This window comes from Treponema sp. Marseille-Q3903 (genome assembly GCF_014334335.1).
In the GTDB taxonomy this organism is placed as follows: domain Bacteria; phylum Spirochaetota; class Spirochaetia; order Treponematales; family Treponemataceae; genus Treponema_D.
In genome coordinates this window covers 1-115,343 of record NZ_JACSEU010000003.1, presented here as the reverse complement: position 1 = coordinate 115,343, position 115,343 = coordinate 1, and the positions used below count along the sequence as shown (strand labels likewise).

Sequence of the window (115,343 nt, the reverse complement as noted above, 5' to 3'; positions counted from 1 at the left end):
TAGCGCCGAGCGGGCAGAAAAACCGACAAAACGGACGGAACATAAACATAGACCAGGCAATAAAATATATTGCAATCGAAGTTTTTAGAGTAAAAAGAAATCCGAGAGAGTCTCGCAGAGTTTCGTTAAATGCCGCAAGAAACCAACCGGCAAAAATTGTTCCTTCCGGGCAAAAAAGTTTGCAAAAGTAAGGAGAGCCGAGCCCGTCTTTTATAAAGAAAATAAAAGGCAACGATACGCAGAAAAAAATCAACATAAAATATTTTATCAAAGATGCTTTTCTCGTAATTTTTAGAGTACGGACGCTTTTTTTGATTTTTGGAAGCGGAATTTTATAAAGAAGTTCTTGAAAAAGTCCAAAAGGGCACAAAAATGAGCACACTGTCCTACCGAGCAAAGTCCCTGTTAGCAAGAGGAATCCTGTGACAAAAAACGGAAATTTGCCGTTTGCAATTGAATTTTGAAGAGCACCGAGCGGGCATGACGAGACTGCACCAGGACATGAATAACAGTTCAATCCCGGCACGCAAAAACTCTTTGCGCCGCTTTTTGAAATTGTCCCTGAAAAAAAATTACGGACATCGCAATTGTATATGAGCATGGAAACAAATTGGATTATCCGCCTTCGTAAGTTCGATGTTTCAGCCAAGCCCGATACACTCCATGCAGATAAAAATCGCCTTTCTCATGATATCTTTCATATCTCCGAGAAAAAATCCTGTCACGCAGAGAATCACGGACAAAGCAATCAACACTATCGTTTTTTTTGTGAAATTAAGTTCTTTATGTTTTTGTTTTTTAAGAAACTTATTTGACATAATCCTTAACAAAAGCAAATATCTGACTTTCACTCATCATTCCTGCATGTGCTGCAAGAATTTCTCCTTCAGGCGAAATTAGGATGCTTGTTGGAACTGCTTGAACTCCATAACTGAATGCAATATCCCCCGAAACATCGAGACCTGTTTTGAATGTGTATTTATTTGATTTCATAAATGAAGACTGATTTTTTTCTGTATCAGAAATGCAGACTGCAAGAATTTCAAGCTTTGAGTTTTCTCCGTCGGCAACAATCTTTTTATTGAGATTTTCCATTCCCGGAAGTTCTCGTCTGCAAGGTGGACACCATGTTCCCCAGAAATGTAAGAGAACTGCTTTTCCTCGATAATCCGAAAGTTTTACGGTTTTTGAATCGGAGAGAGTGATTGAAAAATCAGGTGCGGCAGAACCTTTTTTTATATTTTTTGCAAAAGACGAAAAGGCAAGGAAGCACAATGCAATTCCAAGAAACATTTTTTTATGAGATAAAAAGAAAGAGTTTGATTTCATAAAGTCTCCTATAAAACACCGCATTAGCGACAGCGCAGAAAGCGTTATTTTAAGTTTATTTGAATAATTGAAAAGCATTCTACAATTTTTTTTTAATTCCTACAATATTTTTTTAATTACTGCCAGATTTTTTTTTACAGTAGAAAGCATAAACATATCTGGTTATAATTCAGATATGGAAAAATCATTTAACCCAAATAGCGGATTTCTGTACGGACTTGCCGCAACTGTTATTCTTTTTGTACTGGCTCAGTCTGTATTTTTTCTTGTACGCGCAGTAATACGAGCAAAAAAATGTGATATGGATATGTCTCTGATAAGAAGGACGATAGGGTCTACAGCACTCTTTTCAATTGCTCCATCAGTCTCTATCATGCTCGGGGTCGTAACTCTTGCAAAATTTTTAGGGCTTCCTCTTCCTTGGATTAGGCTAAGCGTTATTGGCGCAATCACTTATGAATTGCCAGCTGCGACTTCTACTGCAAATGCACTTGGAATTTCTCTATCCGAAACAGTAACAGATACAAGCGTTTACACAGCGATCGCTTGGGTCATGACGCTTGGAATTATGCCGAGCATCATTTTACCTCCGTTGTTGATCAACAAAATTCAAAACGGGATTGTAAAGATTAAAAATAAAGACGGACGGTGGGGAGAAATCTTTATGACTTCCCTTTTTATGGGCATGATTTCCGCTTTTTCGGGGATGGTGTTTTCCCACGTCAGAGAAGGTGTAAAAGGGCTTTTGCCTGTATCTGTCCTCGCCTTTTCCGCAATTATGATGTGTATCTGTGGACTCTTAGTAAAAAAAGCACACATAAAATGGCTTGAAAACTATGCGCTTCCTTTTTCGATGCTTGCAGGAATGATTTTTGCCGCACTCGGCGCAAAAGCATTTGGACTTTAATTTTTACCGGAGATTATCATGAATGAATATAACGAATATATTTTAAAGACAAACAAACTTGGAAAAGCATGGATTTGGACCGCCGCCGTCTTAATTTTTATGGTGCCTGTTGCAGTATGCATTCGGTTTAACGCATGGCCGGCAGCTTCTTCTGTTTTGAAAGGGCTTCTTGGAGTCGCTCCGATTTACTGGACAGTTGGCTTTATTGAAGTTGTAACATACACCCCGATGCTCGGGACGGCAGGCACATATCTGAGCTTTGTCACAGGAAATGTAACGGCGCTAAAAGTTCCAGCCGCTTTGAACGCAATTGAGAGCGCAGAAGTAAAACTCGGAACAGAGCAAGCTGAAATCATATCTACAATCGCAATTGCCACCGCTTCAATCATAACGACAATTGTAATTGCACTTGGAGTATTTTTATTTGCAAAACTTACTCCTATTTTGAACTCGCCGTCTTTAAAACCTGCATTCGACAACATTCTTCCGGCACTTTTTGGAGGACTTGGCGTAGTTTACATCAGCAGGAATTGGAAAATTGCAGTTGCTCCAATCATTATTATGATAGGTTTGTTTATTGCTGTTCCATCGCTTGGAAACTCAGTGGGAATCCTAGTTCCTGTCGGAATCATCATTGCGCTCGGTGCCTCAAAAATTATGTATAAAAAGGGATGGCTTTAAAATGATTGTTTTAGATGAAGAAAAAATAATTAGGGATATGCAGGATTTTATCCGCTGTAAAACAGTCTCAAACAGAAAAGATGAATTTGTTGACTGGAACGAGTATAAAAAACTTCACTCTCTTATGGTCGAACGATTTCCTGTGCTCCATTCCGTTTCTGAGCAGCAACACATCGGCAGAACAGGACTTTTATATAAAATTGAAGGTACCGGCAAAAACGACAGCCCGTGCAAGACTGCTGTTCTCATGGCTCACTATGATGTTGTCCCGGTTGAAGAGTCTCAATGGGAAAAACCTCCGTTTGACGCCGTAATTGAAAACAATGTCATGTGGGGACGCGGCACTCTCGATACAAAAGGGACTTTTTGTTCAATTTTGGAATCTGTTGAAGTTGAATTAAAAAATGGCTGGAGACCGCAGTCAGACCTCTATCTTTCTTTTTCAGGCGAAGAAGAAATTGATGGAAAATCTTGCCCTGACATTGTCTCTTATCTTGAATCGAAAGGGGTTTATCCCGATTTTGTCCTCGATGAAGGCGGCGCGATTGTCGAGAAAGCGTTTCCTGGAGTTACATCTAGGACGGCAATGATAGGCACGGCAGAAAAAGGAAGTGTAAACATAGACTGTACGATTGAATATACAGGTGGTCATTCCTCATCGCCTAAAAAACATACGGCAGCAGGAATCGCAGCGATGGGAATAAATGCCATTGAAAAAATGCCTTTCAAAACGCAAATCACCCGCCCACTTTCCGAAATGCTAAAAACGCTCGTCCCGTCAAAAAAAACATTTTTTGAATTGTTGTTCAGATTTTTCGGACGAAACCTTGGGGCGGAAGTCAACGCACTTACCCATTCGACAATCGCAATCACAAAGATGGAAGGAAGCAAAGCGTATAATGTTATCCCCAATAAAGTTTCATTTGGAATGAACGTCAGACTTCTCGGGAATGATACTATAGAAAGCCTTTTTCAAAATCTAAAAAAAGCCGTCAGAAAAATCGAAAAAAAATATAAAGTCGATTTTAAGTTTTTGCTTGTAAACGGCAGCAATCCGTCAAAAGTTTCAGTCACAGACTGCCCTCAATTTAAAAATCTATGCGATGTGATAAGAAAAACGTGGCAGGAAGTTATTCCGACTCCATACCTCATGATTGCGTGCAGCGACTCAAGGCACTACTGCAAAATCAGCGATGGAGTTTACAGATTTGCGCCGATGTTCCTCTCAAAAGAAGAGAGAGGGCTTATTCACGGAAACAACGAAAGAATAAGAATCCCGGAGCTGATAGGGACAACAAGGTTTTATTGTAACTTATTAGAAACATTCTAAGTATTTTATCTCTCCATAAAAATCCATGTTATAATTTAAATTACATTCAAGGAGCTGCAATAAAAATTTTGACGAAATTGTTGTAAAAAGTCAAAGTTTTGTTCAGGAGGTTGCGCCGTAAACTTTTCTTTTATGGAGGTGATTATGAAGAAAGAATACGAATCTCTTTTTACACCATGGAAAATCGGAAATGTGGAAATAAAAAACCGCATTGTTATGACTTCTATGGGAGGAACTTCTATTTTCGGATGGCTTGAACCGAACCATTTTGACAAGGAAGCCGCAAATTTCCTTTTGGAAAGAGCAAAAAACAATACCGGCCTCATTCTTCCGGGAATTGCTCCAATCCGCGACACACTTGGCGGCAAGTGGCTTTATCAGGGCAAGGGAAAATTCAAGAAACTTGAAAAGTTTATGACAGAGTTCCATAAAACAGGCGCAAAAATGTTTGTTCAATTGACAGCCGGATTCGGAAGAAGCCTAGCAATCAACGACATCATGGTGAAATCAAGTAAAAATAAACTTCTTGGATTTATGATGAAACCGATTCTCGATGTCGATTATCTGACGGCAAGCGCAAGTGCGACTCCAAACCGCTGGGACGACAGCTGCATGTCACGTCCTCTGACTAAAAAAGAAATTCAGCAGATGATAAAGGCATTTGCAAAAACCGCAAAACTCTGCAAAGAGGCAGGCGTCGACGGTGTCGAAATCCATGCAGTCCACGAAGGCTATCTGCTCGACCAGTTTACTATGAAATACACAAATCTTCGCGATGATGAATACGGTGGAAATTTTGAAAACCGTTATCGTTTTCCTGTTGAGATAGTAAAAGCCATCAAAGAAGCGTGCGGAAAAGATTTTCCTGTCTCTTTAAGATACTCTGTCGTTTCAAAGACAAAAGGCTTTGGAAAAGGAGCTCTCCCCGGTGAAAATTATGTCGAAGTCGGCAGGGATATGTCAGAAAGCGAAAAAGCTGCTAAGTATCTTCAGGATGCCGGCTACGATATGCTCAACTGTGACAACGGAACTTATGACGCATGGTACTGGGCACATCCGCCAATGTATATGGCTCAGAACTGCAACTTGGAAGACGTAAAACACATTAAAAAGTTTGTCGACATCCCTATAGTCTGTGCAGGAAGAATGACTCTGGAGACTGCTGCAAAAGCTATTGCAAATGGAGAACTAGACGGAATGGGCGTTGCACGTCAGTTTTTGGCTGATCCGCAATGGATTACAAAGATTCTCAACAACTCTGAAGATTCAATCCGTCCGTGTATATGCTGCCACAACGCATGTTTTAACATGGCTCATTACAAAGGAGTTGCAAATGACCAGTCGCTTTCGGACAACAAAGGAATGGCTCGTTGTGCAATCAACCCACAAACAATGCAGTCAACAAAATATAAGATTGTAAAATCTTCATCACAAAAAAAAGTTGCTGTCATTGGAGCCGGAATCGGAGGAATGGAGACTGCAAGGGTTTTGGCACTGCGCGGGCACAAACCTGTTATCTTTGAGAAAAGCGATAAGTTAGGAGGAGTATTCAATGCGGCAGCAGCGCCTTCATTCAAAGAAAAAGATAAACAGCTTCTTTCATGGTATGCAAAAGAAATGAAAGAAAACAACATTGAAATCAGATTTAATAAACCTATAAATAAAATTGAGGAATTAAATGATTTTGATAAAATTGTTGTCGCAACGGGAGCGGTGGCAAATAGACCGAGAATTGAAGGTTTGAACAAAACAATCGAAGCATGTGACTATCTATATGGAGCAAAAACCGGTGACAAAGTGATAATTATCGGCGGAGGGCTTACAGGCTGCGAGATAGCTTATGATTTATTCAAAAAAGGAAAGACTCCTGTCATTGTAGAAATGAAAAACGATTTGATTGCCGTAAAAGGCGTTTGTCTGGCGAACAGCTCTTATTTACGAGATTTCTTTGCTTTGAATAAAGTCGAAGTTCATCTGGAAACAAAACTTCTAAAAGTTTCTGAAAAAGGAGTTGTCGTAAAAGATAAAGACGGAAAAGAATTCGAAATTGCAGGCGATACTGTAATCTCTTCGATGGGATACCATCCGGCTCCGGTTTTTAAAAAATCTTCAAAAGTAAAGTTTGTCGGAGATTGTAATCATGTTGGAAATCTCAGAACCGCAATCTGGCGAGCATGGGATGTTGCAATGAAAATATAGTTATGAACGCAGCGTTTTTATAGGAAGGTAAAATGTATCAATATAAGATGAAATTGACTGAGGAGCAAAAAGCTATCCTTGAAGGAAGCGAAGGTCAGGTAAAGGCAAAAGTGATGGAAACAATCGTCCGTTATGGAGATATGTTTGAAGCAGAAGAGCTTGTAAAAGTTACTCATGGACAGGGGCACTTGGTGACATCTTTTGGACTTTCTCTGCTAAAACCTGTTTACAAAACAATGGATGAACTTATCAATGCAGGGCTTAAAGTTCAAGGCGGATTTACAGCCGACCCACGCCCTACCGATATTCCAAATGTTCCATGCAATCTGCTCGATAAAATTCTTTATAAAACTGTTTTGTATGGAAAACAAAACTATTACGAAGCTCAACTCAAAAAACTTGGGCTTGTTGGCGACAACGGGTTTAGCTGTGCATGCTATTTTGACGAAATGGGCAATATTCCAAAAAAAGGCGATGTTCTATCTTGGGCGGAATCAAGTGCGGTCAACTATGCAAATTCGGTTCTTGGAGCTCGCTGTAACCGCAACTCAGGAATGATAGACATATTCGGTTCAATTTTAGGCTATGTTCCGAAATTCGGGCTTTTGACAGACGAAGGGCGCAAAGCAAAATGGAAAGTGATAGTCAACACTACAAAAAAGCCGCTGCCACAGATTTTAGGTTCGGCAATCGGGATAAAAGTTATGGAAGATATCCCTTATGTCGTCGGGCTTGATAAATGGATTGGAAGAGAACTCAACGACGAGACAAAATCGTATCTAAAGGACTTTGGTGCGGCTACTGCTTCTAACGGGGCTGTCGGGCTTTATCATATTGAAAATCTCACTCCGGAAGCTGTTGAACTCGGCGAAAAACTTTTGCAAAAGGATTTCAAAGAATACGTAATCGACGACGCTGAACTTGAAAGGGTTTACAAAACTTATCCTGTCATGTGGAAAAATCCTGATAAAAAAGGAACTTATGCGTTTATTGGGTGCCCGCATCTTTCAAAAAATCAGTTGAACGAATGGTCTGATAAAATAATAAACAGACTCGGTGAAAACGGTAAAAAGAAAGTTGCATGCGACACTGTAATTTGCACCGCCCCACCGATTTTGGAAGAATTCAAAAAAACAGAAAAATATAAAAATCTTTACGCGACAGGAACACGCGTAACCGCAATCTGTCCGCTGATGTATACTTCAAATCCACTTACAAAATCAAGAAATATAATGACTTGTTCCAATAAATTAAGAACTTATTCGACTGCACGCTATTACAAAGATGATGAACTTCTTGATTTAATTGCAGGAAAGCAGAACTAAATAAGGAGGATAGTCATGAAAGAATTTAAAGGTAGAGTTATCAACGGCGGTTATTATAAAGGAGAAGCTGTAGTTTCACATCAGGGAGTAAATACTCTTGCGACATTTCAAAAGTCTGCGCTTGCAAAAGCCGATAAAGTGATTGTCGCAGACCAGAACAATCCTGATATCTTTGGAAAAAACATCACCGGAAAAGCTCTTTGCCTTCCGCAGACAATCGGTTCTACAACAGGCGGAATGGTGATTCAAGTGATATGTTCAATGGGAATAAATCCTGCTTGCCTGTTGTTTTCAGAGCACATAGATTCTCTTGCCGGAGCCGGAGTGATTCTTTCTGTCGTTTGGGAGCACAGCAATTTGATTGCAATAGACCAATTAGGCAAAGAATTCCTTGCAACTGTAAAAACCGGAGACATCATTGAAGTAAAAGAAGACGGAACTGTATTGATTCTTTAATTGTTTGCAAAATCGAAAACAATATTTGACACACATTAAAGGAACGTATAAACTCTCATTTATAAAATGCATCGCACTTAGAATTAATTCGTAAATCGCGATATAAGATTTACGGTTAATATAACTAAAGGAGTTTTGACTATGTCAAAGAAGTTTTCTATAAAGAGCAAATTAATTCTGATTTTCGGACTGCTTGTTGCAACCGCAATCTCTATTGAAGGTGTGCTTGCTATTCATACAGCAAGAAAGGCGATTACAGAACAAGTCGAAGATCAGCTGATCAACAAAGCTACAGACACTGCGGAAATCATCAACGGAAGAATTGCAAAACAGTTTCAAGTTCTTGAAGGCATAACGCGAATGCCGGCTTTAAGAGATGCAACAATTTCGCAGCAGGAAAAAGGGGTTTACCTAGAGCGAGAAGTTTCTTCAAACGAAATAATAGAACAACTGAATTTTTACAATCTTGAAGGCGTCCGCACAACAAATGATGGAAAAGTCATAGACGTACATGACAGAGACTGGTTTAAAATAGCTTTAACCGGCAAAAAATATATTTCCGAACCGCTGCTTTCCAGGTCATTGAACAAATTTGTCATCATACTTGCGGCTCCTATTTATGATGATTCTCAAAAAATGATTGGCATAGTGAATTGTGTAATCGACGCAAAACAGCTTTCAAAAAATATCTCTGATATTGTCGTAGGAAAATCAGGAGAATGCTATATTCTTGATAAAAACGGCGTTACTATTGCAGATAAAGATTATAGGCTCGTTGAAGCAAGAGAAAACACATATCAGGCCTCTCTTTCAGATCCGTCGCTTAAATCTTGCGGTGATTTTGAAAAAATGGCATTTGAAAGTGAAACTCCATCTGTAGGATATTTTTATTATGGCAACGTAAAAAGTATAGCATCTTATGCAAAGATGAAATCTTATGGTTGGACGGTGGTGATAGACGCTCCTTACGAGGAATTTATGGGACCCGTAAATGCGCTCAGCCTTTCAATGCTTGCTATCGGCATAATTATTCTGATTTTCGCAGTGATAATCGTTTACATTATTGCGCGCATGATGGTAAAACCTGTCCAAACAGCAGTTGCCGCTCTTAAAAACATCGCTCAGGGCGACGGAGACTTGACAGTGCGCCTGCCTGTAACAGGCAATGACGAAGTCACAGAACTGTCAAAATACTTCAACGAAACAATTGAAAAAATAGGTTCGGCTATAAAAAATGTAGACGTGAATACCGGCGTAATGAGGTCAATAGGTGATGAGCTTTCATCAAACATGACAGAGACAGCGAGCGCAATAAATGAAATAAGCGCAAACATCGACAGCGTAAAACAGCAGACGCTTTCTCAAGCTGCAAGCGTAACAGAGACGGCAGGCACTATCGAAGAAATTATCCGCACAATAGAAGCGTTGAACGCAAGCATCGAATCTCAATCTACTAGCGTAATGCAGTCTTCGGCAGCGGTAGAAGAGATGGTTGCAAATATCGCATCTATCACAAAATCTCTGGAAAAAAGCGATACTATGGTAAAACAGCTTGCAACGGCAACTTCCGAAGGAAAAACTACGCTTGTCAATTCGAACGCTGTAACTCAGAATATCGCAGCAGAATCAGGCGGTTTGATTGAAGCTTCGAGCGTAATTCAGAACATAGCAAGCCAGACAAACTTGCTCGCTATGAACGCCGCAATAGAAGCCGCACACGCAGGAGACGCAGGAAAAGGATTTGCAGTTGTCGCAGACGAAATCAGAAAACTTGCAGAAGAATCGTCTATGCAGGGAAAGACAATCACAGATACTCTCAAAAAGCTCGGCGACGATATAACAGGTCTTTCTGAAAGCTCTAAGATTGTTGAAGAAAAGTTTACTGCAATATTCCAGCTCTCTGAAAGCGTGCGGGGAATGAGTGCAGAGCTTACATCTGCAATGAAAGAACAGGAAAACGGAAGCCGAGAAGTTTTGACAGCTATCAAAAACATCAGCTCTATAACAGTGGAAGTTAAAAACGGGTCGGAGGAAATGCTCGTCGGCGGCAAAGGAGTTGCAGAAGAAATGCTCAAACTCGACGACCTCACGACAGTCACAAAAGACAGCATGAACGAGATGGCAGCCGGCGTACAGCAAATCAACAACGCTGTCCATGAAGTAAAAGACCTTGCTATCAAGAACAAAGACAGCATCGAAGCTCTTTCAAAAGAAGTCGGCAAATTTAAGATATAATTTCTAACGGAACAACATTCTAAATGAGGACTGAATTGAGATTTTTCAAAAATTCAGTCTTTTTTTTTATTTACGTTTCCACTTCATCTTTTCGCAAAGAGATACTGTTTTAGAGCGTTTGCCTTCCGTTTCAAAAATGATGATTTGATTTTTGCCGGAATGAAGCAGAGGACCGGGAACGTAAAGTCTAAGCTGCGGTCCAATCTCCCAAAAACGCCCGATATTGAAGCCGTTGACCCAAACGCAACCTTTTCCCCAGCCTGAGAAATCTAAAAACGTATCGCCATAGCCGCCGGACGGTGTCTGTAAATCAAAATCAAACTTGAAAAATGCAGGATTTTTACTAGGCTCTCTTTCCCATTTGCCGTTTTCTTTTAATTTATCAATCTGAGCTTCATCAAGAGGAAGGTTGAAGATTTCCCAGTTGTAGTGACCGTGCGTGTTGATTAAGACTTCATCGTAAATGCCTTTTTTCTGCTCTTCGAGTTTATGTCCAAAATTGACACGCCCCATGTTTTCTACCAAAAAGCTGAGAGTTGCCCGTTCGCCGCTCCCAATCTTCCAACTTTTACCTTCTTTAAAAGTGAGCGGCCAGTGACCATGCTGTCCGGAACAGATTTCTTTATCACACGCTGTAAATATTTTTTTTGTATCATCGAACGCCTGAACTCTGTCTGCACATTTTTTGAATATCAAACTGTTTGCGCATTCGTCATCGTTCATTTTTGTGCGATACATGATGTAGCCTGTCGCCTGCCCTGCCTCTTCCATGGAAAGCGGCACAACAGATTTTTTAGGCTCAGAAATACGCTCAATGTTTTCAAAAAGGTCTGCACATTCAGACCAGTCAATTTTTCCGTAATTTTTATGTTCAATTTTTGTAGAAAAATCTATGTTTGGAACGGCATCGTCTCCAAGCCGGGTTTTAATTATTTTCCGAAATGCGTGATATTTTTTCGTCATCTGCCCGTCTTCAGAGAGAGGAGCATCATAATCGTATGAAGTCGTATCGGCAGTGAGTTTTCCGTAATAGTTGGAACCGTTCATAAATCCAAAATTTGTGCCGCCGTGGAACATATAGATGTTTATATTATGCCCATTTTTGATAACGTAATCGTAGTCGAGTTTATTGATTATAAGTTTTGACGATGATTTTTTTTTGTTGCCCCATGCATCAAACCAACCTGCCCAAAATTCCATGTTCATCAGCGGAAGATTTTCCGGCATCATCTTTTTCATGTTAGAAAACTGCCACTGACAAGCCGACCCAAAGTTTCCCGTCGGGAGAACTCCTTCCAGCTGACCTGCCTTAAACACGTTTTTAAACCAAGGACCGTCAGATGTGACAAAAGGGACAGTTATCTTCAATTCGCGCATTAAATCTGCAATGAACTTGAGATAATTCGTGTCATCACCGTAATATCCGTATTCATTTTCGACCTGCATCAGTATGATTTTGCCGCCGTTATCAATCTGATACGGAACTAATTTTGGGATTAAAACTTCGTAATATTCTCTGACGTGTTTCAGATATGGCTCACAAGAGCAGCGGATGTGCATTCCCTGTTCCACAAGAAGCCATGACGGCAATCCGCCCCATTCCCATTCTGCGCAGATGTAAGGAGATGGGCGGACGATTATGTAAAGGTTGAGTTCTTGCGCAATTTCAATGAACTTGCAGACGTCGTGTATGCCGTCAAAACGGAATTCACCTTTTTTAGGCTCGTGAAAATTCCATGGGATATAAGTCTCAACTGTGTTGCAACCCATATTCTTGAGTTTTTCAAGACGATCTCGCCAATATTCAGGGACAACTCTAAAATAGTGAATAGAACCCGAAATAATCTGAAAAGGTTTCCCATCTACATAAAATTTTTCTTTTATTTCACATTTGCCCATTGTATTACATCGCCTTAATATGAATTAATATAAAGTTTCTCCAAGGAGACGCGCTGCAAGCTGAACGGCGAGAATTGCTGTCTGGTTGCGAACATCAAGAATCGGATTTACTTCAACAATTTCCGCAGATGATACAAGCCCTGTTTTTGACATCTCTTCCATCAAGAGCAACGCTTCTCGATTTGTCATGCCGGCAGGAAGCGGAATTCCAGTTCCCGGAGCGAACATCGGGTCAAGGCAGTCCATATCAAAAGAAACGTGAACCATGTCGGCGCGAGTCTTAAAGAATACAAGCACCTGGCGCACGATTGCAGGAAAACCTTGCCGTTCAATATCGCTCATCGTGAACACTGTAACTCCAGACTCTTTCATCAATCTTTTTTCTCCCGGGTCTAGGTCGCGGCAACCGACAAAACAAATGTTTTTAGGGTCGACTTTTTGAGAGTCAAAATAAAGGTTTGTCAATTCCGAAAGTCCAAGCCCTGCAGAAGCAGCAAGGCACTCCCCGTGGATATTTCCTGAAGGAGTTGTTTCATCAGTGTTGAAGTCTCCGTGAGCGTCGACGTACAGCACCCCAACCCTCTTGTTTTCGCGTTTTGCGTGAGCCGCGACTCCTGCAAGAGAGCCAAGCACAATTGAATGGTCTCCTCCGAGAATCAAAGGAAACTGTCCGTTTTTAAGGGATTCGTCAACTTGCGCCGCAAGCTGTGTACACGCTTTTACAATCGGAACAAGATATTTTGCTTTAGGATTTCCTTGTTCTTCAAGCTCCTGCGGGCTGATTTTCATTGGTGAATCATACTTTACGATTTTATGACCGAGAGAGGTTAATTTATCTGCGATCCCGGCAAGTCTTATCGCAGAGGGCCCCATATCTGAACCATGTCGACTGGCACCGAAGTCGATAGGCATTTCAAAAACATTTATATTCATTAAGTCGCATGATACATCAATTTTGCCGCTTTGTAAAATGCCGACTTGCACAATATTAAAGTGAAATTTTTTCCGTCTTCAAAACTTTTCCATCAAGATTGAGCAGCTGCACCGTCCCGTTCTCAAATAACGCAAACCCCGGTTCTGTGCCGTTTTTTGGAATTGAAGGAGAACCCGGATTGCATACAACAATCCCATCAGATTTTTTTTCAAGGATGGAGACATGCGTATGCCCGTAAAAGACAATTCCCGGAGCATTTACAAGAGTTTTTTTTGATGCCGTTTCACAGCCTGTGGGTTTGTTCCCATCAGAGAGAACAGGAGCATAAACATGCCCGTGAGTGCAAAAAATCGTAACTCCGTTGTCTACAATCTCAACAAAATCAGCCATGCAAGAAAACTGCAAAACCATCTGGTCAACTTCTGCGTCGCAGTTACCGCGACAAGCTATGATTTTATTTGCTATAGGATTCAAAAGCGAGATAACTTCTTTAGGATTATAACCGAGAGGAAGCTGATTTCTTGGCCCGTGGTAAAGGATATCTCCGAGGATGAGCATTTTGTCGCATTTGTGTTCATTAAATTGTTCTATGAGTTTTTTGCAAGCGGGTTCTGACCCGTGAATATCGGAACATATAAAGTATTTCATATTTGTCATCTTAGCATAAATCAGCTATGAGAAAGAATAATGAATCAATTATAACCCACAATGCGCAAAAAAGATATAGACAAATTTTTCTTGAAATATGTTTTTTGCATGGTACTATAATAACTGTAACAAGGAACGAAGTAAGGAACGGAGCACCGGTTACTTGGTAGGAGGCAAAATGAGGAGTCCGGAAATTCGATAGAGCGTGGCCGACGCTCAAAGTAAACGTAAGCCATATAGATTACCAGCTGCTCAGTGCTGGAAAAACATATACGTGCCAATCCAAAGTCGATTGAGAGCACATTAAAGGGCGTCAACTAGGACGCCCCCTTTTTTTAACAATGATTTCAAAAACTCAATGATTTTGATGACGCAGCGTAAACGCTTCTAGAAAAAATTAACCGTCAGTCAGCATATAAAACCACTTGTCGCAAAAAAAAACACTTTTAATACACTCCCTCTTATAATCAAAACCATGAAAAGAATAACTATTTTATTATTGGTCGCATTTTTATGCAGTGTTGGATTTGCTCAGGAAACTGAAGACAATAATCAAGAATTCAGCTACAAGACTTTTACTGGCGGATTTTGGTCGTGTACAACACATACCGGTGGCGGTTATGGAGAATTTGGCTTTAGACTGATTCCAGAAGATAAAAATTTTGTGCTTAGAAATTGTATAATGCTTGGTGGAGAAGGAGGCTACATAAGCAATAGAGCGGATTCCTCTTTTGGAGGATTTTTTCTAGGAGACAAAATAATTGTTGGAAGTCTTGTAAAAAATAACTGCTCAGTGATTCGCTCATACGGATTTTTGGGTGGCAAAGCAGAAATGTTTAGCGCAAAAGACCACCGTTTTTTCAATCCAAACCTTATGTATGGAATTAATGCGGGCGGAGGATTTGAATTGCAGTTTGTAAAAAACGCAGCTTTTGCTGTAGAATTCGGCGGCACCGTATCTTTTGTCGCAGGGCCTGAGTCAAAACAATATTCCCAATTTACAAAAGGAACGCCAACGCTTACAATCGGGTATAGGAGTCTATATTGAAAACAGAAATCAAAATTGAAAAATGTTCTTCTCCATTTTGCGTCATACACACTGAAGAAAAGAGCAAAATCATTGAAGACATAGCTCAAAAAATCAGCATGATGAACACAGACGGAAAGCAGGAAATGATAAACGGCTGGGATGGAGATTACAGCATTCCACTGACTCCATCAAAAATTTACAGGATATTCAGTCAGGATAAGAAAGTTTTTGTCCAAACTGAATCGGAAGTATTGCTTTTAAAATTCAGGCTTTACGAAGTTGAAGATCTTGTACAGAGATGCGGACTCACAGATTTTATCCGCATATCTAACACTGATATTGTAAACTTTGAAAATGTATCGAAGATGGACATGGGCATTACCGGAGTTATCAAAGTAATCCTAAAAAACGGCGGCACAGCGTTTGTTTCTCGCCGCTACATGAACAAGATAAGGAGGCAATTATGTCTAAAAAAATAATCGGTTTAGGCTTTTCTGGATTTTTTGTTGGAGTAGTCATTGGCTACGCAATCTCACTCATACAATCAGCCATAGTAGGCAACGGAAATTTTTACCCTGTTGCCCCAGACTTTATGACGGCGTGCGGAACAGAATTGAGCGCAACAGTCATACAATTCTTTTTAACCGGAATATTGGGTGTTTTCATTTCAATTTCATCAACCTTGTTCGATACAAACAAATTGAATCTTTTGATGCAAACTGTGCTGCACTTTTTTATCATAACGACAGCTACATCTTTGGTCGCTTTTATCTGCAAATGGATTCCTTATTCAGTGATTGGAGTGATCATCTGGTTTGCGATTTTTTTCATCATATACGCAATTATATGGATAGCTTACATGGTGATAGCAAAAAAACATATAGCGCAGATAAACGAGCGCTTAAAGAGCCAAAAACAAAAATCACTTTCTTGATCCGTATAATGCAAAAATCAAGATTTTACAGTTATCTTTATCTAATCGTCTGAAAACTCATATATCAGACGATTTTTTTCAATATTTATTTTTGAGTACGTGACGTAATCATAGGCAAGTTCTTCTTCGTGATGAGACACAACTTTTTTTGTAAATTGAGTCTCATCAAACTGTGGGAAAAACACATCTCCCTCAATTTCTGCGTCAATTTCCGTGATGTACATTTTTTCTACAATCCCCGACAAAATCGCTTCTTTGTAGAGCCTTGCCCCACCTGATATGTATATATCCTTGCCGGGCGCTTTCTGCTGCGCAAGGCTGATTGCAGACATCAAGTCAGGAGCATCTCCATTTTTACTGACGACAATATTGACCCTGTCCGGCAGTTGATGCCCAATCTCCTCGTAAGTGATACGCCCCATAATCACAACATTTCCTGTAGTTAATGATTTAAAACGCTCTTTTTCTTTTTTTAATTTCCAAGGAATTTTTCCGCTTTTCCCAATCACACGGTTTTTTGAATATGCGGCTATAAGACAAATCATAAAATGATTATATGTGATGTTTGAATTTAAGTCATTTTCTTTTTTTTGCGTAAGTGCTATTATCAGATATCTTTTTACAATTTATCACAAAAAGGAAAATTTTATGGGAAAAAAATCAAATCCGCTGGCGCTAATCCCTATATTAGTATTTCTTGTTCTTTATCTTGGGCTTGGAATTTTATTTGAATACGTTCTTAAAGTTCCAATGGGATTTTACGGTATTCCGATTGTTGTTGTGTTTATGGTTGCACTGCTCGTTGCATGTTTTCAAAACCCTAAACTTAAATTTGACGAAAAATTAAAACTGATGGGCGAAGGAATCGGCGACAAAAATATCATCACAATGATTTTGATATTCCTTGAAGCAGGAATTTTTGTCGGTGTTGTTGGGCGCAATGCCGCTTCGAGTGTTGCATATTTTATGCTTTCGATAATTCCGGCACAATTTGCAGCTGTGATAATGTTTGTTGTATCGTGTTTTGTTTCACTTTCGATGGGAACTTCTGTCGGGACAATCACTTTGATAACTCCAATTGCCGTTGCCGTAAGCCAGACTTCAGGATTTTCTGCTCCGCTTTGTATCGGCTCAGTTATCGGAGGAGCGATGTTCGGAGATAACCTTTCGTTTATCAGCGACACGACAATCGCCGCATGTAATGGGCAAGGATGCCGAATGAAAGATAAATTCCGTGCAAACTTTGCGATAGCCCTTCCTGCCGCAATTCTTACAGTTATAATTATTTTGATAATATCTCTCAAAAGCGATGTGCAGGGAACTATTAAAAACGAATATCACCTTTTGCAAATTATCCCATATCTTTTAGTTCTTGCAGGCGGAATCATAGGTATAAACGTATTCATCGTCTTGTTCATTGGAATCTTAAGCGGTTCAATCATAATGCTTTTAACAGGGGCTATCCCGGCAATGCAGCTGCTTTCAAATATGGCGACAGGGGCTTCTAGCATGTACGAAACAACGATGGTAGCAATCCTCGTCAGTGCGATATGTGCTTTAATAAACAAATACGGCGGATTTATCGCTTTATTGAACGGAATTGAAAAAATTTTCAAAGGCAAAAAAGGCGGTCAACTCGGCATCGGAATTTTGGTCGGCGCAATGGATATTGCAACTGCAAACAACACTGTTGCAATCGTCATGGCAAACCCAATCGCAAAAGAGATGTCTGAACTGTACGGTATTTCTAACAAAAAAACAGCGTCGTTGCTCGACACGTTCTCATGCGTTTTTCAAGGGATAATTCCTTATGGAGCTCAGATGCTTGTCGCAATTTCTGCGGCAAACGGAATTGGAACTTCGGTGACTGCTTTTCAGATTATTCCATTCCTTTTCTATCCGTTCCTGCTTTGCTTAAGCACCCTCGTATTTATTTTTGTCATACCTGATAAAAAAAGTTAAAGCCCGGTTCCGGAAATATTGACAAATACATTATCCGCCCGCCCTTTTTGATCTGTTACAACAATTTCATAGCTGCCCGGGGGCGGAGCCCATTCTATGCTTTGGCCCGGTTTTGAGCGCCCTATAAACTGAGTGCCGTTAAACCACATCAATTCTGAAGTGTCCGCGTCTGCTGTGGCACAAAGCATTATCTTATTTTTTGATTGATTTTTGTAACGGAATACATAATCAGTGTTGCTCATCGGAGAGATAATTTCAGGCGGATATCCTTGTTTTTTGTAATCAAATTTATATTCCTCAGGTGGATATTCAGGCGGAATCATACGAGGTAAGCCTGCCTGCTCAAACAATTGCTGTAAATCGCTCGGCCAGAATTCGCGGACAACAGACTGCACGTAAGGTTTTTCTTCAGGTGTTTCGTCTGTCCTGTAGCCTGTCCGAGTGTCGATGTTTATCTTTCTGTGAATCTTGCATTTTTCAATAGGAGAGACGCCCGGTATAAACCACGCCAATTCTTTTGTCTTACAATTTTCGCTCGGAAGCCCGCCGCTTACCGAACACACTTCTACCTGGCGGCAATTTTCAGGATGAATCTCTTTTGGCAGCAACTGCGATTTTGGAATATCTGAGAGAACAGAATATGCGATATTGAACAGAAGCGGAGAAGCCATCAGCCTTCCGATAAAAGAATTGTTGCCTTCTCCATCAGCGTTACCAATCCAAACGACGCAGACATAACGGTCAAAAACCCCGACACTCCAGCAGTCTTTAAAACCTATCGATGTGCCTGTCTTATATGCAACCGGGATATCTTTTATTTCTTGAGGTTTTGTCGTGTACGGAGGCGTATTTTCTTCGAGCATCTTTCGGACTATAAATGCGCTTTCTTTACTTAAAAGACGTTTTCCGCTTCCAAGTTTTTGATTCGGTTCAAATTTCAAATCATACTGAACGCCATTGTTCGCAAGCGTTGCATACATTTTTGCAAGCTCCAACATCGAAACTTCGCATGAACCGAGCACGATTGACAGCCCGTAATAATCTTTATCTTTCATGCCGGAGACGCCTGAATCATGCATAAATCGGAAAAGATCATCTTGTCCCAATTGACGATTGAGATAAATTGCTGGAATATTGCGGCTATCTGAAAGCGCAAACCATGCCTGAACAGGTCCTTTAAAAACACTTGCGTAATTATCGGGAGTGTATTCGCTGAATGCCTGCGGAGTGTCTTTCAACATTGTTCTGTAATGAATGATTCCGTTATCGAGAGCTTTTGCGTAGATAAACGGTTTTAATGTTGAACCTGGAGAGCGTTTTGAAGTTGTGATATTCACCTGCCCTAAAATGCTGTTGTTGTAGTAGCCGGCAGAGCCGATGTTTGCAACAATTCCCATAGTTTTCCAGTCAAGAAGCAAGATAGCTCCATTTTTTATGCCAAAATGACTGTTTTGGTTGATATAAGAATTAAAGAGCTCTTCACATTTTCGCTGAAGAGGCAGATTTATCGACGTGCGAATTGTTTTATGGACAGGATTGTCTTCACGTTGAAGATTCAGCATTTCGGAAAAATGACGCGCTTCATTTGGAAATTTGCAAACACACGATATCTGCATGTCCATAAAAATTGCTTTATTTGAATCTTCGGGATGTTTTTCTACCCAAGCACCGAACAAAACCTGCCGTGCAGAGATGAGTTCAGATGGAGTTTTGTACAAAGTAGGAGCGCGTTTGACAGGATTTTGCGGAAGCACGCAGAGCATTATATTTTCCGATAAATTTAAGTTGCGGATATTTTTATTGAAATAATACCACGCTGCACTTTCAAACCCTTCAATATTTCCGCCGCACGGAGCAAGATTTACATAAGCGTTCAAAATGTCAGTCTTTGAAAAACATAATTCCAAGAATATCGCTTTACAAATCTGTTTTAATTTGCCGGAAATGCTTTTTGAATAGATGCCGTATTTTAGTTTTGCGACCTGCATCGTGATTGTAGAGGCGCCGATTCTCCGCGATTTTTTTACATAAGTTTCCCATGCGGCTTTTATCACTGCGACAAAATTGACGCCCCTGTGCCTATAAAAATATCTGTCTTCTTGCATCAAAAGCGCTTCAAGAAAAGGTTTTGGAAACTCGGAAACAGGTTTGTATATTCTGTATTTATCATCGGAAGTTAAAAAGACTTGCAGAAGTTCTCCGTTTTCATCTGAATAAGATTTTGAAAATTCAATACCGTTAAGAATATCTCCCCTGTTCCGTATATATGCAACACGGAAGACAAGGGCGATAATCAGAATAAAAAGAGTTGCCGCCGCTGCAAGGAAAATTTTAGCCTTGACAGACAGCGTTATCTTATTTTTCAATCTTGATAGGACTTTGTAGAGAAAGCGCACGAATATCCTTGTTATACATGCCTTCGGCAAACATAGGCGGAACAACGAAAGTTCCGGAATTTACAGCTTTTGCCCTATAAGTAAACGTATTCACATTTTCGGAGACTGTGCCGTATATGATGATGCGGTCTTCGCGGATATCGACGTAGTCGGCAGCCCAAGAGCCTGTATTGCCTTCGCGGATAGAAGGAATCTGAGTTTCAAACCCTGCCGGGCACATATCAATCATCGCAACATTTCTGATGGCTCCTTTTTTTGAGCGGAATGAAACTTTTACAGTGATTGTGTCGCCAACTTTGATTTTGTCGAGCTTTTTACCGTCTTCCGAAAGGTATTCGCGAGAAACTTCAAGACCGTCTTTTACATCAGCTGATGGTGCCTGTTTTTCGTATCCTGCCTGCGTTATTCCATAATACAGAGGCATAGATTTATCTGAAACAAACTTAATTTTTTTTGCATCGTCTGTAAAAGTTCCTTTTAGGACAGATTCTCCCTCCAACGCAATTTCCGATTCTTTTTTTTCTTCAATTGCAAACGCTTTGTAAACATCGGCTTTGTCTGTATAAGAATAGCTTTCAAAAGCGCGAATTGCGGCAGCAGTTGACATTGTATTGAAATAAGAATTTCCAAGATACGTGCAAAGCTCATCGACATCTTTTGATTTTATATCGCTGATTCTCTCAGGGAAGTATGACGCAATCACATCGATATATGTTGAGATGTAATGCAAACTGTTGTGATAGAACCACGAAGAATCGAAAGTTTTTCTATTTTTTACTTTTTGTAAGATTCCGGCAGCCTGTTTATCTTGTTTGAGCATTGCATAAGATGCAGAAAGATAAAGCCCTTCATAATCCGATGGTGTAAAGTTTTTGTATGAAATATCGCTTTCCAATCGTTCAATAAGAGATGTCGTGACAATATCATTTTTTGTAAGAATGTAGATTGCATACGACCGCAGATATATTCCGTATCGGCTGTCGTCATCTTCTTCTGCAATGTTACGGACGGCGTTGATAACTTTTGTAGACAGCGCTTGAGGAACGTAGAAGTCTTTTTTTTGCGCATCGACTAGGAATTCTGCACAATAGAGCGTGATGAAAGGCTCTACAGGGCTCTTGCTTGTCCAATATCCGATGTTTCCATCAGACTTCATTCGCGACTGAATGATTCCGATTGTGCTTGTGACCATCTGTTCTGCTTCGGCGTGCGTTTTTCCGCCGGCTTTTACAAAATCGTCGTAAAGATACGGATACGCTTTGCTTGTAATCTGTTCCGTACAACCGTAAGGATATTTTTCAAGATAAAAGCTTAAACCGTCAATAAATGAAACAGGCATATTTGAAACCGAAACATCACGTTGAGAATATTCGTTATACAACCTGTGATTTACATCTACTTCCGCTTTGTTGTTTTTAGAGACACCGGCTTTTACCCAAACTTGGTAAGGCATCGAAGGTCTTACGCTTAAAGTTGAAGATAGTGAAGAGCTTTCCGTCGCATCTGATGCTGTAAAACGGATTTCCGCTGCACCTAAAACTTCTTTTGCACGCACTTTAAAATTCGCAGTTGAATCTTTTCCCTCATTTATAGTCAAAGAAACTACTTGCTCTCCTTCAATTTTTAGATGCTCGCTTGGAACTGCCTTTAAAGAGATTTTGTCGCTGCCGCTTCCTTTATGATTGTTTGTGACTGTTACAGAGATATCAAATTCGTCTCCCGGAGCTACGGCGAGCGGAACATTCGGTGAAATTATAAACGTATTTTTTGCAAGCGTAGAAGTTTGTGCAACTCCCATTTTATCTTTAGAGACTGCAACAGCCATCACGCGAATATTTCCGTTGAAATAATCAGGGACGCTGTATTTTACCGTGCGCTTTTCAGGTCCTGTTTCAACAATTCCTGACCAGAAAACAACAGAAGCATTTTGTTTGCGCTTAAATGGATTGAGATTTTTTTCAAGCATCTTCATATCTGCGCCGCCGCCAGTTGCCCCAAGCGTTTTCAAAACGTTGAATTCCGGCAAAATCAAATCGAGAATCTGACTTGTCCGAACCTCGAGTGCACGTTTTTTAAAGAATTGCGCAAGAGGATCCGGAGTCTCATATCTGGCAACCTGAAGAATTCCTTCGTCGACAGCCATAATCACGATTCGTCCGCTATCGGAAGATGAATATTCTATGTTTAAATCTGTACCGGATTTAATTTCCTGCGGAACGTTGAGTTTTATTTTGTTTGTGCGGCGTCCACGCCCTACGCTAAACGGAATCGCTCCATAACAGAACGGACTCATAAATATTTCATCGGAAGCTATATCGCGTGTAAACATCACGTTGATATAGCCGTTTCCCTCGAGATTTTCCGGAATCGTGATTTTCTGCACTGTTGAAAGCTTGTTTGTTTTAAACCATTTGTAAGTGTAAACGTGGTCTCGTTCAATCGTAATAAGTCCGGTGCCGGCATAAGGCGCTTTGATAAACACTTCGGCAGTTGAACCGGGATTAAGGTCTCCGCTCTGCAATTTTAATTCAAGCTCCGCCGTGCGAGTGAGACTTCGTGAAACATTTTTGTCGCCGACAATTGTGTACTCTATCGTGTTGAAAACAAGCCCGGCTTTATCTGTCAAAGTGATTTTATATTCACCGGCAACATCGGAAGGGACGATATAATCTGTTCCGGCTTTGCTGATTTTGAGTTTTTCTTCTTTTACAGGATATGTTTTTTTTACAGATTGATATTTATACAATCCGTTAGACTGCTTTACGAGGGTCGAAATATAGCGAATGTCTTCGATTTTTAGAACGACATCGTCGAGGTCTATCTTTTCAAACTTTTGGTTGATTGCAATAAACGAAAGTTTCCGTACCGAATCGGCGTTGATATAGCTCAAAGACCCGTCGGCTTTATAGCCTACCATATATTTTAGCGGAGACACGAAAATGCTCGACTGGCTTGAAACGCTTCTGCCGCTCGCTTTTTCAAAACCCTCAGCGTAGAATTGCAGGCGATACGTCGCTTTTTCAAACTTTGAAATATCCAAATCAAACGAAGTTGTACCGTCTTCTTTTGTGACGTTTGTTCCAAGAAATTCCTCAAAAGATTTGTCTTTGCTGTACGGATCATAAAAACTGTAATCGGAATAACGGGAAGAGATTGGAAAACCCGGAGTTAAAAACATCTGACCTTTTATGTTGTTTCCGGCTGCAGGAGTTCCAAAAAGATTTCTGAGAGAGACTGTTCCTTTTAAGGTGCCGGGATTTATCCATCCGGTTTCCGGCAGCGGCTCAAAACTTGTTGCAATTGAAAGAGTGTCCGGCAAAAACTCTTCAACTTTTATTTGGGCAGAAGTTAAGAATTCCCGCTTTTCTTTGTCTTTGTAAATTTTAAGCAAGTAAAGGTTTGCGTTGTAATAGCCTGTCGGCGAATATTCTTGTGTCGCAAAATCAATTCCTTCAAACCCTGATGAAGAAAGCTGGATACGTTTGCTAAACACGACAGAACCGTTTGAATCTGTAATTTCAACTTCTACAGGCGTTCCTTTTAAGTCGATTTTCCAGTCACCAGCTTTTGCGATAATTCCAAAATGAGCAACCTCTCCAGGTCGATACATCCCACGATCGCTGAACATATACGCAGAGATTCTTTCCGGCTCTGAAAGTCCGTATTCTCCTCCAGTGTCAAAATTTGAATAGTCGAGAGAACGCCCAGTTCCCAAATACGGCATAAAAGACAAATCATTTTCTGTTTCTACAACAAACGCCGTCGGTCTGTGTTCATCGTTCGAATAGTAAACTGAAGGAAGTTTTGCATGCCCTTGAAAATCTGTCGCACTTTCAGCAATCGTGTTTCCGTTGAGTCCGACAATACGAACTCTCGCATGCTGAACAGGAGTTCCGGTGCTTATTGACTGGACAAAAATATCGCGGGAATTATCTGTGTTGCGTTTTACAATAAAGCCCAAATCTGTAACAAGAATCAACCTTCTGTCGTTCAGCTCCGAAACACCGGGATAATAGGACCCGAGCCTATGTTTATTCTCTACAACTTGAAACAAGAACAGCCCGTTTTTAAGATTTTTTGCAGGGCGGTTGTAAAGTTTTGAAGTAAAATCATACGAAAAATACGAAACTGTCTCTTCTGAAGGATTCGGGATATCATATTCGGAAATTTCAGATTCTGCGATGTTGTTTTCATTGAATCTATAGCTTTCAAATTGAAAATCTCTCATGTCACCGTTCGACATAGAAACAAGGTGGTTCACATCTTTTGGCATAATTCGAGAAAGACGATAATAGACTTTATCTACGCCTCGCGAATAAATAGCCAGCTGACGGCTTCCTGAAAGAGAAAGGATTGTACCTTCAGACATTATTGAAAGCTCTCTCGGATATCTTGGAACGCGAATAGTTTCTTCGTAGACATTTTCATCGTTATCGAAGTTGAGTTTGTATCCGCCAAAAAAGTTTATGCCGCCTGTAATCTTTATGTAAATAAAACGCTCAGGAGTTGCCCTGTATTTAAAACTGTTCAAAGTGTTTGCAGGTTCAGGACTCGGGATTGCAGATATGTCAATTTTATCTGCCATTTTTAAGACTTCGTCTGTTACATAGTCAGGCGTCCAAATAGCGTTCTTTTTTTCATACCATCCTTCAATAGCAAGCATATCTTTTGGAAGCTCGTACACGGCAATATGGCGTTCAAGCTCTTCGGGAGACACTGCCCCTATCGTTTCAATAGAGATGACTTGGTCATAATTCTGCTCGTTATTTTTTACAAGCGACGTTGAAATATTATCAAGATTTACGAAGTCGCTCATACCCGGAACGGAAACTGCCAAAAAATCAGTTTCGGAAGATTTTCCTCCAACTTGCGCTTCAATTCCTTTTCCCAAATTTATTTTCAATTCTGATGTATACGGAGGAATCGGAATATTTGCGGAAACAAGATATGCCTCCGTCGCATTTTTATTGAAGCTAACTTTGAAAGAGATATCTTCCGTGCGCTCTTTTGAACCTTTTGAATTTTTGTATTCAAGAGACATTTTTACGGCATTGTTGACAGTTTCTTTTACCATCGGATGTGACGCATTTATTGTCGCCGTCACGCGCTTTTCCGAAGGATTTTCAGGGTTGATATAAAATTCGCCGTCTTCAAGGTGTACGGAAAAAGCTTCCGTTTTAAAAGAAAAATCACCTTTCACCTTTACGTTATCCGAAAAAATTGAAGAAGGCATAGAAACCTTATATTTCGTATTGAGCTGCCATTTTTCGATAGGAGTAAACTGAAGGGTCTCATCGCCCAGCCATCCCCAGTTCCCCGAGATTGCCGGTGTGATTGTAATTTGAGAACTTGGAGCGCCGCCTGAGTCTTTGAGTTTTGCAACAGAGCTGTCAAAATAAACAAAAAGTTTATCAGGATTTCCATTTTCATCGAGCCGAGTGGAAGGTTCCGATACGGCATATTTGACAGAAACCTTGCTGCTTTTTGAATCTGAACCTTTGCAAGAATTAAAAAAAATAAGACTTGCCGATAAAAGCAATACCATCAGATGAGATTTGCAGTGGATTTTCATTAAAACAAACTCCTTTTTGTTATTTTGATTTTATTATTCGGATAATAGTATAACTGTCGTTCTAGAATCTGACACTCACCCCGACAGACGGACTAAGCCGGACTCCTTCTTTAAACTTATATTTTACCAACGCCGATTGTTCTTCAGAAACGCGGTCTCCGCTTCTTTTATTTTTTTGCAATTCCTGGCTGAAAACAGCTATGTCAAGAGCTAAATCCGCATAAATATCAACGTTATCAGCGACCCTCATGGATGCATATTGCTCAACCCCCAACGTGACTCCATAAAACACGGATTGGCGTGTTTTTCTATCGGTAACAGAGTGACGAACGTTGTTTGCGTCGTAATAATACATCGTGTCAGTTTTGCTGACGTTAAATACATTGACGATAAATCCTGTATTAAAAAAACTTATCAGTTTATATTTTTCCCAGCGGGAGTAATTAACTCCTACACCGGCAAAAAGACCTCCTCCGAATCCGCCGAAAAGCCCTTCTCTGTCGGCAATATATTGAGATTTTGACTTTGCAAGCCCGCCTTCAATTGAAAATTTATATGTAAATCCAAAATCATATAGTCTGCTGTAAGTTAGCCCGAAATCAATTTCGTCGGTGTTGATGTTTTTCTTTTCCCCAAAAGAAAAATAATTCGTCGGAGTACAAAATTGAATGCCAATATACTGATTCTTTTTTTTTGAAACTTGATTTTCGGAGTCCCGGCTTTTATCTCTCTCTTTTTCATAATTTTCTAAAAACTGCTCAAATTCTTCATCTTCTCCATCACTTTGAAAATATTGCGCGAATATGGAAGCATTGAACAAAAATAATGCTGAAATTATTAAAATAAACTTTTTCATTTTTTCTCCATTAGAAATTAGACGGATATTTTTCTTTAAGGGTCTGTGCTAAAGCCGAGCGAGTGATTTTACCGTTTTCATTTGTATAAAACTTTTCGTAAGGAATCTCAAAATCAGGCTCCGCTCCGTCGTCGATATCCGCATAAGAACCATCCGCCAGTTTTTTTACATATTCGGTTGATGTGGAGAATCTGAAAACTGTTGAATCGGGCAAAGATGTTGTAACGACATTGCAGGAACCACCGCCGCTTTTTTGTCCAATAATTTTAATTTCAGGGCAGCTTTCTTTAATCATACATGCAAAAGCGTTTGCGTTAGAAAAAGAAAAACCGCTGGTCAGCACGTAGAAATGGCAGTCTGAAAACCATTCATCAAGAGTTTTGGTTGTTCCGTTCAATGTCATTTTTGTAAATTCGTATTGAGCGGAATCTCCGAGAGAAATCGAAATATCGTAATATGCACCGGATGTGTTGTTGGTTTTGTGTTTTGTATACGAAGTTTTTGAAACGGCATATGTCAAAAAAGCGACGGCGGCTTCACAAGCAACATCACTTCCGCCTCCGTTGCAGGATTCATCAATTACAATGTTTCGAATTTTATTTCCGGTATGTGTCGAATTGTACTGTGCGATTTCATAAAGCGCTTTTACAATGAAAATCACGGTGTCGGCGTTTACAAAATCTTTTGCTTTGTCATAAGACGAATATTTATTGAACTGGCCCACAATGCTGTCTGTCGAAGTTCCGTCCAGTTTTTTAATTCTGTCTTCACCGTCCTCGGTCATCCAAAACGAATTGTTATAAATAAAACTGTCAAAAGTTATAAATGCCGTTTTTGAATTTTCGTCTATCACCAAAGCGTTTTTTGTCAACCACGCATCGAGTTTTTCCTGTGTAGGAGAATCTGCAAGATTCCTTGCTTCAAGTAAACCATAATAAATCTTAAAACCTTGATTTATTCTCTTATCATACTGCTGATTTTGTATGAATTCGTTTATTTCAGTTTTTTTCTGATATCTTGAAGGAGAAACAAAACCTGTGTGACCGCCATCATCTATCACATAGTTTAACAGCGTTGCCAATGCTTTATCTGCAACTTTCGGGTCGCTTGAAAACATATCGATTCCGAGTGCCCTGAGTTTGCCGTTATTGTTGACGTATTCATTAAAATCGGTCTTCGGATAATATGTCTGATAATTTGAAGTGTTGTTTTTTAAGCCGAAGAAATTATCAAAAAGAAAGCACATTGCACGGTAATTAAATTCGTTGAGCACCTTTGCGCGTTCTTTTTGCATCCCGAAACTATAATAAAAGGATGAGTTCAAATTTACGGAAAAACTGTTGTCAATAAGAGTTACATCGATTCCGTTATAAACAAATGTTACCTGATACGGTAAATAAAAAATATAAGACGCAATCTGCTGAGGTAAATAAAGTTCTCCGAACTTTTTTACCATTTTTATACCGTATTTGCCTAAATCAAAAGTGACAGGACTTTTATTGTTTGCGGAAGCCGAGATATTTACGCCGCAATATTTTGCAGTTCCAACATAGCCGAAAAATTCGTCATAATCATCAAAAGTGATTTTTTGGGTACTGCAATCAAGAATTACGGAAGTATTTTTGTATTCTATCTTGAATCCGTTTTCAATTGAAAAAATTTTGTAGTCTATGCCGAAAAATATTTTTGAAATAAGCTTCAGTGAAGAAAGGCTTATGTACGGAACATCAAAATAGCCTTTCGGAAAATATAGATAATCATCACCTAAACTTTTTTTATATCCGTAGATATGATAGGAAACTCTTTTTCTGTCCCTAATACCGATATCGGAGATTTCAGGAAGAGGCTCTCCGCCGATAAACCCGTCAACAACAGAAAAATTATTGTCGAAGTTACACGATGCCGTCATAAATACGGATGACAACAGAGCTATGTCTGCGAACAGCTTCACTGCATTTTTAAAATTTTTTTTATAATAACCAATTTTTTTTACCGTTTTTATTAAGTTTTTTGTTATCATACGGTCATTTTATCACTAATATATTTCATCTTCAATTCCTTGAGCTTTAATCCGTTTGCGCCGACGTTTATTCTGCTCACACAAACTCTTGCCGGAAAAATCATGTTTTTTGTGAGAGCAACATCTTTCCCATCTGTTCCGTTGAATGTAAAACTTGTTGCGGGAGTTCCCTGCAAAAATATCGTGACAGGAATCTGAGCAAGTACTCCCATCTCCGAGCTTCCCGTCAAAGTGATTTCGTATGTCCCGACATCTTTTACTTCAAACCCGAACGCAAAGTTAGAAAAAGCTTTACTTTCCTGATACGTAAGATCAAATTTATATTCTTTATCTTTTTTGATTTCCGTAAACTCAAGGTTGTCTACATTTATTTCATCAGGGTCTTTCGGACGATTTATGATTTGAACTTTTTCTTCTGTTCCCATAAGTCGTTTCATAGCGTATGTTTTCATCACGTGGCGCAAAATATTCATTGCATTTCGCTGTAATTCACCGAGCGTAAGGCTCCCGTCTTTCAAAGATTCGAGAGTGTTGTCTCCCTCAGGATTTTCTTTAGCAGACGAACAACACATGTAAATATCGTTTTGGGCTCTAGTCATTGCGGCAAAATTGTGTTTATTAGGTTCAAGGTTGTCTTCATCGTTGATGTTTGCCCACCAGTCTGTCATCTCAATTCCGGTGAACCCCCATTCTTTTCTCAAGACAACCGTATCAAGGTCATAGTTTCCCGCTGTCCAAATTCCGTTGACTTTTCCATAAGTAGACATGACAGAATCAGCTCCGTTTTCGACTGCAATTTCAAACCCTTTGAGATAGATTTCGCGGAGTGCACGCTCTGAGACTTCCGCATTGAAAAAATTCCGCCGAGTCTCCTGATTGTTTGCGCAAAAATGCTTCATCGTTCCGGTAACGCCTTGAGACTGAAGTCCTTTTATCATTGCAGAGCCAATTTGACCTGTAATATAAGGATCTTCTGAGAAATATTCAAAGTTGCGCCCGTTCAGCGGATGACGGTGAATATTCATTCCCGGTCCCAAAAGATTGTCAACTTTTTTTGAACACATCTCCATTCCTGTAAAAGTATACAGCTCTTTTACAAGCTTGCGGTTGAATGTGCTCGCGAGCAAAGTCCCATTTGGCAAAGAGAATGCTTTTATTCCGCTGTCAAGTCTCATCCCAGAAGGTCCGTCGTCTGAGCAAACAGTCGCAATTCCCATCTCTTTTAGATGCGGAGAAACTCCTCCATAAGCAGATGCAGTTCCCGGAGTCACCAGACTGGAACCCATTCCTTCGCCACGGATGATGCAGCTTAAATCTTCATCGGAAAGCTGAGCGGTAAACTGTTCTAGACTGACATTGCCATGAACAACATCTGAAAGTTTATAATTTGTGTCTGTCTGTTTTATCTCTTGAGGAAGTTCTGAGGCACGGCGAACTTTCATCGATTTAATCCTCTTCGGCGCTTTTTCCATCGTGATTTTGCCGTTTTCGTTGTGCCATCGTTCAAAATCTGTAACGGCTGCCAAAACTTGTTCGCATTTTTTTATCACAATGAGTTTTTCCAAATTGAATTTGAAAATTTCCGTTGCAGAGCGGACATCTGACCCTGCAAACACTTTGTATTCGCCTGCCTCTAAAATCCATGAGTATTTATTTCCTGTTGAACACTCCGCTCCATCATCATAAGAAGCAAACGTTTTGTATAAAACTGTAAAATCGAGAGTCTCAGATTCTCCTGCACAAAGGTTTTTCGTTTTTTCAAAGTCTACGAGAACACGGCTTGCTTTTCCAAGTTTCCCATTCGGAGATTGAACATAAACCTGAACAACTTCTTTTCCTGATACCGCTCCTGTATTTTTGACGTTTACGCTGACTTTAAAAACCTGATTTTTTTCATCGTTAGAAGATTTGGCGGCTGAGATATCAAAACTCGTGTAAGAAAGTCCAAAACCAAATGGATACATAACTTTATCTTTTGCGAATGTTTCAAAATATCGATAGCCTACAAAAATATCTTCTTGATAAACGTTTCCGTCATTCCCGCCAAAATTCTTATCTGATGGGTAATCTTCAATTTTGTTTGCAATTGTGTCTGTCAATTTTCCCGATGGAGAGATTTTCCCCGTGAGAATATCTGCAGTTCCAAGCCCTCCCTGCATGCCTCCTTGCCAAACATACATAACAGCTTCCGGTTTATACTTTGTGACAAAACTCATGTCGATTATGTTGCCGACATTCAAAAGCACTACCATTTTTTTAAAAGCGGTTCGAACTTTCTTCATCATATCTTCTTCGGCTTTTGTCAAAAGGTATGAGCCTTCTTTGTATAAATTATCTCTGTCTTCACCAGCCGTTCGTCCTATAATCACAATTGCAACATCGCTTTCAGCTGACGCTTCTTCAACGAGTTCTTGTGTTAAAGGCATCTCTTCCTGATTCCAAGGCTCCTGTCCCCAGCCTATCCCCGCGTCAAACGGATGATTTTTTTCCCAGTCTGCATATATTTTGCGAAGTTTTTTATTGATAACAACGCCGCCTCTTGATTCGAGTCCTTCAGGAATGCTCCAGACTTTTGTGATGTTTACCATTCCTCCTGAACCGGTTCCACTTTTATAGTAAGAATCTTGAATGCGCCCGAAAATCGAAACTTTCTCGCCTTTTAAAAGAGGAAGAACATTGCCTTTATTTTCAAGAAGCACGCAGCCCTCAGCGATTGCCTTTTCTGCCATTTCTTCATATTTTTTCCAATCTAAAATTTTCATGTCATTCTCCTACAAAAAATCTGTTTAGCGTTTCTTTTTCATTTTATTCAAAGATTCCGTTCCCAACAAAATTATCACCGCAAAACACATCAGAAAAAACGGATAGAGCCCTAGCCCCGTGTGTGACGCAATCACTCCAAAAATCGGAGGCATAAATGTTGAACCAGTATAAGCACTCGCCATCTGAACGCCTACAATCGCTTGAGAATTCTCCCGTCCGAAGTTTGAAGGTGTTGCATGAATTATGCTTGGGTAAATTGGGGCGCAGCCTAAACCGATGACAATCAGCCCGGCAAGCGCAATAAAATCAATTTTAAGAGGAAGCGCAACCATTACGATTCCTACAATTGCCGTAAAAATTCCAACGCGAATCATGTTGCGGTCACCGGCTCTGTTTGCAACAAATCCATTTAGAAAACGTCCGCCTGTAATTCCAAGATAAAATAAAGATGAAAAACGTGCGGCAATTTCAGGTTCAATTCCACGATATTTTACAAGATACGAGCTTGCCCACAGACCTGTTGAACTTTCCATCGCACAATAACCGAAAAATGAAAACAGGATAAGCGGGACTCCACGAATTTTAAAAATAGATGAGAGAGTATGTTTTACGGGAATCACATCTTCCCCTGAATCCGAATAAAACTTTTTCGTGGCGTCGACTTGTTTTTTCCAAAGAGGAAGCGTTGCAATTAAAACAAAAGTGAGTGCAATCTGAATAATTGAGATAGCTCTGTACCCACCTCTCCAGCCGACAGCTTTTGTAAGGAAAAAGCCCATTACATAAGGACCGGTCGACGCCCCTACTCCCCAAAAACAATGAAGCCAGCTCATGTGACGTGATTTATAATGCAGAGCGACAAAGTTGTTCAATGCGGAATCTACAGCACCGGCCCCAAGCCCATACGGAATCGCCCATATACATATAGCGACAAAATTTGATGAAAAAGAAAATCCCAACAAGGCGACTGCCGTTGTGGCAACAGAAATCGTAGTTACAAGTCCAGTCCCGAATCTGCGGTTTAAGCGGTCACTGTTCAAACTTGAAACAATCGTGCACCCGGCGATTATCATACTTACAATTCCTGCATACGAAAGAGGAACTTTTAATTCAGGCCCCATAATCGGCCATGCCGACCCGAGCAATGCATCCGGCAATCCGAGGCTGATAAAAGCGATGTAGATTATCGGCAATAAAAGTGAAATCATAATTCTCCAAAAAACTTTACGAAATTTACGATTTTTTCAAAAGTTATAATTGAAATATACAGCCTTATCGTTGCAGAGAATATAACAAAAATATAATAATTATGTTAAATCCTAGCCTTGCGGAGAAGCATTGTGCGATTTTTTTATGATATACCGTTGAACTATGCCGCTTCCCTGCGAAATTAAAATTGCGCAGAACATGACAACGCAGCCAAGTATCTCGCGTGCTGTCAAAGTCTCGTGAAGCAAAATCGCAGCAGATAACACGGCAAAGACAGATTCCGTGCACATTATCAAAGAGGCAATCGTCGCTTCACAATGTTTTTGGCCGACAACCTGAAACGTGTATGCAATTCCGCAGCTCATAATTCCGGCATACAAAAGCGATCCTGAAGCAGTTTTTATTGAGTGCCATTCAGGTTTTTCAAAAATAAACATCAAAACAAGCGAGATAATTCCTGCAACAAAAAACTGAACGCATGAAAGTTTAATCCCGTCGCAATGCTCTCCAAATCTTTCGATTGCAAGAATCTGACAGCTGAACAGCAATGCGCTTATGAGAGCCAAAACATCGCCTCGGTTTAAATCTGTGAACCCTGCTCCTTTTGGAAAACTCAAAAAGTAAATTCCAAGAAATCCAAAGCCAATGCAAATCCAAGTTATCAGCGGAATGCGTTTTTTAAAAAAAAGACCAATCAGCGGAACAAAAAACATGTACATCGAAGTGAGAAACGCAATCTTGCCTGCCGTTGAATAATTAAAAGCAAACTGCTGAATGTTTGTTGCAGCGCATAGAAAAAATCCTAAAATAATTCCGTATTTTACAGTCTTCTTGCCCTGAATTTTACGACCTTCAAGCTGTTTTTCTGTCATTGTGCAAGCGGAAAGTTTATCACGCACAATTATAAAAGGAAGCAAAACCATCGCTCCCATTAAAGTGCGAATTCCCATAAAAGTAAAAGCTTGAACAGATTCCGCTCCTACACTCTGCGAAACAAAAGAACTTCCCCAGATGACAGCGGTAATCAATAAAATGAAAACCCCTTTTAGAGATGTTTGAGATTTAGTCATGGTCAAAATATACAAGTTAATTTGATGTCGGGCAAGCAGCCGTCTATTGCCGATTTTTTGCTGCGTCTTTATTTTTCAAAATATTCAAAAGCGTCTATTATATCAAGGTAAACGCCGTCAAAGCCTGCCGCAACAATCTTTTCAAGGTAATCAAAGACAATTTTTTGCCATTCAAAATCCCAGTATTTTACTTTGTAGTTTCCTTCAAGTTGAGGATTCTCTCCTGCCCAATCCAAATTCAGTTCACAGAGCCAAAAAGGAGCTTGTTTTGTAAGGACACCGTTTGAAGTAACCCAAGATGTCTTCCAATAATCGCGATACGCTTCGGCTTCTCCAATGCTTAAGTAAGCTATCACGAGCCTTTTGCCACCGGAAGCCTTTTTTTTCAACGAATCTATCTGTGAAAAAGAATATGTGATGCCTGCCGCAGCGTCGATAAAAGGGTCGATAATTAAAATATCATAATCAGTTTTTTGCAGTGCAGAGACTACATTTTTTCCGCAGGAATCGCCTTTCATATAATTTTCTGCGTTCAATAAAAAAAGGAAATTTTTCGCATCGGTCAGTTTATTTATATCTTTCTGATTGCTTTTATTCGGATAATATTGACGAAGCAGGCTGAACTTTGAATCAAGCTCAGGAATTAAATTCAGATTTTTATAAGGTGCGGCAAATCCGATAAACCCTTCCCTATCATTTTTTGTGTACGAATCCACAATCCCCCAAGTGCTTCCCGCATAATCGGCAGAAATAACAGCAATACCCTCTTTTTGATACGGTTTTATAAGTTTTAGAAAATAATCAGTATACTCGGATTCCGTATCATCTTTATTTTTTGTATCAAATATTGAAGAAGAATAAAACATATCTTCTCGCCCAATTCCGTCGATTGCCTTAAGATAAGTTTTGTCAAAATCGGCAAGCTCTTCGTCTGTCGGATTATCCCATTGATTAAAGCAGTTTTTGTCCCACGCAACTTCTGTCCCGTTTTGCGGAATTATATTAAAAGCCCGATTTTTATTCTTAGCAAAATCGGAAATCTTTTCTACAAAGAGCCTCATCTCCGCACGATAATTGATTTCGGATTTATCGGAAGAACTTTGATTGCTTTTGCAGCAGCAAACTATGCAACATACGAAAACTACACAAGCTGAAAAGAACAGAATATTAAAAATCTTTAATCTCATGACAATTCCTACACCTTTATTTTAATAAAAATATGAGATTACTTCTATTCTTTTCTATAAACACGGAGTTTCATTTTCTAAACTTTCAAAACATTGACAAAACCTTTGCATAATATTATTTTGACTTATCTTTTTATAACTATGAAATATTTAAGACAATTTTTAATTATAATTACAATCTCTCTGATTGGAGAAATTCTCAAAGAACTGATTCCTGTCTCTATCCCTGCAAGCATCTACGGAATGCTGATTTTGTTTGTGTGTCTGATGACAGGATTCATTAAAATTGAACACGTAAAAGACGTCGGAAAATTTTTAATTGAAATAATGCCGATTATGTTTATTCCGGCGGGAGTCGGCTTGATGTCTTCTTGGGACGTTCTTCGTCCGGCTTTGATTCCAATCATCATAATCACTGTTGTAACAATTATTACAGTTATGGCGGCAACAGGGCTCGTTTCGCAAAGCATTATCCGCTTTAGAAAGTCAAAAAAATCAGATTCAGAGGAGCCAAAAGATGAATGATTTTTTTACACAGTCGGCATTTATAGGAGTTGCACTGAGCATCCTCTCGTACGAAATAGGAAATCTGCTCAAGCGCTATCTAAAACTCGCAATTTTAAATCCGCTTTTGATTTCTATCGCAGTGACGATTTTATTCCTTATATTTTCAAAAACCGATTACAAAACGTATGAAGCAGGCGCAAAATATCTGAGCTGGTTTTTAACACCTGCAACAGTTTGTCTGGCAATCCCCCTTTACGAACAAATTCATTTGCTTCAAAAAAATTGGAAAGCAGTGATATTCGGCATAATATCGGGTGTGCTCACAAGCCTTTTTACGATTTTTATACTTTCAAAAATTATGGGTCTTTCTCACTCTCAGTACGTCACTCTGCTTCCAAAATCGATTACAACAGCAATAGGAATGGATGTCAGCAAAGAGCTCGGAGGCCACGTTACAATCACAGTTGCAGTGATTGTGATTACAGGCGTACTCGGAAATATATTCGGCGAAACAATCTGCAAAATATTTAGAATAACGGAACCGATTTCAAAAGGGCTGGCACTCGGTGCTGCAAGTCATGCAATCGGGACAGCAAAGGCAATGGAAATGGGAGAGATAGAAGGAGCGATGAGTAGCCTTTCTATCGTAGTTACAGGAATTTTTACAGTAGCAGGAAGTTCCATGTTTGCAAAATTTTTGTAAGTGAATTGAAAACCTTAAGCTCCACGTGACAAATATTCTGTAATATTCGACTCAAAAAGAATTCTATAAGCAGCAGCGCTTTCTTTATCTTGCCTACAAGGGAGAAAATTTTACATAGTTTAAATGGCATGTTATAATTTGCGGTATTATCTGCGTGAGGAGAAAAGATGAAAAAATTTTATCGTTTTTTAACTGTTCTGGTAGCCGTTGCCTCTATCGGCGTTTTTGGCTGTCATCACTCCTTTCAGGAAGAAACTCCTGAAAAAGCAAAAACCGGTTACGGCAATTTGACCGTCAAATTCAGCGGTACGCCGGAAGAAGGCTCTGCACTGGAAAACTGTTCAATAACTGTCAGCGGATTCGAAATGGCCGACATTTGTTTATCTGACGCAACAGGGCTCGCGAGCGGAGTTGCCATGGAACGAATTCCAGTTGGCAAAAATCGCGTCGTTCTCGTCCGTGCAAAAAAGACGATTAAAAGCGTTCTTGAAAACCTTGACGGCACAACTCTATACGCTGTTGCCGATATAAACGACGGCGAGACAACAACAGTTACTGTAGGATATGCTTCATCTGCCGTCGGCTCTGTCTTTTACGAACTTATACAGAAAAAGTTTGACGTTTCTTCTTTGACAGTAGACGAGGTAAAGAGCCATCTACCATCCGGCGTAAAACCGGGATTGATAAACACAAAAGCCCTCGCCGAAGATATCAAAAATAAGACGATACAACCTCAAGCGTCATACAAATTAAACGGCGGCACTGTGAGTTTTACCTCGATGTCTACACTTTCCGACGTAAGCATACACGTAAACGACGGAGCTTCGGGAAAACTTACAGGAATGACATCAGGCTCGCCGGCTACAATCTCAGGAGTTGCCCCCGGCACGTGGACTTTTTACATAATTCAAAACAACTCAATCCTGTATGACAAGCAAATCTCAGTCAGCGAAGGGCAATCTGTGGACGTGGGAAGCATTTCGCTGAAAACGCCAAATCCGCGCCTTGAAAATGCGGATGGCAGCGAACTTACTTATTTTGGGCTTATCACAGGAGAACATAAAACTGTATACTTAAACTGCCGCACTGTTGACGGCGAAACACCTCTCGATGCCGACATCTACTACACTCTTGACGGCTCTGCACCGACTGACACAAGCACAAAATACACAACTGCAGGAATCACCGTTTCTATCGGCACAAAATTAAAAGCGTTTGCACTCAAACCAGGTTTAGTGCAATCTGATATTTTGGAATGCGAATTTGTCCTTGCAGGTTTGGGAAAAATGCATCCTACAAGCGGCGCATTCAGTCCAGCCGGAGAAGAAAATTGGAAAAATGAGAGTTGGGAACTCGGTGCGCATATTTCAGGCGACGAGACGACTTTCGCACTTTATTCTGCAAATGCTTCTAAAATTCTCCTTGAAATTTATGAAAATGCGTACGGAAGCAATGCGAAATATGACTATTGGATGCAGAAAGGCACTGACGATATTTGGCGTGCAAAAATCAAATCTGCTCCGAAAGGAACAATTTACGCATTCCGCTGTTGGGGACCGAACTGGACGTTCAATGAGAATTGGGCACGCGGAGGAAGCGACAAAGGATTTATAAGCGATGTCGACGCTGACGGAAACCGTTTTAACCCGAACAAAGTGCTCTTTGACCCATATACGCGCGAAATGACGCATGACAAATCAAATCCGATCGCACTTGGAAGCGGACAAGACAACAAGATGTACGGCACAGGCAGTGATAATTATAAAAGCATGCCGCGCCGCAATTTTGACACCGGCAAATATGCTCCAAAAGGATATGTCATACAGGACAATACTTCTTTTGGCACTAAACCTAATATCCCTCAAGAAAAAGCATTGATTTATGAAGCGCACGTGCGCGGTATCACAAAACACCCTTCATCTGCAAATCTTAATACAATTTTGAGCGGGTTTGACGGATTCGGCTCTGTTTCCAACATTCCTGAAGACAAACGAGGAACTTATGCGGGTGCAGCATTGCTGATTCCGTATCTTAAAGGGCTTGGAATCAACACGATAGAGCTTTTGCCTGTTCACGAAACAGACAACGATGCAAATCCGGATGATGCGCCCGGCGGAAATTTCTGGGGCTACATGACTTACGGATTTTTTGCGCCTGACCGCCGCTATTCAAGCGATAAGAGTGCAGGCGGTCCTACAAAAGAGTTTAAGGAGATGGTAAGCAAATTCCATGAAGCCGGAATGGAAGTCTACCTTGACGTTGTATATAACCATACAGGCGAAGGCGGACTATGGGGTACGGGCAAATTTGATACTGTTGAGTTGACCTTTATGCACGGCATCGATAACAGCACGTATTACAGCCTGACTACCGATAAAAAATCATATTGGGAGTCTACCGGCTGCGGTAATAATATGCAGTGCGATAATTCGGTTGTACAAAAATTTATTTTGGACTCGCTCTCATATTGGATTAAAGACATGGGTGTCGACGGATTCCGCTTTGACCTTGCAACCGTGCTGGGACGCGAAAAGAATTCCGCCGGAGACTGGGTTTACAATCAAAATTCTGACACGCTTAAAAAGATAGTCCAGCTCGGCAATGAGAACTATGTAGAGATGATTGCCGAAAGCTGGGATTGCGGCAGTGATTCCTACCAAGTCGGAAACTTCCCGCAAGGATGGGGAGGCTGGAACGGACGATACCGCGATGAAATCAGAAGCTACATCGGAACGGGAAGTCGCGGAAAAGCAAACGACTTTATCTACGGAGATTACGACCATTTTAATAATGAAGGCGGTCCTCATAAATCCGTAAACTTTATTGTTGCGCATGACGGTTTTACTCTTGCCGACTTGTGCAGTTATCAGGGTGCGGGAAACTATCAGAATGATAAAGTAAACTGGCCGTTCGGTCCGAGCGACGGCGGCAACGGCGACACAAACACGTTAGGATTCGGCACAGAGCAAAAAGACAAGCGTCAGGCTGCACGCAATTATATCGCCGTTCAGATGATGAGCCGCGGCGTTCCGATGATTGTCTACGGCGATGAGTTCGGACGCACGCAGAACGGCAACAACAATCCGTATAATATCGACAGCGTTGCAACGTGGAACAACTACAACATGATAAATACAGCTTCTCCGCACGTGATTGCAACCGGCGGCACGGGCGAGACGTATCACAACAACTTCGGCACATTCGGCAATACAAAAAACAAAAACGGCAACTTTGAATTTGCCAAATATATGATGAAGCTGCGCGCAAGCGAACCGGCACTCAATCAAACTGATTACAATGTTACTTACGAGTTTAAGAAAGAAAACGGAACGGACAATCTATCCGACGGCGACCGATGTGTTTGGCTTCGCATAAAAGGAAGCTCGATTTTAGAAGGAAGCGACTACCTCGTGTTTATGAATATGTACACGACAAACGTGAACTATGCAATCCCGACTGAAAGCGGATATTCATGGGTGCGCTTGGCCGATACGGCAAACTGGGCAGAAACAGACTTCAACTGTTGGAATTTGGACAAAGGAGCTTCTATTTCCGGAAGTTACAGCGTAGCTCCTTGGTCTGTTGTTATTCTAAAACGAGTTTTAACATCTTCTCTACCGGAACAGATAGCGGCCCCAGTCATCAGCGGAAACACACCGTTTGCCTCAACAACGAGCGTAACAATTACGTGTGCAACAACCGGTGCGGAAATCTATTATACGACCGACGGAACAGACCCGACTTCCTCAAGTCAAAAATATAATTCACCAATTCCGCTGTCGGAAAGTAAAACTATAAAAGCCGTTTCAAAAAAAGACGGACGATACTCAGATATTACAACAAAATCATTTGTAAAAGGCACAGTTGCCCAAGTTCCAAAAGGCGGCGTCATGATTCAAGCGTTTAACTGGGCGAGCGCACCGCGAGGAAACTCTTCTCAATGGAACAAATGGTACAATGTAATAAATAGTAACGCTTCCGCTATAAAAGATAAGTTTGCCTACGCGTGGTTCCCGCCGCCGGGTAAGAGTTCTTCAGATTCATCTGAAGGCTACGCTCCTACGGAAATCAATGACTTGAACAACTATTACGGAACGGAAGCGGAACTTAAAGCTGCAATAACATCGTTAAGTCCTTGCAAAGCGATTGCCGACATCGTTGTAAACCACCGCGGCGGTACAACTTCGTGGGGTGATTTTACAAATCCAGATTGGGGCGTTGTAAAAGGCGTAAACTATAAAGCAATCTGCTCGGATGACGAAGGATTTACAAGCGAGCCCCTCCTTATGGGTCAAGTTCCCAATGAAATGCGAGGCGCACCTGACACCGGAGAATCATATGGAGCTTCCCGCGACCTTGACCATACAAACCCCGCAGTTCAGCAAGGCATCACAACATGGATGAACGCCATTTTACGACAGGCAGGATTTTACGGTTGGCGTTACGACTTTGTAAAAGGGTTTGACGGAAAATACGTCGGACAATACAACAGAGATACGCTTGCCGAATTCTCCGTAGGCGAATACTGGCCTACAGCCGGATTCAGTGCTTCAGATCCCGGTGCTTGGGGTAATGCGATAAAGAACTGGGTAGAAAAGACGGAAGAAGGCGGCTCTCGTTCTCGAGCATTCGATTTTGCGCTCAAGGGAATTATGAACAACGTTTTCGGCTCAGGAAACAGCTCCAGCCCTAATGCAGCAAATATTCCCAACGGGAATTACGGTTTGCTTGCAGATCAGGCAAGTTTAATGAAGAGTCAGCCTAATGATGCCGTAACGTTTGTAGACAATCACGATACCGGCTCCACACAAAAGCATTGGTTCCTTGACCCAGCTGATGTCGGAACGGCTTACTCCTTTATTTTGACGCATCCGGGCTTTCCTTGCGTTGCATGGCAGCATTACTTTACGGCAGCGGAAAGCGGTCATGCGGGAGATTTGCAGTACATCGGAGACACGACAGTTCCCGGCACAAGCAAAACTTATCGGCAACACATCGATTATCTTATAGACTTGCGTAAAACGTGTGGAATAGAATACGACAGCCCTCTTGAAGTGCTCAAAGCCGAAAATTCCGTGTATGCGGCAAAAATCTCCGGCAAAAGCGGAGAGCTTGTGGTCGTGATCGGAACCGAAGGAGTATATGCTCCTTCCGGCGTCGGCTACGATAATAACCATGCAGTCTACGGCGGAACAAATTTTACAATTTGGCATAAAGGCGAGGACGGTACATACGGTGCCGGAACTCCGGCAACTTATACTGTTACAGGAATGCCAAATTACTGGGGAGATGCCGGTGCTAAGCAGTATGTTTGGATTTTCAACGGAACTGACGGTGACCACTGGGTTAAAGCAAATTTTGATTCCGGGACAAACACTTTGACATTCTCTACTGTATGGAATTTTACCAAGCTAATTACAGTGCGAATGAATCCAAGTCGTCCTGATCTTCCGAGTTGGGATGCAAAGTGGAATAAATCTAAAGACCTTTTGCTCAGCGGAAATACTGCGGTATATCAAGAAGAAACGCCGTAATTATAAATGCAGTCTATATATAGCCGTGCAAGTTTCTCGCACGGCTATTTTTATTTCTCCTCATCTGCTCATTTTACCTCACCTACCCGCCATCGTAAAAAGTTCAATAACAATTGTTTCGTCTTTATCTATGATAACCTTATGCTTATTAAAATTACCGGGAACGCTTTTTGACCTGTAATTGCTAAAGCCAAACGGTTCTTTTGGAATTCCCATAAAACCGCTGTTGATGATGCCGTCACCATTTAAATCTTGGAATACACAAAAAGCATATTCGCCGTCGGGTAATTCAAGGGCAGTTTCGATTTCTGTTGAAGTCGGAACCAATTCCAGTTTCATAAAAGGGCTTTTTGTTTTGAAACTCTCTTCACAATCATGAACGCTCACGATTACCTTTCCGCAATTATCACATTCGCCGCTTTCAGAAACGACAGACTTTATTTTTAATTTTATATTATGCGCAAACGCAATCGATAAAATAAAAAATTCAAAAAATAATACCGTTATCTTCTTTTTCATAAACTTTTCCTTATTTTAATAATTCTTAAACAGACATTGCTCAAGCATTCGTTTTCCAATAATCGTCAAGGCTTTATGAGGGCATGAATTTACACAGCGGTAGCAAATCGTGCAATTATTCCCGATCAAAACTGCTTTTCCATTTTCGATGCGAATTGACTTTGTTGGGCACTGTTTTTCGCACAATGCACAGCCCGTGCACTTTTCAACGTCAGTTCGCAAATTTTTTCTGTGTTTTTCTGCCTCACGTAAAAACCATAGGCGCTGCCCGAATAGCCCTGCAATGTGATTATAAAAATGAAGTCCTTCTTGAGGATATTTTTTTGAATTGATTAAATCGGCAGTTTTTCTAATTTTTTCCTCTGTATTTTTTATTATATTTTTATTTTCCTGCGGTGATTTTTTGAGCAGTCCAACGTCTCCAATCACATCCGGCATTTTTAGATGGACTCCACCCAAAATTTCAGCACCATATTTTTTTAACAGCCGAGCAGAGCACCCAGTCCCATCTCCGCTAAAAAGCCCCATAGTCGCAATCAAAAAAACTTTTTTCCCTCTAAAGACCTTAGAATTATTGTTGATAAAATCCCTTACAATAAAAGGAATATTGCTGAAATGCACAGGATATGCAAAACAAAAAAAATCAGATTTCTTTATCGCTTGGATCGCACCTTCATCTTCAATGGAAAAAACGCTTTCGTTTCCCGTCAACTTTGAAAATTCTTTTGCACAATGCTTTGTATTTCCGTTTCCGCTAAAATAAATTATTTTCATTGTCCTATTCCTTTTAATTCTTTGCATTCGTACAATGAAATAAAATCGCAAATTTTCTCTTTCCAATTTTTGTCATAAGTTACGTTTTTCATTGTTGCCAAAGAAGTTAACCCATGAATATAAGCCCAAAGAGAGATGACAATATCGTTTTGCTTGTTTTCAGCGCATCTGTTTGTCTTTAAAATGCTCAAGACAAGATTTTTGAAGATTTCGTATGGCTTATAATTTGTTCCAGATGGCGCCACATTTCGTAAATCAAGAGAGATATTTGCATGTCCAAAAAGAAAATTGTAATAATTCGGATTATCAACAAAAAAATTAAAATACGTTTCACCAAGTTTTAATAGCGGATTTTCAGAGCCGGAAATTTCTTTGAGTGCTTTTTCAAGGCTTTCAGAAAACAATTCTGTGATATATTCCTGCATAGCTTTTAAAAGTTCGTCCTTATTTTTAAAATGGCTGTAAGGCGCCCCATGGGAAACTTTACATTCTGCCGCAACTTTTCTTAACGAACAAGACAGAATCCCGTCACGTGCAACTAAAGAAATTCCAGCTTCTAACAATTCACTTCTTAAATCTTCATGATGATAAGTATCCATAAATATTTGCTCCAAAAGTTTTAATCTTTATACTGTAAAGATACATCATTAACTAGACACTGTCAATATGTATTTTTTTTGTCGTTTGCGTGAAGAATCTACTTTGAAAATTCGCATTGCGTGGCGACATAATACGCAAATTACTTGAAACATTTCTAAAATTATGTATAAATGCACTGATTGAGGTTTAAATGAATATCAAAATTAAACGGATATGTATGTCACTTTTTGGGGTTATTATCTGTGCCATAAGCGTAGGTATATTCAAGATTGCGGCACTTGGCGTTGACCCGTTTCAATCTCTGATGGCAGGGCTCGACAAGTTGATTCCTATTCGGTTTGGAACTTTATATGTGATTGTAAACGCAATCTTGCTGATTTTTAGCCTCATCGTCGATAGGCACAACATCGGAATTGCAACTTTTATCAATCTGTTTTTACTTGGCTACATCACAGAATTTACTCACAATTATTTGCAGACAGTAATTGCTGAACCTTCCATTTTTGTGCGCATTATCTGTTTGATTGTAGGAATCGTGGTCATCTGTTTCGGCTCTGCTTTTTACATGACTGCTGACCTCGGAGTTTCTACTTACGATGCCGTTGCGATTGTGATGTCTAACAAATGGAAATGGGGCAAGTTTAAATACGTCAGAATTGCAACAGATTTTGTCTGCGTGTTTCTTGGCATTATTTGCTTTATTTTGGGCGGCGGAAAAATTTCTGCAATTCCAACGATTGTCGGAGCAGGAACAATCATAACAGCTTTTTTTATGGGACCACTGATTGATTTTTTCAACAACAAAGTTGCAATCCCAATATTAAACGGCAAGAGAAAAATCTCCTAAGAGAAAAGCGCTCTCGAGCAAATAAAAATCTGTGCAAATAAAAAAATTGTCGCATTCTGTTTATTTTATTAAATTTGAGGGTGTATGATATATAAAGATATGAGTTTTGACGGGGAGAGAGCTTTGTACGGGGTAAAAAATGCTGTAATAAAAAATTGCCGCATTGATGGTCCTGTAGACGGAGAATCTTTTGCAAAACAGACACAAAACCTTGATGTTTCAGATTGCTTTTTTAATTTGCGTTATCCGTTTTGGCATCTGACCGACGGAAACATTTCAAATTGCGAGATGACGGAATTTTGCCGAGCCGCATTTTGGTATGACAAAAATATTACGATTGACAACTGTAAGATGATGGGAATCAAAGCGCTCCGTGAATGCGATAACGTTACCATAAAAAATTCAGTGGTGAAATCTCCCGAATTCATCTGGAAAGTGCGGAACATCAACGTTTCAAAAGTAGAGATTCTCGACTCGGAATATCCGTTTTTTGAAGTTGAAAATGCCAAAATCGATAAACTTAAAATGAAGGGAAAATATTCTTTTCAATATTGCAATAATATAGAAATCGCCGATTCTAATTTTGACACGAAAGACGCTTTCTGGCATTCTAAAAACGTAACAGTCCGAGACAGCTTAATTAACGGCGAATACCTTGCGTGGTATTCGGAAAACCTTACATTGATAAATTGCAAAATCATCGGAACTCAGCCGTTTTGCTATTGCAAAAATCTCAGAATCATAAACTGCACTATGGAAAACTGCGATTTAGCGTTTGAAAATTCTTCCGTTTATGCAGATGTTCACAGCAAAATTGACAGCATAAAAAATCCTTTATCAGGTGAAATAAAAGCTCCCGAAATTGGAGAGGTTATACTCGATGCAGAAAGGGTGCCCGTAACAGAATGCAAAATAATTGAAGGCGATTAAAGATTAAATTGCCTCATTAAATCTTTGCCTCCATCAAAACTGTATTTGTTCCCGAATCCTATATGTAATGCGTCTTCTGCCAACTTGTATTTTTGGTTTCACTTTTTACATCAATTACGGTCAACTTTACAATTGGCCAGGAAGAACCAACTTTTCTTTATAAGGAAAACTTGATTCATATTCTGCAAAGTCGGTTTGATTCTCAGCGGCTACACAATATCCTTTCGGAGAATGATAGGTTGCGCCAGAAACTCCATTTTTTTTAAAGTAATCAGGAATGATTTCCAATGCAAGAAAGTATGGAACTTCCGCTTCTTTTGGCTCCCCATGATAGTGAATATTAAACTTACTCGCAATGCAAAAGCCGAGATGACGATAAAAATCAATATTCCCTTCTATACAGACAAAACCGATTCCCATTTTCCTAGCTTTTTCGAGAGAATATTTTAAAAGTTCCAAACCGTAGCCTTTCCGTCTGTAATCTGGATGTATACTTATAGGTCCGAAAGTCCATGCGGGAATCTTTCTCCCATTATCAAAAGTCAACGCTGCTTTTGAATACATTACATACCCAATAATTTTCCCATTCTTTTCCATAACTAAAGAAAGTTCTGAAATAAAATCGGGATTGTTTCTATAGCAGTGAAGAATATAATGCTCATTGCAACCGGGTCTATACACATTCCAAAAAGCATCTCTTGTCAAATTCTCAACGACAGCATAATCTTTTGGTTCTTCTACACGAATTATATAATCTGTTTCCAATAATTTCTCCCAATTATGATTCCTTTTTACAAAACTTGTCAGACAAAAACCCCTGAAGGCTCTAGTTGAAACTTCAAGGGAATGTGGAGAGTGTTTTTTATGTTAAGCTTTAGCTTTGCGTTCTTCCAATTCTTTGTGAATTTCCGGAAGTTTTTTATCAAGGTTACAGAATGCAAGACATATCATACTGATTGCGAACAGCACGATAGGAACTACAGTAAATATAACTTTAATTCCGGCATTTGTAGATGCAGACTGTGCCGCTCCAAGAGCTCCGTCGTAGTGAGCCCACGCAAGTCCCCAACCAACAAGCGCAGAACCGAGTCCTGCTCCGACTTTCATGCCGAACGATGCAGCCGAATTTGTAAGCCCGTCGATACGAATTCCCGTCTTCCATTCGCCGTAGTCAACAATTCGGTATATATCCGCTTGCTTTATTTTATACAATCCTCCGCTGCCGGACGTTGACAGAGTTTTATCATTTTGATATTATAAGTCTACATTTGCGGATGTCATATAACGGCTTATTATCTCAGCCTTCCAAGCTGATGACGAGGGTTCGACTCCCTTCATCCGCTCTTTTCAAAACCCATCGTTCAGATGGGCTTTTTTTTGCTCGAATTATAATCAGTCCCCGCTCATTTAAAAACTTATTCAAAACTTACAGCAAAAAAAATTATTCTATTGAATCAACATCTCATTTATCATTATATTGAATGCATGAAAGAAATAAAAACTCCAAGATGGAATCTAGATTCGCTCTACCCTTCTCTAGATTCTAAAGAATACAAAAACGACATTGCAGAGCTTGAGAAAACTTTTCTCGCAGTTCAAAAACATTTAGATTCAGATAAAACTGATTTTTCAACGTGGCTCAATTCTTACCTCGACCTTTTGAATAAAGAATCTTATTTGCGTAAAACTCTGGGAGCGTACGCTTACATCGTCTATTCAACAGATACGACAAATCCCGTCTATATGAACAATCTCAACCTGATAGATAAGTACGACACGCAGGCAAAGCAACTTGAAATTAAATTCTCAACGATTTTAGCAGACAACAAAGACAACTTAGATGATTTTTATAAAAAGTTTCCAAAAAGAACAGAATATAAATATATCCTAAACGAGATTATCGAAGGAAAATCACACCAGATGAGCAATGCGGAAGAGGAACTGGCTTCAAAGATGTCTCACAGCGGGGCAAATGCGTGGAGCCTTCTTCAAGGGCAGATTATAAGCAACCTTCATGACGAGAACGGAAAAACTTTCAACGAACTCCGAAACGACGCAAATGATTCCGACCCAAACCTCCGTAAATCTTCTTGGGAAAAAGAAGTTTCATTGCTCGAACAAAATAAAATTGCATTCGGAGCCGCTCTGAACAATCTTAAGGCTGAAAAAATCACTCTAAATGAAAAACGCAGATGGAAAGAAGCGATAGACAATGCGCTTTTCAATTCCCGACTTTCCAAAGAAACTCTCGATGCACTTATCGGTGCGATAGAAGATTCACTTCCGATGTGGCGTAGATACTTTCATGCAAAAGCCGCAATTCTTCGGGCAGGAGACTCTACTGCAAGCAAGACAGCAGGAACTAAAGAACAAAAGGGCATCGCTTTTTACGATCTGTTTGCACCAATAAATCCGCCACGTACTTCAAAACAAAACTCAACTTCCCAAGTCGCAAACGAATCGATTTTTGAAAAAAAATGGACTTTTGAACAGGCAACCGAATGCATATTAAAAGAATTCTACTCGTTCAGCAAAAATATGGGTGACTTTGTAAAGTATGCAATCGAAAATCAATGGATAGATGCTGAAGTCAGAGCAGGAAAAGTCGGCGGTGCCTATGATGAAGATTTCCCAAAAGGGCACCAAAGCAGAATACTTTCAAATTTTACAGGCGTATTCAGCGACATAATCACGCTCGCTCATGAGCTTGGGCATGCGTTCCACTTTTCGTGCATGAAAGATAAAGACCCTGTGTTCTATAACTATCCTATGACGCTTGCCGAAACAGCATCAACTTTTGCAGAGACAATCGTCAAACAAGATATGATTAAAAATAGCACAGGCTTTGACCACATGCAGATTCTTGATCTTGATTTAACTGACGCAAGCCAGATTTTAGTCGATATTTTGTGTCGTTTTTATTTTGAAGAATCAGTATTCCAAGCGCGCAAAACAAATGAACTCACAGCAGATGATTTTTGCAAACTTATGAGTGAAGCACAAGAAAAAAGCTACGGAGACGGGTTGAATGAAGAGCGTCATCAATATATGTGGGCTGTAAAAGGGCATTATTATATTCCAGAACTCGATTTCTATAATTTTCCTTATGCATTCGGGCAATTATTCGCCGCAAGTCTTTATCAGCGTGCAAAGAAAGAAGGACAAGATTTTTCTAAAACTTATGAAATTTTGCTTAGCGAAACGGGCAGCATGTCGTGTGAAGACTTGTGCAAAAGAGCCGGATTTGATATTACATCGAAAGAATTTTGGAAATCAGGGATTGAAATGTACGCAAAAGAAGTTGAAGAATACTGTAAATATTCAGATGCAACTAACTGAAATCACTTTTAATTTATCAGACAACTTTTCTGTTGTATCTCATATCGCTTAACTGATAAACAGTTATAAAAGCCTGTGGGTCTGCTTGCTGAAGATAAGACATAAGTTTTTGGTATCCGGATTTATCTACAATTGTGATGATTTCAAGATGTTTGCTGTCTCGTCGGGCACTGTATGATTCATAAAGAGTCGCCCCGCTTTTCAGATTTTCAATTATGAATTTTCGAATCTCTTTTTCTTTTTCGGATACAATGCAGACTCTTCTCTTTAAATTTCTATTGAAGATAAATCTGTCAAGCACAACTCCGTTCAGATAAGTTCCAAGCACGCTCAACACAACAGTTTTTGTGTCATACGCAAATACGGAAGATAAAGCAATCGCCATCCCTGATACAGACATTGCGTATCCGAGATTCATGTGAAGATATTTGTTTAAAACCTTTGCAATAATATCAAGTCCGCCTGACGATGCGTTCATATTAAACAAAATTGTAAGTCCGATGCTGACAACAAAAATATAGCACACGACATCAAGAGTAGCATCTCCCGTCAGTGAAGTATAATTTGGAAGAAGTTTTTCAAACATCCACAGAAAAAAAGGATGCAAAAGCGTCGTATAGACGGTTTTTATACCAAACTCGTTTCCACAAGTTATAAAACCAATGATAAGAAGACTTACATTCAATATCAATGTCAAAGTTGCGATGGAAAGTGGAATAAACTTTGAAAGGACAATACTCAATCCTGAAATACTGCTGACAGCCGCATGGCTTGGAATAAGAAAGAAGAATACGGCAACCGCTATGATAAAAGTCGCAAATGTCATTTCAACAATTTCAAAAAAGATTTTCTTTTTGCTCATTTTATTATAAAATCTCGTTTAAAAAATAAAAGGACTCCTAAAAAGAAGTCCCGTTTAAGTGGGCAGTGAGAGGATCGAACTCCCGACATTCTGGGTGTAAACCAGACGCTCGTACCAGCTGAGCTAACTGCCCGATATATGTTATTATTTATAACAGAATTACAATTTTATGTCAACATTCCTACAAAAGAATTTTATATTTTTTTCAAAGTAAAGTTATTTTTTTTAAATTCCACATATAAACAAAGATTGACGGGGAACATTGCATATCTTGCTGCCAAACTTCAAAAGTTCAAAGTCGAATAAGAATAACGGAAATGCTCAAAAGTAAGGCAGAATCTAACGTTGTAAAAACAATAAAAACAAAATAAAATGGCTATATGAACAGTAAAGCTATTTCAAATCATCCAATATTTGCAGGAATAGATAAAAAAGATTTTCCGCGCGCACTTGAACTTTTAAATTGCAACGAAAAAATATTAAAAAAAAACGAAACGATTTTTCATTCCGGCACTGTAACTGAGACGCTCGGCTTTATCATTTTTGGACGTGTCCAGATTGAAAACACTGATTTTTGGGGAAACAAAACTATCATCGATAATCTTGGAGAGGGAAACGTCTTTGGAGAAACTTACGCTCTTACAGGAAAACCTTTGATGGTTGACGTCGTCGCTGTTGAAGAATCAAAAATAATGTTTTTCTATCCAAAAAAACTTTTTGAAGTTGCAAATGAAAAAATAAATTCGGTGATAATAAGAAATTTTTTAAATATTTCGATGAATAAAAACCTACATCTTTCGCAGCGCATATTCTATACGAATTCCAAGACAATACGAGGAAGGCTTCTTTCTTATTTTTCTTCCTGTGCTTCCCCATCAGCACCAAATGCGGAATTCGACATCCCTTTTGACAGGCAACAACTTTCAGATTATTTGCAAGTAGACCGTTCAGCCCTCAGCTCGGAACTGAGCAAAATGAAAGCTGACGGTCTTATAGATTACTGGAAAAATCATTTTAGACTTTTACATCGGGATTAGTTTCTCCAAATTTTTCCATCAATTCAGAACCGATTTTTTCTCGGTCTATTCCTGCTTTTTCACGGCTTTTTATATGCTTGTATGCCTTGAATAAAGTTGACGGTCCGATTTCAGAAGCAAAAAATCCTATTCCCTGATTCCATGCCAAAAGCTCAAAAACATCATCAAAAGCGGCGCTGTCAAGACCATGTATATATGCTTTTACAAGTTCCCTAGTAGCTTGTCTCATTCTTCCCGCTCCAACAGCGTTTGTAAGCGACAGAAGAAGCCTTGTTTCGTAAGGGAGAAAACGTTTTTTGTCATTCCATGTAACATCCCAGAAATTTACAGCGATATTTCCCAATTCCTCGTCTATCAAAGGAAAATTCAACAACGCTGCCGGGCGGAAAGGAATCTCCATTCCCTTTTCATCGATTTTAGTTCGATAAAAATATACGTGCCATTCATTTTCGTCAGTTTGCTTTGTAAGGCGCTCAAACCCAAGCCCGTCCATAACTTCGTAAAGCGGAAGCGGCTCAAATTTTTGGACAATCTCTATTCCCTCTCCAACCTCCATTTTTGAAACCTGATCCCGCAATGATGGAAAGAAGTTTCCTTGAGCATTGCGAAGGTCCATTTTTTTGAAAGATGAGATTTTATCTTGCCAAGAGATGTCTGCGTTGCCGGAGTTTTTAGAATCCATCTCAGAAATCAGTTTTTCTATTCCCGAAATCAACTCTGCTTCCGGCATGCCACTCCTTTCAATCATATCTTGAACAGTCGCTTTTGGAATCATGATGTTTCCCATTGGAGTTGAAAGCATTTTAAATTTAGGGTTTACTTCCCTAAGCCTGTTGCGTAAATCCGGATACGTCTTGATTAAATCTGAAAGTTTTGTCTGTTTGCTTATCTGAATTGTGCTCATATATACCTCCTGAATAAGTTAGTGATAACTTACACTATTTTCAAATTTATTTATGTTGTTTTTACAACAATTAGTTTTTTCCATTTTTTATTTTATTAAGGATTAAAAAATCTCGATACACATCGATTTTGAATTGACTTTTGTTAGTTAATAAATAATTGAACGCAAAAAAAAGCCGGTTCTTATTTTTTTTAAGAACCGGCAACTCTATGGCTACTTTTTTTATTCTACAGGATTTAATGTTGGAACAATTTCTTTTCCTTCTGAATCCCAGAAAGCAACTTTTCTTATTGTAATAACATCTCCTTGTCCACATCCTTCTCCGGCAATAGCAAAAACAGCAAAAGCTTTGCTATTTGGATTAACCAAATCATACGTAATTTTTTCGAAATCAGTTTTAAATGGTGTTAACTTTGGATTCGAGTCTTTTGCCTTGTCATCAATTTGCAATAATTTGAGTTTACCCTTATTTTTATTTGACTTTGCTTCAAGTGTTATTTTAGCAACTTTTGTCATATTGTAAGAAACGTGTGGATCGCTTGGACCAAGAGCTGAATTATTGCACAATCCAAATCCCCACCAGCCTTTATTACCTACAGTAATTTCCAAACCGGTAGCTTTTGCATCAAGGTCACAGGTTGCTGCCCAAATTTGGAAATCTGTACCTTCGAATTTAGACCAGAAACCAGTACCGGAAGGAGTTTCGCTGCCGCCGTTGTTTCCACCGTTGTTGTTTCCACCGCCGTTGTCTCCACCGTTGTTGTTTCCACCGCCGTTGTTTCCACCGTTGTTGTTTCCACCGCCGTTGTCTCCACCGTTGTTGTTTCCACCGCCGTTGTTTCCACCGTTGTTGTTTCCACCGTTGTTGTTTCCGCCGTTGTTGTCGTCTACTTCAGTTCCGCCACCGTTATCTGTATTATCAGGAGTCTCATGCGAACAACTAACCATAGATAATACTGCAAAAAACATTCCGCATAATGCGATAATTCTAAACATTTTTTTCATAAAAACCTCCTAAGTTTTTTTTGTTTTTCTATTTTATTCTTAGTCCAAACTGGCTAAAAAGAAAGTCCTGCATTTTTTATTAAAGTGTTATTTTTTCTGTTATTGGTAGACTCGAACATAATCTACATACATGTGCCAAGGAAGATTTGTAAAAGTACTCTTGTTTTTATTTTTAACAAAATTTCCACCGGCTGCAAAATTCAAGATTAAGAAAAAATCTTTTTTGAACGCTTTTATTCCAGGGTTATCTGTTATTGTAAATGACATTGTCTGAATATCGTCAACATAGAAATCCATTGAACTATCTGTCCAATCTACTCTATACACATGCCATTCATTTACATTGATTGGGTTACTATTTATTACGCTATCCCAATTTCCGTTTGCAGTTCCATACTCTGCATGCTGATATCCACTGTTATTTGTGTCGCTTTTAACATTCCAATGGAGAGTATTATAAACAAAGTTATCCCTGTTCGCATGTTCCATAATGTCAATTTCACCACATGAAGGCCAGCCAACAGAAGTCTGATTTGCTCCCAACATCCAAAATGCCGGCCATGAACCAACCTCGCTGCTTGCTTTTATTCTTGCCTCTATTCTTCCGTACTTTATAATCTTTTTTCCGTCTGTTTTCATTCTTGTTGAAGTCAAATCAGGCTTAACAATAATGTCCAATACGCCTCCATGAACAGTTGCATTTGCACCATTTGTGTAGTTTTGTAATTCTTGATTACCCCAACCCCAAGCTCCTGTTTCAAAAGTCCAGTTCTCCGATTTTACGGAATCGCCTTCAAATTCGTCGCTCCAAACAAGGGTCTTGTAGTCACCCTCACCGGAACCAGTTAGATTCTTTTTAGAAGTGCCGACACTTTTACCATCAGTAGCGCCTTTGACAACTGTATCTATTGTATTCCCTCCTGTATTTCCTCCATTTTGAGAACCATTATTATCATTACCTCCTGAATCTTCAGACCCTCCTGTTTTTTTACTTAACAGATTCGTAATATCCACATCTTTTCCATCTTTATCTAAGAATGCGATCTCACGCACTTGAATTGACGAATCCTTTTTTGCGGAGTCGCTACAAATTTTAAGCGTAAAAGCTCGTGTAATATTATTTATCTGAGCCGACGATCCAACAGAGATTGAAAAAGATACCCAATCTGAAATTTTTATGTTTGCTTTAAGATTTGATTCCTTGACAACATCACTGCCTGAATATACAAGCATTTTTATGTCGCCAGACTTAACCGAATCTGACTTTATTTGGAATTTAATCTTTGCCACTTTTCTAAAGTCAAAAGATCCGCTTTTTACCCATAAAGGAATATCTGCTAATGAAAACGAACCTTCACCATCTTCTTTTAGAGAAGCCGTAACTTGCGAACTTTCAATTTTAAGCCTAATATTATTCATTCCCCTGATAAGAAATTTATATTCTTCTGTACTTTTTGAAGTTCCAAACGTATTTTCGGAATCCGAAAATAAACCATATCCATTTTTAGTCTTATCATCAGAACCATTCATTTTACAAGAAAATGAAAAAACCGATGTAAAAAGCACAAAAATGCCAATTGATGATTTTACAATCTTTTTTAGTTTCATAAAAAAAATCTCCATATTTTTATTTTTAATTATTTTCTCTGCCTGAGTTTTTATTTTTCTTTAGGCAAACTTCCACTTTTAATATCCAATTCCAATTACAAGAGCACGCGGCGAATGTGTTTCTATCAAAGTACTCTGATCCGCAACATCATCGTAACAGTACCCATAAGCAAAGCCTTCAATGCTGTGTTCATGCCAAAACTTAGCATACATGTTACACGGCTCAGCCTTATAATAAGTTTCCGGTTTTGCCCAATTTGAAGGAGTTTCGGCAACATGCCGGTTTAATGCAGCACAGACCTGAGCCTGGAGAGCGAGTTCAACAAGATTTCCTGTTGCAAGAACGCCGGAACCTTCAAACAATTCGTCGCTGGTAGGTTTAGCTTGAATGTAATATTGCTGCCCCACTGTTGCCGTTCCATATCCTTCTGTACATGTAAATACAAGTCTTTCCCCATCCGCATGAAGATTAAAGACTCCAAGAGGATGTTTTACAACTTCTGTGTGACTCTTGTAATAATCCCAAACCTGATCGACATAGCTTTTCATATATGAAGAATATTTTTTCCCGTTTCGGAAGTCTCCCTTACAAGGTGCAACAATTCTGTATGGCTCATGCACAAGCGTTCCAAATTTCTGTGGCATTTCTTTTTTGAATGCTGCAAAAATTTGATCTCTGGTCTTGGTAATTCCAACCGTTCTGTAGTACCCATCATCGTTATACATTGCCATTGTGATTGGAAAACAAAACTGATCTACCTGCGTTGTATTTCCCCAAAATCCACCCCACTGAACAGTAAATTCAATCCAGTCAAAGATTAAGTTTGCATTAGCATCGCTCGGATTATTCAAATCCGGTTGCACAACTCCGATTCTTCCACCTGCATCTACCACCCCACGCATTACAACAGGATTATCCATAGATATATAAAGGCGCCCTGATGCCATAGTTTTAGGAATTTGAAAACCCGCCCCAAGTTTGTTCAACTTAAAAGACCACGCATCGCTTTGTTGATTAGCTTCTATTCTTACAAGTTCGCCTGATGGATTTAGATAGCAAAACTGATTGCTTGAATTAAGTCCTATTACACAAATATAAATTCTGTCATCTGAATATTTTCCTTTTGTATTGTTTTCAAACTGAAAAGTCATTTCAAATCCATTTTTAAGAGGGACAGGCACTGCAGTTCCAGGAGGGACTGTTTCTGGTTTTTTAGAACCGGGGTTTTCTGAAATGTCGTTCGAGTCTGGACTTTCATTTGTTTGAGGCTCTTTTGTTTGAGGCTCTTTTGTTTTTTCAGATGGATTATGATCATCTGGAACAAATTGCTCCCAATCCATGTAACAACTTGGAATAATAACTGATACTAAAAGCAGTCCAAAAATCGCAAACGCAATCGACAAAAACTTTTTCATCTTTTCCTCCACAAAGTAACAAAATAAAGTCACTAACAAAGTCTCCAAACCCTCGTTTTTTATTTTGAGACAAGAATGATAAAAATAAAAGTGAGATGATTTTCAAAAAGGTGGGATTTCTTCGTTGGGAAATTTCGGGAAGAGAAACTTAAAAAAGGAGACCTGCCTAGAAACTCCAGACAGGTCAGTTTTTTTTAGGAGGAATATCTGTATGACAATAAGTTGTAATACACGATAATCTAACTTAATTAAAAGCCCACATTTACAAATGCGCCAATTTCAAAGTAATGTGAGCCGATCATCTTTGCGGTTTTTGGAAGCGCAAAGAACGCGTCATCGCTGTATTTTCCAAATGTACGTCCATTAATTCTCAGACCAATTCTGTTCTTTGAATCAAGGAATGATGGATTTTTATCAAATCCATATGCAATTTCAAATGAATATTGCAATGGGAATATTTTGTTAAAATTTCTCCACCAATGTTCTGGACCCCAAGAATTGATAGAAATATTTCCTGCTCCAATCCAATGTTTATATCTAACAGCAAGCCCTGCATTGAAGAATGTAATCAATTGTGGTGTATGAGCGTCTTTGTAAGCGCCAGTCATTGCTCCAAGACTGCCCACGCTCGCCGTAACAATCGCTCGTAAATCCGGAATAGGATTTGTCACAAGCCTTCCCCCAACTTGCCACAAGTTTGATTGTTTAGGAAGAGGTTTTGCAGCATACCAAAGAAGTCCGCTTGAAGAAGTCTTGTCCGGATTTTGCTTTGTAGCCCAGTCAGCGCTCTTGAATGGAATTGAATCTGTCGCATCAGCAAATAATGTATACATTCCTGTGATAGAGAAAGCCAGTTTTGAACCTTCAATATCATTGCTGTTCCATTCGTGAAACCAAGTCGCGCCTTCTGGATCGTACGTGAATACAGCTTCAATCTCAATTGCTTTCCTGTTTCCAAAGCCGACGATAAATGGACTGTCAAGCAATGAACGAGCTTGCAAACCTTTTTTTGTAATTGGACCTTGAAGAGGCATACGCGCTCGCACAACCGGCCTGAACACGAAGTTCCCAAAAATCGCGTCAGCGCCAATCTGTCCTTCAATTCTGTTACCGGAACCTGAATCTGATGTGAAAAAACTCCCACGAACTGTCTGCGGATTTGTATCTGCAACAAGTCCTCGATAAATACCAGTTCCATAGATGTACGCGTACTGCAAAAGATTTGTTCCAATCTGTACATATCCTCCGAGAGTATCTAGATAAGTAATTTTTCCTTTTTTCCCATTAGATTTTATATATTTTGCGCCAACTTTTTCGTTGCCTGCATGAAGTACACCAACTTTTAACGTCACCCAAGGAGCAAAAGCACTTTCTGCATAAATAGACGCTTTTCGACCAGCTCCATAAGCGTTGTATGGGTCGAGAGAGCTGTTAGATGCCGCTCCAAATTCTTCCGCATAAACAACGCCAAGGTTTATTGAAGGAACATAAGTGTTTGGAAGATGGAATGTACGCCAATAATTTGCCTGAATCTGAGGTTTTGCTCCACCCCAAATCTCTGGTCCACCGATCACAGAAAGACCTTCCAAAAGTTGTTTTCCTACAAATTCAACAGCAATAGGAGCCTTAGAACCGTATGTGTCATAGCCAATAATGTCGAACGCTTCTTTAGAGATGTTGAATATATCTCCAGTTGTCTCAAAGTTTGTATGCCCTTTGTGATAATAACCATTTAAGTCGAACCAAGAGTTTTTGTAACTCATATTTGCTGAATACAAATCTACATACTGAATTTCTTTCTCCGGTTTTTTTGTGCTTACTCCCTTAAATTTCTTGTAATAAGAAGGATACACTTCGCCAAGTTTTGTAAAAGGAGCATCTGTCCACAATTTTGCGACAGCAGAAGCAGTAAGATTTTCTACAGGTTTTACTGTAATTCCAAGAGTTCCTTCCGCTTGAATTTGTGTAGAAATTAATTCTTTATTTTTATTTTCATAATTAAACGAGTCTTTTACATTTTTTCCTTTTTTTAAGGCTCCAACAACGCTGTTCACATAAACTGGAGTTACAGACTGAACAGTGACGTTCATTGTGTCAATCTTGACTCGGTCGTTAGAATTAATAATTTCTTTAACAGATTTTTCATTTCCATTAGCAAGATACATTGCGTTATCAAGCCCTGAGAAAGTTTTTTCAATCTGATCTTCTGTAGAATTGTATAAAGAAAGTTTCCATACATCCTTGAGCAGATAATATGCGGCGCGAGGAATACGCTTGTTGATTCCGTTGTCTTTAATTTCACTCTGGGCACATATACCAAACCATTCCTCGTTCATGTTGTTCAAACCGTCACGGTAGTCAAGTTCATATCCGGAATTTGACCATGTACCAGTAGTATTGTGTAAAGAAAGCTCTTTGTTCTGGTAATGTTTCCACCATTCATCAATCCACTCAAACACAAAACCGCCGATTACGTTCTGAGAACGGCCTTTCCCATACCCTTGCTGATAGATTTCTTTCCACTGGCTTTCAAGGTATGTCATCTGTGCAAACTGATCTTCTTGATGATAGATTTCGTTGTACGCATCAGCTCCAGCTTCTGTAAATACAATTGGTTTATCAAGAACATCAGCTATATTTTCATAAAATGAATCGTAGAATTTATACCCACGGTAAGCGTTTACTCCAAGAATATCAAGTGAAGGGCAGAGCTTTTTAATCAACTCGAGGTACTGAGTGTCTCCGTTTACAATTCCAACTGGATGAAATGGGTCAACTTCTTTACACGCAGCCATCGCTTCTTCTAAAACACTGTAGAGATAGCCGGCTTTTACAATGTTTTGCTCTCCTGTTGGAAGGTTTTCAATTTCTGTTCCGGACCAAACAAGCCCATAGTTGCTCTCATTACCAAACATGTACATCAATACGCCGTTTACAGCACGGTATTTTTCTGCAGATTCGGCCGCCATTGCAACAAGAGTTTCGCGAGTATACAAATCTGAATAATCAGTATTTGGATACCAAGTTCCGTTTACCATAACGCCATAACGTCCAAGAAGATTGTTGATGATTGTGTAAATTCCATATTTTGAATAAATATATTCAACCCATTTTGGTGGAATATCATTAAAGCATCTGATAGCGTTTACTCCTATAGCTTTAAGCATAGTCATATCCGTATCTATCATCCGCATAATGAATGTATCATCTTTAGACCACAAGTCATAAGTATGAGTTTCACCGATTGGGGTATATGCCCAGACCATTCCTTTTATTTCAATTTCTTTTTTGTTATCAAAAAGACGCCATCCTTTGTTATCTTTTTTGACTGTAATGAACTGAGCAAATACAGAAAGATTTAAGAATACTAAAATACTTATAAAAATTAATGATCGTTTTTTCATTTCTAAATTCTCCTGCTACTTCTTATTTGCGTCTTCCAAATCAACTACAATACCATTTCCCCATGCGCTTGCATCAAGGTAAGTATTATCTTTTGGGCTATTCCAGTGAACAAGACGAGAACGTTCTTTTCCACCATCACCATCATTTATTTGGAAATCTCCACGAACTTTCTGCTTTGGTTTGAGTTTTTTTATGCTCAACAAAGAGAAAGGAAGTGCGGCTTCAATTTTGTATCCATGCTCTGAATAAACAATTGCTGCTTTGATGCTTCCACTCATTGAAACATCATTTATTCCCACATCGTATGCGAATTTGTTTGTTTTGCTCTGCGGTACTATTCTCACACGGTGATCGGTTGGTTTATAGAAAGTGTGATACCCTGTGTCTGTACCAAAAAAGAACTCAATCGAATCATCACGCCAAGCTTGAGGTGCTGGGAAATGATTTGTCTGCGGCTGATCGTCAATAATATCCGCAAAGATATATAAGAAAGAGTCATCTGCTCTTACCTTGAAAGTACCGTCTGTATTTTCCGGATTAAACATTCCGCCATAAACCATGCGTCGAGCCTTAACTCCATCTAATCCTTCCCATTCGCTAAAGTCCCCATCGATTACTGGAGAACTATTGCTCGAATAATAAACTTTAAAAAGTTTTTCTTGTTCACCTGCATCTGCAAAAGCTTCCTTCGGTGGAAGGTATGGAGGTTCAATAATTTTTTTTGCTTTTACAGTAAGACATGATGAAAAAAGCCCCATCATAAGGCATGATATGCCTGTAGCAATAAAAGTTGTTTTCATTTTCCTTCCTATTTTTGTTTTTCAACTGTAAAAACTTCGAGGAATAAAATATTCACCTTTTTCCCCGAAGCACATTTCAAATTTCTAATTACATTCCAAGCTTGATCTTGTTTGCATTCATAAGCTTAGTCTGAGCCTCAATAATATTATCTACGCCCTTGTTTTTCTTATACTGATTGAATTCTTTTACAATCTTGTCAAACTCTGCGTCTGACTTTGCCCTGAGCATCTGTGGAAGCACTTTTCCCCACTTTCTCTGTATATCTTCGTAAATCAACTGCTCTTCTGATCCAACAGGCAAGGTAAGTCCATCATAAGCTGCATAAGACGCTACATAAGGTCTTGTCCACAACTGTGGCTGTCCTACTGATGGCGCATATTCAACTCCCCACTGTGCCTGCCATGCTGTATCCATCAACATCCAGTATGTGTACTGTACTCCTATTTCTGACTCTTGTTTGTTTTTGTCTTTCTGGTCTAACTCTTTTACTTCCGGGGTCAACTGTGGAACTCCATTTTTCATTGTGTATGTTTCGTTCAAAATTCCAAAGTTTGTATCCATCTGTCCTTCTTCGCTTATAAGGTATGACAAAAACTGTATTGCTCTAGCCTTGTCTTTACAGTTTTTAGAAATCAATGTAACTGTCCAGCCTGCTATTCCGCCTCCTGCCAAAACCGGGTCGTCGCCTTTTGAGTTCTTTGGTCCGTTTACCGCTATGTATATTGAGTTTGGATCTCTTGCGTACAATGCGTTCTGCGCTGCCTGCATATCCCAGTTCTGATACAGCATACAGAAATATCTTCCCTGTGCCGCTTTCTCTTCTATCTGTGAGCGCTTGTCTACAAACATGTCTGTCTGAATCAAACCTTTTTCATGAGCTTTTCTAAATGTCTTCATCCAGCGGATATACTCAGGGTTGTCTGTAAGGCCTAGGTCAGCGTTTACGAATTTGCCATCTTTTTCTGACGGAATTGCCAAAAAGTGCGCGAGGTATCCCTGTAGCTGTGTATTTCCAACATCTCCAAACTCGTTTGTTGTGAATGGAATAAGCGGCTGTCCGTTCACTGTTGGGAACTTCTGTTTTGCCATCTCCAAGGCGCTTATAAATCCTTCTGGAGTTGTCATGTCCGGTTTGCCTAATGCTTCGTAAATGTCTTTTCTTACCAAGAACGTCTCATTTGAAGTAAGTTTTCCTGCATATTTTTTATAATCTGTCGGCGTATATGATGCGTTTGGATATCCGTAGATGTGTCCGTCTGCCTGTGTGTACCAGCCGATTTTGTCCGGATTTGCCACTTTGAAAAAGTATGGGTCATATTTTTTTGCCAACTCGTCCAACGGCTCTACAAGACCTGCGTCTATCATCATTGGAACCTGCCCTTCCCACCAGCCTAGTGTGATGAGGTCAGGCAACGCGTCTCCTGCTATCATCGCGTTCAACTTTTCTGCTTCGTTTCCTGCCGGAACTATAAAGTTTATATCTACACCTGTTTTTTCCGTGATGTATTTTGAAACCTTTGAGTCTCCCCAATGGCGTGCAAACCAGCTGAAGTTGATATACCAGTCAAACTTTACCGGGCTACTTACGTTAGTTTTCCAACCTGGAGTTTCTCCCGAACCAGATTTTGCGCCCATAGAATTTTTCTTGCTGCAACCAATCAAAGCAAATGTCGTGGCAACAGCAAATCCTAAAACTAAAATTTTAATTTTTTTCATATTTATATATCCTCCAAATAATAAATATTATCCCTTAATTGAACCAATCAACATTCCTTTCACAAAATACTTCTGAAGGAACGGATAAACACACATGATTGGGAATGTTGTAACAACCATAGTCGCAAGGCGAACAGACTGAGAACTGACTTGCTGCGCCGAAACTCCTGCAGGCATTGCAACTACAGCTTTTGAAGCGGAAGCGCTTGCCACAATTCGGTACAAATAAGTCTGAATTGGCTGAAGCGCCGCTTTGTTTATATACATGACTCCTGTAAAATAATCGTTCCAGTGACCAACGCCGTTAAACAAAGCTATTGTCGCGACAACAGGCATAGACAACGGAATGATTATTCGCACAAAAATCAACATATCGTTTGCCCCATCAAGCTTTGCAGATTCTTCAAGACTCGCCGGCATTGCTTTAAAAAATGACATGAAAATAATCATATTATAAAAGTTGAAAAGACCTGGAATTATGTAAACAAGAAAACTGTCGTACAATCCAAGGTTTTTGATTGTGATAAAGTATGGAATAAGACCTCCACCAAAAAACATAGTGATTGTTCCAAGAATTGTATAAAACTTGTTAAACATTATATGTTTTTTAGAAAAAGCATAAGCAACCATCGCTGTAAAAAATACACTTGTAACCGTACCTATTAACGTTCTCAAAACCGTGACCATAAAAGCCTGCACAATCGTCTTATCCTGAAAGACAGCTCTATAGCTTTCAAGGCTGAATTTTCTTGGAAACCAATAAACTCCACCTCGCATAGCGTCTGATGAATCATTAAAAGAAATGACGACTGTATACCAGACCGGATACAGAGCGACAAAACAAATCAAAGCCATGACGATGTAAATAATATGATCCATTGTACTTGCACTATTAAGTTTTCTGTTACTCATTTTCATCACCTCTTATTAGAACAACGAAGTATCGTTTAGTTTGTTTGTAACCTTGTTAGCAAAAAACAACAGCACAAATGCAATCACAGATTTAAACAAACCTATTGCCGAAGCATAGGAATATCTCATACCGCGCATAGCAGCCGAATAAACATACAAATCAATTACATTACTGCGCGCATTGTTCAACGGATTCCAAAGAACAAGAATTTGATCGAAGTTACTGTTCAAAAGCCCACCGATATTCAATATAAACAAAATTGTAATTGTCGGAGCAATCGAAGGTAGCGTTATAGACCAAATCTGCCTCCATCGGTTAGCGCCATCAACTCTTGCAGCCTCATACATCTCCTGATCAATACCGGAAATTGCCGCAAGATAGATGATTGCGTTCCAGCCAAGTTCCTTCCATAAATCAGAAACAATCACAATCGGCCAAAAATATTTTGGGTACGCAAGAAATGTGACCGGCTCAGTCAAAACGCCTAGTTTTCCAAGAATCTGATTAAAAAGGCCTGTTTCTCCAAGCCACGTTGTAAGGATTCCCCCAAGAACTACCCAAGAAAGAAAGTGTGGCATATAAGTAATTGTCTGAATTGCTTTTTTAAACCTTACGCTTCGAACCTCGTTGAGCAAAAGAGCAAAAACGATTGGCAGCGTAAAACAAACAGCGAGCTTAATCAAACTGATGCCAAGAGTATTTGTTATAATGTTGACGAATTCCTCGTCTTTGAAAAAAGCCAAAAAGTGCTGAAATCCATGATTCGTCGCCCAAGGAGTTTTAAAAAACTTTGAAGAGAACAAAGGGGTTGTGATATAGAAGTTTTTCTTAAATGCTATAAGCAATCCATACATGGGAATATAGTTGAAAATAATCATCCAGATAACGCCACAGATTGCCATAAATTGCAGAAACTTTTCTTCTCTCAACCTTACCCAAAAAGTTTTTTTTACTAATTTTGTATGAGAATTATCATTTTTGTTTTCTTTCATAGCCATTCCTCTTTTCTTGTTTGCAATATGAGTATAATTTTGGTGACATAAATCCGCCAGATTGTAAGTTTTCGTTAAGGTGTTTTTTTTTCGGTTTTGCGTTTAAACTAAATTGACAGCAAAATATTGTTGAATTACCTTATTTGCAGAAGCAAGAAAGAGGAATTTTGTAAAGATTACTTCCTTGTAATTTTTATCAAGAAAGTTTATTTGCGCGTCGCGCTGGGTAAACTTTGATACACCCCTCCTTGCGTTGCCTTTAACGCAGTGTTTCTATAGGAGTATCTAATGGACAAGATTTGCAAAGGTTTCTTTACAAAATTAGACGGAGACCAATACTATAAAATTGAGAACTACGATTGCATGGAAGATTTTTTTATGACGATCACGAGTTCTTCTGATATTTGGAATTTCTGCTGGGCGCAAGGCGGAGTTACCGCAGGCAGAATCGACTGCGATCACGCTATTTTTCCATATTATACAGCAGATAAAGTCTCTGATGCTAAAAGTTACACAGGTTCTTATACAGCGATTCAAGTACAAACTTGTAACGGGGTTGTTATCTGGGAACCTTTTTCTTCATTATATAGTTCACAGGCAATCAGGAACATTGCCGATAAAAATATTGTAAGAAACATCTACAAAAATAAAACAGGAAGTTGCGTTTGGTTTGAGGAAATCAACAATGAGCTAGAACTTTCTTTCCGTTATTGCTGGACGTCTTCTGCAAAATTTGGACTTGTTCGCAAATCAATCATCACAAAACTCTCTGATAAAGCGGTAGATATAAAAATTCTTGACGGATGTCGCAACATTCTGCCGGCATGCGTAACCGCCGATTTCCAAAACAACAACAGCGTCCTCCTTGACGCTTACAAAAAAACTGATTTAGAGGAAAAATCAAATCTTGCTCTGTTTGCTGTTTCTTCAATCGTAACTGACAAAGCGGAACCAAGTGAAGGGCTGTTTGCAAATACATGCTGGTTTTCAACAAAGGACACAATAATTCTTAATCCTGAAGCGCCAAATCTTTTTGCAAATGGCAAAAAAATTGAAAAAATGTCAGTTGTAAAAGGAAAACGCCCAGCAGCTTATATTTTAAAAGAAATCAATCTTCAAAAAAATTCTTCGGAATCGTGGTATCAAGTTTTTGATACCAGGTTGGATAGCGTCCGCGTGACAGACCTTTGCAGCCAGATTGTAGACAGAAACGCCGTTACAAAAGAATTGGAAAAAGACATCTACGAGTGTCAAAAGCTTATGGAAACTTATATTTCAGAATCAGACGGTTTTCAGCAAACAGCAGATTTGATGACATGCTCTCACCACACACAAAACGTCATGTTCAACATCATGCGCGGAGGTTTTTTTGCAAACAACGGAAAAATCAATCTTGAAGATTTTGTAAAATTTATATCTCAGAGAAATAAACAACTTGTAAAACTCGCTGAAAACATTTCAAAAAAAGTTGAGCCAAATTCAGACAAAGACGGGTTTGTAAGCTACGAAGAGCTTGAACAGGCAATAAAAGCCGTTGACAACACACAGTTGGAGCGCTTATTTTACGAATATATGCCTCTGACTTTTTCTCGCCGTCATGGAGATCCAAGCCGTCCTTGGAATAGATTCAACATCAAGCTTAGAGACGATAAAGGAAACCCAATTCTAAATTATGAAGGAAACTGGCGCGATATATTCCAAAACTGGGAGGCGCTAGCATGGTCATATCCGCAGTACATAAAAAATATGACTGCAAAATTCTTAAACGCAATGACAATCGAAGGATTCAATCCTTACCACATTTCAAGAGAAGGCATAAATTGGGAAGTTCCTGATCTTAACAACCCTTGGGCGCAGATTGGTTTTTGGGGCGACCATCAGGTTATCTATCTTGAAAAACTTTTGGAGTTTTACAGCGATTCTAACCGAGATGAGCTGCTTTCTTCTCTGGATGCAAAAATCTACGCAAGCTCAAATGTTCCTTACAGAATAAAAAGCTACAAAAATATTTTGGAAAATCCGCGAAGCACAATTTTATTCGATAGAGAACTCGATTCTAAACTTCAAGAAAAATCTAAGGCTTACGGCTCAGACGCAAAACTCGTCCGTGACAAAAATGAAAATGTTGCGCTTGTAACTTTGACAGCAAAACTCCTTCAGATTGTGATTGCAAAAACAGCGAATTTTGTTCCTGGAGGTGGAATCTGGCTCAATACACAGCGTCCAGAATGGAACGACGCCAACAACGCGCTCGCTGGTTATGGACTTTCACTGGTCACTCTTTGTTATCTTCACAGATTTATTTCATTCCTCATCAAAATGTACAACGACTCAAAAATTCAGCAATTTGAACTCCCCTCGCCTATCGCTAATTGCTTTAAGTCACTAGGAAATCTTTACAGAACAACTTTGCCAGAAGCTTCTATAAAGAACAATAAAACACGTCGAGAATTTACTGATGCTGAAGGAAAGTTTTTCGAAATTGAACGCGATGCCCTTTATGAAAAAGGTTATGCGAACGGAACTGAAATTATATCTCGTCTGGAGATTATCAATAATCTTGAGGCAATAAATATTCACATTAAAAACACAATCAGAATAAACAAACGAGATGACGGGCTTTATCATTCGTACAATACAGTAAAAATTTCAGACAACGAAATGAAAATTGAGCATCTGGACGAAATGCTTGAAGGGCAAGTTGCAGTTCTCTCCGCACAACTTTTGCTCCCGGAAGAGGCTTTAGACGTCATAAAAGCGTTAAAAAACAGCAAGATTTATGAAGCTAGACAGAATTCTTATATGCTGTATCCTGACAAAGAACTCAAGAATTTTATCGATAAAAACTGCGTTTCGAAAGAAGATGCGTCAAAACTTGCTTCTTTGATTGAAAAAACCGGCACAAAAATTCTCGCCGCCGATAAAAAAGGCACATTCCATTTCAATTCCGAATTCAGAAATTCAAGATTTATGGAAGATTACTGTGCAACTTTAAGTGAAAAAGAAAAGCCGACGTCAGAAGAGATGAAAATGCTCAATGCTCTTTATGAAAAAACTTTCAATCACCATAGTTTTACAGGTCGCTCGGGAACGTTCTTTGCTTACGAAGGTCTTGGAAGTATATATTGGCACATGGTTTCAAAACTTCTGCTTGCCATTCAGGAAAATGTTTTCCGTGCAATAAAGTTTAATTCTGATCCGAAAATTGTAAGCGCCTTGATAGATTCATATTACGACGTAAGAAGTGGAATTGGATTCAACAAGACACCTTCTCTCTACGGAGCGTTCCCGGCAGACCCATACTCACACACGCCGTCCGGACAAGGCGCAAAACAGCCAGGCATGACAGGGCAAGTAAAAGAGGAGGTTTTAACACGCTGGGGAGAACTTGGTGTAAACATTGAAAGCGGAATCGCATATTTTGAACCGAAAATTTTAAGAGACAGTGAATTTAAAGATGATGGAACATTGAGTTTTACATGGTGTAACACTCCTGTTATCTATCACAAAGCTCAAAAAGAAGAGATTTCTGTAAATGGTTCAAAGCGAGGAGGAAACTCTCTTACCGCTGAAGAGACTAAAAAGCTTTTTAGCAGAAACGGTGAAATTCAAAAAATTGAGGCTTGGGTAAAACTGTGAAAAGGTAACGCCAAATATAAAAGTGTTAATTGGATTGAAAAAGCAAAAGCTTCGCAATCATTGAAAATTTAGTTAATAAAGTAAAAATAACTCCTTATCCGAGGCTGTCAAAAAAGTAAACAACTTGTTTTGATAGCCTCGCCTTTTTATAAGGCTTTTTTTTAGAGAATTGCGTAAATTCTATTAAGGTGATATATTTTCTCTCAGCGCAGTTTATGATCCTCAAAAACTCCTGCGCTTTATAAATTAAAATCCTTAAGGAGGCGGGATAAAAAATACTTCCTTGTCTTTTTTATTCCTAAAGTTTATTCGCGCATTGCGCTTCGTAAACTTTTATACAGTGCCTCCTGCACGGCCGCTAACGCGAGGTTTTTTATGGAGGCGAAATGAACAAATTTCACAACTTAATCAAAAGGGAGCTTGAAGATTATAAGCTCTTATTCCGAAACATCCCTTCTCTTACAATCTCTTTATTTTTTCTTTCCGTCGTATGCGCAAACCTTATGGCGAACAAAGAGTTGCTCAACTACAAATATGTTGCGTTAGATTGTGGTTTTGTATTCAGTTGGATTATGTTTCTTTGCATGGACGTTATCTGCAAACGCTGGGGAGCAAAAGCGAGCATCAAAGTTTCGCTGCTCGCCCTTTTTGTCAATCTTTCTGTCTGCATTATTTTTTATTTGCTTTCATTGGCTCCAGGAATGTGGGGGGAATTTTATTCAACCGACAGCATTCAAATCAACAACGCCCTGAATAAAACGTTCGGAGGTTCATGGTATGTAGTTTTTGGCTCTGCAACAGCATTTATCATTTCGTCAATTGTAAATGCATTGCTGAATGACTTTATCGGGAAAAGAGTTTTGTCAAATGGGTTTGCGGGCTTTGCTCTCCGCTCTTATACTTCAACAGTTCTTGCGCAATATGTCGATAATTTTATTTTTGCTACAATCGTTTCAAAATTTTTCTTTGGATGGTCTTGGACTCAAGTGTTCGTTTGCTCTGGAATCGGGGCAGTTTTTGAACTTTTGGCAGAAGTATTGTTCAGCGGAATTGGCTACAAAGTTGTCAAAAATTGGGAAAAAGAAAACGTCGGCAAAGAATATTTTGACTATGTAAAAAAGAAGGCGGAATAAATGAACATTCTCATCACTGGTACTTCACGAGGGATTGGGCGTGCAACAGCGCTCAAATTTTTGAAGGCAGGACACAAAGTTATAGGGCTTGATATAAAAGAAGATACAATCAGCAGTTCTATAAAAAACCCAGAAAATTATCAGCACATCATTGCGGATATATCAAAAAAAGAATCATTGCCGGAATGCAAAGATTTTCCGATTTTAAAAAAAGTAGAAATTCTAATCAACAACGCCGGTATTCAAAGCATTTGCTCCGATAAAAATTCATTTTGCATTGAAGACATCAATGTAAACCTAATCGGAACAATCAACGTAACCGAAAAATACGCTTTTCAGCCATCTATAAAATCTGTCCTTTTTAACAGCTCTGTCTCAAGCCTAACCGGAAATGAATTTCCTTCTTACGTTGCATCAAAAGCCGGCGTAACCGGATACATGAAAAATTGCGCTATCAGACTTGCAAACAAATACAAAGCGACATGCAATGCGCTGTGCTTTGGCGGCGTTATGACAGAGCTTAATAAGCCCGTGATTGACGACAAAATTCTTTGGCAAAAAATCATGGACATAACGCCCCTCAAAAAATGGATGACAGCAGAAGAAGCGGCGGAATGGTGCTTTTTTATAACTGTCACAAACTCTTTTTGCACAGGTCAAGCAATCGACATTTCCGGTGGAGAACGCAACTGCGCCGACTTGTTTGTCTGGCCTGAAGATATATAAATTTTTCTATTTTTGTAAAAATCAAAATATTGCGCACAACGTGTCCAAATTGAAAAAATGAGTAAGTTTTCAATTTTCATAAAATGAATGCGTCTGAGAGAATCCTAGAGCGTGTTTTTATAGATTAGATTTTATCTAATCTATCTAAAGTTTTAGATTAGATTGTTTAGCATTTTTATTGCATTTTTGTTTAGCTTTTTAATTAGTTTTTATCTAAGTTTTCTAATAAATACTGTTAGACTTCTAATATTTCTAATATTTTTTATTTGATTTTTTCTAAAAAATATGATTAGATATATATACGTATAAAAAGTACAAATATTTTGAGGTGGGATAAAAATGAAAAAAATCGCAGTGTCTATTCAGAAGGGTGGAGTAGGCAAAACAACAGTCAGTTTATCGCTTGCGGCAGAGCTTGCAAGACGTGGTAAAAAAGTTCTTTTGATAGATGCAGACCCGCAAGGAAATACGACAGGAACATTGCTTGAATCTTTCAGCCATGATCTTGCAGAAACTCTTTATGGGGACGTGACAATCGATCAGGCAATATCTAAAACGCAAATTGAAAATCTTTATATCATTCCGACGAATTCAATTGACAGAAAAGGATTCCGTTCTTTGCGGACATACAGAACAAGCGAAGCTTCAAAAGAGCCTTTTATTTTCTCGGACCTTTGTGAAGAAGTAAAGAAGCTCAATTTTGATTATTGTATTTTTGACACATCTCCTGCATTTGACGAATTTGAAGAAAACATAATGATTGCGTCGGACGAAGTTATTGCAGTCATCAAAGCTGATGCGTATTCTCAAGATGGACTTCAGATTTTCAAAAACAACCTTGAAAGTTTTAAAAAACGGAAACACTCTCAAAACCCAAAATTTGAAACAATTGTCCTGAACGAAATCAACAGGTCTATAAAGCTTACTGACATCATTTCGGAAGGGCTGAACGAGGGCGATTTTAACGTTGTTTTTGTTCCTGTAGACCAAGATTTTAAATATGCAACTTTGGCAAGGCAGACAATCCAACAGCGAGGTGGAAAAAAAGAAACTCTTGATGCGCTGAAAAACCTTGCGGATCTTGTAAAATAAAAGGAGGGGAAATATGCCAATTGCAAAGAAAGAAATTCCTGCGGACTTTTTTACACAAATGAAAAACAATGTTCACAAAGATGTATTCCATGTTGGAGAAGAACAAAACGTTGATCACACTTCCCAGTCTGAAAGGCAATTGAAACCGATACAAACATCTGTTGAATCATCTTTATCAAAAGGGAAATACGCAGATGTGATGAATATTAGGCTTTCTCCGGGTCGCCGCGATGAAATTAAAAAATTCTGCACAAACTGTGGAGTCACAATTACACAGTACATTGAAGCCTCTTTTGAATTTCTTGAAAAAGAAGTTGCAGCAGGAAATGTCGTAATTTCCAAAGGTGGAATATCAAAGAAGGTAGAATAATGGGAAAAAAATTACCGGAAAAAACATCACTTGCCCCAGTAGACAACTCTTCTGATGAACTTTTTGCATCGTTGAAAGGGCTTGAAGAAAAATCTGAATCAAAACTTTCTTTAAGTTATATTCCGAGTTTCTTTACGACTGCATCACTTCCTTTCAAAAATATAAATAAAACAGAATTTGTAAGAAAGGGAAGCAACGGAATTTCATTGATTTTGAATTCGCCTAAAAATGTTCCGTTTGGAAAATATGGCAGACTTTTGCTGAGCGTTTTTACAACACATGCCGTAATTTCTAAAATAAAAGACGCTCCTGTTGAAATCGAATTCGAATCGCTGTCTCAACTTTTGAGGGAAATGCAACTTCCTCGCCAGAGAGGACAAGATATTCAGGAGCAACTTGAATGTTTTAAAAAAGCAACATTTTCATTTGAACAAAAAGTTGAAAAACAGGAACAGGCATATCTTTTTAAAAATTTATATGGACCTGATGAAAAACTCCCAAAAAGAGATGTTACAGTGCGTACAACTTCAACTGGAACTATTCTTTTTACAGAAGGGGTGCAGTACCAAGAAATTTTTGACGAAAAATCGAAAAATCCCAGAATCGGAAAATTTAAAATAATCCTTTCTGCAAATTTTGCTCATTTTTGCCAGCAACACGGAGTTCCAATCAATTACACTGTCTATAAAGATATTTCAAGTCCTGTCGGAAAAGATATCTACGCATGGCTTGTTTACAGAAACAACAGCAACATAAAGCCTGAAGGAGTTTTTATTCCGAGAGAAAAACTCGTTGAGCAATTTATGCCTGTTGCAGAAGAGTCGGATCCTAAAATTGCGAACGTAAATTATGCCAGAATTATCGATCAAGTTCGAGAGATTAAAGAAAAATATTATCCGGAATTGAACGTAGAAATAGATAAAGGAGGAACGGGATTGACATTGTTTAAAAGTCCTACTCCTGTTCTTAAAGATGATATAAGATATGCTTTGATTTCAGCAAATATGGATATTTAAAATAAAGATGTAACAGTGTTGTTATAAAAAAATTTTGTAACAATTCTGTTATCTATATTGATGTTATCCACAAAATAATTATCCCTATTATTAGTTTTTTTATATTATTAGTTAATTATTAGATAATATAGAAGAAATAACAAAAGTGTGACATTTGGATAGCAGAATTGTTACTTAGCAATGTTAAGTGTAAAGTTTCTTCTATAAAGAGCCAAGCAAGTGGTATAGTGTAACTTATAACATAACTGTTACATAAAAATCCGGTTATCCACAAGCCGATGTTGGTAAAAATAACAGGAGTGTTACATTTATTGATAACAAAACTGTGACAATCAGTATATTGTTTTTTTTTGATACTATAACAGAACTGTTACATTATATAAAACAATGTGCTTCTTTTTAATTTCCACTCGGATAACAGGTTTGTTACAATTTATTTATTTTCCATTTTTGAAGGGTCAAGTTTCCAGAGTTTTTCTTTTAGTTCCTGACCGGCTCTGAATGCGATGACATAATGCGGCTCTACTTTTACTTTTTCTCCGGTTTTAGGATTTCGGGCAGATGCTTTCCCTTTTCTTAGGCGAGGTTCAAAAGTGCCGAAGCCTCTCAATTCAATTGTATTTCCTTCTTCCATAGATTTCCGCAATTGTTCAAGAAAGCAGTCTATCGTTTTTTGAATTGTCTGTTTATCGACACTTATTGTGTTATATACATTTTGCACAAGTTCTTTTTTTGTCGTTTTTGAATTGTTCATTTTGTCCTCATTTTTATTATAGTTTTTTATATAAAATAGTATTTTTGCTTATTAAAATACGACACCCAATTTATAATAAACTCTAATACTCTAAATGTCGAGTTTCATAATTAAGATGTGGGGGAATATTCTTTATGTAAAAGATTAAAAACCAGTTTGATATTATTTTTCTTGACTTTTTTTTGAATTGTGTTTATTTTAATTGTGTACAATGAAATTGTATAAATTGTAAAGTGGTCGGAACTATATATATTTATTCCGGCTGTGTAGGAGACAAAATTATGGAAATCACTTTAACATCACAGAATTTTAAAAATGAAGTGTTAGAATCAAAAGAACCTGTTCTTGTTGATTTTTGGGCAAGTTGGTGCGGTCCGTGTCAGATGATGGGTCCTGTAGTTTCAGAAATCGCTAAAGACAAAGCAGGTCAGATTAAAGTCGGTAAAGTAAATGTTGACGATGAAAGCGACCTTGCTCAGCAGTATGGAATAATGAGCATTCCGTCTTTTATCCTTTTTAAGGACGGAAAAATCGAAAAATCTTTTGTCGGAGCTACTACTAAAGAAGGTCTTTTGCAGAATCTGGGGCTTTAATGATGGCTGCCGAAGGAGATTCATTGAGACTCGGAGATCAACTTTGTTTTTCTTTATACGTTTGCTCAAAGGAAATAGTGCGCAGATATAAGCCGTTTCTTTCAGACATCGGGTTAACTTATACTCAATACATCACAATGATGGTTCTTTGGGAGCAAAAGCGGATAAAAGTTCACGAGCTTGGAAAATTCCTTTACCTTGATTCGGGAACGCTCACTCCGCTTTTAAAGCTCCTTGAAAAAGATGGGCTTGTCGTGCGCGAACGAAATTCAGATGACGAAAGAGTTGTCTATGTTTCGCTTACTAAAAAAGGTGAAAAACTGAAAGAAAAGGCAATGTCTGTTCCTCAAAAAATATGCTCTTGTGTAAACCTTACACCTGAAGACAGAGAAAATTTGAAAAAATCTCTCGAAAAACTCCTAGAGAAGCTGTCTGAATGAGAAAAAATACAAAAACTATTATTGGAATTGAAGACGAAATAAAGTTATAATAAAGATAATGCTAAAGTAAGGAGATTCCGATATGGCATCATTGAACATTGAACTTTTTTCAAATTGCCTGAACAGAGCAACATCTTTTAAAATGATTATTCCCACCGACAGAAGATTTGACCCGCTCAATAAAGCTGAAGAAAATCCTAATTTAAATAGACCGATGAGAACTTTATTTTTGCTGCATGGATATACGGGAAAAGGCGATTGTTGGATTCCTGAACATCTGATTGAACAGTATAACTTTGCTGTTGTCTGTCCGAGTGGTGAAAACAGCTTTTGGTTAAACGGGCTTTCGACAGGTCATGCGTTTCAGTCTTTTGTTGGAGAGGAACTTGTCGATTTTGTAAGGAAAACATTCGGACTTGCAAAAAACAGAGAAGAAACGTATATAATGGGGCTTTCGATGGGCGGATTTGGAGCGCTTCACACAGCTTTAGCTTATCCTGATGTTTTCAGTAAAACAGCTCCGTTATCATCAGCTTTTGTCCAGCATGAAGTTGCAAATATGAATCCGGGAAATCTTGGAAAAGCCCATGAAATTGCAAATTATGACTTTTATCGAGAATGTTTCGGGGAACCTTCAGAACTTTTGGAAAGCGAAAAAAATCCTGAAACTCTTGTCAAAAAACTTTTGCGCGAAAAGAAAAAACTTCCGGAAATCTTCATGTCTGTAGGAACTGAAGATTTTCTTTTGGAACAAAACAGAGCAATGCACAAATTTCTTGAAGAGCATGGAGTTGAACACACTTATCTTGAATGGGAAGGCGCCCACGACATGAAATTCTGGCATGAAAGTGCAGAAAAATTTATTCCAATCATGATGAAATAAAAATCATAAATTAAAACAGTCTGCTTGCACAAGATAACCGAATTGTTACAATAGATTGCCAGATTGCTACAATGAAAGGAGTTTGGATGGACGCAAAACAGTTTCTTGAAATTTTACATGTTGCGGAACGGCTGAAAAATACAATCAGGCATTGTACAACGTCAAATGGGCGGCCGGAAAGCGTGGCAGAACACAGTTGGCGGATTTCTTTAATGGCTTTGCTGCTGCGCGGTGAGTTTCCTGAGTATGATATAGATAAAGTCATCCAAATGTGCCTTATTCATGATCTTGGAGAGTGTTTTACCGGTGATATTCCGGCTTTTAATAAGACTGATAAAGACAGGGAGAAAGAAGAATCCCTGCTCGATGAATGGATAAAATCGCTTCCCGACGATGTTTCCTGTCATCTTTTTGAATTGCTCAAAGAGATGAATCAGCAAAAAACAAATGAAGCAAAACTATACAAAGCGCTCGATAAACTTGAAGCTCTTATTCAACACAACGAATCGCCGATTTCTACATGGGAACCGCAGGAGTATCGATTTCAAAAAGAATATGGATGGCAAAATGTTGAATTTTCACAGTGGCTTAAAGAGCTTCGTCAACAGATCCTTTCAGATACTGATGAGAAAATTGCTCGGAATGTGTAATAATTATGTAACAATGAGGTTATCTGATGAAAAAAACATATATAACTACGATGCCTGATCATTTTGGAGCCTTTTTAATAGCAAGTGAATGTTTTTCTTCGTTGGGGATAAACATCACTCGTGTAAGTTACAATAAAGCCATAGATTCTCAAACTCTTTTTATTGACGCAGAGGGAGATGAGGAAGCACTTTTAAAAGCTGATGCTAAACTTACAGAACTTGGATACCTCAATTCTGAGCAAAAAGAAAAAAGCATTGTTTTGCTGGAATTTTTACTTGTCGATAAGCCGGGGTCTGTAAAAGATGTACTTGATGTGATAAGGCAGTATGGGTTAAATATTTCTTATATCAGTTCCGAAGAAAACGGAACAGGATATCAGCCTTTTAAGATGGGGCTTTTTGTTGAAAGCGAAGAACAGTTTTTAGCTTTTTTAGCAGACGTTCAGGATATCTGTGATGTAAAAGTTATAGATTACAACAGCTCCGAAAAATCGTTTGACAATTCGATTTTCTATCAATCGTTCGTTTTCGGTCTTATGTGCAGGCTTGGGCTCTCAAAATCCTTGCAGGAATCTCTTTTGGTAAATTCAAACAAGATTATGCAGATGCTCGATGAAAAAGGGCTTCCGCCTTACAAGACTTTCGAAAGCATCAGCCGGTTTGCAGAGTTGCTTGCAAAGTATCGAGGAGACGCTTTTGCGCCTCGTATCTCCACTCATAAGATTGCAGAAAATACTGAAATAATATTGATTGAACCGCCTTGCGGAAGCAACACGACAATTTTGAAGAGTAGGGGAGAGGTGTTATTTATAGACTGTGGGTATGCTCTTTACCGTGAAGAAATGATAACATTGTTCCGAAAAATCTTGCCGGACTTCGACAAAATGAAAAAGAGAATTTTTATCACACATGCCGACGTTGACCATTGCGGACTTTTATCGTTATTTGACGAGATTTATGCAAGCAAAAAAACAAAGGAATGTCTAAATCTCGAATATGAAGGAAAAAACGACTTTCGTGAACAAAATCCTCTTCACAGACCTTACATAAGTATTTGCAAGACTCTGACAGGATATAAGCCTGTTGAACCTTCAAGAGTTCAGGCGCTCTGGGACATCTATGGAGAACAGGAAAAGCCTCTCGAATCGATGGGATTTTTTGATTTCAGTGAAATGCATTTTGAAGTTTTTCAGGGAAAAGGCGGTCATCTTGCAGGCGAAACAGTTTTGATAGACTATCAACATCACATCGTCTTTTCAGGAGACATTTATATAAACGTGCATGGATTGACAGGAGAACAAGCTGAATACAATCAGTATGCTCCCGTTTTGATGACTTGTGTCGACACTGACCCACTTTTGTGCGCCATGGAGCGAAATGCAATCGTTCAGAATCTTGATGCCGGCGAGTGGAAGATTTTTGGTGGACACGGAATGAAAAAAGATTATACTGTGAGCTGATGGTGAGTGAAATAAATTATGGAAAAAGTTTACTTAGATAGATTTGCTAAAATAAAAGCTGAGATGACGTTGCGAGGAATTGACGCTCTGCTTGTTACGGATTTCTATTCAATTTGGTATTTAAGTGGAATCTGGAATGAACCTTATGAGAGAATGTACGTTCTCTACGTTCCTGTCGAAGGTTCTGTCAAATTGTTTGCAAACAGACTGTTCAATATTCCTGCTAACAATTTTGAAACTATTTGGTATTCAGATTCCGATGATTGCGTTGGCATTCTTTCTTCTCACATTGCAGAAAAAGGAAAGGTCGGTGTTGATAAAACGTGGTCTGCACGCTTTTTAATTCCGCTTATGCAGAAAAACCAGAATGTAAGTTTTGTACTTGGCAGCGACTGCGTAGATAATGTTCGCGCACGTAAAGATTTAAAAGAAATTGAATTGATGAAAGAAGCCTCTAGGATAAACGACGTTGTAATTGAAAAAGCGATGGCTTATGTTCATAAAGGAGTTACAGAGCTCGAAGTTGCGGAATTCGTAGCGGAGCAGTTTAAAAAAGAGGGTGCTGAAGGGCCGAGTTTTGAAACAATAGTTTCTTTTGGTGCAAATGCCGCAGATCCTCATCATGAGCCTGATGGAACTGTCGTACAAGAAGGGGACTGTGTTTTGATAGACATGGGCTGCCGAAAAGATCATTATGTTTCAGACATGACTCGTACGGCTTTTTTTAAAAGTGCGCCGGAAGAATATACAAAGATTCATGATATTGTGCGCGAAGCGAATGAAAAGGCAGAGGCTTTTGTACGTCCCGGTGTTCCTCTGTGTGAAATTGATGCTGTTGCCCGAAGTTATATTTCAGATGCAGGCTATGGCGAATATTTTACACATCGGCTCGGTCATTTTTGCGGACAGACGGAGCATGAGCAAGGCGATGTCAGCGCTGCAAACAAAGATGTCGCAAAAGAAGGGATGATTTTCAGCATCGAACCCGGAATTTATCTGCCAGGGAAATTCGGGGTTCGTATTGAAGACCTTGTTCTCGTTACAAAAGACGGCTGCGAGCCTCTAAATCATGTAGATAAACACTGGAAAATTATCGGGTAAAAAACCTAATGCCGAACTGAAAGAGAATAATACAAACAATGATTGTTTATTGTGATTCAGCTTTCTGTCTCATTGTCTGTATTATTTTTAATCAAATTCTATTTCAAGCCGAAAAGTTTCAAATCATCTTCAACTGTAGATATTCCACCAATTCCGAATTTTTCAACAAGGAAACTTGCGATTGCAGGCGAAAGAAATGCCGGAAGTGTAGGACCAAGATGGATATTTTTAACGCCGAGTGATAAAAGCGCCAAAAGTACAATCACCGCTTTTTGTTCATACCATGCGATGTTGTAAACAATCGGAAGCTCATTGATATCGCTTAGATTGAAAACTTCCTTAAGTTTGAGAGCGATAACGGCTAGAGAGTAACTGTCGTTGCACTGTCCTGCATCAAGAACTCGAGGAATGCCGCCGATGTCTCCGAGATTCAATTTGTTGTATTTATATTTTGCACAGCCAGCTGTAAGAATCACAGTATCTTTCGGAAGCGATTCAGCAAACTCCTTGTAGTAATTTCTAGATGAAGCACGACCATCACACCCACCCATGACGATAAAGCGTTTGATTGCGCCTGTTTTTACAGCGTCCACGACTTTATCCGCAAGTGCAAAAACCTGATTGTGTGCAAATCCTCCAACAATAGAACCTGTCTCAATTTCTGTCGGCGGCGGGCATTTTTTTGCGAGCTCAATTATTTCTTTGAAGTCTTTTTTGCCGTTTTCATTATCTTGAATGTGTTTGCAGCCAGGAAATCCGACATCATTTGTCGTAAACAGGCGCTCTTTATATTGATCAGTTGGAGGGACGAGGCAGTTTGTTGTAAGGAGAATTGGTCCATTGAAAGATGCGAATTCCTTTTTCTGAAGCCACCATGCGTTGCCGTAATTTCCTGCAAAGTTTTCATATTTTTTAAACGCAGGATAGTAATGTGCAGGAAGCATCTCTCCATGAGTATAGACATCGACTCCTGTTCCTTTTGTTTGGTCGAGGAGCATTTCAAGGTCTTTTAGGTCATGACCGGAAACAAGAATGCCGGGATTTTTGCGAACTCCAATATTTACCGAAGTGATTTCCGGATTACCGTAAGTTTCCGTATTTGCTTTGTCTAAAAGCGCCATTCCCTGAACGCCATAAGTTCCAGTTTCCATCGTGAGTGCAACATAATCGTCGAGGGTAAGATTTTTGTCCAAAAGTTTTGCAAGAGCTGTGAGCACAAACAAATTGATTTTATCATCTGAATAGCCGAGCACTAAAGCGTGTTTGAGATACGCCGCAAGCCCTTTTAATCCATAGGTGATAAGTTCCCGAAGACTTCTGATATCTTCGTCTTGAGTTGCGAGAACTCCCAGCTCTGCATTTTCTGCGAGTGTTTTTCCACCGTTGATTTTTGATGTCAACGCTTGTGTTTCATCGATTGCTTTTTCAAGAGCGCTGTTGTCAAAGTTGGCATTTGTAATTGTCTTAAAAAGATTGTTGATTGCAAGCGGCGCCGCTGATTTTACATCTTCCGCTTTAGCTCCCTTTTCGAGCACTGCAAGTCCAAGTTTTTTTGTAGCGAGAATAAGTTTGTCTTGCTCTAAAGCCGTATCAGCTTTTTTCCCACAAACTCCCATCTTCGTACAACCTTTGCCGCCGGCAGTTTCCTGACACTGGTAACAAAACATTTCCTGTTCCATAAAAACCTCTTAATCAATAATGTTCTTTAATTATAAATGCAGATGTGATGCTCTCTCGTTGCCTGAGCAACATATTTGATTTTATGGTTGGAATTTTTTATAATCATAATCATTGACAAAAGAGGTTTTTTTATGGATAAACTTATCGGTATTTTAATTTGCTTTGCAATTGCAGTTCCTTCTTATTTTTTTGGAAAACTTTTTCCGGTTGTTGGAGGAGCTGTCATTTCTATTTTGATTGGAATGATTATCGCTTTGTTTTGGAACAACAAAGGAAAAGCTGCTGCCGGAATAAAATTCACATCGAAATATGTTTTGCAGGCTGCAGTTGTTTTGCTTGGATTCGGAATGAACTTAAGCGTCGTTTTGCAAACCGGGAAACAGTCGCTGCCTGTCATCTTGAGCACTATCACCGCATCTCTTTTGATTGCGTTTGTTTTATGCAAAATCATGAAGATTCCCGGAAATATCTCAACTTTGATAGGAGTCGGCTCTTCAATCTGCGGCGGTTCTGCGATTGCGGCTACAGCTCCTGTCATCGATGCTGACGATGGAGAGGTCGCACAGGCGATTTCGGTGATTTTCTTTTTCAATGTTCTTGCAGCAATTTTATTTCCTGTTTTTGGAAAGCTGATAGGGTTTAGCACGGCAGATGGGGAAGCGTTCGGGATTTTTGCGGGAACCGCTGTCAATGATACATCTTCCGTAACTGCGGCGGCTGCAACTTGGGACGGGATGTGGAATCTCGGTACCCAGACACTTGATAAAGCGGTCACTGTAAAGCTGACGCGAACGCTGGCTATCATTCCGATCACGCTTGTACTCGCGATGTTCCGTGCAAGCAAGGCAAGAAAAGATGGGACTCAAACAAAAGGGTTCAGCTTGAAACGAGCGTTGCCGCTGTTTGTACTTTTCTTTTTAATTGCGTCTGTCATAACTACAATTGCGTTATCACTTGGCATGTCTAAATCGATATTTACGCCATTAAAGGAACTAAGCAAATTTTTTATCATAATGGCGATGGGCGCAATCGGATTAAACAGCAATATTTTTCAGCTTTTAAAGTCGAGCGGAAAGCCGATCATACTTGGAGCTGCATGTTGGATTGGAATTACAGCCGTAAGTCTTTTGATGCAAAATATTATGGGACTCTGGTAATATCATCTGATTTTCTGAAAATTTTTTCTGACACGCCCCTAGAACAAGCTGATGCAAAAAGACGCCGCTCACGAATATCAATCGCTTTATCTTTATGATATACTTTGAGAATGGACGAACAAAATTTAATTAAACTCGAGATGAAACTTGCGTATCTTGAAGATTTTTTGAATCAGCTTCAGGATGTTACAGTTAAGCAAGGAAAAGATATCGAAAAACTCAAATCGGAAAACAAAGTGCTCAAAGACAAAGTAAAAGATTTATCTGACTGGGCGGAAGGCGATATTCCCGACCGTAAACCGCCGCATTATTAAATTATCACGCAGATTCTATTGCAGCGCCATCTGGTCGTTTGTGATTGAGTGTTTTTTTATTTGCCTAAAGCGCTCCGCCAAATCTTCCAAAGTGAGTTTTTGTTTTTCTTCGCCGTCTATATCCATGATGATTTCGCCGGCATCCATCATCAAAAGTCGATTTCCGTAGTCGAGCGCATGCTGCATGTTGTGGGTTATCATCATGACAGTAAGGTTGTTTTCGGTTGCGAACCTTCTTGTAAGCTCCATAACAATTGCGGCGTTTGCAGGGTCTAGAGCTGCCGTGTGTTCATCTAGAAGAAGGATTGCCGGCTTTGACATAACTGCCATCAAAAGAGTGAGAGCCTGTCTCTGTCCGCCGGAAAACTGCTCTACGTTATCTGCAAGGCGTTTTTCAAGCCCCATGTTGAGCTGTTTTAACTGTTCACAAAATTCTTGTCTGCGTTTTTTATTTAAACTGATTTTTAGCCCTTTCCATCCTTTTTTGCTGCATATATTCATATTGTCTTCGAGTGACATTTTTCCCGCCGTCCCCAAAAGCGGATTTTGGAAAATGCGCCCGATATACGAAGCTCGCTTGTATTCTTTATCAAAAGTGATGTCGCGGTCTGTTATGCGTCCGTCTTTGTCTGCGGTTGACAAAAAAATTTTCCCTGTCGTCGGGGTTAGGGTGCCGGAAATAATATTGTAAAGGGTAGATTTTCCCGCTCCGTTTGAGCCTATCACAGTTATAAAATCACCATGTTTTATTTTAAGGTTTACATTTTTTAAGGCGATGTTTTCGTCGGGAGTGCCTGCGTGGAACGTAATTCCGATATTTTCGAGTTTAATCATTTTGGTCTCCGTTTGCAGATGCTCTCTTTGACGCTGCCTGTCTTTCCGGTCTTTTAAGATGTTTATAAAAGTTTGACTTTCCTTTTATGTTTGCGATTATCAGACAGATTATTATTAAAATTCCAGTTATAAGTTTTAAATCATTTGCGGTGAGGTTGATGAAGTGCCCGTAGCGGCGAGCAAGAACCATCAATGCACGGTAGATGATTGAGCCTGCAATAACTCTCAGCGTTTGAAGCCCGATTTTATTTGAATGAATGATGAATTCTCCAAGCATTAAAGATGCCAAACCGCTTACGATTACGCCTGTTCCGCTTCCTACGTCTGCAAATCCGTTGTACATCGCTGCAAACGCTCCAGAAAGCGCCGCAAGTCCGTCTCCAACACAAACACCGATCCCTCGAACAATCTGAGGATTTACTCCGTTTGAAATCACCATCTGTTCGTTTGAACCGAGAGCACCCATAGTGAGTCCAAGGTCGGTGTGAAAAAACAAATCGAGAAGCGCTTTAAAAGCGATTATAAAAAGAAGAAGGAAAATCAGAATTCCCGATTCTGATGGGATTGATTCAAAGTGAGTTTCAAAAAAAGCCGTCAGTTTTGAAAAAAGGGTGTCGAGCTTAAGAAACGAGATGTTAGCTTTGTTTTTCATAATGCGAAGATTGATAGAATAGAGCATCGTCATCATCAATATGCCGGCGAGTAAATCAGGGACACGGAGTTTTGTGTATAAAAATGAAGTCACAAGCCCTGCAAGGCATCCGCCTGCAAACGCTAAAAGAATGCCGGTGACTGGAGACATCCCTTGTGTAAGACATGCCGCGAGAATGCAGCCACCCATCGGGAACGCTCCGTCAACTGTCATATCACAAAAATTTAAGGTTCTATAGCTTATAAATAAGCCAAGAACCATAATGCTGTAAATTAAACCTTCAATTAAAATTGTTTCTATCATCAGAAACATCATATAAAAAAAATTAAGTTTTTGCTATATGAAAGCAGATAAAAACAGGAGAAAACACAGAGAAACTGTTTTGTGCACCCCTATCTATTTTTTTTCTTTAAGCTTTCCATTTTCAATAATAAAAGTTGCCTGTTTTAATAAATTTTCCGGTATTTTGATTCCGCATTCTTTTGCTGCATCGATATCGATCAATATGTCCGAATCTTCAGGCTTTGTCATAAATCGCACAGGAATATCAGCCGGTTTTTTACCGTTTAAGATATCTACTACAATTTCGCCTGTTGCACGACCGGCTTTGTAGTAATTGAATCCTGATGCTATAAAACATCCGCCGTCTTTTGCTCCGGTTACGTCTGCTGAGAAAATAGGTTTTTTTGCTTTTTTGAACACAGAGATCAGACTTGGAAGTGCAGAAAAAACAGTATTGTCTGTTGTGAGATAGATTCCGTCTACGCGGTCTACAATCGCTTCGGCAGCCTGTTTTACTTCTGAAGAATTGGAAATTGACTGCACTACGAGTTTTAGACCAGCTTCATTGCATCCTTGTTTTACCAATTCTAAAGATGATACAGAATTGTCTTCGCTTGCAGTGTAGATGTATCCGAGAGTTTTAATTTTCGCAATCTCTTTGAAAAGCTTTATATGCTCTTTTGACGGAAGCTCGTCTGACATTCCTGTTACATTTTTATTGCCGTGCTCGAGAGTCGTTACAAGACCGGCTCCCAGAGGGTCTGTCACAGTTCCAAATACTACAGGAACGTTGCGTAAAGTGTTGGCAAAAGCAATTGCAACCGGAGTCGCGATCCCGACTGCAACATCAACATTTTTATCTCTGAATTGCGATGCAATCTGATTCGCAGTGTTTACATCTCCGTTTGCGTTTTGCAAATCAAAAGTTGCGTCTATTCCGGCGTCTTTAATCGCATCCATCACGCCGCGTTCAATATCGTCGAGTGCGATGTGCTGCACGATTTTTGCAATGCCAATCTTTACCTTTTTCGGTTTTTTCGGTTTTGCTGCAGATATTGTCCCAAGACAGAGAGCTGCCATCATAATTATCATAATTTGTTTTTTCATTTTTACCTCCGGATACGGATTTTGAAACCGTTCGTTTTTAAGTTTCTATTTGTAGAAACAATATACAGCGCGGCGCTGTTTCTGTCAATAGAAATCTCGTTTAACCTATCGAATTTTGTTTTGCGCTTGAGAACGGTGTCTTTGGGTTTTATAATCTAAGTATCTTTTTAAGCGAGGTATATATGAATGTCTTAATAATTAACGGCAGTCCTCATCAAAATGGAAACACATCAATTGCTCTAAAAGAGATGGAAAATATTTTTGCCGAGCAGGGTATTGGAACAACTGTCATCACCGTCGGAAACAAAGATGTTAGGGGGTGCGTTGCATGCGGATTTTGTTACACACACGGCAGGTGTGTTTTTGACGATGAAGTAAATAAAATTGCGGAACTTTTTGAAAAAGCTGATGGGCTTGTAATCGGAAGTCCGGTTTATTATTCGTCTCCAAACGCCACGGTGATTGCTTTGCTAGACAGACTTTTTTACAGCTCTCATTTTGATAAAACAATGAAAGTTGGAGCAGCAGTTGTTATCGCTCGCCGCGGTGGTTGTTCAGCGACTTTTGATGTTTTAAACAAATATTTTACAATCTGTGGAATGCCGGTCGCTTCAAGCCAATATTGGAACAGTGTCCATGGCAGAACGCCAGGAGAAGCTCAGCAGGATGCTGAAGGTTTGCAGACAATGCGAATCTTAGCCAGAAATATGTCTTTTCTCATAAAAAGTATTGCGCTCGGAAAAGAAAAATTTGGGTTGCCGGAGGAAGAGAGTCGCCTTGTGACTCATTTTATTCGCTGAAAGACAAAATCGCTTCACCGAATCGAAGCGTAGAATCCGTAGATTGCGCCAAAAATCCAGCTTACAAAAGAGACCGGCACAGTGATGATTGTCCCAATCCAGCCGACAATTGACGACGTCGCTTTTGCGTCTGCCTCTGCCGATTTTCTTACGGATATGTTGTTGTTGTAATGGTATTCTTCATTTTTGATAATTTTGACTTTATCGTCTTCTGCAAACCGATTGTTTGTTTCAATTGTATAAGACTTTACCGTTATCTGATTTTTTGTAAACGGCTTATGATATTCAGGATATCTAATTTCATTTGCGGCTTTTGCTTCCTCTGCTTTCATTTTGTCTTTTTTTGTATCGGGCATAATCCAAAAGAATCCGTCATTAGCAGTCATTGTCCTGTATCCGCCGATAAAATTTATAAAAGAATAGCCTGCGCACTTTAAAAGGCTGAGACAAGAGCTTCCAAGAACAACAAATGGCTTTCCAAAAATGCAGTAGAAAAAGTATGAAAAATCTGTTTGGCTATCGACTTTCGCTTTTTCATAATTGATAACGAATTGTTTGATGCCTTTTGAATCTGCCGCATCTTGAATCGGATTTTGCTTTGAAATTTTTTCATATGCTTCATAGCAAACGTCTTTATATTTTCTTTCTTTGTTAAATTCTTTTTTTTGTTGTTGCTTGTTCGAAAACTCTTTTTCTGCGATTAGGACATCATCGTCATAAAAAAGCATCGTAGTCTTTTCAGTTCGTTTTAATTTGTCGCTTACGATAAATGCATCAATATGGATATTTTCGACATCGGCGCTTTTGTATATTGTGTTTGTGTTGCGCTTTGTTTTGCCATCGACGATATAAGATTCGTCGTCATAAATAATAACATCGTCTTGAAAGATTTGAGAATTCTTTTTTTCATAAAAATTTGTACTCGCACAAGATGTGTAAACTGATGATAAAAGAATTGCTAAAAAAATACGAAATGGTTTTTTGAACATATTGATTCTCTTGACCTGCTTGCTGTTCGATATAATTTTATATTGTATCGGTAAAAATTGTCAAATTGCTAGAAATCTGAATTCGTATAATTTTCCGACATACCATTGACATTCTTTATATAATTCGTATAATTTGCGACTAAGTCGCAAAATGAAAGATAAAAGAGCAACGATTTTTGCCGTTATATTTTTTTTACTTACAGTTTTCTCAATTTTTTATTCTGCCGCAGAATCGGAGCATAAATTTCATTGCAGTGATGATTTTTGCCCAATCTGTTATGTCATAGCTGTTTCGGCGGAAAATCTTAAACTTTTGAGAATCGGGCTTGGATTTTTTGCGACACTGTCGGCAATTTTCTATTTTTTTATCAGGTTGAATCTTTTCTCAATTGCGCAAAGCAATACAAAAAACTGCACTTTAGTTTCTCAAAAAATTAAATTAAACAATTAGGCTCTGCGTTGCATTTGTGCACAATAAAAACAAAATATCAGTAAAAATCATTCAAAACTAAAACAAAAATCTGCACAGCAGAAAAAAGAGGAAAAAATGAAAAAATTAATTAAATCAATAATGATGGCAGCGCTGATTCTTGCAGGAACTTCTGCATTCGCCGCATCAAAAAAATCAATTGTGTGTACAACTTACCCTCAGTACGATTGGGTTATCAATATTCTTGGTGAAAATAAGTCTTTTGAAGTGACTTTGCTTCAAGATAAAGGAACCGATTTGCACAGTTTTCAGCCGAGTTTCAAAGACATTGCCAAAATCTCTGATTGTGACATGTTTGTATATGTGGGAGGGGAAAGCGATGAATGGGTTGAAGATGCCCTTTCTAACGCTCGCAACAAAAATATGGTTGTTGTCAATATGATGGAAGTTCTTGGTGACAGAGTTCGCGAAGAAGAAGTTGTAGAGGGAATGCAGTGTGACGTTGAAGATGAACATCATCATGAAGGTGAAGATGAAGACCACGGTCATCATCACGATGAAGCCCCTGAATACGATGAACATGTATGGCTTTCTGTAAGAAATGCAAAAATTATTGTAAATGCGCTTGTACAAAATATCTCAAAACTCGATGCAAAAAATGAAGCAAAATATGCTGCAAATGCGGCTGCGTATACAAAACAATTGGCAACCCTTGATGCGGAATTTGTTGATGTAGTAAATGCTTCGAATAAAAAAGTTGTGCTTTTTGGAGACCGCTTCCCATTCCGATATCTTGTTGATGACTACGGAATAAAATACTATGCAGCGTTTGTAGGATGCAGTGCGGAGACAGAAGCAAGTTTTGAAACCGTTTCATTCCTTTCTGAAAAAGTAAATGAACTAGGATTGAATGTCGTTCTTACAATTGAAAAATCAAATCAGAAGATTGCAAAAACGATTATCAGAAATTCAAAAAATAAAAATTGCAAAATCATGGAGATGGATTCTTTACAGTCGGTAACTAAAAAAGATATTAAAAAGGGAATATCTTATCTTGGTGTGATGAAGGACAATCTTAAAGTTTTGAAAGAAGCGTTGAAATAAATCATCTGCTCTTATCTTAAAGAATCTGCGCTACGCTGACGGCATTTTACGGTTGTATCTATACCAATTGACTAACGGGGGTATCCTTGTTATGTTGTTGCTATGATTTACGAACCGTTAGAATTACCGCCGGCGGGGTCAACTGTTGTTGTTGGAATGTCCGGTGGCGTAGATTCAACACTTGCAGCACTTTTATTGAAACAGAAAGGATGTCGTGTTGTTGGTGTCACAATGGCTCTCTGGGACGGGCATCTTCCTGAAATTGAAACAGAAGATTTTTATTCCGATGCTTGTTACGGTCCTAAAAAAAAAGAAATCACAGAAGAATGTGCAAAATTCTGCAAAGAGCATGATATCGAATATCACATAATCGACTTAAGCCGTGAATATAACGCTGATGTTTTGCAGTATTTTAAAGATGAGTATAGAGCAGGCAAGACTCCGAATCCTTGCGTCCGCTGCAATCAGTTAGTAAAGTTCGGCGCTCTTTTGGAATGCACAAAAAAACTCGGAATCGATTTTGATTATTTTTGCACGGGGCACTATGCGATGATTGTGCGTCCAAAACAAGGGCTTTGGGGAACAGACAAGCGCCCATGCATGATCGCTTGTGCAGACGACAGCTCTAAAGATCAGACATATTTTTTATACAGACTTTCATCGGAAACTCTTGAAAAAGTTCGATTTCCTCTTGCTCAGGTTCATAAAACAGAAGTGTTTGAACTTGCACGTAAAGCAAATCTGGCTGTGGCAGACAAAAAAGAAAGCCAAGATTTTATAGACATGAAGTTTTTTGATGAACTTTTTTCCGATAAACCGTCTGTTCCCGGAGATTTTGTAGATGTAAACGGCACCGTAATCGGAAGGCATCGCGGGCTTGAGCACTACACAGTTGGACAAAGGCGAGGTCTTGGTGTATCTGCTCCAAATCCGCTTTATGTTCAGAAGATCGACGCAGAAAAAAATCAAATTGTCCTTGCAGAAAAAAACGAATTGGCTTCAGCTTCTCTCATCGCCGATGATTTTGTCTGGCCAGGAAATGTAGAACCGAATGAAGTTTTTGAAGCCATGATAAAAATCAGGTTACGCAGCAAATCTATTATTGCGACAGTCGACCGCTACACTCCAGATACTCATGACGATTATAAATACAAAGGGCAGCCGTGGAAGTTCACTTTTGAAAAGTCGCAAAATGCAGTTGCTCCAGGTCAGTCTGTGGTGATTTATAAAGACAACGTGATTTTAGGCGGCGGAATAATCGTAAAAAGCCTTTAGAAAAGTGGCGATGATGACCTTTCCTAAAAAATCTCTGACTTCTGTGTGAATTTAAGGATGAAGAGCTAAGAATATTTCTTCTTTGCAAATTCGATTTTTTCAATGTATAATACGAAATCAGATATCAGAAGGTATCGAATTCAACAGAAGTTGAAGGTTTACAAATGAAGATTTTGGTTGTAGATGCTCAAGGGGGCGGGATCGGTCGTGCGGCAGTTGCTTCGTTAAAGGGATCTTTCCCTGATTCTGAGATTGTCGCAGTCGGAAGTAACGCTGTTGCTACGGCTGCAATGCTTAAGGCTGGAGCAGACCACGCTGCGACCGGTGAAAATGCAGTTGTCGTGTGTTCAAAAGACGCCGACTTCATCGTCGGACCCGTGGGAATTGTGATTGCAGATGCGATGTACGGAGAAATTACTCCAAAGATGGCAGTTGCAATCGGACAGAGCAAAGCCGACAGAATCTTGATACCTGTCTATCATTGTAAAAATACAATTGCAGGCGTTCAAAATTATCAGGTTGACAGCTTAATTGAAGCTGCCGTAGCCGAAATAAAAAAAAGAAGTTCCTGCTAATTTAAAACAATAGAATGCACATATACCAAGAAGGTATATTTCCGTTCTGAAGGATGGAGATATATCTTTTTTTATTTTAAACCGCACGACAACAAAAATCATAAAATTATTAAGCCGTGTGGGAATAAGGAGTTCATTTTGCATATCCCTGAAAATTATTTATCGCCTTCAACTTGTGTTGTTTTTACCGCTGCAATGTTGCCAATTTGGTATAGTGCTGCAAAATCTGTAAAAAGAGAATTGCCTAAAGAAAAAATTGCGATGATAGGAGTTGGTGCAGCGTTTTCTTTTATCGGAATGATGTTCAACGTTCCTCTTCCCGGAGGAACAACGGGACACGCTGTCGGGGCAACTTTGATTGCGACTTTGCTCGGACCGGAAGCTGCCTGCCTTGCAGTTTCTGTCGCATTGCTTTTGCAAGCGCTGTTGTTTGGCGATGGCGGAATCCTTTCTTTTGGAGCTAACTGCTTCAACATGGCGTTTGCAGCGCCGTTTATCGGCTATTTTATCTACAGGCTGATGTTAAAAGCTCTTTCAAAAGGCGGTGATGTAAAAGTTCAACATCGTTTGCTCAGTGCGGCGCTCAGCTCTTATGTCGGTATAAACGTTGCTGCTTTGCTCGCTGCAATTGAATTCGGCGTTCAGCCATATCTGTTTCACAATGCAGCCGGACAAGCTTTATACTGTCCTTATGGGTTAAATATTTCGATTCCGTCGATGATGATCGGTCATCTCACGATTTTTGGACTTGCCGAAGTTGTATTTACAGTTGCAATTCTTGCGTTTATCTCTAAGACGGCTCCTGCTTTTCTTAAAGAAAACATGGAAGAAAAGGCTGGGAAAAAACAGCTGCTTCCTGTAGGAATTTTGCTTGCAGTTTTGACAGTGCTTGTTCCTCTTGGACTTCTTGCAGAAGGAACTGCGTGGGGAGAATGGGGTGCAGATGAAATTGCGGAAGTTGTCAGCGGCGGGCAAAAGCTCGGATATACTCCGAACGGTCTTGAAAACGGATTTCAGTTTAATTCTCTTATTCCTGATTACAGCCTTGAATCTGTGGGAATTCCTGAAGTTGCGGGATACATTATTTCTGCGGTGATAGGAATTTCAGTTCTCGTGATTTTGTTCCGCATCATCAGCTCATTTAAGACAAAAAAAGATTAAAAAAAATGCAGACAAACACAGACATCTTGCCGCAATGGGTAACAAAGCAAAACGATTATTTTCCAGTGAAAGATAACCAAAGATATCTTTCAAAGAGTATTTTGGAATTCTTGCGTTTGTTCAGGCACTTTCACGTCCGAAAAAACGAAAAAATTACCGAATTGCGCGCAGGTGCGAGGTTTGTTCTTGTTATCGGGCTGATTGTTTTGCTCGCTCTATCGAAAAATATGTTTTTTTTCGGAATTGTGCTGGCGAGTTTTTTATCTTTTTTAAGTTTTTCAAAAATTGATGTATTAAAGAAAACGCTGTCAACTTGCACAACAACAGCGTTTTTTACTTTTTTGATAATGTTGCCGTCTTATTTTTTATATCACTCGACCGCATTTATTACAATAACTGCAAAAGTCTTTATCTCTACGGGAATTCTTTCTCTGTTCGCATTGCTGACTCCGTGGAATAAAATCACAGGGGTTTTCGGCAGAGCGAAATCCTCACAGTTTATTGTTTTCATTTTGAACCTCACAATCAGCTATATCCTGATTTTAGGCAACATCGCCCATGAAATGCTCTTTGCGCTGAAATTGCGGAGTGTCGGCAAAAATAAATGCAAAAGAAAAAGTTTTTCAGGGATTTTGGGAACAGTTTTTCTAAAATCAATCAGCCTGTCGGAAGAAACTCGGCAGTCAATGGAGTGCAGGCTCTTTAGCGGCAAGTTTGAACATCCGAAATCAAAGATAAATCCTTTAGATTTTTTTCCAATTATTGTGTTGATTTTTTACATCATTTTATTCATTTATATTTTATAATCGAAAAACAACCGAAAACGGTATTTTATGGCTTTGATAGAATTAAATAACATCAACTTTCAATACGACGATATCCCTTCTCTTGTAGACATCTCGCTTTCAATCGAAAAAGGCGAAAGCGTAGGGCTTGAAGGCGACAACGGAAGCGGAAAATCAACTCTTATAAAGCTTTTAAACGGTCTGATATTCGCATCTTCCGGCACTTATTTTTTTGAAGGCAAAGAGATTTCAAAAAAAACGATGAAAGATGAACTTTTCGAAAAGCAATTTCATTCAAAAATTGGCTATGTTTTTCAGAACTCGGAAACGCAATTGTTTTGCGGAAGCGTAAAAGAGGAAATTGCTTTCGGTCCGCGGCAGATGGGGTTGGCGGAAGATGAAATTGAAATTCGTTGCAGCGATGTCATGAAACTTTTAGGACTAACAGCGATTGCAGAGCGTGCTCCCTATCATCTGAGCGGCGGAGAAAAAAGAAAAACGGCGCTCGCTTGTGTCATTTCTATGAACCCCGATGTGCTGATAATCGATGAGCCGATGAACGGGTTGGACAAAAAAAGCCGTGTCGTTTTGATTGATTTTTTGAAAGCGTGGAAGTCTGCCGGAAAAACGCTTATCATAGCGACTCACGAGCAATCGCTTTTAAATGAGCTTGTAGATAGAATTGTCACTATTACGGAGGAGCACAGAATTGGATAAAAAAGAGCTTTACGAATTGCTTGAAAAATATAAAAAAGGGCAAGCGAGCGAAGATGATATTTTATTAAAAATAAAAGAAGCACCTTTTGAAGATATCGGGTTTGCAAAAATCGATCATCATAGGGCGCTACGGAAAGGAATTGCAGAAGTTATTTACGGAGCGGGAAAAACTCCTGAGCAGATTTTACAGATTGCAAAATCTGCCATCTCCGCCGGGCAAAAAACTGTTTTAATTACCAGAATGAATGCGGCTGCAGCAGACTTATTGAAAAAAGATAGCAACATCAATTTTGAATATGACGAAATAAGCCGCACGGGAGTTTGCGGAACGATTCCGGCTCCTGACGGACGAGGAAAAATCGCCGTAGTTACAGGCGGCACAAGCGATATGCCAGTTGCGGAAGAAGCTGCAAAAACTTGCGAAGCGTTCGGAAACGAAGTTGTTCGTATTTATGACGCAGGAGTTGCTGGTCTCCACAGGCTTCTCTCCAATCTCGATTCTCTGATGAGCGCAAAAGTCGTTATAGCAATTGCCGGCATGGAAGGGGCGCTTGCGAGTGTTGTTGGAGGATTAGTGGACTGCCCTGTGATTGCAGTTCCAACGAGCGTAGGCTATGGAGCGAGCTTTGGTGGGATTTCCGCTTTGCTTTCGATGTTGAACAGTTGTGCCAGCGGAATCAGCGTTGTAAATATCGACAACGGGTTTGGGGCTGCTTATCAGGCAAGCATGATAAATCACATAAAATAGTAAGAGGCACGTTTTATGAAAACTTTATATATTGAATGTAGAATGGGAGTGGCAGGCGATATGCTTACAGCAGCTTTGCTTGACCTTCTTCCAGAAGAAAAGAGATATGAAGCGCTCAACGTTCTTCAGGCGGCGGCTCCTCATGGTGTTGAAATCTCATGTAAAAGTGTAGAAAAGTGCGGAATCAGAGGCAATTATGTTTCGGTTTTAATAGACGGTTGCACAGAGGAAACAGTTTGTGAGCATCATCATGAACATCACCACGAGCATCACAAAATGTCCGACATCGTTGAAATCGTCGGAAAAATGAACATAGCCGACAAAGTAAAAAAAGACGTAATAAAAGTTTACAATCTTCTCGCTCAAGCCGAAAGCCACGCACACGGGAAAAGCGTTGAAGAAATCCATTTTCACGAAGTCGGCAATAAAGATGCGATTATGGACATTACATCGGTGTGTTATCTTATGAATTTGATAGGAGCTGATTCTGTTTTTGCATCGCCAATCAATGTCGGAAGCGGTTTCGTACACTGTGCGCACGGAACTTTGCCTGTCCCAGCCCCTGCAACCGAATATTTGCTCCGCGGCATTCCGTATTATGAAGGAAATATAGATAGCGAGCTTTGTACGCCAACCGGGGCGGCTCTCCTTAAATATTATGTAAAAAGCTTTTGCTCAAGACCGATGATGAGCATTTCAAAAACCGGCATCGGTTGCGGTAAAAAAGATTTTGAAACCGCAAATTGCGTTAGAGTTTTTATGGGAACTGTGTTAAACTCTGCAAACGGCTTTTCTGAATATGCAGAACAGGAAGTTTCGGATAAAGATAAAGTTTTCCAGCTCGATGCAAACGTCGACGACATGACCGGCGAGGAAATCGGATTTGCGATCGGAAGGCTTTTTGAAGCCGGAGCTAGAGAAGTTTTTACAACGGCAATCTATATGAAAAAAAATAGACCGGGCTCTCTGATCAGCGTTATTTGTTCAAACAATAAAAAAAATGAAATCGTAAAAGCATTTTTTAAGCACACGACGACAATCGGAATCAGACAAAAAGAGTGCCAGCGCTATATTTTGGAGCGCGATATAAAAACTGTAAAAACATCAGCTGGCGAAATACGAAAAAAAATATCGCAAGGTTACGAAATAAAGCGCTCAAAATTAGAATTCGACGATGTTGAAAAAATCGCACTTGAAAACAACATCAGCTTTCGTGAAGCAAAAAAAATGCTCGAAAAAGAAAGCGGCGATTGCTGCAGCGACTGATTATGACTGACATTGAACAGCAAAAACTGACAGATTTAAAAGAATATTTTAAAGAGCTTGGCAATGCGGCGATTGCGTTTTCCGGTGGAATAGATTCAACGTTTCTTGCAAAAGTTTGCCACGATGTACTTGGAAAAAAGATGATTGCAATCACTCTCGTTGCAAATTCTTTTCCTCCAAGTGAACGCCGTGAGGCGGAGACTTTTTGCGTAAAAGAAAATATAGCTCATTTAGAAATCAAGTATGATGAGCTTTTGATTTCGGGTTTCCGTGAAAATTCTGTTGACCGCTGCTATCACTGCAAAAAAGCGCTTTTTACAATGATAAAATCGGAAGCTGCAAAAAAAGGATTCAGCAACGTATGCGAAGGCTCAAATATCGACGACCAATGTGTCTACCGACCTGGTCTCAAGGCAATCAAAGAGATTGATATAAAAAGCCCTCTTGCCGTTGTCGGATTAAACAAATTGGAAATCAGGAACATCTCAAAACAGCTTGGCATCCAAACATGGGATAAACCTTCAATGGCATGCCTTGCGACGAGATTTCCTTATGGCGAAGAAATCACAAAAGAAAAATTGATAATGGTAGGCAAGGCGGAACAACTTTTGTTTGAACTCGGCTTCAGGCAGGTTCGAGTTCGCAGTCAGAATAACCTTGCTAGAATAGAGCTTTTGCCTCAAGATTTTGAAAAGTTTATGCAGATAAAAATTCGGGAACAAGTTAACAAAAATTTAAAGGAGTTCGGATTTGATTTTGTAACTCTAGATATTCAAGGATTCAGAAGCGGAAGTTTTGACAGAAAACTGTGATTTTATTTAAATAAAAAAAATACTGTGGAACGTAGGAGCAAGAAAAAACATTCCACAGTATTTAAGTGATTATGGTTTTTATAGGCATTCAGGTTATATGCCAGATAAATTCTTAAGTTAGTATTAACTAACCTTGCTATAATATAAATATAATTTAAAAATATGTCAACTAGTTTTAAAAAAAAATATAAAAATTATTTTTGGTCGCTATATTCCGCAGAAATTCCCATAACGTGCAATGTTCCAAAATGGAATAAATCTCTGATATTTTTTATAAAGGCTGTTGCTTCTTGTTTTGGAATTTTGTGAAGAATTATTTCTACGAAGGAGTTTATCATGCTCGATGCAATTATGTGGACAATCATCGCGTCAACTCTGTGCTCAATATATTTTTTTTCATACATCATGTTAAATGTTTCAACACATCTTTTTGTGTATAAATCGCACATCTCTTCAAGAAAATTTTCATGAGTGCTTCCGGCGGCTTTTGTGAGCAAGAGGGTGAATGTGTCAAAATTAGAATATATGTAATCTAGAAGCATTGTGAAAATCTTTGTTTCTTCTTCCTCATGCTCCTTGCTGATAGGGTTTATATTAGATTTCAATGCATCGTTTTCTTGCATTATTGCGTTTTTTACAACTTCAATCGACCCATCTACTAGAGTGCAAAAAAAATCATCTTTATTTTTAAAATGACGATACATCGCACCTGTCGTCATTCCTGCATTGGCCGCGATTGTGCGCAGAGAGGCTCCCATAAAACCTTTTTCAAGAAATTCTTTTTTAGCGCTCTCAAGAAGTCTTCTTTTTGTCTCAATTGACGACTCTGCCATCTTCTGCCTCTCAAGTAGAGTTTAGTTAAAACTTCTCTGATTAGCAAGTAAAATTCTAAGATTTTGATAACAATGTTATCAAAAAATATTGACATGATAACGTTGTTACCATTATCATAAACGCGTTGGAGTTTGTCAAAAAGTTTTGCGGCTCCAACGGTTTCAAATCAAGGAGATTTTCTATGAGTGTGGAAAAGTTTAACGATTGGTTTAGAAAATTTGGCGAAATCCAGATAAGGCACAGAACTGTTTTTATCATTGCTCTTGCAATCATCACTTTTGTGGGCGCGGTGGGACTCACTAAATTTCAGGCAGATAACAGCGATGATGGGTGGTTTGAGGATTCTGATGAGATAAAGCGCAATCAAAATAAATTCGATCAGATTTTTGGTGGCGATGACGCTATTATGGTTCTTGTAGAAGCTGAGGATGTCTTTAAGCCCGAAGTGCTTGACGCAATTGATCGGCTTGGAAAAAGGCTTTTGGCGGAAGTTCCTTATGCGAACGAACTCACTTCAATTATGAATATGTCAATCTCTAAAGGCACAGAGGATGGGTTTGAGGTTATAAATCCTTTTGAGGACGGAGTTCCTACAGATTCTGCCGAACTTAAGGAAAAGCGTGATTTTATACTTTCGCGACGTTCGCTTGTAAACAATCTTGTAAGCGATGATGGCCGAGAAACTTGGGTAATCCTAAGCTTAAATCATTACGCGTCGGAGGAACAGGTTCCAATTGGTCAAGCGGCTCTTAGTATTGTAAAAGCTGATGAATTTAAAAGCGATGAATACACTTTAAAAGGCATTGGTAGGGCTTATACGGAAGCCGAAGAAAATGAAGTTATAAACAAGGAATGCGCAAAAAGAATCATAATCGGGTTCTTTGTCATGATTCTTTGCCTTTTGCTTTTTGTGCGCAGTTTAAGGGGTCTGATTGTTCCAATTATTGCGACAGTTGGAGGAATTGTAACAGTAATAGGATATTCCTCTCTGTTTGGCATAAAATCTAATATAACAATGCTAGCTCTTCCGGTTATTCTTGGAATGGCTCTCTCGGTCGGATATTCAATTCATTACATAAACGAATTCCGTCTTCATTTCCGCACAACAGGAAAACGAGTAGACAGCGTAATAAAGGCAGTTCAAGAAACCGGTTGGCCAATTTTGTTCACTGTAATCACAACAATGGCTTCCATGATTTCTTTTATGACAGTCGGTATTGGGGAACTCAAATGGGTCGGAGGAATCTGCGCTTCAATTGTGTTTGCGACTTACCTCTATGTAATCATTTTGATTCCTGTATTCATGAGTTTTGGAAAAGACAGAAAAATAGACCGGAAAGCAGTTGAAGAAATTCAGGCAAAACAAAAGGCTGAATACGTTCCCACAAAGGCTGATCTTTTCTTTGAAAACATGGGGCTTTGGGTTGCGCGCAAAAGGTGGTGGATTATTGGAGTTGGGACTGCGATTGTGATTGCAAGTATTCCAGGCTGCTTTAAGATGGGCGTAAATATGGACTACATGCAGATGATGGGAAGAAAAATCCCTTATATAAAAGAACTTCAATCAATCCTCGACGCAAAACTTGGAAGCCAGTACAGTTATAATTTGATGATTGAGTTTCCGGAAGAAGACGCATTCAAAAATCCGGAAAATATGAAAAAACTCGATTTGCTCGAGGCATACCTTTCAAAAGGCAACCTTACTCGATGGACGGGAGACGAGCCAAGAATTACATCTGTCACTGATATTGTTAAAGAGGTGAACTGCTGTTTGAATGCGGACGATCCTGCTTTTTATATCGTGCCGGATGACCAAGAACTCCTTACTCAGGAACTTTTTTTGTATGAGATAAGTGGGGGAGACAATCTTTCACGATGGTTGACCTCTGATTACTCTACGACATATATTCACATCGAGTTAAATGGCTATGACGCAAATAAAATTGTTGAAGATATAAACAACGCAAAAAAATGGGCAAAGGATGTATATCCAGAGGCAAAAACTTCGATCATAGGTGAAGTTATAAATTATGCGGTGATGAACGAAAAACTTGTAAAAGGTGAATTAAAATCATTTATGTTCAGTTTTATAATCATTGCTGTTTTGATGATTGTTGCATTCTCAAGCATCACTACAGGTTTAATCGGCATGATTCCAAATTTGGCTCCAGTTGTTTTTATTGGCGCTGTTATGGGGTACTTTAAAATGGATCTCGATATGATGACAATGACAATAATGCCTATGGTTTTGGGAATTGCGGTAGACGATACAATTCACTTTACAAATCGTTGCAAACTTGAGTTTGAGCGTACAGGCAGTTATAAAGAATCGCTAAAAATCTCATTCCGTGAGATAGGAAAAACACTTGGAATGACCACATTTATTTTGTGCGCTATGTTTTCAGTCTTTCTTGGTTGTCCGGTAGCGTGTTTGTTCAGAATCGGACTTCTCACAATCGTTGGATTGGGCTCAGCTTTGTTAGCGGATTACACTTTGACACCTGTTTTAATCTATGTGACAAAACCTTTCAAGGAGAAGAAATAATATGAAAAAATTTACATTAATTTTAATTGCAATGATTTTTGGAGCCAGTGCGTTTACACAGACGCTTTCAGGATACGACATCATGAAAAAATCTGATGAAGTTCCAAAATCGAAAACAAGCTCTTATACTGCGACTATGACTTTGACAGACAAAAAAGGCAACACCCGCATCCGCGAAGTTCTGGAAAAAAGCCTGGAGCTTACAGATTCGACTAAATCTGTGATCATTTTTACAAAACCAAAAGATGTTTCTGGAGTAGGATATCTCACAATCAGCTACAAAGAGGATTCTTCCGGCAACAAAAAAGATTCAGATAACTGGCTTTACATGCCGGCGATGAAAAAAGTTCGTCGTATTTCGGGTTCTGAGTCAGGCGGTGACTTTATGGGAACTGATTTTACTTACGATGATATGGGCGACCGTGGTTTGAATAAAGATAATTTTCAGCTTATTGGAGAAGAGGATATTGACGGAGCTGCATGTTACAAAGTTGAATGTAAAGCAAAAAATTCTACAGAAAAAAATCCGAGAAAAATCTGCTGGATCAGAAAAGATAATTTTATGCTATGCAAGGCGGAGTTTTATGATAGACAGAATGAACTTCAGAGGGAGCTTATTTGCAGCGACATCAAAAAGGTAGATGGATTTTGGACGACAGGAAAAATGCTGATGAAAAACATTCAAAAGGATCACAGCACTTTGATTGAAATGAACAATGTCAGCTACGGCGAGTCAATCGATGAATCGCTGTTTACTGTCGCAGCACTTGAAAAAGGCAGGATACGATGAAAAAAATATCATTCTTTTTGATTTTGTTTTTGGCGTTCGCACTTCCATCTTTCGCCGATGGAGTTGAGTTTTCAGGCGATATCGATACGGCTTTAGGTGTTGCAGCCCCTTGGACCGACAAAGATTCTGCAGCAGGACATTTTACATTGGGGGAATCGTCTTTGACCGGCAAACTGAATGCGTATTACGCTGACAGTTCCGCTTATGCTGAGGGAACTTTTTCTTACAAAAAAAATGAAGATGGAAATCTTGGGAAAGGATTCAACCTTTCTCTAAACGAACTTTTTGCTGATTATTCAAGTTCTTTTTGGGCAATCAGGGTCGGTCGCCAAAAAGCGTCGTGGGGAAAATCTGATGGAATAGATATTACAAATGTGCTTTGCCCGTCTGATTTGTCGAGCGTTGCGGCGATGGTTAGCGAGAATTCAAAACAGGCTGTAGATGCGATTCGTTTTTCTGCAAGTATCTCAACTTTTACTGCTGATGTCTGGTGGATCCCGTTTTTTACTCCGGCAGAACTTCCAAAAAGCCTTGCTGCACGCACCATAATTGAAAAACCTGAGCTTGCAATTTGGAATGGAGAATACGGATTAAAACTTTCAGGGTATTTTTCTTCATTTGACATATCTCTTTACGGGTTTTATGGATGGGACGACATTCCCTTGTTCGACTACAGCGTGAGTTCAAAAGGAGATGTCTTGATAAATGGCAGATATAAAAGCATGATGATGTTCGGTGCAGACGCCGCAATCCCAATTGGCGAAACAGTTATTCGCCTTGAAAGCGCATTTTTCCCACAAAGATATTTGCAAAAAAAAGCGCAGACCATAATAGAAGAAAAAACAAAAAATGCAATGATTGCATCGATGACTGGTACAACACCGCTCCCTGTTGAAAATGCATTGCAGAAAAATCAATTGTCTGCGCTTGCTGGAATAGACTGGATGCCTTCCGGTTGGGCAATCACAGCACAATATTACTGCGACTATATTCCGGGAAATATCGATGGATTGGATAGAAACAATGCATACACACACGGAGTGACAATCAGTGTGTCAAGAACATTGCTTTCGGACACACTTGAACTTTGTGTAAACGGCTTGCTCGGATTAAATGATTTTGACAGCATGATAAATCCTTATGCGAAATACAGCGTCTCCGATCAATTCAGCGTTACATGTGGGGCATATATTTTGTCTCCAGGTCCAAAAAATAACGGAAAATTTGGCAGTTATAAAAACTCAAGCTCATTTTACGTAAATGGCAAATTTAGTTTTTGATTATAATAATTTTCTGAGAGATTGAATTTTATTTCAGATAAATAATAATTTAAAAAAAAGGTGGATATGTACGGAATTATTGCTAAGGGATTGCTTATTCCTTTTTTGGGAACATCGCTTGGAGCTGTGCTTGTTTTTTTTATGAAAAAAGAACTGAAACAGAGTATACAGCGGGCTTTGACAGGTTTTTCATCCGGAGTTATGATTGCAGCTTCCGTTTGGAGCCTTTTGATTCCGTCGATGGAGCTTGCAACATCAAATGGGATGGGAAAAATCAGTTTTATCCCAGCCGTAGCAGGATTTTGTCTCGGCATGGTGTTTTTACTTTTCCTTGATGTCGTCATTCCTCACATGCACCTCGATAAAAACCATACAGTTGAAGGTCCAAAATCTCATCTCAAAAGGACTACGATGATGGTTCTAGCTGTTACGTTGCACAATATTCCTGAGGGGATGGCTGTAGGAGTTTTGTATGCCGGCTGGCTTTCAGGAAATGCCCAAATCACAGAAGCGGCGGCACTGACTTTGGCACTCGGCATTGCAATTCAAAATTTCCCGGAAGGGGCAATCATCTCTATGCCGCTCCATTCAAGGGGCAATGTTTTACGTCGTGATTGAAGAGCTTATTCCCGAAATGTCAGAAGGAAAACACTCGAATATTGGAACGCTGATGTTCATGGTAGGTTTTTCTTTGATGATGATGCTCGACGTCGCTTTGGGCTGACATAAAAGTTATATGCGAATAATTCAAGTTAGTTTCATCTATTGACAGCCATATATAGGTGTTGTAGAATGTTTGTGCCTAAAGATTAGACGCAACTAATTTTTTAAGGAGCTGATTATGCCATTATCATTTTCTAATATCGGAGAGACTGTTGTGATAAGCCGGATTTCCGGCAGTGGAGCTATTCGCAAACATCTTACAGATTTAGGTTTTATTGCAGGCGAAGAGGTTAGTGTAATTTCTAAAGTCGGCGATGGAAATCTGATTGTAAAAGTAAAAGGTGCCAGAATTGCGCTTGATAAAATGCTCGCTTGTAAGATTTTTGTATAAAACAGGTTTTTATAGAGAGGTATAAATATATGACATTGAAAGAAGTTCCGGTTGGAACCACTGTGAAAGTGAAACGACTTAACGGTGAAGGTGCCCTTAAACGTCGTCTTATGGATATGGGCTTCACAAACGGCTGTGAAGTTTATATTAGAAAAGTTGCCCCGCTTGGAGACCCTGTTGAAGTAACTGTACGCGGTTATGAGTTGACTGTTCGCAAGGGTGATGCAGAATGCATCGAAGTTGCAGAGTAAGGGAGGCAGGGAATGAAAAAAATTAGAATAGCTTTAGCAGGAAACCCTAACTGTGGTAAGACTACAATGTTCAATAACCTTACAGGTGCAGTTCAATATGTTGGTAACTGGCCTGGAGTAACAGTTGAAAAGAAAGAAGGTAATTTAAAAGGAGAAAAGGCTGTTTCTGTAGTCGATCTTCCTGGTATTTATTCTCTATCTCCATATACAAATGAAGAAGTTGTAAGCCGTGATTATCTTGCTAGCGATGAACCGTCTGCTGTATTAAATATTGTTGATGCAACAAATATTGAACGAAACTTGTATCTTACAACTCAGATTCTTGAGCTTGGAAAGCCTGTTGTAATTGCTTTAAACATGGTTGATGCAATGAAAAAATCAGGGGCAGCAATCGACAGCAAAAAACTTGGAGAACGACTTGGTTGTAAAGTTGTAGAGACTGTTGCTTTGCACGGAAAAGGTGTAAAAGACGCTGCAAAAGCTGCGAGTCAGGCAGCAGGAAAAGAAGGAAATGCCCCATCGAGCTGTTTTGAGGCAGATGTTGAAAACGCTATCGCACAGATATCTTCGCTTCTCCCTTCTTCTGTTGAAAAAAAACTTGTTCGCTGGACAGCAATTAAAGTTCTTGAACGCGATGCTAAAGTAATCACAAAAATTAAGCTCAATGATGCTGATAAAGCAAAAGTTGAACAGATTACAGCTGCTTTGGAAAAATCTCGCGATGATGACATTGAATCAATCATCACAAATGAAAGATATAACTACATTGCAAAGATTCTTGATGGAATTATAGTTCATCCAAAAGCAAAGATGACAAAGTCAGATAAAATTGACCGCGTTATCACAAACAGATTCCTTGGACTTCCAATCTTTGTTCTTGTTATGTGGTTTGTTTACTGGGTTTCTATAAATACAGTTGGTACTATGGGTACAGACTGGGTAAATGATGTTGCAGTTACAACTATACAAGGCTGGGTTCAGGGACTGCTCGAAAGTGCAGGTGCACATGAAGTTCTAGTCGATTGTATTGTAAACGGTATTCTTGGCGGTATTGGAGCTGTACTCGGATTTGTTCCTCAGATGGCAGTTCTTTTCCTTCTCCTTTCTATTCTTGAAGATTGCGGATACATGGTTCGTATTGCGTTCGTAATGGATAGGATTTTCCGTCACTTCGGACTTTCTGGTAAATCATTTATTCCTCTTTTAATTTCATCAGGTTGTGGAATTCCCGGAATCATGGCAAGCCGTACGATTGAAAATGAAAATGACAGACGTATGACAATCATGACAACGACATGGATTCCTTGCGGTGCAAAACTTCCTGTAATCGCTTTGATGGCAGCCGTAATTGGCGGAAGAGTTACAGGCGGAGATGCTTCTTTTCTCGGACCTCTGATGTATTTGATCGGTGTTGCAGCTGTTTTACTTGCTGCTGTTTCATTGAAAAAGACAAAACCGTTCCACGGTCCTGCTGCTCCATTTGTAATGGAACTTCCACAGTATCACCTTCCTCAAGTTAAGACAGTTTTGCTTCACACTTGGGAACGTGTAAAAGGATTTGTGGTAAAAGCCGGTACGATTTTGTTCGTAGCTTGTATCGTAATGTGGTTCCTTTCAAGCTATGGTTTTGGAGAAGAAGGCTTTGGTCTTGTTGAATCTCCTGATTCTATTTTGGCAAAGATTGGCGGCGTTATACGTTATATATTTATCCCGCTTGGATTTGGAGGCGCAGAAGGTGGCTGGGAAGCTGCCGCAGCCTCAATCTCAGGATTCTCTGCTAAGGAAGCAATTGTTTCTACAATGGGAGTTTTGGCAAATGTTGCAGAAGATGCAGTTGAAGACGGCAATGTCGTAGCAACTGCAATCAGCGGATGGTTCCCAACAAGCATCGCTGCTTTCTGTTTCCTTTTGTTCAATCTTCTCGATTCTCCATGTCTTGCTGCAATTGCGACAATGGCAAATGAATTGAAGAACCGCAAATGGTTCTGGTTCGCAATCCTGTTCCAAAACCTCGCTGCTTATGCTGTAACGATGATCGTTTATCAGCTTGGAATGCTTTTTGTTCACGGCGTATTTGGAGCCGGAACTATAATTGCCTTTATACTGCTGGCATTTATTTTGTTTGCGGTATTCAGGAAGAATCCTTACAAAGGAAAGTAGGAGGTCTTATATGGTTGTAACAATTATTTGTGTAGCAGCCTTAGCATCTTATTCGGCATATATTATTTACAAAGCAGTGAAAAAGTTCAGACATGCAAAAAAAACCGGTAGTTCAGTTTGTTGCTGCGGTTGCTCTGATAAATGTTCTTGCTGTGATGAAAAATAATATCTGATAAAAGATTTTATGCACAGGAAGGCGGTTCTTTGATAAGAAGAATCGCCTTTTTTATTTGTAAATTTTAAAATATCATTTCGGTTTAATGAATGCCATTTTAGTGCTTTTTTGTATTTTCAGTTGAATCTTTTTTTTCTGACATGACTTTTTCTTTCAGCTTGAGGACAGCACCTTTGATATCGATGTATTCGGATTTTGTTGAGAGCCAGAAATGTACTTTTTCTTTGTTTTCATCGTTGACTCGACGAATGTGTTGCTGAAGATTTTCGAGGCGGACAACAAGTCCGTTTTCTTTTGCGAACTTGCGAATGCGCTTCATTATGTTCAATGAATAAAAGACATCTACCGCAAATACCCCGTAGAAAAAGCCGACAACAAGGCAGAATGTTAGGTGATTTGTAAACCAGTAAAGCCAGTTCAAAACTCTTGGATGAATGAAAAAGTAGTAAACTGTGCTTAAAATATACCAAAAAAATGTGTAGAGTGGGCAGATGATTCCCTGTATATTTCCCCAGCATCTTGAATAATCCCACAGTTTAATCTTCATCCCTTTGATAAAAATAAGTCCTGCAATATATTCAAAAACAGTGATGCTCAACGCCATACAGACAAAGAGGATAGCCTTTTGTAAAATTTTGTTTTCAATAAAGCTGACATCGATAAAAGATAGCAGAAATAAAATCGTCAAGCTGAAGCCGTAAAGAGGCAGATATGGCCCAACTAAAAAACCCGGGTTTATCCATTTGTGTTCAGGATTGTTTTTGCTGAAAAAATGTCGCCACAAAACTTCAAGACTCCACCCAATAATACTTCCTGCGAAAAATAAAAATAATATTATAAGAAATATATTCATAATTTAAAAATAGTTCATAGGCAAATAATAATCAACCGGAGTATTTTGAAAAAAAACACGTTTATTATTTTCAATTTTACTGCTGTAAATAAGTCCTCCGTCATATAAAAGTTCCCGGTCATGATTTTGAAAGTTCATTTGCTGTTTTGACCAGACAGATATGAATCCGATATAATAAATTAATGAGGGACGAAACTGACGGGCAGTTTAACTCCGGAAATTTAGTAATGGAGAAAAAAATGTTAAATCATCAGGGAACAAAAAAGCTGGAGACAGAAAGACTTATACTCAGGCAATTCGAAATAGATGATTATGCAGAAATGTATAACAATTGGGCAAGTGAAGACGCAGTGACAAAATTTCTTACATGGCCGTCTCATGCGAATCAGGAGGTTACAAAATCTGTGCTTACCGACTGGATTCCTAAGTATGCAGATAAAACTTTTTATAACTGGGCGATTGAATTAAAAGAGGAAAACAAACTTATCGGGAATATTTCTGTCGTTGATTATCGTGAAGAATCTCTGTCTGCGGTTCTCGGTTATTGCATGGGAAGCAGATGGTGGGGAAAAGAAATAATGCCCGAAGCTGCCAGGGCTGTCTTAAAATATCTATTCGAGGAAGTTGGATTTAATAGAATCGCTTCAAACCATGACAAAAATAATCCAAAATCTGGAAGGGTTATGCAGAAAATTGGAATGACTTACGAGGGAACTCTCCGAAGCGCGGGTTTTTGCAATCAGGGGATAGTCGATGCCGTCTGGTATTCTATATTGAAAAGTGAATGGAAAAATGAACATTGCAATTTTTTCAGAAAGCTATTTTCCTACAAAATCTAGTATTGTCACCGTAGTATGGCAGTAAAAAGGGCTGGCAATCAAACTGTTTATCAAAATGTTAAAATTGATATTAGTTTGATTTGATGATAAAATCTCACTTATGAATATTTTATGGACACTTGCAATTGGAATTATAATCGGTATGGCAAATGTAATCCCCGGCGTTTCAGGGAGCACGATAGCGGTTGTTTTTGGAATTTACGACAAATTTATAGATGCTATAACTCTGAATGTAAAAAAACTTTGGAAAAATAAAAAATTTGTATTGCCGATTGTTACAGGAATGGCACTTGGCGTTCTTATTTTGAGCAAGCTGATAACATTGCTTTATGAAAAATTCCCTATACAGACTAACTTTTTTTTCACAGGATTGATTATCGGGAGCGTTCCGATGCTTGTGAATCTCTCTGTAAATAAAAAAGACGGGACTAAAGTAGAAAAATCTAAAACAAAGTCTATTGTAGCCTGTGTCATTATCGGGATTGCAATCATGATTTTGTTCTCTATGCTTGAATCTTCTTTTGGAGATTCTCAAGGCATGATAAAGTCTCTCCCTGAGTTTTCTGTAAAACTTGCATTAAAAATTTTCATCGCAGGGGTTTTTGGAGCTGTTGCGATGATTGTTCCTGGAATTTCAGGCTCTCTCCTGATGCTTATTTTGGGCGTTTATCCTATTGTGATAAAAAGTATTTCAGCATTGTTCCTACCGGAGAGTTTTTTTTCTGCGCTTATTCTTCTTCTTCCAAACGGAGTCGGAGTTCTCGCCGGACTTTTGCTCGGTGCCAGGCTTATAAAAAATCTTCTGGAAAAAGCTCCTAATCATACATACGCGGTGATTCTTGGACTTTTGTGTGGCTCTGCACTGAACATCTGCCCGATTACAAAAAATATATTTCAGGGAGTTTTTTTTCAATCTATTTTAGATTTTAAGAGCGTTTCTCTGGTTTTATCTTCTGCGGCTGCGCTGATTGTTGGAGGCGCAATGGCATATTTCAGTTCAAAGTTTTCTCCATCGGAGTAGAATTCCGACTGCGTGAAAAACACGAGCTAAAAAAATCTATGCTCAGCTACTAAGTCTAAACAGTTTTTTAGATAACTTTCTTCTTTCCTTATTCTATGAAGGCAACGGGCGACTCACGATAATTTAAATTTATTTCTTTTGCGTATTTTAAAATCTCGATATATAATCTATAACTGATAGGATTACTATCAGTTATGGTAAAAAAAGGAGGAAATATGTTATTTAATCTTTATTCGGGAGTGGCAGGCACTCAGCTTATCGGTTGGCTTTGTGTATTCATAGGGCTTATAGTTTTAAACGAAATCGGGCGCAGGACAAAAATAGGCGGAATCGCAGTTTTCATGGTTATTCCAGCGGTTCTTACTGTTTATTTTATTCTTGCAAATAGCGGTCTTTTTGGCGGAAAAGAAAATCTTACAGTTAAATATATGAGTGGCTGGTTCCATTACTTCAAGTTGTACGCTGCAACAATCGGCTGTATTGGTTTTATCATGATAAAATACAAATGGGGAATTGGAGCAAAACATTGGTTCAAGCCATGGCCGTTTGTAATTGTTGCTGCTAACATTTTAATCGCTGTCGTATCTGATTTTGAATCACTAGCAAAAGGCGGAATGAATGGCGGTTGGTGGGTTTCTAACGAAGGCGTATTCTTGTACGGCGGATGGTGGAACTTGTTGAACGGTATTGCAGGTCTTATCAATATATTCTGTATGACAGGATGGTGGGGTGTTTACTCTTCAAAAAACAAACGCCAAGATATGCTTTGGCCTGATATGACAATCTTGTTTATCATCGCTTACGACGTTTGGAACTTTGAATATACATATTTGAATTTGCCGACTCACTCTTGGTACTGCGGACTCGCATTGCTCCTCGCTCCGACATTTGCTGCAATGTTCTGGAACAAAGGTGGTTGGATCCAGAACCGTGCATTTACGCTTTCTGTTTGGTGTATGTTTGCTCAGGTGGTTCCGACATTCCAGTTGACAAGAACTTTTGGAGTTCTTCCGACTGTATACGGAAACGCAGGCACACACTCTGCACTCGATATGTACAATTCTGCTATGAATCTTTACAACTCAGGAAATGCAACCGGCTCTGCTGTTGCTGCCGAAATCTCAAGGATGGGAATTACAGCTCATCCGACTGCACAAGGGGTCGTAGCCGTTCTCTCTATAGCCATCAACGTTCTCGTTCTTACTGCAATAATCAAGCGTTCTGTTGAATTGAAGAAAAATCCATATAAGAACGAAATCTGGAGCGGAACAAAAGACTTTGACGAGGCAATGGCTAGGGCAGAGTAGTCTAAAAGTATAATCAATTAATTCATATAGGAGCAAGAACTATGGAAGCAAAAGGTGATCCGCATTACCCTCTTCGTCCTGAAAATGCAAATGTAGATGGACCGATGAGAGAGTCGATTGTAAAACTCGGAAAGATGATAACCGACCGTGTCCCGATCAAACTTGGATTACATAAAATTACAAAAGATGATCCGGAATACTGGGCTCTTTGCTGTCTATGCACAGACGAAGAAGCTGAATTGGCTTTAAAATTTGGCGGAATTCGTAAACCGAAAACATTCGAGCAGCTTAAAAAAATCTCGAAAATCGAACCTGAAAAACTTCAGAAGATGTTAGACCACATGTCGTGGACAGGCTTGATTGAATGGAACTACGAAAACCCTAAGCGTGAAAAACAGTATGTGCTTCCAATGTTCGTGCCCGGTTCGGGCGAGTTCTCCAATATGAATAAGGATTTGATCGAAGAGAATCCGCAACTTGGGCTTTTCTTCGAACACATGACGCGCCTCCCTCTTGAAAAGGTTACAAAAATTGTTCCTCCAGGAGGAGCCGGTATCGGTATGCATGTTATTCCTGTTGAAAAAGCTATTGAGATGAACAACGAAGCGATTAGTGTAGAAAAAATATCTCATTGGCTCGATAAATACGATGGAAAATATGCAAAATCTCCTTGTTCGTGCAGGTGCAGCCGCAAAACTTTTGAAGAAGGCTGTGGAGACGTAGAAGACGGATGGTGTATCGCTGTCGGTGATATGGCAGACTATGTCGTAGAAACAAACAAAGGTGGCGTATATATCACTCGAGAAGAGGCGTTGGATATTTTCAAAAGAGCGGAAGACAACGGATTTGTTCACCAGATTACAAACATCGATGGTGAAAACAAAATCTTTGCCATCTGTAACTGTAACGTAAATGTTTGTTATGCTCTTCGTACATCGCTTTTATTCAATACACCGAATTTGTCTCGCTCGTCTTATGTTGCAAAAGTGGACAAAAATAATTGTGTGGCTTGCGGTCGTTGTGTTGAATATTGTCCGGCGGGTGCTGTAAAACTCGGTCAAAAATTGTGTAAAAAAGACGGCTCTTCTGTTGAATATCCAAAACACCTCTTGCCTTCAGATAAAAAGTGGTCAGAAGCTGACTGGGATTGGGATTACCGCGATCACAACAGAATTGAATCTTATAGAACAGGGACAGCCCCATGTAAAACAGCTTGCCCTGCACACATCGCAGTTCAGGGATATTTAAAAATGGCTTCGCAGGGACGCTATAAAGAAGCGTTGGCGCTCATCAAAAAGAACAATCCGCTTCCTGCTATCTGCGGTCATATTTGTAACCGCCGTTGCGAAGACGCTTGTACTCGAGGCACAATAGACCAGGCTCTGGCAATCGATGAAGTAAAAAAATTCATTGCAATGCAAGACTTGAACGCAGAAACTCGTTACATTCCAGAAAAGGTAATTCCGCGTGTAGATGGCGATTTCAGTGCAGATAAAGTTGCAATTATCGGAGCAGGTCCTGCCGGTTTGTCTTGCGCATTCTATCTTGCAGAAAAAGGCTATACTCCTACCGTATTTGAAAAAAATAAAAAACCGGGAGGAATGCTTGTATATGGAATCCCATCATACAAACTGGAAAAGAATGTAGTTGAAGCGGAAATAGACATTATCCGAGCCATGGGAGTAGAAATCAAAACCGGCATTGAAGTTGGTAAAGACGTCACTCTCGATGAGCTGAGGGCGCAAGGGTACAAAGCGTTCTACATCGCAATCGGATGTCAGGGCGGACGTTCTGTAAATGTTCCCGGCGAAGATGCAAAAGGCATTTCAACTGCCGTAGATTTCCTCAAAGAAATAAACGCAAACGAAAAATACGACTTTTATGGAGATGTTGTTGTAGTTGGCGGAGGAAATGTTGCAATTGACTGTTCGCGTGGGGCAATCCGAGCAGGTGCTCCAAAAGTCACTCAAATCTGTCTTGAAGGTCGCGACATTATGCCGGCTTCAGATAACGAAGTTGCCGAAGCTGAAGAAGATGGAGTTGAAATCAGGTGCGGTTGGGGACCAAAAGAAATCATCAAAGATAAAGACGGAAATGTGAGCGGAATCGTATTTAAAAAATGCGTTTCTGTAAAAGACGCAACCGGTCGTTTTAATCCTAAATATGATGAGAATGATACAATAAAAGTCGATTGCCGCCATATTGTGCTAGCGGTTGGGCAGAGCATTTTGTGGGGAGACTTACTCAAAGGCTCAAAAGTTCAACTCGGACGAGGAAACGGTGCTGTTGCAGATCCAAAAACTTATCAGACGGCAGAACCGGATATTTTTGTCGGCGGGGACGTTTACACCGGTCCTAAATTTGCAATCGATGCGATCGCCGCAGGAAAAGAAGGTGCAATTTCAATTCACCGTTTCGTACAACCGCACACATCTCTTACAATCGGGCGCAACCAGAACGATTATGTTGAACTCAACAAAGACGATATCTTAGTTGAAAGCTATGATAATTCCAGCCGTCAGATTCCCGGAACTAAAGCAGGAGTCGCTCCAAAGAGCTTCCGCGACGCAAAACTTGTGTTTACAGAAGCACAAGTCAAAAAAGAGACAGCGCGTTGTTTGAGCTGTGGAGCGAGCGTTGTTGACACAAATCACTGCGTAGGCTGCGGAGTTTGTACAACCAAGTGCGAATTTGACGCAATCCATCTGTTCCGCGACAATCCTGAATGCTCAGTTATGCGCCGAAGCGAAGATAAGATGAAATATATTCTTCCTTATGCTGCAAAACAGGCAATTAAAATAAAGTTTTCAAAAAAGAAGAAAAACCCTAAAAAAGACGACGAGTAGTGTAAAACAATGCACGAGCTTGGAGTTGTTTTTAAGATAATAGATGATCTCAAAGTGGTGGCCGCTGAAAATAATCTCGACGAGATTAGGAAGGTGACCATCAAATTGGGCGAAGTCTCTACAGTGATCCCGCAGTACCTGACAGATTGTTGGAAGTGGGCGATAAAACGAGAGCCTATTCTAAAAGATGCAGAAATTCAAATTGAAAGAATACCGGCAGTGACATATTGCGATTCCTGCGGTAAAACTTATGAAACAGTGAAGTACGCAAAAATTTGTCCGCATTGCAAAAGCGATAAGACTTGGCTCATGCAGGGAAATGAATTTTTAATTAAAGAAATTGAAGTTCCAGAAGGCTGATAACGGAAGGCTGATATATGAACAAAAGAGAATACGACATCCTTGAAACTAAAGAAAATATCCTTGCAGATAACGATAAAGTTGCGGCAGAAGTTCGCAACCTTTTAATATCTCGCAGAGTATTTATGGTAAATCTCATGGCTTCTCCGGGAGCCGGAAAAACGACAACTCTTGTGCGAACAATCAACTCGTTGAAAAACAAATATCGGATTGGCGTTATGGAAGCCGATGTTGATAGCGATGTAGATGCTGCAACAATTCAGAAAACAGGTGCAAAAGTCATTCAGCTTCATACAGGCGGTTCGTGTCACATGGACGCAGATATGACTCGACGCGGAATTGAAAAACTTGGACTTGCTGACATAGATGTGCTCTTTCTCGAAAACGTCGGAAATCTTGTCTGCCCGGCGGAATTCGATGTCGGTTCTGCTAAGAGGGTTGCAATCCTCAGTGTCCCTGAAGGCGATGACAAACCTCTGAAATATCCGCTGATGTTTACGGTAAGCGATCTTCTTCTGATTGGGAAAATCGATGTAAAACCGGCGTTTGATTTTGACGAATCTAACTGTCGAAAATATGTAAATGCTTTGAATCCAAAAATCAAAGTGATTTCAGTATCAGCAAAAACCGGAGAAGGATTTGACGAATGGATAAATTGGCTAGAACTGGAAATAGAATCATTCCGGCAGGAGCACAGCGATGAAAATAATTGAACTCAATAGATCTGTAACAGAATCAAACGATAAAGATGCGGATGCGCTTAGGGAAAAAATGAGAGCCGCCGGTGTTTTGATGTTCAATCTGATGTCTTCTCCTGGCTCAGGAAAAACAACATTGCTTTCATGTGTAATCACCGACATGAAAAGCGAACTTAAAATCGGCGTCATGGAAGCAGACATCGCATCTGATGTAGATGCTGCCAAAATCGAAAAGCTTGGCGCGCGAGTAATCCAAGCACATACAGGTGGGATGTGTCACATGGACGCTGGAATGACAGAACGAGCCATAAATGCGATGGGCAACGAAAATCTGAACATTGTATTTCTCGAAAACGTTGGAAATCTCATCTGTCCGGCAGAATTTGATACAGGAGCCGAACGAAACATAATGATTCTCAGTGTTCCAGAAGGAGACGACAAGCCTCTAAAATATCCGCTGATGTTCCAAAAAAGCGATGTACTTGTTATCACAAAGATAGATACAAAAGATTATTTTAATTTTGATTTTTTTGCTTGTGAAAAAAGAGTCCGCTCGCTTAATCCAAATATCGAGATTTTTCATGTATCAGCAAAAACTGGCGACGGTATGAGCGAGTTTGAAAACTGGATTCGGCAAGAATATAAAAAATATCGTCTACGATTCTAAAATAATACTTACACAAAAAAATCCTTTACTATATAATTTCAATATCCCGCCGAAGGTTTTTGCGCAGAATAAAACGATAGAAGTGTGATCTTCTGAAGTTTTATCAAACTTGACAACAAAACTGAAAGTGTCATAATAATCAAATATATTTTTACTATGATATGCAAAATGATGATAGGAGGCAAACATGAATCTTGCACATGAATTTTTAGTAGAAGACAGAGAATTTTTAGATTACGAAGATTTTTCTAAAAATTGTAAACTAAAAGCTCCTGAGAATTTTAATTTTGCCTATGATATTGTCGACCGTTATGCAAAAGAGACTCCGAATAAGCGCGCTTTGCTTTGGATTGATGATAACAGTGACGAACCGCTTGATTTTTCATTTGCGGATATTTCTCGAGAATCAAAGAGAGCTGCTTATTGGCTTTCCCTTAAAGGAATTAAGAAAGGCGATACTGTGATGCTTGTTTTGCGCCGCCGCTATGAATGGTGGATTTTGATGCCTGCTCTTCACAGAATCGGGGCGATTGTAATTCCTGCGACAGATCAGCTTTTGCAGGCTGATATTGAATATCGAACAAATGCTGCCGATGTAAAAATGGTCATCTCTTATGATAATCCTCATATTCAGGAAGAAATTGAAAAAGCATTGCCAAAATCTCCGACTGTGCAATTTTTAGTTACAGTAGGTCCGGACAGAAAAGGGTGGATTAATTTTCATAAAGAATGCGAACCGCTCGACCCGGAATTTCCTCGTCCTGTAGGAGATGCAGCCACCCACAATACAGACCCGATGCTTTTGTACTTTACATCGGGAACATCAGGCTATCCAAAAATGGTTTTGCAGGATTTTGTTTATCCGATCGGACACATCATGACTGCAAAATATTGGCACGGAGTTGTAGATGATGGGCTTCATCTGACAATTTCGGAGACAGGGTGGGCTAAAGCGACTTGGGGCAAACTTTACGGCCAGTGGATTTGCGGTACGGCACAGTTTGTCTACGATATGAACATGCTCAAGCCTGATAAGATGCTTCAGATGATTTCAAAATACGGGCTTACAACTTTCTGTGCGCCGCCGACAGTTTATCGCTTCCTCGTTCGTCAGGATTTGTCAAAATATGATTTGAGCAAATGTACAAGATTCAGCACAGCCGGAGAAGCTTTGAACGGTGAAGTCTACGAAAAATGGCTTGAGAAAACAGGCAAAAAGATTTATGAAGGGTATGGGCAGACAGAGTCAACAATCATCTGTGGAAATTTTATGGATTATGCTCCCGTCCGTCCGGGGTCAATGGGAAAACCGAATCCCCTATATAAAATAGAAGTTTTAAACCCGAACGGAAAACCTGTTCCTAATGGGGAAATTGGGGAACTTTGCATCCATATCGAAGATGGTCGCCCTTTTGGACTTTTGATGGGTTATCATAAAGACATATCATTGACTGCCGAAGCGTTCGACGGGGGCGTCTATCATACAAATGACAATGTCTATATGGACGAGGACGGTTATGTTTGGTTTGTCGGACGAAAAGATGATATCATAAAATCATCCGGATACAGAATCAGTCCGTTCGAAGTTGAATCTATCCTTCAAAAGCACCCAGCGGTATTGGAATGTGCTGTCACAGGTGTAGAGGATCCTAAACGCGGCATGGCTGTAAAAGCAACGATTGTTCTTTCAGCAGATTACGCAGACAAAGAGCCGAAAGAGATGGAATTGATAATGTCGAACTTTGCAAAAGAAAATACAGCAATGTATAAATGCCCGCGAATCTATGAATTTGTTAAGGAATTACCAAAGACAATATCCGGCAAAATCAGGCGTGTTGAAATTCGCGAAAAAGACAAAGGGAAAGATCTCGATAAAATAAAGCAAGATTTTTAGCGAGGAATTGCGGGGTGAGAATGATAAAAGAGTACAAGTCTGAACTTTTGGACGATGGAATCACATTGCTGAATGAAAAAAAAATTTTGTTTGGGCAGTGTGGGCCGGATAAACGACTTCATCTTTCTGAAGTTATGCAGTATTGTTCCGATTACGTTACAGAGTTGTATACGCAGCGTGGATATGATCGCGATTTTTTGGTAGAACACGGGTATGCCCAGATGGTTTCCCGTTCAAGCTTTCATATCTATGATTTACCAAAAGAAAACGATGTGATAACTATTTCCGTTCGCGAAGAAAAACCTGAAGGTCCGCAACTGATGCGCTGTTATGAATTCAAAGATTCAAAGTCCAATCAGCTTTTAATCGTCGGAAAAAGTCTGTGGGTGATTGTTGAGCCCAAAACAAGGGCAGTTGTATTTCCGAACAGGTTCGAATTTCTTGCAAAATCAGATGTCGAGACACGAGAGGAATGTGCAAAACCAGGCAGAATAAAATTTCCCGAAAAACTCGTCCATCTTTCAGATCAGAAAATTATTTATTCAATGATTGACGGAAACAATCATCTCACAAATTCAAAATATATCAACTTTGCAATCGATTATCTTCCTGAGCAGTACCAGTCAAAGGAAATTACTGACTTCAGATTAAACTTTTGCAAAGAAATTCGCAAAGATGATACTATGCAGGTGAACGCTTTTTTCAACAACGAAGAAAATAAAATTCTTGTTGAAGGTAAAATTGCTTCGGACGGCGAACGTTCTTTTGAATGTGAACTTATCTATAAATAGAAAATACAGAAAAAAGAATATTAATCTATAAAAAAACAAAAAGCGAAATCAGCAGGCGACCATTATGTTGAATCAATTTTTAAGGACAGAACTAATCATTGGCAAAGAAGCGATGGACATTTTACAGGCTGCCCGAATCGCCGTTTTTGGAATCGGAGGGGTAGGGGGGTATGTAGTCGAAGCCCTTGTTCGTTCAGGAATTCAGCATATCGATATCATAGACAACGACATTGTTTCACTTACAAACATAAATCGTCAAATCATAGCGACCCATTCAACAATCGGAAAATATAAAGTCGATGTCATGAAAGAGCGAATTCTCGACATCAATCCTGATGCTGAAGTCAATGTTTACAAATGTTTTTATCTTCCGGAAAACTGTCACCAGTTTGATTTTTCCAAATACGATTATGTTGCCGATGCGATAGATACGGTGACTGCAAAAATCCAACTTATTTTACAAGCAAAAAAATCAGGGACGAAAATAATTTCAAGTATGGGGGCAGGAAACAAAACAGATCCCACAAAGTTTCGCGTCGCTGATATTTTTCAAACTTCTGTTTGTCCTCTTGCAAGGGTTATTCGGCACGAATGTAAAAAAAGAAAAATCGAAGATGTGAAAGTTGTTTTTTCAACAGAACCGGCGCTGAGCCCGGTCAAAAACAGTCCCGATTCGGAACCGGTTCCCGGCAGCATTGCGTTTGTTCCTTCTGTTATGGGATTGATAATTGCAGGAGAAATCATTAAAGATCTGATAAAAATAATGTAATTGATAACCAGCATCAGTCGACAGAATACTCATTAAAAAATGTCATAAATTTGGCTTCCGTGATTGAATTGGTCAGAATGGTCAGAACCCCGTTAACGTTGCTATTTTTAATCGGTGAACCCCAAATAAGGTTACGGTCAAAAAAGTACTGAACCCAATTACGGGTGACGCTTTTTGCAAGGAGTTTTTATGTTACCAAGTCCTGCAACAAAAGCGGCAGCAATTTCTGATTATCTGGCTGGTAAAGGCGGATATTTCAAGATTGCAAATGAGTATGGTATCAGTCCATTTACATTAAAAAAATGGGTTG

At 39.3% G+C, this 115,343-nt stretch carries 100 protein-coding genes and 2 tRNA genes (1 of these 102 running past the window's edge); 63 read left to right on the top strand and 39 right to left on the bottom strand.

Annotated features, from left to right (window positions below; all coding sequences use genetic code 11):
- The 3 genes in view from H9I37_RS11235 to H9I37_RS11225 are tightly spaced (at most 40 nt apart) and all read right to left on the bottom strand, a layout consistent with a single transcriptional unit that may run on beyond the window.
- Window positions 1-601 carry the 5' portion of a 4Fe-4S binding protein gene (locus H9I37_RS11235; RefSeq protein ID WP_187382815.1) on the bottom strand. It extends 173 nt beyond the left edge of the window, so 601 of the gene's 774 nt are visible here — the first part of the coding sequence; it begins with the start codon at window positions 599-601; its stop codon lies off the left edge, out of view.
- Between the two features lie 40 nt (window positions 602-641).
- The gene (locus H9I37_RS11230) at window positions 642-818 is read right to left on the bottom strand and encodes a CD1871A family CXXC motif-containing protein (protein WP_187382814.1); all 177 of its coding nucleotides are present in this window, start codon (window positions 816-818) and stop codon (window positions 642-644) included.
- Window positions 808-1,329, bottom strand: a complete 522-nt coding sequence (locus H9I37_RS11225; RefSeq protein ID WP_187382813.1) for a redoxin domain-containing protein — start codon at window positions 1,327-1,329, stop codon at window positions 808-810. Before H9I37_RS11225 ends, H9I37_RS11230 begins: the two co-directional genes overlap by 11 nt.
- 175 nt (window positions 1,330-1,504) lie before the next feature.
- On the opposite strand from H9I37_RS11225, the gene H9I37_RS11220 reads away from it, so the two are divergent.
- The 7 genes from H9I37_RS11220 (at window position 1,505) to H9I37_RS11190 (ending at window position 10,462) form a co-directional block, all read left to right on the top strand.
- A complete protein-coding gene (locus tag H9I37_RS11220) occupies window positions 1,505-2,236 on the top strand; it encodes a DUF5058 family protein (protein WP_187382812.1) in 732 nt (243 codons plus the stop codon).
- Window positions 2,237-2,254: 18 nt separating this feature from the next.
- Window positions 2,255-2,917, top strand: coding sequence for a hypothetical protein (locus H9I37_RS11215; RefSeq protein ID WP_187382811.1), 663 nt, complete (start codon window positions 2,255-2,257; stop codon window positions 2,915-2,917).
- Between the two features lies 1 nt (window position 2,918).
- Entirely contained in the window at window positions 2,919-4,247 is a 1,329-nt protein-coding gene (locus tag H9I37_RS11210) for a M20/M25/M40 family metallo-hydrolase (RefSeq protein ID WP_187382810.1), read from the top strand.
- 144 nt (window positions 4,248-4,391) lie between these two features.
- Window positions 4,392-6,446 carry an oxidoreductase gene (locus H9I37_RS11205; protein ID WP_187382809.1) on the top strand — a complete coding sequence of 685 codons (2,055 nt, stop codon included), beginning with the start codon at window positions 4,392-4,394 and terminating at the stop codon, window positions 6,444-6,446.
- 32 nt (window positions 6,447-6,478) lie between these two features.
- Window positions 6,479-7,771: an aconitase X gene (locus H9I37_RS11200; RefSeq protein ID WP_255422581.1), complete on the top strand. Its 1,293-nt coding sequence runs from the start codon at window positions 6,479-6,481 to the stop codon at window positions 7,769-7,771.
- Between the two features lie 15 nt (window positions 7,772-7,786).
- Window positions 7,787-8,227 (top strand): aconitase X swivel domain-containing protein, encoded by a 441-nt coding sequence (locus tag H9I37_RS11195; protein WP_187382808.1) that lies wholly within the window; start codon window positions 7,787-7,789, stop codon window positions 8,225-8,227.
- Between the two features lie 141 nt (window positions 8,228-8,368).
- Window positions 8,369-10,462, top strand: coding sequence for a methyl-accepting chemotaxis protein (locus H9I37_RS11190; RefSeq protein WP_187382807.1), 2,094 nt, complete (start codon window positions 8,369-8,371; stop codon window positions 10,460-10,462).
- A gap of 66 nt (window positions 10,463-10,528) precedes the next feature.
- Here H9I37_RS11190 and H9I37_RS11185 read toward each other — a convergent pair whose 3' ends face one another.
- Genes H9I37_RS11185 through yfcE form a run of 3 tightly spaced genes read right to left on the bottom strand, consistent with a single transcriptional unit; the run spans window position 10,529 to window position 13,943 of the window.
- A complete protein-coding gene (locus H9I37_RS11185) occupies window positions 10,529-12,361 on the bottom strand; it encodes a glycoside hydrolase family 35 protein (RefSeq protein WP_187382806.1) in 1,833 nt (610 codons plus the stop codon).
- Between the two features lie 24 nt (window positions 12,362-12,385).
- On the bottom strand, window positions 12,386-13,294 hold the full coding sequence (rocF, locus tag H9I37_RS11180) for an arginase (protein WP_187382805.1): 909 nt from the start codon (window positions 13,292-13,294) through the stop codon (window positions 12,386-12,388).
- A 55-nt stretch (window positions 13,295-13,349) separates the two neighbouring features.
- Complete coding sequence (gene yfcE / locus H9I37_RS11175; RefSeq protein ID WP_187382804.1) at window positions 13,350-13,943, bottom strand: phosphodiesterase; 594 nt, start codon at window positions 13,941-13,943, stop codon at window positions 13,350-13,352.
- 475 nt (window positions 13,944-14,418) lie between these two features.
- Here yfcE and H9I37_RS11170 point away from each other — a divergent pair, with 475 nt between their 5' ends.
- The 3 genes from H9I37_RS11170 to H9I37_RS11160 are packed head-to-tail and all read left to right on the top strand — an operon-like array spanning window position 14,419 to window position 15,907.
- Window positions 14,419-14,991 carry a hypothetical protein gene (locus tag H9I37_RS11170; RefSeq protein WP_187382803.1) on the top strand — a complete coding sequence of 191 codons (573 nt, stop codon included), beginning with the start codon at window positions 14,419-14,421 and terminating at the stop codon, window positions 14,989-14,991.
- Window positions 14,988-15,452, top strand: coding sequence for a LytTR family DNA-binding domain-containing protein (locus H9I37_RS11165; RefSeq protein WP_187382802.1), 465 nt, complete (start codon window positions 14,988-14,990; stop codon window positions 15,450-15,452). The genes H9I37_RS11170 and H9I37_RS11165 overlap by 4 nt, the downstream gene beginning before the upstream one ends.
- On the top strand, window positions 15,437-15,907 hold the full coding sequence (locus tag H9I37_RS11160; RefSeq protein ID WP_187382801.1) for a DUF3021 domain-containing protein: 471 nt from the start codon (window positions 15,437-15,439) through the stop codon (window positions 15,905-15,907). Before H9I37_RS11165 ends, H9I37_RS11160 begins: the two co-directional genes overlap by 16 nt.
- 41 nt (window positions 15,908-15,948) lie before the next feature.
- On the opposite strand, the gene H9I37_RS11155 is transcribed toward H9I37_RS11160, so the two are convergent.
- Complete coding sequence (locus H9I37_RS11155; RefSeq protein ID WP_187382800.1) at window positions 15,949-16,452, bottom strand: dihydrofolate reductase; 504 nt, start codon at window positions 16,450-16,452, stop codon at window positions 15,949-15,951.
- A gap of 103 nt (window positions 16,453-16,555) precedes the next feature.
- Between H9I37_RS11155 and H9I37_RS11150 the strand changes: the two genes are divergently transcribed.
- A complete protein-coding gene (locus H9I37_RS11150) occupies window positions 16,556-17,869 on the top strand; it encodes a Na+/H+ antiporter NhaC family protein (RefSeq protein ID WP_187382799.1) in 1,314 nt (437 codons plus the stop codon).
- Here H9I37_RS11150 and pbpC read toward each other — a convergent pair.
- From pbpC to H9I37_RS11110, 8 genes are all read right to left on the bottom strand, one after another.
- Entirely contained in the window at window positions 17,866-20,235 is a 2,370-nt protein-coding gene (pbpC, locus tag H9I37_RS11145; RefSeq protein ID WP_255422580.1) for a penicillin-binding protein 1C, read from the bottom strand. The two genes, H9I37_RS11150 and pbpC, sit on opposite strands and share 4 nt — an antisense overlap.
- Entirely contained in the window at window positions 20,225-25,837 is a 5,613-nt protein-coding gene (locus H9I37_RS11140) for an alpha-2-macroglobulin (protein WP_187382798.1), read from the bottom strand. Before H9I37_RS11140 ends, pbpC begins: the two co-directional genes overlap by 11 nt.
- A 61-nt stretch (window positions 25,838-25,898) precedes the next feature.
- Window positions 25,899-26,693, bottom strand: a complete 795-nt coding sequence (locus H9I37_RS11135; RefSeq protein WP_187382797.1) for a hypothetical protein — start codon at window positions 26,691-26,693, stop codon at window positions 25,899-25,901.
- Window positions 26,694-26,703: 10 nt separating this feature from the next.
- Complete coding sequence (locus H9I37_RS11130; protein WP_187382796.1) at window positions 26,704-28,713, bottom strand: S41 family peptidase; 2,010 nt, start codon at window positions 28,711-28,713, stop codon at window positions 26,704-26,706.
- Entirely contained in the window at window positions 28,710-31,475 is a 2,766-nt protein-coding gene (locus H9I37_RS11125) for a glycoside hydrolase family 3 protein (protein WP_187382795.1), read from the bottom strand. The genes H9I37_RS11130 and H9I37_RS11125 overlap by 4 nt, the downstream gene beginning before the upstream one ends.
- 24 nt (window positions 31,476-31,499) lie before the next feature.
- Complete coding sequence (locus H9I37_RS11120; RefSeq protein ID WP_187382794.1) at window positions 31,500-32,684, bottom strand: MFS transporter; 1,185 nt, start codon at window positions 32,682-32,684, stop codon at window positions 31,500-31,502.
- Window positions 32,685-32,795: 111 nt separating this feature from the next.
- A complete protein-coding gene (locus H9I37_RS11115) occupies window positions 32,796-33,755 on the bottom strand; it encodes a DMT family transporter (RefSeq protein ID WP_187382793.1) in 960 nt (319 codons plus the stop codon).
- A 68-nt stretch (window positions 33,756-33,823) separates the two neighbouring features.
- Complete coding sequence (locus H9I37_RS11110; protein ID WP_187382792.1) at window positions 33,824-34,942, bottom strand: endo alpha-1,4 polygalactosaminidase; 1,119 nt, start codon at window positions 34,940-34,942, stop codon at window positions 33,824-33,826.
- A 141-nt stretch (window positions 34,943-35,083) separates the two neighbouring features.
- On the opposite strand from H9I37_RS11110, the gene H9I37_RS11105 reads away from it, so the two are divergent.
- The 3 genes from H9I37_RS11105 to H9I37_RS11095 all read left to right on the top strand — a co-directional run bounded on the left by H9I37_RS11105 (window position 35,084) and on the right by H9I37_RS11095 (window position 41,686).
- Window positions 35,084-35,467 carry a CidA/LrgA family protein gene (locus H9I37_RS11105; protein ID WP_187382791.1) on the top strand — a complete coding sequence of 128 codons (384 nt, stop codon included), beginning with the start codon at window positions 35,084-35,086 and terminating at the stop codon, window positions 35,465-35,467.
- Complete coding sequence (locus H9I37_RS11100; RefSeq protein ID WP_187382790.1) at window positions 35,460-36,152, top strand: LrgB family protein; 693 nt, start codon at window positions 35,460-35,462, stop codon at window positions 36,150-36,152. The genes H9I37_RS11105 and H9I37_RS11100 overlap by 8 nt, the downstream gene beginning before the upstream one ends.
- Window positions 36,153-36,319: 167 nt before the next feature.
- Window positions 36,320-41,686, top strand: a complete 5,367-nt coding sequence (locus tag H9I37_RS11095; protein WP_187382789.1) for a chitobiase/beta-hexosaminidase C-terminal domain-containing protein — start codon at window positions 36,320-36,322, stop codon at window positions 41,684-41,686.
- A gap of 78 nt (window positions 41,687-41,764) precedes the next feature.
- Here the strand turns inward: H9I37_RS11095 and H9I37_RS11090 are convergent, their stop codons facing one another.
- The 3 genes from H9I37_RS11090 to H9I37_RS11080 are packed head-to-tail and all read right to left on the bottom strand — an operon-like array spanning window position 41,765 to window position 43,578.
- Window positions 41,765-42,205: a DUF2141 domain-containing protein gene (locus H9I37_RS11090; protein WP_187382788.1), complete on the bottom strand. Its 441-nt coding sequence runs from the start codon at window positions 42,203-42,205 to the stop codon at window positions 41,765-41,767.
- A 15-nt stretch (window positions 42,206-42,220) separates the two neighbouring features.
- Window positions 42,221-42,979 carry an EFR1 family ferrodoxin gene (locus tag H9I37_RS11085; RefSeq protein WP_187382787.1) on the bottom strand — a complete coding sequence of 253 codons (759 nt, stop codon included), beginning with the start codon at window positions 42,977-42,979 and terminating at the stop codon, window positions 42,221-42,223.
- Window positions 42,976-43,578, bottom strand: a complete 603-nt coding sequence (locus H9I37_RS11080; protein WP_187382786.1) for a TetR/AcrR family transcriptional regulator — start codon at window positions 43,576-43,578, stop codon at window positions 42,976-42,978. The genes H9I37_RS11085 and H9I37_RS11080 overlap by 4 nt, the downstream gene beginning before the upstream one ends.
- Window positions 43,579-43,769: 191 nt before the next feature.
- On the opposite strand from H9I37_RS11080, the gene H9I37_RS11075 reads away from it, so the two are divergent.
- Entirely contained in the window at window positions 43,770-44,426 is a 657-nt protein-coding gene (locus tag H9I37_RS11075) for a YczE/YyaS/YitT family protein (RefSeq protein WP_187382785.1), read from the top strand.
- Between the two features lie 84 nt (window positions 44,427-44,510).
- A complete protein-coding gene (locus H9I37_RS11070) occupies window positions 44,511-45,356 on the top strand; it encodes a DUF3737 family protein (RefSeq protein WP_187382784.1) in 846 nt (281 codons plus the stop codon).
- Window positions 45,357-45,482: 126 nt separating this feature from the next.
- Here H9I37_RS11070 and H9I37_RS11065 read toward each other — a convergent pair whose 3' ends face one another.
- Both H9I37_RS11065 and H9I37_RS11060 read right to left on the bottom strand, forming a co-directional pair.
- The gene (locus H9I37_RS11065) at window positions 45,483-46,121 is read right to left on the bottom strand and encodes a GNAT family N-acetyltransferase (RefSeq protein ID WP_187382783.1); all 639 of its coding nucleotides are present in this window, start codon (window positions 46,119-46,121) and stop codon (window positions 45,483-45,485) included.
- Between the two features lie 102 nt (window positions 46,122-46,223).
- A complete protein-coding gene (locus H9I37_RS11060) occupies window positions 46,224-46,568 on the bottom strand; it encodes an MFS transporter (protein WP_222864242.1) in 345 nt (114 codons plus the stop codon).
- 58 nt (window positions 46,569-46,626) lie between these two features.
- On the opposite strand from H9I37_RS11060, the gene H9I37_RS11055 reads away from it, so the two are divergent.
- A tRNA-Gly gene (locus H9I37_RS11055) sits at window positions 46,627-46,699 on the top strand.
- 142 nt (window positions 46,700-46,841) lie between these two features.
- Complete coding sequence (locus tag H9I37_RS11050) at window positions 46,842-48,695, top strand: M3 family oligoendopeptidase (protein ID WP_187382782.1); 1,854 nt, start codon at window positions 46,842-46,844, stop codon at window positions 48,693-48,695.
- A gap of 16 nt (window positions 48,696-48,711) precedes the next feature.
- Here H9I37_RS11050 and H9I37_RS11045 read toward each other — a convergent pair whose 3' ends face one another.
- Complete coding sequence (locus H9I37_RS11045) at window positions 48,712-49,557, bottom strand: YitT family protein (protein ID WP_187382781.1); 846 nt, start codon at window positions 49,555-49,557, stop codon at window positions 48,712-48,714.
- A 59-nt stretch (window positions 49,558-49,616) separates the two neighbouring features.
- A tRNA-Val gene (locus tag H9I37_RS11040) sits at window positions 49,617-49,690 on the bottom strand.
- 247 nt (window positions 49,691-49,937) lie between these two features.
- Here H9I37_RS11040 and H9I37_RS11035 point away from each other — a divergent pair.
- Window positions 49,938-50,594 carry a Crp/Fnr family transcriptional regulator gene (locus H9I37_RS11035; protein ID WP_187382780.1) on the top strand — a complete coding sequence of 219 codons (657 nt, stop codon included), beginning with the start codon at window positions 49,938-49,940 and terminating at the stop codon, window positions 50,592-50,594.
- On the opposite strand, the gene H9I37_RS11030 is transcribed toward H9I37_RS11035, so the two are convergent.
- The 9 genes from H9I37_RS11030 to H9I37_RS10990 form a co-directional block, all read right to left on the bottom strand.
- The gene (locus H9I37_RS11030; RefSeq protein WP_255422579.1) at window positions 50,572-51,498 is read right to left on the bottom strand and encodes a DUF2249 domain-containing protein; all 927 of its coding nucleotides are present in this window, start codon (window positions 51,496-51,498) and stop codon (window positions 50,572-50,574) included. The genes H9I37_RS11035 and H9I37_RS11030 overlap by 23 nt on opposite strands.
- Window positions 51,499-51,720: 222 nt before the next feature.
- Window positions 51,721-52,503 (bottom strand): hypothetical protein, encoded by a 783-nt coding sequence (locus tag H9I37_RS11025; protein ID WP_187382779.1) that lies wholly within the window; start codon window positions 52,501-52,503, stop codon window positions 51,721-51,723.
- Between the two features lie 99 nt (window positions 52,504-52,602).
- A complete protein-coding gene (locus H9I37_RS11020; RefSeq protein WP_187382778.1) occupies window positions 52,603-54,111 on the bottom strand; it encodes a glycoside hydrolase family 16 protein in 1,509 nt (502 codons plus the stop codon).
- A gap of 78 nt (window positions 54,112-54,189) precedes the next feature.
- Window positions 54,190-55,527, bottom strand: coding sequence for a glycoside hydrolase family 64 protein (locus H9I37_RS11015; RefSeq protein ID WP_187382777.1), 1,338 nt, complete (start codon window positions 55,525-55,527; stop codon window positions 54,190-54,192).
- A 248-nt stretch (window positions 55,528-55,775) separates the two neighbouring features.
- On the bottom strand, window positions 55,776-58,931 hold the full coding sequence (locus H9I37_RS11010) for a glycoside hydrolase 5 family protein (RefSeq protein WP_187382776.1): 3,156 nt from the start codon (window positions 58,929-58,931) through the stop codon (window positions 55,776-55,778).
- Window positions 58,932-58,946: 15 nt separating this feature from the next.
- Window positions 58,947-59,732: a sugar-binding protein gene (locus H9I37_RS11005; RefSeq protein ID WP_187382775.1), complete on the bottom strand. Its 786-nt coding sequence runs from the start codon at window positions 59,730-59,732 to the stop codon at window positions 58,947-58,949.
- A gap of 88 nt (window positions 59,733-59,820) precedes the next feature.
- Window positions 59,821-61,449, bottom strand: a complete 1,629-nt coding sequence (locus H9I37_RS11000) for an extracellular solute-binding protein (protein WP_187382774.1) — start codon at window positions 61,447-61,449, stop codon at window positions 59,821-59,823.
- A 27-nt stretch (window positions 61,450-61,476) separates the two neighbouring features.
- The gene (locus H9I37_RS10995; RefSeq protein WP_255422578.1) at window positions 61,477-62,361 is read right to left on the bottom strand and encodes a carbohydrate ABC transporter permease; all 885 of its coding nucleotides are present in this window, start codon (window positions 62,359-62,361) and stop codon (window positions 61,477-61,479) included.
- 15 nt (window positions 62,362-62,376) lie between these two features.
- The gene (locus H9I37_RS10990; protein WP_222864241.1) at window positions 62,377-63,354 is read right to left on the bottom strand and encodes an ABC transporter permease; all 978 of its coding nucleotides are present in this window, start codon (window positions 63,352-63,354) and stop codon (window positions 62,377-62,379) included.
- A 288-nt stretch (window positions 63,355-63,642) separates the two neighbouring features.
- Here H9I37_RS10990 and H9I37_RS10985 point away from each other — a divergent pair, with 288 nt between their 5' ends.
- The 6 genes from H9I37_RS10985 to H9I37_RS10960 all read left to right on the top strand — a co-directional run bounded on the left by H9I37_RS10985 (window position 63,643) and on the right by H9I37_RS10960 (window position 71,330).
- Window positions 63,643-66,993 (top strand): hypothetical protein, encoded by a 3,351-nt coding sequence (locus tag H9I37_RS10985; RefSeq protein ID WP_187382771.1) that lies wholly within the window; start codon window positions 63,643-63,645, stop codon window positions 66,991-66,993.
- A gap of 386 nt (window positions 66,994-67,379) precedes the next feature.
- Window positions 67,380-68,126, top strand: a complete 747-nt coding sequence (locus H9I37_RS10980; protein WP_187382770.1) for a VUT family protein — start codon at window positions 67,380-67,382, stop codon at window positions 68,124-68,126.
- Window positions 68,127-68,852 carry an SDR family NAD(P)-dependent oxidoreductase gene (locus tag H9I37_RS10975; RefSeq protein ID WP_187382769.1) on the top strand — a complete coding sequence of 242 codons (726 nt, stop codon included), beginning with the start codon at window positions 68,127-68,129 and terminating at the stop codon, window positions 68,850-68,852.
- Between the two features lie 339 nt (window positions 68,853-69,191).
- A complete protein-coding gene (locus H9I37_RS10970; protein ID WP_187382768.1) occupies window positions 69,192-69,944 on the top strand; it encodes a ParA family protein in 753 nt (250 codons plus the stop codon).
- 13 nt (window positions 69,945-69,957) lie between these two features.
- Window positions 69,958-70,314 carry a hypothetical protein gene (locus H9I37_RS10965; RefSeq protein WP_187382767.1) on the top strand — a complete coding sequence of 119 codons (357 nt, stop codon included), beginning with the start codon at window positions 69,958-69,960 and terminating at the stop codon, window positions 70,312-70,314.
- Complete coding sequence (locus tag H9I37_RS10960; RefSeq protein WP_187382766.1) at window positions 70,314-71,330, top strand: plasmid encoded RepA protein; 1,017 nt, start codon at window positions 70,314-70,316, stop codon at window positions 71,328-71,330. The genes H9I37_RS10965 and H9I37_RS10960 overlap by 1 nt, the downstream gene beginning before the upstream one ends.
- A gap of 433 nt (window positions 71,331-71,763) precedes the next feature.
- Here the strand turns inward: H9I37_RS10960 and H9I37_RS10955 are convergent, their stop codons facing one another.
- Window positions 71,764-72,084 (bottom strand): HU family DNA-binding protein, encoded by a 321-nt coding sequence (locus H9I37_RS10955; RefSeq protein WP_187382765.1) that lies wholly within the window; start codon window positions 72,082-72,084, stop codon window positions 71,764-71,766.
- A gap of 281 nt (window positions 72,085-72,365) precedes the next feature.
- On the opposite strand from H9I37_RS10955, the gene trxA reads away from it, so the two are divergent.
- The 6 genes from trxA (at window position 72,366) to H9I37_RS10925 (ending at window position 77,211) form a co-directional block, all read left to right on the top strand.
- Window positions 72,366-72,677 (top strand): thioredoxin, encoded by a 312-nt coding sequence (gene trxA, locus H9I37_RS10950; protein WP_222864240.1) that lies wholly within the window; start codon window positions 72,366-72,368, stop codon window positions 72,675-72,677.
- The gene (locus H9I37_RS10945) at window positions 72,677-73,117 is read left to right on the top strand and encodes a MarR family winged helix-turn-helix transcriptional regulator (RefSeq protein ID WP_222864239.1); all 441 of its coding nucleotides are present in this window, start codon (window positions 72,677-72,679) and stop codon (window positions 73,115-73,117) included. Before trxA ends, H9I37_RS10945 begins: the two co-directional genes overlap by 1 nt.
- A gap of 82 nt (window positions 73,118-73,199) precedes the next feature.
- On the top strand, window positions 73,200-74,000 hold the full coding sequence (locus tag H9I37_RS10940) for an alpha/beta hydrolase (protein WP_187382764.1): 801 nt from the start codon (window positions 73,200-73,202) through the stop codon (window positions 73,998-74,000).
- A gap of 86 nt (window positions 74,001-74,086) precedes the next feature.
- Window positions 74,087-74,650: an HD domain-containing protein gene (locus tag H9I37_RS10935; RefSeq protein WP_187382763.1), complete on the top strand. Its 564-nt coding sequence runs from the start codon at window positions 74,087-74,089 to the stop codon at window positions 74,648-74,650.
- 26 nt (window positions 74,651-74,676) lie between these two features.
- Window positions 74,677-76,110 (top strand): MBL fold metallo-hydrolase, encoded by a 1,434-nt coding sequence (locus H9I37_RS10930; RefSeq protein WP_187382762.1) that lies wholly within the window; start codon window positions 74,677-74,679, stop codon window positions 76,108-76,110.
- Between the two features lie 18 nt (window positions 76,111-76,128).
- Window positions 76,129-77,211 carry a M24 family metallopeptidase gene (locus H9I37_RS10925; protein WP_187382761.1) on the top strand — a complete coding sequence of 361 codons (1,083 nt, stop codon included), beginning with the start codon at window positions 76,129-76,131 and terminating at the stop codon, window positions 77,209-77,211.
- Window positions 77,212-77,309: 98 nt separating this feature from the next.
- Here the strand turns inward: H9I37_RS10925 and hcp are convergent, their stop codons facing one another.
- Window positions 77,310-78,890 carry a hydroxylamine reductase gene (gene hcp, locus H9I37_RS10920; protein WP_187382760.1) on the bottom strand — a complete coding sequence of 527 codons (1,581 nt, stop codon included), beginning with the start codon at window positions 78,888-78,890 and terminating at the stop codon, window positions 77,310-77,312.
- Between the two features lie 132 nt (window positions 78,891-79,022).
- Between hcp and H9I37_RS10915 the strand changes: the two genes are divergently transcribed.
- Window positions 79,023-80,048: a YeiH family protein gene (locus H9I37_RS10915; protein WP_187382759.1), complete on the top strand. Its 1,026-nt coding sequence runs from the start codon at window positions 79,023-79,025 to the stop codon at window positions 80,046-80,048.
- Window positions 80,049-80,158: 110 nt separating this feature from the next.
- Window positions 80,159-80,362, top strand: coding sequence for a SlyX family protein (locus tag H9I37_RS10910; RefSeq protein ID WP_187382758.1), 204 nt, complete (start codon window positions 80,159-80,161; stop codon window positions 80,360-80,362).
- Between the two features lie 15 nt (window positions 80,363-80,377).
- Here the strand turns inward: H9I37_RS10910 and H9I37_RS10905 are convergent, their stop codons facing one another.
- The 3 genes from H9I37_RS10905 to H9I37_RS10895 form a co-directional block, all read right to left on the bottom strand.
- Window positions 80,378-81,196 carry an ABC transporter ATP-binding protein gene (locus tag H9I37_RS10905; protein WP_187382757.1) on the bottom strand — a complete coding sequence of 273 codons (819 nt, stop codon included), beginning with the start codon at window positions 81,194-81,196 and terminating at the stop codon, window positions 80,378-80,380.
- Window positions 81,189-82,151, bottom strand: coding sequence for an ABC transporter permease (locus H9I37_RS10900; RefSeq protein WP_187382756.1), 963 nt, complete (start codon window positions 82,149-82,151; stop codon window positions 81,189-81,191). Before H9I37_RS10900 ends, H9I37_RS10905 begins: the two co-directional genes overlap by 8 nt.
- 93 nt (window positions 82,152-82,244) lie before the next feature.
- Window positions 82,245-83,237 (bottom strand): ABC transporter substrate-binding protein, encoded by a 993-nt coding sequence (locus tag H9I37_RS10895; RefSeq protein ID WP_187382755.1) that lies wholly within the window; start codon window positions 83,235-83,237, stop codon window positions 82,245-82,247.
- A 182-nt stretch (window positions 83,238-83,419) separates the two neighbouring features.
- Here H9I37_RS10895 and H9I37_RS10890 point away from each other — a divergent pair, with 182 nt between their 5' ends.
- The gene (locus tag H9I37_RS10890) at window positions 83,420-84,037 is read left to right on the top strand and encodes a flavodoxin family protein (RefSeq protein ID WP_187382754.1); all 618 of its coding nucleotides are present in this window, start codon (window positions 83,420-83,422) and stop codon (window positions 84,035-84,037) included.
- A 14-nt stretch (window positions 84,038-84,051) separates the two neighbouring features.
- On the opposite strand, the gene H9I37_RS10885 is transcribed toward H9I37_RS10890, so the two are convergent.
- Window positions 84,052-85,026, bottom strand: coding sequence for a hypothetical protein (locus H9I37_RS10885; RefSeq protein ID WP_187382753.1), 975 nt, complete (start codon window positions 85,024-85,026; stop codon window positions 84,052-84,054).
- Between the two features lie 151 nt (window positions 85,027-85,177).
- On the opposite strand from H9I37_RS10885, the gene H9I37_RS10880 reads away from it, so the two are divergent.
- From H9I37_RS10880 to larE, 10 genes are all read left to right on the top strand, one after another.
- On the top strand, window positions 85,178-85,477 hold the full coding sequence (locus tag H9I37_RS10880; protein ID WP_187382752.1) for a hypothetical protein: 300 nt from the start codon (window positions 85,178-85,180) through the stop codon (window positions 85,475-85,477).
- A gap of 96 nt (window positions 85,478-85,573) precedes the next feature.
- Complete coding sequence (locus tag H9I37_RS10875; protein ID WP_187382751.1) at window positions 85,574-86,560, top strand: metal ABC transporter substrate-binding protein; 987 nt, start codon at window positions 85,574-85,576, stop codon at window positions 86,558-86,560.
- 102 nt (window positions 86,561-86,662) lie between these two features.
- Window positions 86,663-87,835, top strand: coding sequence for a tRNA 2-thiouridine(34) synthase MnmA (gene mnmA, locus H9I37_RS10870; protein ID WP_187382750.1), 1,173 nt, complete (start codon window positions 86,663-86,665; stop codon window positions 87,833-87,835).
- Window positions 87,836-87,999: 164 nt separating this feature from the next.
- Window positions 88,000-88,410, top strand: coding sequence for a DUF3842 family protein (locus H9I37_RS10865; RefSeq protein ID WP_187382749.1), 411 nt, complete (start codon window positions 88,000-88,002; stop codon window positions 88,408-88,410).
- A gap of 138 nt (window positions 88,411-88,548) precedes the next feature.
- Window positions 88,549-89,571, top strand: coding sequence for a cobalt transporter CbiM (cbiM, locus tag H9I37_RS10860; protein WP_187382748.1), 1,023 nt, complete (start codon window positions 88,549-88,551; stop codon window positions 89,569-89,571).
- A 5-nt stretch (window positions 89,572-89,576) separates the two neighbouring features.
- Complete coding sequence (locus tag H9I37_RS10855; protein ID WP_187382747.1) at window positions 89,577-90,377, top strand: energy-coupling factor transporter transmembrane component T; 801 nt, start codon at window positions 89,577-89,579, stop codon at window positions 90,375-90,377.
- Window positions 90,378-90,410: 33 nt separating this feature from the next.
- Complete coding sequence (locus tag H9I37_RS10850) at window positions 90,411-91,073, top strand: energy-coupling factor ABC transporter ATP-binding protein (protein ID WP_222864238.1); 663 nt, start codon at window positions 90,411-90,413, stop codon at window positions 91,071-91,073.
- Window positions 91,066-91,821, top strand: a complete 756-nt coding sequence (gene larB / locus H9I37_RS10845; RefSeq protein ID WP_187382745.1) for a nickel pincer cofactor biosynthesis protein LarB — start codon at window positions 91,066-91,068, stop codon at window positions 91,819-91,821. The genes H9I37_RS10850 and larB overlap by 8 nt, the downstream gene beginning before the upstream one ends.
- Window positions 91,822-91,836: 15 nt before the next feature.
- Window positions 91,837-93,087, top strand: a complete 1,251-nt coding sequence (gene larC, locus H9I37_RS10840; protein ID WP_187382744.1) for a nickel pincer cofactor biosynthesis protein LarC — start codon at window positions 91,837-91,839, stop codon at window positions 93,085-93,087.
- A 2-nt stretch (window positions 93,088-93,089) separates the two neighbouring features.
- The gene (gene larE / locus H9I37_RS10835; RefSeq protein WP_187382743.1) at window positions 93,090-93,899 is read left to right on the top strand and encodes an ATP-dependent sacrificial sulfur transferase LarE; all 810 of its coding nucleotides are present in this window, start codon (window positions 93,090-93,092) and stop codon (window positions 93,897-93,899) included.
- A gap of 194 nt (window positions 93,900-94,093) precedes the next feature.
- Here larE and H9I37_RS10830 read toward each other — a convergent pair whose 3' ends face one another.
- On the bottom strand, window positions 94,094-94,732 hold the full coding sequence (locus H9I37_RS10830) for a TetR/AcrR family transcriptional regulator (protein WP_187382742.1): 639 nt from the start codon (window positions 94,730-94,732) through the stop codon (window positions 94,094-94,096).
- Between the two features lie 182 nt (window positions 94,733-94,914).
- Between H9I37_RS10830 and H9I37_RS10825 the strand changes: the two genes are divergently transcribed.
- The 9 genes from H9I37_RS10825 (at window position 94,915) to H9I37_RS10790 (ending at window position 102,979) form a co-directional block, all read left to right on the top strand.
- A complete protein-coding gene (locus tag H9I37_RS10825; protein WP_187382741.1) occupies window positions 94,915-97,278 on the top strand; it encodes an efflux RND transporter permease subunit in 2,364 nt (787 codons plus the stop codon).
- 1 nt (window position 97,279) lies between these two features.
- A complete protein-coding gene (locus H9I37_RS10820) occupies window positions 97,280-98,068 on the top strand; it encodes an outer membrane lipoprotein-sorting protein (protein WP_187382740.1) in 789 nt (262 codons plus the stop codon).
- Complete coding sequence (locus H9I37_RS10815) at window positions 98,065-99,348, top strand: DUF1302 domain-containing protein (RefSeq protein ID WP_187382739.1); 1,284 nt, start codon at window positions 98,065-98,067, stop codon at window positions 99,346-99,348. Before H9I37_RS10820 ends, H9I37_RS10815 begins: the two co-directional genes overlap by 4 nt.
- Window positions 99,349-99,414: 66 nt before the next feature.
- Window positions 99,415-99,966, top strand: coding sequence for a ZIP family metal transporter (locus H9I37_RS10810; RefSeq protein ID WP_255422577.1), 552 nt, complete (start codon window positions 99,415-99,417; stop codon window positions 99,964-99,966).
- Window positions 99,947-100,072 (top strand): hypothetical protein, encoded by a 126-nt coding sequence (locus H9I37_RS11710; protein WP_255422576.1) that lies wholly within the window; start codon window positions 99,947-99,949, stop codon window positions 100,070-100,072. Before H9I37_RS10810 ends, H9I37_RS11710 begins: the two co-directional genes overlap by 20 nt.
- Before the next feature lie 117 nt (window positions 100,073-100,189).
- Complete coding sequence (locus H9I37_RS10805; RefSeq protein ID WP_187382738.1) at window positions 100,190-100,402, top strand: FeoA family protein; 213 nt, start codon at window positions 100,190-100,192, stop codon at window positions 100,400-100,402.
- A 29-nt stretch (window positions 100,403-100,431) separates the two neighbouring features.
- On the top strand, window positions 100,432-100,653 hold the full coding sequence (locus H9I37_RS10800; RefSeq protein ID WP_187382737.1) for a FeoA family protein: 222 nt from the start codon (window positions 100,432-100,434) through the stop codon (window positions 100,651-100,653).
- A 12-nt stretch (window positions 100,654-100,665) separates the two neighbouring features.
- On the top strand, window positions 100,666-102,813 hold the full coding sequence (gene feoB, locus H9I37_RS10795) for a ferrous iron transport protein B (protein WP_187382736.1): 2,148 nt from the start codon (window positions 100,666-100,668) through the stop codon (window positions 102,811-102,813).
- A 10-nt stretch (window positions 102,814-102,823) separates the two neighbouring features.
- On the top strand, window positions 102,824-102,979 hold the full coding sequence (locus H9I37_RS10790) for a FeoB-associated Cys-rich membrane protein (RefSeq protein WP_187382735.1): 156 nt from the start codon (window positions 102,824-102,826) through the stop codon (window positions 102,977-102,979).
- A 106-nt stretch (window positions 102,980-103,085) separates the two neighbouring features.
- On the opposite strand, the gene H9I37_RS10785 is transcribed toward H9I37_RS10790, so the two are convergent.
- Window positions 103,086-103,841 (bottom strand): putative ABC transporter permease, encoded by a 756-nt coding sequence (locus H9I37_RS10785; RefSeq protein ID WP_187382734.1) that lies wholly within the window; start codon window positions 103,839-103,841, stop codon window positions 103,086-103,088.
- Window positions 103,842-104,023: 182 nt separating this feature from the next.
- Between H9I37_RS10785 and H9I37_RS10780 the strand changes: the two genes are divergently transcribed.
- The 10 genes from H9I37_RS10780 to H9I37_RS10735 all read left to right on the top strand — a co-directional run bounded on the left by H9I37_RS10780 (window position 104,024) and on the right by H9I37_RS10735 (window position 115,033).
- Window positions 104,024-104,680: a GNAT family N-acetyltransferase gene (locus H9I37_RS10780; RefSeq protein ID WP_222864237.1), complete on the top strand. Its 657-nt coding sequence runs from the start codon at window positions 104,024-104,026 to the stop codon at window positions 104,678-104,680.
- Window positions 104,681-104,780: 100 nt separating this feature from the next.
- Entirely contained in the window at window positions 104,781-105,701 is a 921-nt protein-coding gene (locus H9I37_RS10775; protein ID WP_187382733.1) for a DUF368 domain-containing protein, read from the top strand.
- 215 nt (window positions 105,702-105,916) lie between these two features.
- The gene (locus H9I37_RS10770) at window positions 105,917-107,008 is read left to right on the top strand and encodes a DUF5692 family protein (RefSeq protein ID WP_187382732.1); all 1,092 of its coding nucleotides are present in this window, start codon (window positions 105,917-105,919) and stop codon (window positions 107,006-107,008) included.
- Between the two features lie 41 nt (window positions 107,009-107,049).
- Window positions 107,050-109,854, top strand: coding sequence for an FAD-dependent oxidoreductase (locus H9I37_RS10765; RefSeq protein WP_187382731.1), 2,805 nt, complete (start codon window positions 107,050-107,052; stop codon window positions 109,852-109,854).
- Between the two features lie 9 nt (window positions 109,855-109,863).
- The gene (locus H9I37_RS10760; RefSeq protein ID WP_187382730.1) at window positions 109,864-110,214 is read left to right on the top strand and encodes a hydrogenase maturation nickel metallochaperone HypA; all 351 of its coding nucleotides are present in this window, start codon (window positions 109,864-109,866) and stop codon (window positions 110,212-110,214) included.
- Between the two features lie 17 nt (window positions 110,215-110,231).
- Complete coding sequence (gene hypB, locus H9I37_RS10755; protein ID WP_187382729.1) at window positions 110,232-110,927, top strand: hydrogenase nickel incorporation protein HypB; 696 nt, start codon at window positions 110,232-110,234, stop codon at window positions 110,925-110,927.
- Window positions 110,914-111,579, top strand: coding sequence for a hydrogenase nickel incorporation protein HypB (gene hypB / locus H9I37_RS10750; RefSeq protein ID WP_187382728.1), 666 nt, complete (start codon window positions 110,914-110,916; stop codon window positions 111,577-111,579). The genes hypB (H9I37_RS10755) and hypB (H9I37_RS10750) overlap by 14 nt, the downstream gene beginning before the upstream one ends.
- 187 nt (window positions 111,580-111,766) lie before the next feature.
- Window positions 111,767-113,473, top strand: coding sequence for an AMP-binding protein (locus H9I37_RS10745; protein WP_187382727.1), 1,707 nt, complete (start codon window positions 111,767-111,769; stop codon window positions 113,471-113,473).
- A gap of 20 nt (window positions 113,474-113,493) precedes the next feature.
- Window positions 113,494-114,264: an acyl-ACP thioesterase domain-containing protein gene (locus H9I37_RS10740; RefSeq protein ID WP_187382726.1), complete on the top strand. Its 771-nt coding sequence runs from the start codon at window positions 113,494-113,496 to the stop codon at window positions 114,262-114,264.
- A gap of 64 nt (window positions 114,265-114,328) precedes the next feature.
- Complete coding sequence (locus tag H9I37_RS10735; RefSeq protein ID WP_187382725.1) at window positions 114,329-115,033, top strand: tRNA threonylcarbamoyladenosine dehydratase; 705 nt, start codon at window positions 114,329-114,331, stop codon at window positions 115,031-115,033.
- Window positions 115,034-115,343: the final 310 nt, after the last annotated feature.

What these genes read in the sequence shown, in the direction of transcription:
- H9I37_RS11110 (WP_187382792.1), bottom strand. Translation starts at nt 34,942, where the DNA reads ATGAGATTAAAGATTTTTAATATTCTGTTCTTTTCAGCTTGTGTAGTT.
- H9I37_RS10805 (WP_187382738.1), top strand. Translation starts at nt 100,190, where the DNA reads ATGCCATTATCATTTTCTAATATCGGAGAGACTGTTGTGATAAGCCGG.
- H9I37_RS10830 (WP_187382742.1), bottom strand. Translation starts at nt 94,732, where the DNA reads ATGGCAGAGTCGTCAATTGAGACAAAAAGAAGACTTCTTGAGAGCGCT.
- H9I37_RS10945 (WP_222864239.1), top strand. Translation starts at nt 72,677, where the DNA reads ATGATGGCTGCCGAAGGAGATTCATTGAGACTCGGAGATCAACTTTGT.
- H9I37_RS10745 (WP_187382727.1), top strand. Translation starts at nt 111,767, where the DNA reads ATGAATCTTGCACATGAATTTTTAGTAGAAGACAGAGAATTTTTAGAT.
- H9I37_RS10815 (WP_187382739.1), top strand. Translation starts at nt 98,065, where the DNA reads ATGAAAAAAATATCATTCTTTTTGATTTTGTTTTTGGCGTTCGCACTT.
- H9I37_RS11225 (WP_187382813.1), bottom strand. Translation starts at nt 1,329, where the DNA reads ATGAAATCAAACTCTTTCTTTTTATCTCATAAAAAAATGTTTCTTGGA.
- yfcE (WP_187382804.1), bottom strand. Translation starts at nt 13,943, where the DNA reads ATGAAATACTTTATATGTTCCGATATTCACGGGTCAGAACCCGCTTGC.
- H9I37_RS10900 (WP_187382756.1), bottom strand. Translation starts at nt 82,151, where the DNA reads ATGATAGAAACAATTTTAATTGAAGGTTTAATTTACAGCATTATGGTT.
- H9I37_RS10915 (WP_187382759.1), top strand. Translation starts at nt 79,023, where the DNA reads ATGGATAAACTTATCGGTATTTTAATTTGCTTTGCAATTGCAGTTCCT.
- H9I37_RS11075 (WP_187382785.1), top strand. Translation starts at nt 43,770, where the DNA reads ATGAATATCAAAATTAAACGGATATGTATGTCACTTTTTGGGGTTATT.
- H9I37_RS10855 (WP_187382747.1), top strand. Translation starts at nt 89,577, where the DNA reads ATGCAGACAAACACAGACATCTTGCCGCAATGGGTAACAAAGCAAAAC.
- H9I37_RS11035 (WP_187382780.1), top strand. Translation starts at nt 49,938, where the DNA reads ATGAACAGTAAAGCTATTTCAAATCATCCAATATTTGCAGGAATAGAT.
- H9I37_RS10970 (WP_187382768.1), top strand. Translation starts at nt 69,192, where the DNA reads ATGAAAAAAATCGCAGTGTCTATTCAGAAGGGTGGAGTAGGCAAAACA.
- H9I37_RS10735 (WP_187382725.1), top strand. Translation starts at nt 114,329, where the DNA reads ATGTTGAATCAATTTTTAAGGACAGAACTAATCATTGGCAAAGAAGCG.
- H9I37_RS11020 (WP_187382778.1), bottom strand. Translation starts at nt 54,111, where the DNA reads ATGAAACTAAAAAAGATTGTAAAATCATCAATTGGCATTTTTGTGCTT.
- hypB (WP_187382729.1), top strand. Translation starts at nt 110,232, where the DNA reads ATGAACAAAAGAGAATACGACATCCTTGAAACTAAAGAAAATATCCTT.
- H9I37_RS10760 (WP_187382730.1), top strand. Translation starts at nt 109,864, where the DNA reads ATGCACGAGCTTGGAGTTGTTTTTAAGATAATAGATGATCTCAAAGTG.
- H9I37_RS11155 (WP_187382800.1), bottom strand. Translation starts at nt 16,452, where the DNA reads ATGATTTGTCTTATAGCCGCATATTCAAAAAACCGTGTGATTGGGAAA.
- H9I37_RS11185 (WP_187382806.1), bottom strand. Translation starts at nt 12,361, where the DNA reads ATGGGCAAATGTGAAATAAAAGAAAAATTTTATGTAGATGGGAAACCT.
- H9I37_RS10995 (WP_255422578.1), bottom strand. Translation starts at nt 62,361, where the DNA reads ATGAGTAACAGAAAACTTAATAGTGCAAGTACAATGGATCATATTATT.
- H9I37_RS11095 (WP_187382789.1), top strand. Translation starts at nt 36,320, where the DNA reads ATGAAAAAATTTTATCGTTTTTTAACTGTTCTGGTAGCCGTTGCCTCT.
- H9I37_RS11085 (WP_187382787.1), bottom strand. Translation starts at nt 42,979, where the DNA reads ATGAAAATAATTTATTTTAGCGGAAACGGAAATACAAAGCATTGTGCA.
- mnmA (WP_187382750.1), top strand. Translation starts at nt 86,663, where the DNA reads ATGATTTACGAACCGTTAGAATTACCGCCGGCGGGGTCAACTGTTGTT.
- H9I37_RS11230 (WP_187382814.1), bottom strand. Translation starts at nt 818, where the DNA reads ATGTCAAATAAGTTTCTTAAAAAACAAAAACATAAAGAACTTAATTTC.
- H9I37_RS11170 (WP_187382803.1), top strand. Translation starts at nt 14,419, where the DNA reads ATGAAAAGAATAACTATTTTATTATTGGTCGCATTTTTATGCAGTGTT.
- H9I37_RS10895 (WP_187382755.1), bottom strand. Translation starts at nt 83,237, where the DNA reads ATGAAAAAACAAATTATGATAATTATGATGGCAGCTCTCTGTCTTGGG.
- H9I37_RS10885 (WP_187382753.1), bottom strand. Translation starts at nt 85,026, where the DNA reads ATGTTCAAAAAACCATTTCGTATTTTTTTAGCAATTCTTTTATCATCA.
- rocF (WP_187382805.1), bottom strand. Translation starts at nt 13,294, where the DNA reads ATGAATATAAATGTTTTTGAAATGCCTATCGACTTCGGTGCCAGTCGA.
- H9I37_RS10780 (WP_222864237.1), top strand. Translation starts at nt 104,024, where the DNA reads ATGAGGGACGAAACTGACGGGCAGTTTAACTCCGGAAATTTAGTAATG.
- H9I37_RS11130 (WP_187382796.1), bottom strand. Translation starts at nt 28,713, where the DNA reads ATGATAACAAAAAACTTAATAAAAACGGTAAAAAAAATTGGTTATTAT.
- H9I37_RS11000 (WP_187382774.1), bottom strand. Translation starts at nt 61,449, where the DNA reads ATGAAAAAAATTAAAATTTTAGTTTTAGGATTTGCTGTTGCCACGACA.
- H9I37_RS10800 (WP_187382737.1), top strand. Translation starts at nt 100,432, where the DNA reads ATGACATTGAAAGAAGTTCCGGTTGGAACCACTGTGAAAGTGAAACGA.
- H9I37_RS11080 (WP_187382786.1), bottom strand. Translation starts at nt 43,578, where the DNA reads ATGGATACTTATCATCATGAAGATTTAAGAAGTGAATTGTTAGAAGCT.
- H9I37_RS11210 (WP_187382810.1), top strand. Translation starts at nt 2,919, where the DNA reads ATGATTGTTTTAGATGAAGAAAAAATAATTAGGGATATGCAGGATTTT.
- H9I37_RS10960 (WP_187382766.1), top strand. Translation starts at nt 70,314, where the DNA reads ATGGGAAAAAAATTACCGGAAAAAACATCACTTGCCCCAGTAGACAAC.
- H9I37_RS10775 (WP_187382733.1), top strand. Translation starts at nt 104,781, where the DNA reads ATGAATATTTTATGGACACTTGCAATTGGAATTATAATCGGTATGGCA.
- H9I37_RS11090 (WP_187382788.1), bottom strand. Translation starts at nt 42,205, where the DNA reads ATGAAAAAGAAGATAACGGTATTATTTTTTGAATTTTTTATTTTATCG.
- H9I37_RS10940 (WP_187382764.1), top strand. Translation starts at nt 73,200, where the DNA reads ATGGCATCATTGAACATTGAACTTTTTTCAAATTGCCTGAACAGAGCA.
- H9I37_RS10790 (WP_187382735.1), top strand. Translation starts at nt 102,824, where the DNA reads ATGGTTGTAACAATTATTTGTGTAGCAGCCTTAGCATCTTATTCGGCA.
- H9I37_RS11220 (WP_187382812.1), top strand. Translation starts at nt 1,505, where the DNA reads ATGGAAAAATCATTTAACCCAAATAGCGGATTTCTGTACGGACTTGCC.
- trxA (WP_222864240.1), top strand. Translation starts at nt 72,366, where the DNA reads ATGGAAATCACTTTAACATCACAGAATTTTAAAAATGAAGTGTTAGAA.
- hypB (WP_187382728.1), top strand. Translation starts at nt 110,914, where the DNA reads ATGAAAATAATTGAACTCAATAGATCTGTAACAGAATCAAACGATAAA.
- H9I37_RS10865 (WP_187382749.1), top strand. Translation starts at nt 88,000, where the DNA reads ATGAAGATTTTGGTTGTAGATGCTCAAGGGGGCGGGATCGGTCGTGCG.
- H9I37_RS10955 (WP_187382765.1), bottom strand. Translation starts at nt 72,084, where the DNA reads ATGAACAATTCAAAAACGACAAAAAAAGAACTTGTGCAAAATGTATAT.
- H9I37_RS10890 (WP_187382754.1), top strand. Translation starts at nt 83,420, where the DNA reads ATGAATGTCTTAATAATTAACGGCAGTCCTCATCAAAATGGAAACACA.
- hcp (WP_187382760.1), bottom strand. Translation starts at nt 78,890, where the DNA reads ATGGAACAGGAAATGTTTTGTTACCAGTGTCAGGAAACTGCCGGCGGC.
- H9I37_RS10925 (WP_187382761.1), top strand. Translation starts at nt 76,129, where the DNA reads ATGGAAAAAGTTTACTTAGATAGATTTGCTAAAATAAAAGCTGAGATG.
- H9I37_RS10905 (WP_187382757.1), bottom strand. Translation starts at nt 81,196, where the DNA reads ATGATTAAACTCGAAAATATCGGAATTACGTTCCACGCAGGCACTCCC.
- H9I37_RS10785 (WP_187382734.1), bottom strand. Translation starts at nt 103,841, where the DNA reads ATGAATATATTTCTTATAATATTATTTTTATTTTTCGCAGGAAGTATT.
- H9I37_RS11045 (WP_187382781.1), bottom strand. Translation starts at nt 49,557, where the DNA reads ATGAGCAAAAAGAAAATCTTTTTTGAAATTGTTGAAATGACATTTGCG.
- H9I37_RS11125 (WP_187382795.1), bottom strand. Translation starts at nt 31,475, where the DNA reads ATGAAAATTTTAGATTGGAAAAAATATGAAGAAATGGCAGAAAAGGCA.
- H9I37_RS11120 (WP_187382794.1), bottom strand. Translation starts at nt 32,684, where the DNA reads ATGATTTCACTTTTATTGCCGATAATCTACATCGCTTTTATCAGCCTC.
- H9I37_RS11135 (WP_187382797.1), bottom strand. Translation starts at nt 26,693, where the DNA reads ATGAAAAAGTTTATTTTAATAATTTCAGCATTATTTTTGTTCAATGCT.
- H9I37_RS11070 (WP_187382784.1), top strand. Translation starts at nt 44,511, where the DNA reads ATGATATATAAAGATATGAGTTTTGACGGGGAGAGAGCTTTGTACGGG.
- H9I37_RS10935 (WP_187382763.1), top strand. Translation starts at nt 74,087, where the DNA reads ATGGACGCAAAACAGTTTCTTGAAATTTTACATGTTGCGGAACGGCTG.
- H9I37_RS10985 (WP_187382771.1), top strand. Translation starts at nt 63,643, where the DNA reads ATGGACAAGATTTGCAAAGGTTTCTTTACAAAATTAGACGGAGACCAA.
- H9I37_RS11050 (WP_187382782.1), top strand. Translation starts at nt 46,842, where the DNA reads ATGAAAGAAATAAAAACTCCAAGATGGAATCTAGATTCGCTCTACCCT.
- H9I37_RS11005 (WP_187382775.1), bottom strand. Translation starts at nt 59,732, where the DNA reads ATGAAAACAACTTTTATTGCTACAGGCATATCATGCCTTATGATGGGG.
- H9I37_RS11025 (WP_187382779.1), bottom strand. Translation starts at nt 52,503, where the DNA reads ATGAAAAAAATGTTTAGAATTATCGCATTATGCGGAATGTTTTTTGCA.
- H9I37_RS11200 (WP_255422581.1), top strand. Translation starts at nt 6,479, where the DNA reads ATGTATCAATATAAGATGAAATTGACTGAGGAGCAAAAAGCTATCCTT.
- H9I37_RS10990 (WP_222864241.1), bottom strand. Translation starts at nt 63,354, where the DNA reads ATGAAAGAAAACAAAAATGATAATTCTCATACAAAATTAGTAAAAAAA.
- H9I37_RS11710 (WP_255422576.1), top strand. Translation starts at nt 99,947, where the DNA reads ATGTTTTACGTCGTGATTGAAGAGCTTATTCCCGAAATGTCAGAAGGA.
- H9I37_RS10740 (WP_187382726.1), top strand. Translation starts at nt 113,494, where the DNA reads ATGATAAAAGAGTACAAGTCTGAACTTTTGGACGATGGAATCACATTG.
- H9I37_RS11140 (WP_187382798.1), bottom strand. Translation starts at nt 25,837, where the DNA reads ATGAAAATCCACTGCAAATCTCATCTGATGGTATTGCTTTTATCGGCA.
- H9I37_RS11115 (WP_187382793.1), bottom strand. Translation starts at nt 33,755, where the DNA reads ATGACTAAATCTCAAACATCTCTAAAAGGGGTTTTCATTTTATTGATT.
- H9I37_RS10810 (WP_255422577.1), top strand. Translation starts at nt 99,415, where the DNA reads ATGTACGGAATTATTGCTAAGGGATTGCTTATTCCTTTTTTGGGAACA.
- H9I37_RS10875 (WP_187382751.1), top strand. Translation starts at nt 85,574, where the DNA reads ATGAAAAAATTAATTAAATCAATAATGATGGCAGCGCTGATTCTTGCA.
- larE (WP_187382743.1), top strand. Translation starts at nt 93,090, where the DNA reads ATGACTGACATTGAACAGCAAAAACTGACAGATTTAAAAGAATATTTT.
- H9I37_RS11195 (WP_187382808.1), top strand. Translation starts at nt 7,787, where the DNA reads ATGAAAGAATTTAAAGGTAGAGTTATCAACGGCGGTTATTATAAAGGA.
- H9I37_RS10770 (WP_187382732.1), top strand. Translation starts at nt 105,917, where the DNA reads ATGTTATTTAATCTTTATTCGGGAGTGGCAGGCACTCAGCTTATCGGT.
- H9I37_RS11215 (WP_187382811.1), top strand. Translation starts at nt 2,255, where the DNA reads ATGAATGAATATAACGAATATATTTTAAAGACAAACAAACTTGGAAAA.
- H9I37_RS11150 (WP_187382799.1), top strand. Translation starts at nt 16,556, where the DNA reads ATGGGAAAAAAATCAAATCCGCTGGCGCTAATCCCTATATTAGTATTT.
- H9I37_RS10965 (WP_187382767.1), top strand. Translation starts at nt 69,958, where the DNA reads ATGCCAATTGCAAAGAAAGAAATTCCTGCGGACTTTTTTACACAAATG.
- H9I37_RS10880 (WP_187382752.1), top strand. Translation starts at nt 85,178, where the DNA reads ATGAAAGATAAAAGAGCAACGATTTTTGCCGTTATATTTTTTTTACTT.
- H9I37_RS10825 (WP_187382741.1), top strand. Translation starts at nt 94,915, where the DNA reads ATGAGTGTGGAAAAGTTTAACGATTGGTTTAGAAAATTTGGCGAAATC.
- feoB (WP_187382736.1), top strand. Translation starts at nt 100,666, where the DNA reads ATGAAAAAAATTAGAATAGCTTTAGCAGGAAACCCTAACTGTGGTAAG.
- H9I37_RS10820 (WP_187382740.1), top strand. Translation starts at nt 97,280, where the DNA reads ATGAAAAAATTTACATTAATTTTAATTGCAATGATTTTTGGAGCCAGT.
- H9I37_RS11030 (WP_255422579.1), bottom strand. Translation starts at nt 51,498, where the DNA reads ATGAGCACAATTCAGATAAGCAAACAGACAAAACTTTCAGATTTAATC.
- H9I37_RS11160 (WP_187382801.1), top strand. Translation starts at nt 15,437, where the DNA reads ATGTCTAAAAAAATAATCGGTTTAGGCTTTTCTGGATTTTTTGTTGGA.
- H9I37_RS10930 (WP_187382762.1), top strand. Translation starts at nt 74,677, where the DNA reads ATGAAAAAAACATATATAACTACGATGCCTGATCATTTTGGAGCCTTT.
- larC (WP_187382744.1), top strand. Translation starts at nt 91,837, where the DNA reads ATGAAAACTTTATATATTGAATGTAGAATGGGAGTGGCAGGCGATATG.
- H9I37_RS11105 (WP_187382791.1), top strand. Translation starts at nt 35,084, where the DNA reads ATGAAATATTTAAGACAATTTTTAATTATAATTACAATCTCTCTGATT.
- H9I37_RS11190 (WP_187382807.1), top strand. Translation starts at nt 8,369, where the DNA reads ATGTCAAAGAAGTTTTCTATAAAGAGCAAATTAATTCTGATTTTCGGA.
- H9I37_RS11010 (WP_187382776.1), bottom strand. Translation starts at nt 58,931, where the DNA reads ATGAAAAAACGATCATTAATTTTTATAAGTATTTTAGTATTCTTAAAT.
- H9I37_RS11100 (WP_187382790.1), top strand. Translation starts at nt 35,460, where the DNA reads ATGAATGATTTTTTTACACAGTCGGCATTTATAGGAGTTGCACTGAGC.
- H9I37_RS11205 (WP_187382809.1), top strand. Translation starts at nt 4,392, where the DNA reads ATGAAGAAAGAATACGAATCTCTTTTTACACCATGGAAAATCGGAAAT.
- H9I37_RS10765 (WP_187382731.1), top strand. Translation starts at nt 107,050, where the DNA reads ATGGAAGCAAAAGGTGATCCGCATTACCCTCTTCGTCCTGAAAATGCA.
- H9I37_RS11015 (WP_187382777.1), bottom strand. Translation starts at nt 55,527, where the DNA reads ATGAAAAAGTTTTTGTCGATTGCGTTTGCGATTTTTGGACTGCTTTTA.
- H9I37_RS10910 (WP_187382758.1), top strand. Translation starts at nt 80,159, where the DNA reads ATGGACGAACAAAATTTAATTAAACTCGAGATGAAACTTGCGTATCTT.
- H9I37_RS10975 (WP_187382769.1), top strand. Translation starts at nt 68,127, where the DNA reads ATGAACATTCTCATCACTGGTACTTCACGAGGGATTGGGCGTGCAACA.
- H9I37_RS10980 (WP_187382770.1), top strand. Translation starts at nt 67,380, where the DNA reads ATGAACAAATTTCACAACTTAATCAAAAGGGAGCTTGAAGATTATAAG.